106 protein-coding genes, 3 pseudogenes and 1 riboswitch (2 of these 110 cut by a window edge) are annotated in these 112,410 nt (G+C 60.4%); of the genes and pseudogenes, 60 read left to right on the top strand and 49 right to left on the bottom strand.

Annotation, left to right across the window (positions count from 1 at the left end):
• The 5 genes from PspS35_RS23135 to PspS35_RS23115 form a co-directional block, all read right to left on the bottom strand.
• Positions 1–429, bottom strand: the start of a protein-coding gene (locus tag PspS35_RS23135) for an imelysin family protein (protein ID WP_159936945.1). Its footprint begins 915 nt before the window's first position; only the first 429 of its 1,344 coding nucleotides appear in the window; the start codon lies at positions 427–429; the stop codon falls past the left edge of the window.
• Positions 430–556: 127 nt separating this feature from the next.
• Positions 557–2,608 (bottom strand): bifunctional diguanylate cyclase/phosphodiesterase, encoded by a 2,052-nt coding sequence (locus PspS35_RS23130; RefSeq protein ID WP_159936944.1) that lies wholly within the window; start codon positions 2,606–2,608, stop codon positions 557–559.
• A gap of 522 nt (positions 2,609–3,130) precedes the next feature.
• Complete coding sequence (locus PspS35_RS23125; protein WP_017125974.1) at positions 3,131–3,727, bottom strand: Fe-Mn family superoxide dismutase; 597 nt, start codon at positions 3,725–3,727, stop codon at positions 3,131–3,133.
• A gap of 177 nt (positions 3,728–3,904) precedes the next feature.
• A complete protein-coding gene (locus PspS35_RS23120) occupies positions 3,905–4,507 on the bottom strand; it encodes a LysE/ArgO family amino acid transporter (RefSeq protein ID WP_159936943.1) in 603 nt (200 codons plus the stop codon).
• A 5-nt stretch (positions 4,508–4,512) separates the two neighbouring features.
• The gene (locus PspS35_RS23115) at positions 4,513–4,914 is read right to left on the bottom strand and encodes an ACT domain-containing protein (RefSeq protein WP_159936942.1); all 402 of its coding nucleotides are present in this window, start codon (positions 4,912–4,914) and stop codon (positions 4,513–4,515) included.
• A 97-nt stretch (positions 4,915–5,011) separates the two neighbouring features.
• Between PspS35_RS23115 and PspS35_RS23110 the strand changes: the two genes are divergently transcribed.
• From PspS35_RS23110 to PspS35_RS23065, 10 genes are all read left to right on the top strand, one after another.
• Positions 5,012–5,908: a LysR family transcriptional regulator ArgP gene (locus PspS35_RS23110; protein ID WP_159936941.1), complete on the top strand. Its 897-nt coding sequence runs from the start codon at positions 5,012–5,014 to the stop codon at positions 5,906–5,908.
• Positions 5,909–6,006: 98 nt separating this feature from the next.
• Positions 6,007–7,005, top strand: a complete 999-nt coding sequence (locus PspS35_RS23105) for an NAD-dependent epimerase/dehydratase family protein (RefSeq protein WP_159936940.1) — start codon at positions 6,007–6,009, stop codon at positions 7,003–7,005.
• Between the two features lie 127 nt (positions 7,006–7,132).
• On the top strand, positions 7,133–7,978 hold the full coding sequence (locus PspS35_RS23100; RefSeq protein ID WP_159936939.1) for an ATPase: 846 nt from the start codon (positions 7,133–7,135) through the stop codon (positions 7,976–7,978).
• Between the two features lie 119 nt (positions 7,979–8,097).
• Complete coding sequence (locus PspS35_RS23095; RefSeq protein ID WP_159936938.1) at positions 8,098–9,357, top strand: AGE family epimerase/isomerase; 1,260 nt, start codon at positions 8,098–8,100, stop codon at positions 9,355–9,357.
• Between the two features lie 104 nt (positions 9,358–9,461).
• Positions 9,462–10,748: an ABC transporter substrate-binding protein gene (locus PspS35_RS23090; RefSeq protein ID WP_159936937.1), complete on the top strand. Its 1,287-nt coding sequence runs from the start codon at positions 9,462–9,464 to the stop codon at positions 10,746–10,748.
• Positions 10,749–10,834: 86 nt separating this feature from the next.
• Complete coding sequence (locus PspS35_RS23085) at positions 10,835–11,743, top strand: sugar ABC transporter permease (RefSeq protein ID WP_048726858.1); 909 nt, start codon at positions 10,835–10,837, stop codon at positions 11,741–11,743.
• Positions 11,736–12,581: a carbohydrate ABC transporter permease gene (locus tag PspS35_RS23080; RefSeq protein WP_159936936.1), complete on the top strand. Its 846-nt coding sequence runs from the start codon at positions 11,736–11,738 to the stop codon at positions 12,579–12,581. The genes PspS35_RS23085 and PspS35_RS23080 overlap by 8 nt, the downstream gene beginning before the upstream one ends.
• A gap of 2 nt (positions 12,582–12,583) precedes the next feature.
• On the top strand, positions 12,584–13,747 hold the full coding sequence (gene ugpC / locus PspS35_RS23075; protein WP_159936935.1) for a sn-glycerol-3-phosphate ABC transporter ATP-binding protein UgpC: 1,164 nt from the start codon (positions 12,584–12,586) through the stop codon (positions 13,745–13,747).
• A 133-nt stretch (positions 13,748–13,880) separates the two neighbouring features.
• On the top strand, positions 13,881–15,227 hold the full coding sequence (locus PspS35_RS23070) for a carbohydrate porin (RefSeq protein WP_159936934.1): 1,347 nt from the start codon (positions 13,881–13,883) through the stop codon (positions 15,225–15,227).
• A gap of 99 nt (positions 15,228–15,326) precedes the next feature.
• Positions 15,327–16,172, top strand: coding sequence for a D-hexose-6-phosphate mutarotase (locus tag PspS35_RS23065; RefSeq protein ID WP_159936933.1), 846 nt, complete (start codon positions 15,327–15,329; stop codon positions 16,170–16,172).
• A gap of 7 nt (positions 16,173–16,179) precedes the next feature.
• Here the strand turns inward: PspS35_RS23065 and PspS35_RS23060 are convergent, their stop codons facing one another.
• The 4 genes from PspS35_RS23060 to PspS35_RS23045 are packed head-to-tail and all read right to left on the bottom strand — an operon-like array spanning position 16,180 to position 22,473.
• Positions 16,180–17,544 (bottom strand): heavy metal sensor histidine kinase, encoded by a 1,365-nt coding sequence (locus tag PspS35_RS23060; RefSeq protein WP_159936932.1) that lies wholly within the window; start codon positions 17,542–17,544, stop codon positions 16,180–16,182.
• Positions 17,534–18,211 (bottom strand): heavy metal response regulator transcription factor, encoded by a 678-nt coding sequence (locus PspS35_RS23055; protein ID WP_159936931.1) that lies wholly within the window; start codon positions 18,209–18,211, stop codon positions 17,534–17,536. Before PspS35_RS23055 ends, PspS35_RS23060 begins: the two co-directional genes overlap by 11 nt.
• Positions 18,212–18,220: 9 nt before the next feature.
• Positions 18,221–21,310, bottom strand: coding sequence for a multidrug efflux RND transporter permease subunit (locus tag PspS35_RS23050; protein ID WP_159936930.1), 3,090 nt, complete (start codon positions 21,308–21,310; stop codon positions 18,221–18,223).
• Positions 21,307–22,473 (bottom strand): efflux RND transporter periplasmic adaptor subunit, encoded by a 1,167-nt coding sequence (locus PspS35_RS23045; protein WP_159936929.1) that lies wholly within the window; start codon positions 22,471–22,473, stop codon positions 21,307–21,309. The genes PspS35_RS23050 and PspS35_RS23045 overlap by 4 nt, the downstream gene beginning before the upstream one ends.
• 219 nt (positions 22,474–22,692) lie before the next feature.
• On the opposite strand from PspS35_RS23045, the gene PspS35_RS23040 reads away from it, so the two are divergent.
• Both PspS35_RS23040 and PspS35_RS23035 read left to right on the top strand, forming a co-directional pair.
• The gene (locus tag PspS35_RS23040) at positions 22,693–22,926 is read left to right on the top strand and encodes a hypothetical protein (protein ID WP_159936928.1); all 234 of its coding nucleotides are present in this window, start codon (positions 22,693–22,695) and stop codon (positions 22,924–22,926) included.
• Between the two features lie 165 nt (positions 22,927–23,091).
• The gene (locus PspS35_RS23035) at positions 23,092–23,874 is read left to right on the top strand and encodes a transporter substrate-binding domain-containing protein (RefSeq protein WP_238785928.1); all 783 of its coding nucleotides are present in this window, start codon (positions 23,092–23,094) and stop codon (positions 23,872–23,874) included.
• 33 nt (positions 23,875–23,907) lie between these two features.
• On the opposite strand, the gene PspS35_RS23030 is transcribed toward PspS35_RS23035, so the two are convergent.
• Positions 23,908–24,768, bottom strand: a complete 861-nt coding sequence (locus PspS35_RS23030) for a MurR/RpiR family transcriptional regulator (RefSeq protein ID WP_169851198.1) — start codon at positions 24,766–24,768, stop codon at positions 23,908–23,910.
• 218 nt (positions 24,769–24,986) lie between these two features.
• Here PspS35_RS23030 and zwf point away from each other — a divergent pair, with 218 nt between their 5' ends.
• Genes zwf through PspS35_RS23015 form a run of 3 tightly spaced genes read left to right on the top strand, consistent with a single transcriptional unit; the run spans position 24,987 to position 27,836 of the window.
• The gene (gene zwf / locus PspS35_RS23025; protein WP_159936927.1) at positions 24,987–26,453 is read left to right on the top strand and encodes a glucose-6-phosphate dehydrogenase; all 1,467 of its coding nucleotides are present in this window, start codon (positions 24,987–24,989) and stop codon (positions 26,451–26,453) included.
• Complete coding sequence (gene pgl, locus PspS35_RS23020; RefSeq protein ID WP_159936926.1) at positions 26,440–27,153, top strand: 6-phosphogluconolactonase; 714 nt, start codon at positions 26,440–26,442, stop codon at positions 27,151–27,153. The genes zwf and pgl overlap by 14 nt, the downstream gene beginning before the upstream one ends.
• A gap of 17 nt (positions 27,154–27,170) precedes the next feature.
• Positions 27,171–27,836, top strand: a complete 666-nt coding sequence (locus PspS35_RS23015) for a bifunctional 4-hydroxy-2-oxoglutarate aldolase/2-dehydro-3-deoxy-phosphogluconate aldolase (RefSeq protein ID WP_099585438.1) — start codon at positions 27,171–27,173, stop codon at positions 27,834–27,836.
• Between the two features lie 107 nt (positions 27,837–27,943).
• Here the strand turns inward: PspS35_RS23015 and PspS35_RS23010 are convergent, their stop codons facing one another.
• The gene (locus PspS35_RS23010) at positions 27,944–29,119 is read right to left on the bottom strand and encodes an aminotransferase class V-fold PLP-dependent enzyme (protein WP_159936925.1); all 1,176 of its coding nucleotides are present in this window, start codon (positions 29,117–29,119) and stop codon (positions 27,944–27,946) included.
• 13 nt (positions 29,120–29,132) lie between these two features.
• The gene (locus PspS35_RS23005; RefSeq protein ID WP_003213031.1) at positions 29,133–29,369 is read right to left on the bottom strand and encodes a DUF3820 family protein; all 237 of its coding nucleotides are present in this window, start codon (positions 29,367–29,369) and stop codon (positions 29,133–29,135) included.
• Positions 29,370–29,575: 206 nt separating this feature from the next.
• Here PspS35_RS23005 and PspS35_RS23000 point away from each other — a divergent pair, with 206 nt between their 5' ends.
• Positions 29,576–30,043 carry a PA2169 family four-helix-bundle protein gene (locus PspS35_RS23000; protein ID WP_010208206.1) on the top strand — a complete coding sequence of 156 codons (468 nt, stop codon included), beginning with the start codon at positions 29,576–29,578 and terminating at the stop codon, positions 30,041–30,043.
• Between the two features lie 68 nt (positions 30,044–30,111).
• On the opposite strand, the gene PspS35_RS22995 is transcribed toward PspS35_RS23000, so the two are convergent.
• Entirely contained in the window at positions 30,112–30,582 is a 471-nt protein-coding gene (locus PspS35_RS22995; protein WP_159936924.1) for a MaoC family dehydratase, read from the bottom strand.
• Between the two features lie 55 nt (positions 30,583–30,637).
• Complete coding sequence (locus PspS35_RS22990) at positions 30,638–31,582, bottom strand: alpha/beta hydrolase (RefSeq protein ID WP_159936923.1); 945 nt, start codon at positions 31,580–31,582, stop codon at positions 30,638–30,640.
• Between the two features lie 210 nt (positions 31,583–31,792).
• Between PspS35_RS22990 and fadD2 the strand changes: the two genes are divergently transcribed.
• Both fadD2 and fadD1 read left to right on the top strand, forming a co-directional pair.
• Positions 31,793–33,481 (top strand): long-chain-fatty-acid--CoA ligase FadD2, encoded by a 1,689-nt coding sequence (fadD2, locus tag PspS35_RS22985; RefSeq protein WP_159936922.1) that lies wholly within the window; start codon positions 31,793–31,795, stop codon positions 33,479–33,481.
• 382 nt (positions 33,482–33,863) lie between these two features.
• The gene (gene fadD1, locus PspS35_RS22980; RefSeq protein ID WP_159936921.1) at positions 33,864–35,555 is read left to right on the top strand and encodes a long-chain-fatty-acid--CoA ligase FadD1; all 1,692 of its coding nucleotides are present in this window, start codon (positions 33,864–33,866) and stop codon (positions 35,553–35,555) included.
• Positions 35,556–35,684: 129 nt separating this feature from the next.
• Here fadD1 and PspS35_RS22975 read toward each other — a convergent pair whose 3' ends face one another.
• Positions 35,685–36,062: a hypothetical protein gene (locus PspS35_RS22975; protein WP_159936920.1), complete on the bottom strand. Its 378-nt coding sequence runs from the start codon at positions 36,060–36,062 to the stop codon at positions 35,685–35,687.
• A gap of 199 nt (positions 36,063–36,261) precedes the next feature.
• Between PspS35_RS22975 and PspS35_RS22970 the strand changes: the two genes are divergently transcribed.
• From PspS35_RS22970 to def, 3 genes are all read left to right on the top strand, one after another.
• Positions 36,262–36,447 (top strand): CsbD family protein, encoded by a 186-nt coding sequence (locus PspS35_RS22970; RefSeq protein ID WP_159936919.1) that lies wholly within the window; start codon positions 36,262–36,264, stop codon positions 36,445–36,447.
• A gap of 181 nt (positions 36,448–36,628) precedes the next feature.
• Positions 36,629–37,585, top strand: coding sequence for a YihY/virulence factor BrkB family protein (locus PspS35_RS22965; RefSeq protein WP_159936918.1), 957 nt, complete (start codon positions 36,629–36,631; stop codon positions 37,583–37,585).
• Positions 37,582–38,121: a peptide deformylase gene (gene def / locus PspS35_RS22960; protein ID WP_159936917.1), complete on the top strand. Its 540-nt coding sequence runs from the start codon at positions 37,582–37,584 to the stop codon at positions 38,119–38,121. The genes PspS35_RS22965 and def overlap by 4 nt, the downstream gene beginning before the upstream one ends.
• A 76-nt stretch (positions 38,122–38,197) precedes the next feature.
• Here def and PspS35_RS22955 read toward each other — a convergent pair whose 3' ends face one another.
• Complete coding sequence (locus PspS35_RS22955) at positions 38,198–39,016, bottom strand: methyltransferase (RefSeq protein ID WP_159936916.1); 819 nt, start codon at positions 39,014–39,016, stop codon at positions 38,198–38,200.
• A 59-nt stretch (positions 39,017–39,075) separates the two neighbouring features.
• Positions 39,076–39,513 carry a GNAT family N-acetyltransferase gene (locus PspS35_RS22950; RefSeq protein WP_159936915.1) on the bottom strand — a complete coding sequence of 146 codons (438 nt, stop codon included), beginning with the start codon at positions 39,511–39,513 and terminating at the stop codon, positions 39,076–39,078.
• Between the two features lie 487 nt (positions 39,514–40,000).
• On the opposite strand from PspS35_RS22950, the gene PspS35_RS22945 reads away from it, so the two are divergent.
• A complete protein-coding gene (locus tag PspS35_RS22945) occupies positions 40,001–41,320 on the top strand; it encodes a PAS domain-containing methyl-accepting chemotaxis protein (protein ID WP_159936914.1) in 1,320 nt (439 codons plus the stop codon).
• Between the two features lie 90 nt (positions 41,321–41,410).
• Here PspS35_RS22945 and PspS35_RS22940 read toward each other — a convergent pair whose 3' ends face one another.
• From PspS35_RS22940 to PspS35_RS22920, 5 genes are all read right to left on the bottom strand, one after another.
• A complete protein-coding gene (locus PspS35_RS22940; RefSeq protein ID WP_159936913.1) occupies positions 41,411–41,917 on the bottom strand; it encodes a hypothetical protein in 507 nt (168 codons plus the stop codon).
• A 154-nt stretch (positions 41,918–42,071) separates the two neighbouring features.
• On the bottom strand, positions 42,072–42,704 hold the full coding sequence (locus PspS35_RS22935) for a glutathione S-transferase (RefSeq protein WP_159936912.1): 633 nt from the start codon (positions 42,702–42,704) through the stop codon (positions 42,072–42,074).
• Between the two features lie 62 nt (positions 42,705–42,766).
• On the bottom strand, positions 42,767–43,000 hold the full coding sequence (locus tag PspS35_RS22930) for a DUF6124 family protein (protein ID WP_159936911.1): 234 nt from the start codon (positions 42,998–43,000) through the stop codon (positions 42,767–42,769).
• 122 nt (positions 43,001–43,122) lie between these two features.
• Positions 43,123–44,382 (bottom strand): IS256-like element ISPsy17 family transposase, encoded by a 1,260-nt coding sequence (locus PspS35_RS22925; RefSeq protein ID WP_159934745.1) that lies wholly within the window; start codon positions 44,380–44,382, stop codon positions 43,123–43,125.
• 189 nt (positions 44,383–44,571) lie between these two features.
• Positions 44,572–45,603 carry a LacI family DNA-binding transcriptional regulator gene (locus tag PspS35_RS22920; RefSeq protein ID WP_174244889.1) on the bottom strand — a complete coding sequence of 344 codons (1,032 nt, stop codon included), beginning with the start codon at positions 45,601–45,603 and terminating at the stop codon, positions 44,572–44,574.
• A 212-nt stretch (positions 45,604–45,815) separates the two neighbouring features.
• Between PspS35_RS22920 and PspS35_RS22915 the strand changes: the two genes are divergently transcribed.
• On the top strand, positions 45,816–46,349 hold the full coding sequence (locus PspS35_RS22915) for a gluconokinase (RefSeq protein WP_159936909.1): 534 nt from the start codon (positions 45,816–45,818) through the stop codon (positions 46,347–46,349).
• Positions 46,350–46,433: 84 nt separating this feature from the next.
• A complete protein-coding gene (locus PspS35_RS22910; RefSeq protein ID WP_099585421.1) occupies positions 46,434–47,786 on the top strand; it encodes a GntP family permease in 1,353 nt (450 codons plus the stop codon).
• Positions 47,787–47,941: 155 nt separating this feature from the next.
• Here the strand turns inward: PspS35_RS22910 and alaC are convergent, their stop codons facing one another.
• Positions 47,942–49,153 (bottom strand): alanine transaminase, encoded by a 1,212-nt coding sequence (alaC, locus tag PspS35_RS22905; RefSeq protein ID WP_159936908.1) that lies wholly within the window; start codon positions 49,151–49,153, stop codon positions 47,942–47,944.
• Between the two features lie 195 nt (positions 49,154–49,348).
• Between alaC and PspS35_RS22900 the strand changes: the two genes are divergently transcribed.
• Positions 49,349–49,888 carry a GyrI-like domain-containing protein gene (locus PspS35_RS22900; protein ID WP_159936907.1) on the top strand — a complete coding sequence of 180 codons (540 nt, stop codon included), beginning with the start codon at positions 49,349–49,351 and terminating at the stop codon, positions 49,886–49,888.
• Here the strand turns inward: PspS35_RS22900 and PspS35_RS22895 are convergent.
• The 3 genes and pseudogenes from PspS35_RS22895 to PspS35_RS22885 all read right to left on the bottom strand — a co-directional run.
• Positions 49,864–50,643: pseudogene (locus tag PspS35_RS22895) on the bottom strand (HipA domain-containing protein); the annotation flags it as partial. The gene PspS35_RS22900 and the pseudogene PspS35_RS22895 sit on opposite strands and share 25 nt — an antisense overlap.
• A gap of 83 nt (positions 50,644–50,726) precedes the next feature.
• Positions 50,727–50,981, bottom strand: coding sequence for a helix-turn-helix domain-containing protein (locus PspS35_RS22890; RefSeq protein WP_159936906.1), 255 nt, complete (start codon positions 50,979–50,981; stop codon positions 50,727–50,729).
• 42 nt (positions 50,982–51,023) lie between these two features.
• A complete protein-coding gene (locus PspS35_RS22885) occupies positions 51,024–51,539 on the bottom strand; it encodes a GNAT family N-acetyltransferase (protein WP_159936905.1) in 516 nt (171 codons plus the stop codon).
• A 145-nt stretch (positions 51,540–51,684) separates the two neighbouring features.
• Here PspS35_RS22885 and PspS35_RS22880 point away from each other — a divergent pair, with 145 nt between their 5' ends.
• The 4 genes from PspS35_RS22880 to PspS35_RS22865 are packed head-to-tail and all read left to right on the top strand — an operon-like array spanning position 51,685 to position 54,206.
• On the top strand, positions 51,685–52,089 hold the full coding sequence (locus PspS35_RS22880) for a nuclear transport factor 2 family protein (RefSeq protein WP_159936904.1): 405 nt from the start codon (positions 51,685–51,687) through the stop codon (positions 52,087–52,089).
• 41 nt (positions 52,090–52,130) lie between these two features.
• Entirely contained in the window at positions 52,131–52,475 is a 345-nt protein-coding gene (locus tag PspS35_RS22875) for a YciI family protein (protein ID WP_112196555.1), read from the top strand.
• Positions 52,476–52,509: 34 nt separating this feature from the next.
• Entirely contained in the window at positions 52,510–52,986 is a 477-nt protein-coding gene (locus PspS35_RS22870) for an SRPBCC family protein (protein ID WP_159936903.1), read from the top strand.
• On the top strand, positions 52,983–54,206 hold the full coding sequence (locus PspS35_RS22865; RefSeq protein ID WP_159936902.1) for an RNA polymerase sigma factor: 1,224 nt from the start codon (positions 52,983–52,985) through the stop codon (positions 54,204–54,206). The genes PspS35_RS22870 and PspS35_RS22865 overlap by 4 nt, the downstream gene beginning before the upstream one ends.
• 28 nt (positions 54,207–54,234) lie before the next feature.
• Here the strand turns inward: PspS35_RS22865 and PspS35_RS22860 are convergent, their stop codons facing one another.
• A complete protein-coding gene (locus tag PspS35_RS22860) occupies positions 54,235–55,089 on the bottom strand; it encodes a LysR family transcriptional regulator (RefSeq protein WP_159936901.1) in 855 nt (284 codons plus the stop codon).
• Positions 55,090–55,177: 88 nt separating this feature from the next.
• Between PspS35_RS22860 and PspS35_RS22855 the strand changes: the two genes are divergently transcribed.
• Positions 55,178–55,615: a multidrug/biocide efflux PACE transporter gene (locus PspS35_RS22855; protein ID WP_159936900.1), complete on the top strand. Its 438-nt coding sequence runs from the start codon at positions 55,178–55,180 to the stop codon at positions 55,613–55,615.
• Positions 55,616–55,675: 60 nt separating this feature from the next.
• Here the strand turns inward: PspS35_RS22855 and PspS35_RS22850 are convergent, their stop codons facing one another.
• Positions 55,676–56,434: an SDR family oxidoreductase gene (locus PspS35_RS22850; protein WP_159936899.1), complete on the bottom strand. Its 759-nt coding sequence runs from the start codon at positions 56,432–56,434 to the stop codon at positions 55,676–55,678.
• 109 nt (positions 56,435–56,543) lie between these two features.
• Between PspS35_RS22850 and PspS35_RS22845 the strand changes: the two genes are divergently transcribed.
• Positions 56,544–57,440: a LysR family transcriptional regulator gene (locus PspS35_RS22845; RefSeq protein ID WP_159936898.1), complete on the top strand. Its 897-nt coding sequence runs from the start codon at positions 56,544–56,546 to the stop codon at positions 57,438–57,440.
• On the opposite strand, the gene PspS35_RS22840 is transcribed toward PspS35_RS22845, so the two are convergent.
• Positions 57,437–58,354: a LysR family transcriptional regulator gene (locus tag PspS35_RS22840; protein WP_159936897.1), complete on the bottom strand. Its 918-nt coding sequence runs from the start codon at positions 58,352–58,354 to the stop codon at positions 57,437–57,439. The two genes, PspS35_RS22845 and PspS35_RS22840, sit on opposite strands and share 4 nt — an antisense overlap.
• 121 nt (positions 58,355–58,475) lie before the next feature.
• Here PspS35_RS22840 and PspS35_RS22835 point away from each other — a divergent pair, with 121 nt between their 5' ends.
• From PspS35_RS22835 to PspS35_RS22825, 3 genes are read left to right on the top strand one after another with little or no spacing between them, the layout of a single operon-like run.
• The gene (locus PspS35_RS22835; protein ID WP_159936896.1) at positions 58,476–59,231 is read left to right on the top strand and encodes a 5-oxoprolinase subunit PxpA; all 756 of its coding nucleotides are present in this window, start codon (positions 58,476–58,478) and stop codon (positions 59,229–59,231) included.
• A 59-nt stretch (positions 59,232–59,290) separates the two neighbouring features.
• Entirely contained in the window at positions 59,291–60,169 is an 879-nt protein-coding gene (locus tag PspS35_RS22830) for an allophanate hydrolase subunit 1 (protein WP_159936895.1), read from the top strand.
• Positions 60,166–61,140, top strand: a complete 975-nt coding sequence (locus tag PspS35_RS22825) for a biotin-dependent carboxyltransferase family protein (protein WP_159936894.1) — start codon at positions 60,166–60,168, stop codon at positions 61,138–61,140. The genes PspS35_RS22830 and PspS35_RS22825 overlap by 4 nt, the downstream gene beginning before the upstream one ends.
• A gap of 47 nt (positions 61,141–61,187) precedes the next feature.
• Here the strand turns inward: PspS35_RS22825 and PspS35_RS22820 are convergent, their stop codons facing one another.
• Together PspS35_RS22820 and PspS35_RS22815 are read right to left on the bottom strand one after the other, a co-directional pair.
• Positions 61,188–62,792, bottom strand: a complete 1,605-nt coding sequence (locus tag PspS35_RS22820) for an inorganic phosphate transporter (protein WP_159936893.1) — start codon at positions 62,790–62,792, stop codon at positions 61,188–61,190.
• Between the two features lie 263 nt (positions 62,793–63,055).
• The gene (locus PspS35_RS22815; RefSeq protein WP_159936892.1) at positions 63,056–64,075 is read right to left on the bottom strand and encodes a transporter; all 1,020 of its coding nucleotides are present in this window, start codon (positions 64,073–64,075) and stop codon (positions 63,056–63,058) included.
• A 260-nt stretch (positions 64,076–64,335) separates the two neighbouring features.
• On the opposite strand from PspS35_RS22815, the gene PspS35_RS22810 reads away from it, so the two are divergent.
• Positions 64,336–65,964, top strand: a complete 1,629-nt coding sequence (locus PspS35_RS22810; RefSeq protein ID WP_159936891.1) for a methyl-accepting chemotaxis protein — start codon at positions 64,336–64,338, stop codon at positions 65,962–65,964.
• Positions 65,965–66,014: 50 nt separating this feature from the next.
• On the opposite strand, the gene PspS35_RS22805 is transcribed toward PspS35_RS22810, so the two are convergent.
• Together PspS35_RS22805 and PspS35_RS22800 are read right to left on the bottom strand one after the other, a co-directional pair.
• Positions 66,015–66,320 carry a PepSY domain-containing protein gene (locus PspS35_RS22805; RefSeq protein ID WP_159936890.1) on the bottom strand — a complete coding sequence of 102 codons (306 nt, stop codon included), beginning with the start codon at positions 66,318–66,320 and terminating at the stop codon, positions 66,015–66,017.
• 121 nt (positions 66,321–66,441) lie between these two features.
• Positions 66,442–67,569: a glycerophosphodiester phosphodiesterase family protein gene (locus PspS35_RS22800; protein WP_159936889.1), complete on the bottom strand. Its 1,128-nt coding sequence runs from the start codon at positions 67,567–67,569 to the stop codon at positions 66,442–66,444.
• A 232-nt stretch (positions 67,570–67,801) separates the two neighbouring features.
• Here PspS35_RS22800 and PspS35_RS22795 point away from each other — a divergent pair, with 232 nt between their 5' ends.
• The gene (locus PspS35_RS22795) at positions 67,802–68,125 is read left to right on the top strand and encodes a DUF2025 family protein (RefSeq protein WP_159936888.1); all 324 of its coding nucleotides are present in this window, start codon (positions 67,802–67,804) and stop codon (positions 68,123–68,125) included.
• On the opposite strand, the gene PspS35_RS22790 is transcribed toward PspS35_RS22795, so the two are convergent.
• On the bottom strand, positions 68,122–68,445 hold the full coding sequence (locus PspS35_RS22790; protein WP_159936887.1) for an antibiotic biosynthesis monooxygenase: 324 nt from the start codon (positions 68,443–68,445) through the stop codon (positions 68,122–68,124). The genes PspS35_RS22795 and PspS35_RS22790 overlap by 4 nt on opposite strands.
• Entirely contained in the window at positions 68,442–69,143 is a 702-nt protein-coding gene (locus PspS35_RS22785; RefSeq protein WP_159936886.1) for a CTP synthase, read from the bottom strand. The genes PspS35_RS22790 and PspS35_RS22785 overlap by 4 nt, the downstream gene beginning before the upstream one ends.
• An 80-nt stretch (positions 69,144–69,223) precedes the next feature.
• On the opposite strand from PspS35_RS22785, the gene PspS35_RS22780 reads away from it, so the two are divergent.
• On the top strand, positions 69,224–70,108 hold the full coding sequence (locus tag PspS35_RS22780; protein ID WP_159936885.1) for a LysR family transcriptional regulator: 885 nt from the start codon (positions 69,224–69,226) through the stop codon (positions 70,106–70,108).
• On the opposite strand, the gene PspS35_RS22775 is transcribed toward PspS35_RS22780, so the two are convergent.
• From PspS35_RS22775 to PspS35_RS22760, 4 genes are all read right to left on the bottom strand, one after another.
• On the bottom strand, positions 70,105–70,623 hold the full coding sequence (locus tag PspS35_RS22775) for a DUF1003 domain-containing protein (protein ID WP_159936884.1): 519 nt from the start codon (positions 70,621–70,623) through the stop codon (positions 70,105–70,107). The genes PspS35_RS22780 and PspS35_RS22775 overlap by 4 nt on opposite strands.
• Before the next feature lie 75 nt (positions 70,624–70,698).
• Complete coding sequence (locus PspS35_RS30580) at positions 70,699–72,018, bottom strand: PAS domain-containing methyl-accepting chemotaxis protein (protein ID WP_159936883.1); 1,320 nt, start codon at positions 72,016–72,018, stop codon at positions 70,699–70,701.
• Positions 72,019–72,258: 240 nt separating this feature from the next.
• On the bottom strand, positions 72,259–73,317 hold the full coding sequence (locus PspS35_RS22765; RefSeq protein ID WP_159936882.1) for a diguanylate cyclase: 1,059 nt from the start codon (positions 73,315–73,317) through the stop codon (positions 72,259–72,261).
• A gap of 191 nt (positions 73,318–73,508) precedes the next feature.
• Positions 73,509–74,135 carry a TetR/AcrR family transcriptional regulator gene (locus PspS35_RS22760; protein WP_159936881.1) on the bottom strand — a complete coding sequence of 209 codons (627 nt, stop codon included), beginning with the start codon at positions 74,133–74,135 and terminating at the stop codon, positions 73,509–73,511.
• A 121-nt stretch (positions 74,136–74,256) separates the two neighbouring features.
• Between PspS35_RS22760 and PspS35_RS22755 the strand changes: the two genes are divergently transcribed.
• Positions 74,257–75,303, top strand: a complete 1,047-nt coding sequence (locus PspS35_RS22755) for an MBL fold metallo-hydrolase (protein ID WP_159936880.1) — start codon at positions 74,257–74,259, stop codon at positions 75,301–75,303.
• Positions 75,304–75,332: 29 nt separating this feature from the next.
• Here the strand turns inward: PspS35_RS22755 and PspS35_RS22750 are convergent, their stop codons facing one another.
• Entirely contained in the window at positions 75,333–75,536 is a 204-nt protein-coding gene (locus PspS35_RS22750) for a hypothetical protein (protein ID WP_159936879.1), read from the bottom strand.
• Between the two features lie 131 nt (positions 75,537–75,667).
• On the opposite strand from PspS35_RS22750, the gene PspS35_RS22745 reads away from it, so the two are divergent.
• Positions 75,668–76,198, top strand: a complete 531-nt coding sequence (locus tag PspS35_RS22745) for a hypothetical protein (RefSeq protein WP_238785926.1) — start codon at positions 75,668–75,670, stop codon at positions 76,196–76,198.
• Positions 76,199–76,354: 156 nt separating this feature from the next.
• Entirely contained in the window at positions 76,355–77,830 is a 1,476-nt protein-coding gene (locus tag PspS35_RS22740) for an amidase family protein (RefSeq protein ID WP_238786080.1), read from the top strand.
• A 4-nt stretch (positions 77,831–77,834) separates the two neighbouring features.
• On the opposite strand, the gene PspS35_RS22735 is transcribed toward PspS35_RS22740, so the two are convergent.
• The 3 genes and pseudogenes from PspS35_RS22735 to PspS35_RS22725 all read right to left on the bottom strand — a co-directional run.
• Positions 77,835–78,179, bottom strand: coding sequence for a helix-turn-helix transcriptional regulator (locus tag PspS35_RS22735; RefSeq protein ID WP_159936877.1), 345 nt, complete (start codon positions 78,177–78,179; stop codon positions 77,835–77,837).
• Between the two features lie 106 nt (positions 78,180–78,285).
• Positions 78,286–79,233: a hypothetical protein gene (locus PspS35_RS22730; protein ID WP_159936876.1), complete on the bottom strand. Its 948-nt coding sequence runs from the start codon at positions 79,231–79,233 to the stop codon at positions 78,286–78,288.
• Between the two features lie 54 nt (positions 79,234–79,287).
• Positions 79,288–79,647 (bottom strand): annotated as a pseudogene (locus PspS35_RS22725) (hypothetical protein); the annotation flags it as partial.
• Positions 79,648–79,883: 236 nt separating this feature from the next.
• On the opposite strand from PspS35_RS22725, the gene vapB reads away from it, so the two are divergent.
• Together vapB and vapC are read left to right on the top strand one after the other, a co-directional pair.
• Positions 79,884–80,114, top strand: a complete 231-nt coding sequence (gene vapB / locus PspS35_RS22720; protein WP_034135537.1) for a type II toxin-antitoxin system VapB family antitoxin — start codon at positions 79,884–79,886, stop codon at positions 80,112–80,114.
• A complete protein-coding gene (gene vapC, locus PspS35_RS22715) occupies positions 80,114–80,512 on the top strand; it encodes a tRNA(fMet)-specific endonuclease VapC (protein ID WP_069558626.1) in 399 nt (132 codons plus the stop codon). The genes vapB and vapC overlap by 1 nt, the downstream gene beginning before the upstream one ends.
• A gap of 128 nt (positions 80,513–80,640) precedes the next feature.
• Here the strand turns inward: vapC and PspS35_RS22710 are convergent, their stop codons facing one another.
• From PspS35_RS22710 to PspS35_RS22695, 4 genes and pseudogenes are all read right to left on the bottom strand, one after another.
• Positions 80,641–81,288, bottom strand: coding sequence for an HAD-IB family hydrolase (locus PspS35_RS22710; protein WP_159938107.1), 648 nt, complete (start codon positions 81,286–81,288; stop codon positions 80,641–80,643).
• Between the two features lie 71 nt (positions 81,289–81,359).
• Positions 81,360–81,533: pseudogene (locus PspS35_RS22705) on the bottom strand (HNH endonuclease); the annotation flags it as partial.
• A gap of 62 nt (positions 81,534–81,595) precedes the next feature.
• The gene (locus PspS35_RS22700; RefSeq protein WP_032879817.1) at positions 81,596–82,846 is read right to left on the bottom strand and encodes a ribonucleotide-diphosphate reductase subunit beta; all 1,251 of its coding nucleotides are present in this window, start codon (positions 82,844–82,846) and stop codon (positions 81,596–81,598) included.
• A 474-nt stretch (positions 82,847–83,320) separates the two neighbouring features.
• A complete protein-coding gene (locus tag PspS35_RS22695; RefSeq protein WP_159938106.1) occupies positions 83,321–83,590 on the bottom strand; it encodes a DUF2790 domain-containing protein in 270 nt (89 codons plus the stop codon).
• A 397-nt stretch (positions 83,591–83,987) separates the two neighbouring features.
• Here PspS35_RS22695 and acs point away from each other — a divergent pair, with 397 nt between their 5' ends.
• From acs to argR, 7 genes are all read left to right on the top strand, one after another.
• Complete coding sequence (gene acs / locus PspS35_RS22690) at positions 83,988–85,943, top strand: acetate--CoA ligase (protein WP_159936875.1); 1,956 nt, start codon at positions 83,988–83,990, stop codon at positions 85,941–85,943.
• A gap of 651 nt (positions 85,944–86,594) precedes the next feature.
• Complete coding sequence (locus tag PspS35_RS22685) at positions 86,595–87,380, top strand: ABC transporter substrate-binding protein (protein WP_159936874.1); 786 nt, start codon at positions 86,595–86,597, stop codon at positions 87,378–87,380.
• Positions 87,381–87,471: 91 nt separating this feature from the next.
• Positions 87,472–88,161, top strand: coding sequence for an ABC transporter permease (locus PspS35_RS22680; RefSeq protein ID WP_010208305.1), 690 nt, complete (start codon positions 87,472–87,474; stop codon positions 88,159–88,161).
• Positions 88,158–88,856 (top strand): ABC transporter permease, encoded by a 699-nt coding sequence (locus PspS35_RS22675; RefSeq protein ID WP_159936873.1) that lies wholly within the window; start codon positions 88,158–88,160, stop codon positions 88,854–88,856. Before PspS35_RS22680 ends, PspS35_RS22675 begins: the two co-directional genes overlap by 4 nt.
• Position 88,857: 1 nt before the next feature.
• Complete coding sequence (locus PspS35_RS22670) at positions 88,858–89,970, top strand: succinylglutamate desuccinylase/aspartoacylase family protein (RefSeq protein WP_159936872.1); 1,113 nt, start codon at positions 88,858–88,860, stop codon at positions 89,968–89,970.
• 27 nt (positions 89,971–89,997) lie between these two features.
• Positions 89,998–90,762 (top strand): ATP-binding cassette domain-containing protein, encoded by a 765-nt coding sequence (locus PspS35_RS22665; protein ID WP_090400457.1) that lies wholly within the window; start codon positions 89,998–90,000, stop codon positions 90,760–90,762.
• A gap of 160 nt (positions 90,763–90,922) precedes the next feature.
• A complete protein-coding gene (gene argR / locus PspS35_RS22660) occupies positions 90,923–91,903 on the top strand; it encodes a transcriptional regulator ArgR (protein WP_065947832.1) in 981 nt (326 codons plus the stop codon).
• A 10-nt stretch (positions 91,904–91,913) separates the two neighbouring features.
• Here argR and PspS35_RS22655 read toward each other — a convergent pair whose 3' ends face one another.
• Entirely contained in the window at positions 91,914–97,841 is a 5,928-nt protein-coding gene (locus PspS35_RS22655; protein WP_159936871.1) for a DUF6543 domain-containing protein, read from the bottom strand.
• 303 nt (positions 97,842–98,144) lie between these two features.
• Between PspS35_RS22655 and PspS35_RS22650 the strand changes: the two genes are divergently transcribed.
• The 7 genes from PspS35_RS22650 (at position 98,145) to astE (ending at position 105,909) form a co-directional block, all read left to right on the top strand.
• Positions 98,145–99,365: an aspartate aminotransferase family protein gene (locus tag PspS35_RS22650; protein WP_159936870.1), complete on the top strand. Its 1,221-nt coding sequence runs from the start codon at positions 98,145–98,147 to the stop codon at positions 99,363–99,365.
• A gap of 135 nt (positions 99,366–99,500) precedes the next feature.
• Positions 99,501–100,520 (top strand): arginine/ornithine succinyltransferase subunit alpha, encoded by a 1,020-nt coding sequence (aruF, locus tag PspS35_RS22645; protein ID WP_003175655.1) that lies wholly within the window; start codon positions 99,501–99,503, stop codon positions 100,518–100,520.
• Between the two features lie 51 nt (positions 100,521–100,571).
• Positions 100,572–101,597 carry an arginine N-succinyltransferase gene (astA, locus tag PspS35_RS22640; RefSeq protein WP_060757323.1) on the top strand — a complete coding sequence of 342 codons (1,026 nt, stop codon included), beginning with the start codon at positions 100,572–100,574 and terminating at the stop codon, positions 101,595–101,597.
• Positions 101,594–103,063 (top strand): succinylglutamate-semialdehyde dehydrogenase, encoded by a 1,470-nt coding sequence (gene astD / locus PspS35_RS22635; RefSeq protein ID WP_174244888.1) that lies wholly within the window; start codon positions 101,594–101,596, stop codon positions 103,061–103,063. The genes astA and astD overlap by 4 nt, the downstream gene beginning before the upstream one ends.
• Positions 103,064–103,217: 154 nt before the next feature.
• The gene (astB, locus tag PspS35_RS22630; RefSeq protein ID WP_159936868.1) at positions 103,218–104,564 is read left to right on the top strand and encodes an N-succinylarginine dihydrolase; all 1,347 of its coding nucleotides are present in this window, start codon (positions 103,218–103,220) and stop codon (positions 104,562–104,564) included.
• Positions 104,565–104,602: 38 nt separating this feature from the next.
• Positions 104,603–104,893 carry a hypothetical protein gene (locus tag PspS35_RS22625; protein ID WP_003214319.1) on the top strand — a complete coding sequence of 97 codons (291 nt, stop codon included), beginning with the start codon at positions 104,603–104,605 and terminating at the stop codon, positions 104,891–104,893.
• A gap of 11 nt (positions 104,894–104,904) precedes the next feature.
• Positions 104,905–105,909, top strand: coding sequence for a succinylglutamate desuccinylase (gene astE, locus PspS35_RS22620; protein WP_159936867.1), 1,005 nt, complete (start codon positions 104,905–104,907; stop codon positions 105,907–105,909).
• 72 nt (positions 105,910–105,981) lie between these two features.
• Here the strand turns inward: astE and PspS35_RS22615 are convergent, their stop codons facing one another.
• A complete protein-coding gene (locus tag PspS35_RS22615) occupies positions 105,982–106,491 on the bottom strand; it encodes a 6,7-dimethyl-8-ribityllumazine synthase (protein ID WP_101272595.1) in 510 nt (169 codons plus the stop codon).
• A gap of 97 nt (positions 106,492–106,588) precedes the next feature.
• A riboswitch (FMN riboswitch) is annotated at positions 106,589–106,758 on the bottom strand.
• A 190-nt stretch (positions 106,759–106,948) separates the two neighbouring features.
• Between PspS35_RS22615 and ltaE the strand changes: the two genes are divergently transcribed.
• The 4 genes from ltaE to csrA form a co-directional block, all read left to right on the top strand.
• Positions 106,949–107,953: a low-specificity L-threonine aldolase gene (ltaE, locus tag PspS35_RS22610; protein WP_159936866.1), complete on the top strand. Its 1,005-nt coding sequence runs from the start codon at positions 106,949–106,951 to the stop codon at positions 107,951–107,953.
• 146 nt (positions 107,954–108,099) lie between these two features.
• Positions 108,100–110,718, top strand: coding sequence for an alanine--tRNA ligase (gene alaS / locus PspS35_RS22605; protein ID WP_159936865.1), 2,619 nt, complete (start codon positions 108,100–108,102; stop codon positions 110,716–110,718).
• A gap of 96 nt (positions 110,719–110,814) precedes the next feature.
• Positions 110,815–112,056, top strand: a complete 1,242-nt coding sequence (locus PspS35_RS22600; RefSeq protein ID WP_159936864.1) for an aspartate kinase — start codon at positions 110,815–110,817, stop codon at positions 112,054–112,056.
• A 175-nt stretch (positions 112,057–112,231) separates the two neighbouring features.
• On the top strand, positions 112,232–112,410 hold the 5' portion of the coding sequence (csrA, locus tag PspS35_RS22595) for a carbon storage regulator CsrA (protein WP_003175645.1). 10 nt of this gene lie beyond the right edge of the window; the window shows 179 of its 189 coding nt (coding positions 1–179); the start codon lies at positions 112,232–112,234; its stop codon lies off the right edge, out of view.

Below are 112,410 nucleotides of genomic sequence, written 5' to 3'. Positions count from 1 at the left end.
GTCGATCAGGCCTTCGTCCAGGGGCCAGGCGTTCACCTGACCTTCCCAATCGTCAATGATGGTGTTGCCGAAACGGAACACTTCGCTCTGCAAGTACGGCACGCGTGCGGCAACCCAGGCCGCGCGGGCGGCTTTCAGGGTTTCGTCGTTCGGCTTGGCAAGGAACGCGTCGATAGCGGTTTGCAGGGTTTTCGCCGTGGACTCGGCGTCGCTGTACACCGCGAACACGATGTCGGCGTAATGTGCGACAACGGCCTTGGCCGCTGTTTCGTCGACCTGGCCGGCAGGGGTGGCAGCCGCTGGAGCGGTAGTGCTGGCAGCCGGGGTCGGCGCCTGAGGTGCTGCTGCCTTGTCTTTACCTTCGCCGCAACCGGCGAGAGAAATGGCAATGGCCAGCAGACTGGCGGTGGCCAGGGGCATACGAATCATGGCGAACATCCTGCTTCGGTTGTTGATAGGGCGCGCGGGGGAGCGCAAAAACTGCGACATAATGCGAAAGATTTGCATTTTGTGTAAAGGGTTAAACGCGGGAAATATTCAGTATCGTTTTGCCGCGTCAGAGAATGGCTGCGTTATTACGCTCGGCCTGCTTCAAAAAAACTCCCAGCTCCCGGGCTTGCAAGGGTTTGCTGTAGTAGTAGCCCTGACCTTCATGGCAACCCTCGGAGATGATGTACGCCTCCTGCTCGGCGGTTTCCACGCCTTCGGCGATAACCTGCATGCCCAGGCTTTTGCCCAACTGGATAATGGCCCGCACGATGGTCGCGTCGTCGTCATCGTCCAGCAGGTCCTGGACGAAGCTCTTGTCGATCTTGATCTTGTCCAGCGGCAGGCTCTTGAGGTAACTCAGCGATGAATAGCCGGTGCCGAAGTCATCAATGGCGATCAACGCCCCGGAACGGCGCAGGCTCAACAGGTGTTGGGCGGCGGTGCTGATGTCTTCCATCAGGCCGGTTTCGGTGACTTCCAGCTCCAGGCTGCGCGGGGGCAAGCGGTAGATCTGCATCAGGTTATTGACCACCCGTGGCAACTCGGTGTGGTGCAACTGCACGGTAGACAGATTGACCGCCATGCGCAGCTCGGTGAAACCCTGGTCATGCCATTCGCGCAGTTGGCGGCAGGCCTGGTCCAGCACCCATTCGCCTATCGCAATGATGGTGCCGTTCTGCTCGGCCAGCGGGATGAACAGGTCTGGCGGGACCAGGCCATGTTCCGGATGCTGCCAGCGGATCAGGGCTTCGACGCCCACCACATGCTGGTTGCGATAGCTGATCTGCGGTTGGTACACCAGGTGAAACTGCTCGCGGCCCAGGGCCTCGCGCAAGTCTTTTTCCAGCTCGCGGCGACGGCGCATTTCGCTGTCGACGCTGGCGATGTAGAACTGATAGCGGTTGCGCGAACGGCTCTTGGCCAGGGTCATGGTCTGTTCGGCTTTTTGCAGCAGCTTTTCGGTGCTGTCGCCGTCTTCCGGGAACAGGGTAATGCCGATGGTGGCACGCAGGCGGATGGTTTCGTGGTCCAGGGCGAACTCCGCTTCGAGATCGTCGAGGATACTTTGCGCCAGTTCAGCGGCTTCATAAGGCTGTTCGATATCGGCCTGCACCAGGGCGAACTGGTCGCCACCCAGGCGGGCCAGGGCGCCAAGGCGGCCGCTGTGGGCGCGCAGTCGGTCGGCCAGGGCCAGCAGCAATTTGTCGCCAGCCTGGTACGTGAACTGCTCGTTGACGCTCTTGAAATCGTCCAGGCCCACGCACAGCACCGCCACACGACGCTGGCGTCGGCCGGCGTCGATCAGGATCTTATCCAACTGCTCCTGCAGTTTCTGGCGGTTCGGCAGGCCGGTGAGGAAGTCGTACTGGGCCATGCGCAGCAGGCTGGACTCCGCTTCGTGGCGCAGATGGGTATTGCGTTCGATGGATTCGAGCAACTGGTTGGCGGTATTGATCCACAGCCCCAGCTCGTTGCGTTCGTGGCCCTTGAGCTGCGGGATCTTGTGCTCGCTGGGGCGGTCCGGGTTGATCGACGTCAGGTGTTCGATAATCCGCGACAGCGGCTTGGTCAGCAGCCAGTGGTACACCAGGTACAGCACCAGGCCCATGGCCAACGCGCGTAACACCCCGGAAATAAAGATGATCACCGAGCTGACAATAAAGCCTTTGCCATAAGTGGCCGTGTCGAGGGTGATGCTCAGGTCGCCGTAATACTCGCTGTAGGGGCCTTTGCCGACCAATGCCGTGGTGAACGTGCGCTCCTGGCCCAGGATCAGGTCGGTCAGCCAGCGGCTGGAGGATTGCTGCAAGGCGCGGCTTTTTTCCGCCAGCATGGTTTCGTTGGGGTGGCCGATGGAGGCCATGCGCACCGCGTCGTCCTGAAATAGCCCTTCGATCACCTGCATGCCCATCTCGCGGTCCAGGCTGTAGACGGCCTGGGTCGAGGGGTCGCGAAACATGTCGAGGATGCGCTGGGCATCGCCGGCCACGGCCTGGCGCGTCTTGTAGGCATCGAAAACGATCTGCGCCACGCTCAGCGCCACGCCCACGATCAATGCCGACAGCAGCACAACCCGTAGCAACTTCACTGACAAGCTGTTTTTGAGTTCCAGCTTCAAAGGGGCATTCCTTGTCTCATGCGGGTGGCCGTCAATATGCCATGAGTATTGGCAATCTGGTGATGGCAGTCAAAGGGACATTCACGGCACAGAGGCTGGGGAGTGTTTGGCGGGGGGCACAAGCGCGTATCGGCAAGGCTTAAACCGACGGCGGATCATCTCCGCCGCCTGCGTCTGCTGCACTGAACGGGTACAGCAGAATGCACGAGTCAGAACGTTATGGCGTTAGTGACAGTTTTTTGCGCGAAATCTATTGGCCCTTCGGCAAATGGAGTTAACAGTTTTTTTGCCATGTCCGTTCCCGTCTTTACAGCGGTGCCAGCCACTGATGCAAGCGCAGGGAGTGCAAATAGGGCAGTCAACATTATGAATATCTCCGAGGATTATGAGGAAGAGGAGGTATTCCTCTCGGCGACTGAGTGGTGACATTCAACTGCGCAGTTCCCGGATGTGTTTCGGTTTCCATTGCTCTCCCACAAAAAAGCCCGGCGATCGCCGGGCTCTTTCTACTGCAAGCGTTGCTTAGGCAGTGAAGGTCTTGCCTTCGAATTGCTCAGCCACGAACTTCCAGTTGACCAGGTTCCAGAACGCTTCCACATACTTTGGACGCACGTTGCGGTAGTCGATGTAGTAAGCGTGTTCCCACACGTCGCAGGTCAGCAGCGGGGTGTCGCCGCTGGTCAGCGGGTTGCCGGCGCCGATGGTGCTGGCCAGGGCCAGGGAGCCGTCAGCCTTTTTCACCAGCCAGCCCCAACCGGAACCGAAGGTGCCGACGGAGGTTTTGGTGAACTCTTCCTTGAACTTGTCGAACGAACCGAACGCAGCGTTGATGGCTTCAGCCAGCGCGCCGGTAGGTTGGCCGCCGGCGTTTGGCGCCAGGCAGTTCCAGTAGAAGGTGTGGTTCCAGACCTGCGCGGCGTTGTTGAAGATGCCGCCCGAAGAGGATTTAACGATCTCTTCCAGGGTCTTGCCTTCGAACTCGGTGCCAGGCACCAGGTTGTTCAGGTTCACGACATAGGTGTTGTGGTGCTTGTCGTGGTGGAACTCCAAGGTTTCCTTGGAGATGTGCGGCTGCAGGGCATCGTGTGCGTAGGGCAGCGGCGGCAATTCGAAAGCCATGATGATTCTCCTAATCAGGTCAGTTGCGGTGAGCGCAAGGCCGATCACGGGCGGCCAAACAAGCGCCGGGGAGTTTGTACTCTTTGCGGCGCAGGGGCAGGATCATAGCACCGGGGGTGCGGCAAAACCACGCAACAACTGTGTGGGATAGAGGTTCCAGAGCCTTTTGGAATAACTTCACGGTGCACTTATTAATTGGTAGGCCACGCTGAACATCATCACGGCCACCAACAGGTCGAGCAGGCGCCAAGTGGCGGGGCGCGCGAGCCAGGGTGCCAGCCACGCTGCGCCGAGTGCGAGGGTGGCAAACCACAGGAACGATGCACTCGCGGCCCCGGCGACATAGGCACCGGGCTCGGTCTGCTGCGCGCCCAGTGAGCCGATCAGCAGCACAGTGTCCAGATAAACGTGGGGGTTGAGCAGGGTCACGGCCAGGGCACTGAGCATCACGGCGCGTAATGAACGCACGTTGAGGGTGCCGCCTTGTTCCAGGCTTTGTGTCGAAAACGCCCGGCGCAGGGCCAGGGTGCCGTACCACAACAGGAACGCCGCCCCGCCCCAGCGGGCAATCGCCAATAGCAGCGGGTTTTGCGCGAGAACCGTGGCCAGGCCGAACACCCCGGCCGCCACCAGTAGCGCATCACACACCACGCACAATGCCGCCACCGGCAGGTGATGTTCACGGCGCAGGCTTTGCGCCAAGACAAAGGCGTTCTGGGTGCCGATGGCCATGATCAGGCCGAGGGCGACCAACAGCCCATTCAGATAGCTTTGCCACATAGGGTTTACTCCGCGTTCGCCGCCAACTGGCGCAGCACATGCATGGCGCGCTCGGCATCGGCGCGGCCGACAAACAGGTGATCGTGGTAGTAGCCGGCAATCACGTTGCAACTGATCCCGGCCTTGCCCAGCGCACTGGCGAAGGCAGCGGTGAGACCCACGGCTTCCAGGGCCGAATGCACGTTCAGGGTGATCCAGGCGGCCACGTAATCGAAGGCCAACCCGGCGTGTTCGGCTTGCTGGCGTTCCAGGATCAGTGTCAGGCCTTCCTGTTCGCGAAAGCTGCCGATTGCCTCGCAACCGTCCGGGATACGGTGGTCGGGCAAGGTACAGAACACGTAGTCACCTTCGTTGAGGTGAGGGCTCATGCTGCGCAACAGGGTTGCCAGAGCGGTTTCGCCAGCCATGTGAGGTTCCTTGATAGAGGTAAGCAATGCTGGTCATTCTCACGGGCTTAGCTGTATAAGAAAAACCAATATTGCTGATCGCTCATTAGGGAAACTGATGTTCGACTATAAATTGCTTTCTGCCCTGGCGGCCGTGGTGGAACAGGCTGGCTTCGAGCGCGGTGCCCAAGTGCTGGGGTTGTCGCAGTCGGCGATTTCCCAGCGCATCAAATTATTGGAGGCACGCATCGGCCAACCGGTGCTGGTGCGCGCCTCGCCGCCGACGCCCACCGATATTGGTCGGCGCCTGCTTAACCATGTGCAACAGGTGCGATTGCTGGAACGCGACCTGCAAAGCCAGGTGCCGGCGCTGGATGAAGAGGGCATGCCCGAACGCCTGCGCATCGCCCTGAATGCCGACAGCCTGGCCACGTGGTGGGCCGAGGCCGTCAGCAACTTCTGCGCCGAACAGCATTTGCTGCTGGATTTGATTGTGGAAGACCAGACCGTCGGCCTCAAACGCATGCGCGCCGGTGAAGTGGCAGCCTGTATCTGCGCCAGCGAACGCCCGGTCGCTGGGGCCCGCAGCCTGTTGCTGGGCGCCATGCGTTATCGGGCGCTGGCCAGTCCGGCCTTTATTGCCCGGCACTTTCCTGGCGGGGTGCGTGCCGATCAACTGGCCCGCACCCCGGCGTTGGTGTTTGGCCCGGATGACTTCCTACAGCATCGCTACCTGGCGTCCCTCGGTGTAGACGGTGGTTTCGAGCACCATTTATGCCCATCGTCCGAAGGCTTCATCCGCCTGGCGGAGTCCGGGCTCGGTTGGGGGCTGGTGCCCGAATTACAGGTGCGCGATCAGTTGGAAAAGGGCGTGCTGGTCGAGTTGTTACCAGATAAGCCCATCGATGTGCCGTTGTACTGGCATCATTGGCGCAGTGGCGGGCAGTTGCTGGGCCTGTTGACCGATCACTTGGCCCAGGCATGTGGCCAGTGGTTGGTGCCGTATGAGCAGTGACTAGCGTCAAGCTGCAAGCTGCAAGAGAAGAGCTTGCAGACCGTATTTAACTTGCAGCTTATAGCCTGACGCTTACAGCTGCATCCGTAGGAGGCTCCATGAAAGTTCTGGTCACCGGCGCAAGCGGCTTCATCGGCGGGCGCTTTGCGCGTTTCGCCCTGGAGCAGGGCTTGGACGTGCGGGTCAACGGGCGGCGCGCCGAGGGCGTGGAGCACTTGGTGCGGCGTGGTGCCGAGTTTATCCAGGGTGATTTGAATGACGCCGACCTGGTACGCGACCTGTGCCGCGATGTCGAAGCCGTGGTGCACTGTGCCGGTGCCGTGGGGCTGTGGGGGCGTTATCAGGATTTTCATCAGGGCAACGTGCTGGTCACCGAAAACGTCGTTGAAGCCTGCCTTAAACAGCGGGTTGGGCGCCTGGTGCACCTGTCCTCGCCGTCGATCTACTTTGATGGCCGTGATCACCTGGGCCTCACCGAAGAGCAAGTGCCCAAACGCTTCAAGCATCCTTATGCCGCCACCAAATACCTGGCGGAGCAGAAGGTGTTCGGTGCCCAGGAGTTCGGCCTTGAAGTGCTGGCCCTGCGTCCGCGCTTCGTCACCGGTGCCGGGGACATGAGCATCTTCCCGCGGCTGCTGAAAATGCAGCGCAAGAAGCGCCTGGCGATCGTCGGCGATGGCCTGAACAAGGTCGACTTCACCAGCATCCACAACCTCAACGAAGCATTGCTCAGCAGCTTGCTGGCCCCCGGCTCAGCGTTGGGCCGGGCCTACAACATCAGCAACGGCGCGCCGGTACCGGTGTGGGATGTGGTGAACTACGTGATGCGCCAAATGGAACTGCCCCAGGTCACCCGTTATCGGTCCTATGGTTTGTCCTACAGCGTGGCGGCGTTGAACGAGGCCTTCTGCGCACTGTGGCCCGGGCGGCCGGAACCGGCGTTGTCGCGCCTGGGCATGCAGGTGATGAACAAAGATTTCACCCTGGACATCAGTCGCGCCAGGCATTATCTGGACTACGAGCCCAAGGTCAGCCTGTGGACCGCCCTCGACGAGTTTTGCAGTTGGTGGAAGGCTCAGGATCCGGGGTTCAAGTAAGGTCACGCCAGGCAACATATCGGGAACCGAATTCAGGGTTCCGGGTCGATCAGTGCGACGCAACTGCGGTTTATACTCCCGGCGCTCGGCTTTCCAACCAGCTAACTCACCGATTCAGGGTTGATTCATGCGTAACGATGCTAAAGACGATTTCGACAACGTTCCCAGCCTGCGGGCCGACCACGGGGATGATGATGATTTCGAACCTTCCCCGGCCACCTCGGTGCGTTCGCGCAACGTGCCGGTCGTCAAGGTCAAGGGCGCCAGCACCGGCCCGCTGTGGGCGTTGATCGGCGCGCTGCTGATCGCCTTTGCCGGCCTGGCCTGGTGGAGCTTCCAGCAGATCTCCCTGATGGGCCAGCAATTGGTTGCGACCCAGGAAAGCTTTGCGCGCATCAGCGAAGAAGCGGCGGGGCGCCTGCAGGACATTTCCGGCAAGGTGGTGGCCAGTGAGGCCAGTGTTAACAACGGCAGCGAAGCGCTGAAACTGCAGATCAAACAGCTGGAAAGCCAGTTGCTGGAACAGGGCAAGCAGCAGCTCGGCGTTGCCGGCCAGGCCACTGAACTGGACAAGCGCCTCGCACAAATGACGTCCAGTACCACCGAGCTGTCGAGCGCCAATACCAAGTTGCAAGGCCAGGTGCAGGCCCTGACCGACGCCGTGGCAACCCTCAAGGCCGCCCAAGGTGACACCGGCAAGCGCGATACCGAAATAAAGGAATTGGCCGCCGATGTTGCCGCGCTGAAAAAGCAGGGCAACCCAAGCGCCGCCATTGCCCGCCTTGAGCAGGACCTCGTCGTACTCAAAAGCGCGCAGGATAGCCAGCCCGCCAATAGCGATGCGCCGACCAACAAAGAGTTTGACGTGTTCCGCATCCAGACCACGCGCAACATCACGACCCTGCAAAGCCAGGTGCAGAACCTGCAGCAACAGCTCAACGCGCCGGCGAAGGTCACGCCGCTCGGCCAATAGATACAGGTTTCAGGAGAAATGTCACCGACTGGTGACATTTCCCATCCCCTTCGTTACTTGTCCTCATCACGCCCTTGTTTAGACTCCGGTCATCCCACAAAAAATAATAAGGGCCCTCCATGACCATGCAACCACTGCCTGCCAGCAGTTGGCTGAACGCGCCTGCTCATTACGCCTGGCTCGCCGCCGAAGGCCATCGCCTGCTGTCATTTGCCAAGGCTTCCCGTCTGCCTGACGGTTTTGGCAACCTCGACGACAAAGGCCAACTGCCGGCCAACGCTCACGCCGAAACCATGAATACCGCACGCATGACCCACAGCTTCGCCATGGCCCATGCGATGGGCTTGCCGGGCTACGCACAACTGGTTGAGCACGGCGTTGCGGCCCTCAATGGCCCTTTGCGTGATAGCGAACACGGCGGTTGGTTCGCAACACCCAAGGCCCTCGACGGCAACACCGGCAAGGCTGCCTACCTGCACGCCTTCGTCGCCTTGGCGGCCAGCTCTGCGGTGGTGGCGGGGGCTCCCGGTGCGCAAAACCTGCTCAATGATGCGACCCATATCATCGACCAGTTTTTCTGGAGTGAAGAGGAGGGCGTGATGCTCGAATCCTTTGCCCAGGACTGGAGTGGCGTCGAAGCCTATCGCGGCGCCAACAGCAACATGCACGCCACCGAAGCCTTCCTCGCCCTGGCAGACGTCACGGGTGATACCCGCTGGCTTGACCGTGCGCTGCGTATCGTCGAGCGGGTGATTCACACCCATGCTGCCAGCAATCAGTTCATGGTCATCGAGCACTTCGACCCGCAATGGCGACCGCTGCTCAACTACAACGAAGACAATCGCGCCGACGGCTTCCGTCCCTACGGCATCACCCCCGGCCATGGTTTTGAATGGGCGCGGTTGGTGTTGCACCTGGAAGCTGCCCGCATGCAAGCCGGGCTGGCCACCCCCGATTGGCTGGTGAGCGACGCCGAGGGCCTGTTCGCCAGCGCCTGCGAATACGCGTGGGCCGTGGATGGCGCTCCTGGCCTCGTCTACACCCTGGACTGGAACCACCAGCCGGTGGTGCGCGAACGCTTGCATTGGACCCACGCCGAAGCCTGCGCTGGCGCCCAAGCCTTGCTTAAACGTACCGGCGAGCTGCATTACGAAACCTGGTACCGGCGTTTCTGGGAATTCTGCGACACCCATTTTATCGACCGGCTCAATGGCAGCTGGCACCACGAACTCAGCCCGCACAACCAGCCCAGCAGCACTATCTGGGGTGGCAAGCCGGACCTGTACCATGCCTGGCAAGCGGTGGTGCTGCCTGCACTGCCCCTGGCACCGAGCATGGCCAGCGCTTTAGGCGCTGGGTGCTATGTCACCAAGTGGTGACATTTGTGCATCCCTTTGTTACCTGCGCTCGAAAAATCCATGTTTAAACTCCGTGCAGCGCAAGCTCCAGACTTGCATGCATAACAACAAGAAAAGGTATTCAGATGAACGCGATTAATCGCCTCGCCGTAGCTATTTCCGTTGCCTCGTTGTTTCCCCTCAGTGCATTTGCCGCCGATTCCAAAGGGACGGTTGAAGTTGTGCATTGGTGGACCTCGGGTGGCGAAAAAGCGGCTGTAGATGTCCTGAAGGCCCAAGTTGAGAAAGACGGCTTCACCTGGAAAGACGGTGCTGTCGCAGGTGGCGGTGGCGCGACTGCCATGACCGTGCTGAAAAGCCGCGCGGTCGCCGGCAACCCGCCCGGCGTTGCCCAGATCAAAGGCCCCGACATCCAGGAATGGGCGTCCACCGGCCTGCTCGACACCGACGTGCTCAAAGACGTCGCCAAAGAAGAAAAGTGGGACTCGCTGCTCGACAAGAAAGTCTCCGACACCGTGAAGTACGACGGTGACTATGTGGCCGTACCGGTCAACATCCACCGCGTGAACTGGCTGTGGATCAACCCGCAAGTCTTCAAGAAAGCCGGGATTACCAAGAACCCTACCACCCTCGAAGAATTCTACGCCGCCGGCGACAAGCTCAAGGCTGCCGGCTTCATCCCGCTCGCCCACGGTGGCCAGCCGTGGCAGGACAGCACCGTATTCGAAGCCGTCGTTCTGTCGGTGATGGGTGCCGATGGCTACAAGAAAGCCCTGGTCGACCTGGACAATGCCGCGCTGACCGGCCCGGAAATGGTCAAGTCCCTCACCGAACTGAAGAAAGTCGCGACCTACATGGACGTCGACGGCAAGGGCCAGGACTGGAACCTGGAAGCTGGCAAAGTCATCAATGGCAAGGCCGGCATGCAGATCATGGGTGACTGGGCCAAGTCCGAATGGACTGCCGCCAAGAAAGTCGCTGGCAAGGACTACGAGTGCGTAGCCTTCCCGGGCACCGACAAAGCCTTCACCTACAACATCGACTCCCTGGCGGTGTTCAAGCAGAAAGACAAAGGCACCGCTGCCGGCCAGCAAGACATTGCCAAAGTCGTGCTGGGTGAAAACTTCCAGAAAGTGTTCAGCATCAACAAGGGTTCGATCCCTGTGCGCAACGACATGCTGACCAAAATGGAGTCCTACGGTTTTGACTCCTGCGCCCAGACCGCAGCCAAGGACTTCCTGGCAGACGCCAAGACCGGCGGCCTGCAGCCAAGCATGGCGCACAACATGGCCACCACCCTGGCCGTGCAAGGTGCGTTCTTTGACGTCGTGACCAACTTCATCAACGACCCGAAAGCCGACCCGGCCGACACCGCCAAGAAATTGGGCGCTGCGATCAAGTCTGCCAAGTAACCCAGCCCATTTGTAGGAGCGAGTTTGCTCGCTCCTACAGGGGGCGGTTCACCCTGTAGTCCTTTTTCCCTGTATTGGATTTCCCCATGAGTTCTGTTGCTGTGTTCAGCAAAGCCTCGCCGTTCGATGCACTGCAGCGCTGGCTACCCAAACTGGTGCTGGCGCCCAGCATGTTCATCGTGTTGGTGGGCTTCTACGGCTACATCCTGTGGACGTTTGTGCTGTCGTTCACCACCTCTACCTTCCTGCCGAGCTACAAGTGGGCGGGTCTGGCGCAGTACCAACGTTTATTCGACAACGATCGCTGGTGGGTGGCGAGCAAGAACCTGGCGCTGTTTGGCGGCATGTTCATCGGCATCACCTTGGTGATCGGCGTGACCCTGGCGATTTTCCTCGACCAGAAGATCCGTCGCGAAGGCTTCATTCGCACTATTTACCTGTACCCGATGGCGCTCTCGATGATCGTCACCGGTACCGCCTGGAAATGGCTGCTCAACCCAGGCATGGGCCTGGACAAACTCCTGCGTGACTGGGGCTGGGAAGGCTTTCGCCTGGATTGGCTGATCGACCCGGACCGCGTGGTCTACTGCCTGGTGATCGCCGCTGTATGGCAAGCCTCCGGTTTCATCATGGCGATGTTCCTCGCCGGCCTGCGTGGCGTTGATCAGTCGATCATCCGCGCCGCCCAGATCGACGGCGCAAGCCTGCCGCGCATCTACTGGAGCGTGGTGCTGCCAAGCCTGCGTCCGGTGTTCTTCAGTGCGGTGATGATCCTGGCGCACATTGCGATCAAGAGCTTCGACCTGGTGGCGGCGATGACCGCGGGTGGTCCGGGCTACTCGTCCGACCTGCCGGCGATGTTCATGTACTCGTTCACCTTCAGCCGTGGCCAGATGGGCATGGGTTCGGCCAGTGCCATCCTGATGCTCGGTGCGATCCTCGCGATCATCGTGCCTTACCTCTACTCCGAGCTGAGGACCAAACGTAATGACTAGTCTCGCCTCCAAACCGTCCATCAGCCTGAGCCGCGTCGCGATCTATGCGGTGCTGATTCTCGCCGTGCTGCTGTACCTGGTACCGCTGGTGGTGATGCTGCTCACCAGTTTCAAGACCCCGGAAGACATCACCAACGGCAACCTGCTGAGCTGGCCGAGCGTGGTCACCGGCATTGGCTGGGTCAAGGCATGGGACACCGTCGATGGTTACTTCTGGAACTCGATCAAGATCACCGTTCCTGCTGTGCTCATTTCCACCGCCATCGGTGCATTGAACGGCTATGTGCTGTCGTTCTGGCGCTTTCGCGGTTCGCAGCTGTTCTTCGGTCTGCTGCTGTTCGGCTGCTTCCTGCCGTTCCAGACCGTACTGCTGCCGGCGTCGTTCACCCTCGGCAAGATGGGCCTGGCCAGCACCACCACCGGCCTGGTGTTCATCCATGTGGTCTACGGCCTGGCGTTCACCACGCTGTTCTTCCGTAACTACTACGTGAGCATTCCGGATGCGCTGATCAAGGCTGCGCGCCTGGACGGTGCGGGTTTTTTCACCATCTTCCGTCAGATCATTCTGCCGATGTCGACCCCGATCATCATGGTCTGCCTGATCTGGCAGTTCACCCAGATCTGGAACGACTTTCTGTTCGGCGTGGTGTTCTCCAGTGGCGACTCCCAGCCCATCACGGTGGCGCTGAACAACCTGGTCAACACCAGCACCGGGGCCAAGGAATATAACGTGGATATGGCGGCGGCGATGATTGCCGGGCTGCCGACCCTGCTGGTCTATGTGATCGCAGGCAAGTATTTCGTGCGCGGCCTCACGGCCGGCGCGGTCAAGGGGTAATCATGGCTACGCTTGAACTTCGCAATGTAAACAAGACCTATGGCGCCGGCCTGCCCGACACCTTGAAGAACATCGAACTGTCGATCAAGGAAGGTGAATTCCTGATCCTGGTCGGCCCTTCCGGCTGCGGTAAATCCACGCTGATGAACTGCATCGCCGGCCTGGAAACCATCACCGGCGGCGCAATCATGATCGGTGACCAGGACGTCAGCGGCATGAGCCCCAAGGATCGCGACATCGCGATGGTGTTCCAGTCCTACGCGCTGTACCCGACCATGAGCGTGCGCGAGAACATCGAGTTCGGCCTCAAGATCCGCAAGATGCCCCAAGCCGACATCGACGCCGAAGTGGCGCGCGTGGCCAAGCTGCTGCAGATCGAACACCTGCTCAATCGCAAGCCGGGCCAACTGTCCGGCGGCCAGCAACAGCGCGTGGCCATGGGCCGGGCGCTGGCGCGTCGGCCGAAGATCTACCTGTTCGACGAACCGCTGTCCAACCTCGACGCCAAGCTGCGTGTCGAGATGCGCACCGAAATGAAACTGATGCACCAGCGCCTCAAGACCACCACGGTCTACGTGACCCACGACCAGATCGAAGCGATGACCCTGGGCGACAAAGTGGCGGTGATGAAGGACGGCATCATCCAGCAGTTCGGCACGCCGAAAGAGATCTACAACAACCCGGCCAACCAGTTCGTGGCGAGCTTTATCGGCTCGCCGCCGATGAACTTCGTACCACTGCGCCTGCAACGCAAGGACGGTCGCCTGGTGGCGCTGCTCGACAGTGGCCAGGCCCGTTGTGAGCTGGCGCTGAACGTGACGGATGCCGGCCTTGAAGACCGCGACGTGATCCTGGGCCTGCGCCCGGAGCAAATCCTGTTGGCGACGGGCGAGGGCGACAATGCGTCGAGCATTCGTGCCGAAGTCCAGGTCACCGAGCCGACCGGGCCGGACACCCTGGTGTTCGTGCAACTCAATGACACCAAGGTCTGCTGCCGCCTGGCGCCTGATGTGGCGCCGCAGGTGGGCGAGACCCTGACCCTGCAATTCGATCCGGCCAAGGTGTTGTTGTTCGACGCCAATACCGGTGAGCGCCTCGGCACCGTGCAGTCACAGCCTGCCTCTGTGGGAGCCGGGCTTGCCCGCGATGGCATCAGCGCGTTGTAACTGAAGGACCGAGTTGCCCGCATCGCGGGCAAGCCCGGCTCCCACAGAAGCAGATAAGTTGTTGTTTTAGTTAAAAAATGTAACCCGCGTTAGATAAAAACAGTTTAATAACAATAAAGACGAGGATGTAGGGATGAAAAAGCAACACAACAACACTCGGCTGATCTGCCAACTGTCAGCAGTAGCAGCCCTGGTTTTGTCCGCCAATGCGATGGCGGATGAAGCGTTCAGCGCCGACTCCAAGTGGATGACCGGCGATTGGGGCGGGGAGCGTACCAAGCTGATCGAGCAAGGTATCGATATCAAGGCCGACTACGTGGGGGAAATGGGCTACAACGCCCACGGCGGCTATAACACTGACAAGACCGGTCGCTACTCCGACCAGTTCGGTCTCGGTGTGGCGCTGGACCTGCAAAAACTGTGGGGCTGGGACAACACTCAGGCCAAGATCCAGTTGACCAACCGTAATGGCCAGAACATCTCCAACGACCGTATCGGCGACCCGCGTGCCGGCACGCTGAGCTCGTCGATGGAAGTCTACGGCCGTGGCCACATGGTGCGTCTGACCCAGTTCTGGATCCAGCACCAGATGTTCGACAACAAGTTGGACGTCAAGCTCGGTTACTTCGGCGAAGGCGAAGACTTCAACACCTTCCCATGCGACTTCCAGAACCTGTCGTTCTGCGGCTCGCAAGTGGGTAACTACGTCAGCACCTGGTACAACTGGCCGGTCAGCCAAGCGGCTATCCGCGTGAAGTACCACATCACCCCTGAGCTGTATGCGCAGATCGGTGCGTACAACCAGAACCCGTCGCAACTGGAGCACGGCAACGGCTTCAAGCTGAGCGGCAGCGGCACCAAAGGCACCGTGATTCCGGTGGAGTTGGTCTGGTCGCCGAAGGTGAATAACCTGCCGGGCGAATACCGTGTGGGCTTCTACAAGAGCGCCGCCGATGCCAGCGACGTCCGTGAAGACGTGAATGGCAACGACGCTGCCACTACGCGCGCAGACTACCGTACCCACAGCAGCAAAAAAGGCTACTGGTTCGTTGCGCAACAGCAACTCACCACCCATAACGGCGACGCTTCCCGCGGCCTGAACATTGCCGCCAACGCCACGTTCCACGACAAGGAAACCAACACCGTCGACAACTACCAGTCGATCATGTTGGTGTACAAAGGCCCATTCGATGCGCGTCCAAAAGATGACGTCGGTATTGGTGCTGCGCGCCTGCACGTTAACGATGACGTGAAGAAAAACGCCGAGCTGCTCAACGCCTCCAACGGTGTGAGCGACTACGACAACCCCCTGTTCTCGCCAATCCGCGAAACCGAGTACAACTTCGAAATCAACTACGGCTTCCACGTCACCAACTGGCTGACCGTGCGTCCCAACCTGCAGTACGTTGTCCAACCGGGCGGCGTGGATAAAGTCGACAACGCGTTGGTGGCGGGCCTGAAAATTCAGTCTACGTTCTAACGCTGTTGCGATAAGCTCCTTCTCTCTGTGCGCATTTGCGGGTAGCCATAGCTATCCGCTTTTTTTTGGGCAGCACTGTGATATTCGGGTCCGTGGCACATGCATGAGCAACCGCTGCAACGCTTTTTCAAATCCCTGCGCGAGCGTCCGGTGTTCGCCTGGGAGCGCTTTCAGATGCGCGACGTGTTGGTGATCGACCATCCCCTGTGCCAGGCGGTGTTCAGTCGCCAGGGCGCGCAACTGTTGCATTTTCAGCCCCGTGGTCAGAAACCCTGGCTGTGGTGCGCGGCCAAGTGGCCGCAAGTCGGCGCCATCCGTGGCGGCGTGCCGGTGTGCTGGCCGTGGTATGGCCGTCATCCGAGCGAAAACGCGTGGCCGTCCCATGGCTGGGCGCGCTTGATCGACTGGAAACTGCTCGACAGCAGCACCGACGACGACGGCGTGCGCCTGCACTGGCAATTGCAGCTGTGCGACTGGCAGGTGGACCTGCACGCACACTTGGGCGAAACCCTGGAACTGCGCCTGAGCACCGAGCATCAGGACGAGTTGCCGTGCCAGTTGAGCCATGCTTTGCACGCTTACTGGCGTATTGGTCACGTTGATGAGATAGCGCTGTCTGGGCTCGACGGTGCGCAGGGTTACGACCAGCTCAGTCGCCAGGTTTGCCAGCAAGAAGGCGAATTGCGGGTGGACGGCGGCTGCCAGCGGGTGTTCCAGCACGAGGGTGAATTGCAGCTCAAGGACCACGCCTGGCAGCGTGAACTGTGCATCGACACCGGCGACAGTGCGGACACCGTGGTCTGGCATCCGGGCAGCCGGCCGTTGTTGGGCGTGAGCTTCAACGAGGCTTCGGGGTTTGTGTGCGTGGAGTCGGCGATGGCCGCTGCAAGCCTGGCCCCGGGGGAGCGGGCGCATCTCAGTCTGCAGGCTCGCGCTGCGGTTTGAGGTGCGATCAGACGGGCAAGGTGATGCCAAAGGTATTGCCGGCGCTGTCGCTGCGCACGAACACATCACCGCCATGCATCAGCGCGATCGCCTTGACGATAGCCAGGCCCAGGCCGTGGTTCGCCCCGCTGTTGCTGCGCGACGCATCCACCCGATAGAAGCGTTCGAACAGCCGCGGCAGGTGCTCGCTGGCAATCACTTCGCCGGGGTTGGTCACGCCGATGCACACCTGGTGCTCCAGCACGTCAATGTTCACCTCGATCACTTGCCCGGGAGCCGTGTGCTGCACCGCATTGCCCAGCAGGTTGATCAGTGCGCGGCGCAGGTGGGCTTTTTCGATCTGTACCTGGGCATCGCCGTGGACCTGCACTCGCACTTGGGCGTCTTCGAGAATGAAGTCCAGGTAGTCGAGGGTGGTGGCCACTTCGTCGGCCAGTGAGCTTTCGATCAGCTTGGTGGCCTTGCTGCCTTGGTCAGCACTGGCGAGGAACAGCATGTCGTTGATGATCGAACGCAGGCGCTCCAGCTCCTCCAGATTGGACTCCAGCACTTCCAGATAATGCTCGGCCGAACGCCCACGGGTCAGCGCCACCTGGGTCTGGCCGATCAGGTTGGTCAGCGGCGAGCGCAGTTCGTGGGCGACGTCGGCATTGAAGGACTCAAGACGCGAATAGGCCAGCTCCACGCGGTCGAGGGTCGCGTTGAACGAGTTGACGAACTGGCTCAGTTCCGGCGGCAACGGCGACAGTTGGAGGCGCCCGGAGAGTTTGGGTGGCGCGAGTTTCTGCGCCTCATCCGAGAGCTTACCGAGCGGCTTGAGGCCAATGCGCGACACCCAGAACCCCAGCAGCGCGGCCAGGACCACGCCGACCAGCGCCAGGCTGACCAGCGCCACCAGCAGATGGTGCTGGGTTGCACGGAAGTTTTCGGTGTCGATGGCAATCATGAAGCGCAGTGGCGGGCGTTGCTCTTTTGCCGGGAACTGGCTCACCAGCACCTTGAACGGATACGCATGGCCTTGCAGGTGCAAGTCGCGCTTGCCGGTGGGGCCTTGGGCAAACGCACGGATCTGTGCATCCGGTTCACCGTATTCGTAGCTCGGGTCGCTGCTGACCACCCAGAAGCGGATACGCTTGTCTTCTTCACCCAACAACTTGAGCTTGGCCTTGATCTTGACCCAATGGTCCGGCGTGCCGAAGCGATTGACCGAAGACTCCAGCACGCTGTAGCGCGCATCCAATTCCGCGCCCGGCAACAATCCCAGGCCGCGGTCTACCTGCTGGTACAGCACGCCACCGATCAACACAAAGATCAGCAGCGCCACCAAGGTGAACATGCCGCTCAGGCGCAGGGCGATGGAGTTAGACGACACTGCGGTTCTCCAGCACGTAGCCCATGCCGCGAATGGTGTGCAGCAGCTTGTGCTCGAACGGCCCATCGAGCTTGGCACGCAGGCGCTTGATCGCCACCTCGACCACGTTGGCGTCGCTGTCGAAATTGATGTCCCAGACCATCTCCGCAATGGCCGTCTTGGACAGTATTTCACCCTGGCGCCGCGCCAGCACACTGAGCAGCGAGAATTCCTTGGCCGTCAGGTCCAGGCGTACGCCGTTGCGACTGGCCTTGCGGCTGATCAGGTCGATCCACAGGTCGGCGACGGTGACTTGCACGGGCTCATGGCCGCCGCTGCGCCGGGTCAGGGCTTGCAAGCGCGCCACCAGTTCGAGGAACGAAAACGGTTTGCCCAGGTAATCGTCGGCACCTTCGCGCAGGCCGCGAATGCGGTCTTCCACGCGCTCGCGGGCGGTGAGCATGATCACCGGCGTCTGCTTGCGTGCACGCAAGGCCCTCAGCACGCCAAAACCGTCGAGGCCGGGCAGCATCACGTCGAGCACAATCACCGCGTAATCGTTCTCCAGCGCCAGGTGCAGGCCTTCGACGCCTTCGCGGGCCACGTCGACGGTGTAGCCCTGTTCCGTCAGGCCGCGATGCAGGTAGTCGGCGGTTTTTTCTTCATCTTCAACAATCAGTACGCGCATGACCCCGCCTCAGTGTGTGGTCGCCAACTCGGCAGCTGGTTTGGGTCTATGGAAAAAACGCTCAAGGTACAAGTATATGACCGGCGTGGTGAACAGCGTCAGCGCCTGGCTCACCAGCAGGCCGCCGACCACCGCGATCCCCAGCGGCTGGCGCATTTCTGCGCCGGGGCCGCTGCCGAGCATCAGCGGCACGGCGCCGAGCAGGGCGGCGAGGGTGGTCATGATGATCGGCCGGAACCGCGTCACGCAGGCTTCGTAGATCGCTTCTTGCGGCGCCAACCCGCGCACGCGCTGGGCCTCTAGGGCGAAGTCGATCATCAGGATGCCGTTCTTCTTGACGATGCCGATCAGCAGCACCAGGCCGATCAGCGCCATGATCGAAAAGTCCTGGCCCATCAACCACAGCATGATCAGCGCGCCCAAACCGGCCGACGGCAAGGTGGAAATGATCGTCAGCGGGTGCACGAAGCTCTCATACAGCACGCCCAGAATGATATAGACCGCCACCAGCGCGGCGAGGATCAGCCACGGTTGGCTGGCCAGCGAACTCTGGAACGCCTGGGCCGCGCCCTGGAAATTGCCGATGAGGGTGGTCGGCATGCCGATTTCATTCTTGGCCTGGTTGAGCATGATCACTGCATCGCCCAAGGCGACGCCAGGCGCCAGGTTGAAGGACAGGTTGGCCGCCGGGAACATGCCGTCATGGCTGATGGACAATGGCCCCACGGTGGGCGGATCGACCTTGGCCAGTGCCGACAGCGGCACCATCTCGTTGGTGAGCGGTGAGCGCAGGTAGAAGTAGTTCAGGCTCTCGGCTTTGCCGCGTTGTCGGCTGTCCAGTTCCAGCACCACCTGGTACTGGTTGATTTCGGTCTGGAACTCGTTGATCTGGCGCTGGCCGAAGGCGTCGTACAGCGCCTGGTCGACATCGGTGGCGGTCAGGCCGAAGCGCGCGGCCGCCTGACGGTCGATGCTGATGTGGGTGATGCTGCCGCCCAGTTGCAGGTCGTTGGACAGGTCGCGAAACGCCGGGTTGGCACGCAGTTTCTCGGTGAGGCGCTGGGTCCAGGTGTTGAGCGTCGGGCCGTCGTTGCTCTTGAGCACATATTGGTACTGGGCGCGGCTGGGACCGGAGCTGAGGTTGATGTCCTGGCCGGCGCGCAGATAGAGAACGATACCTGGCACCTTGGCCAGTTTCGGGCGGATGCGGTCGATGAACTGGCTGGCGGAGACATCGCGGTCACCGCGGTCTTTCAAGGCGATCCAGAAGCGGCCGTTGGCGATGGTCTGGTTGCTGCCGGTCACGCCGACCGAATGGGAAAACGCCTGCACCGCCGGGTCGTCCTTGATGATCTCGGCCAGGGCCTTATGCTTGGCAACCATGTTCGGGTACGACACGTCCGCCGCCGCCTCGCTGGTGCCGAGCACAAAGCCCGTGTCCTGCACCGGGAAGAAGCCTTTGGGGATAAACACGTAGCCGACCACGGCCAGCGCCAGGGTCACCAGGAAGAGGGCTGCCATGGTGCGTTGGTGGGCCAGTGCACGGCGCAGGTTGCGTGCGTAGCTGGCGAGCAGGCGTTCGCTGAAACCGGGTTTGCCGTGGGCGGGGTGAGTGGGGGCGCGCATGAACAGCGCGGCCAGGGTCGGGGCCAGGGTCAGCGAGACCACCACCGAAATCAGGATGGTCGAAGTCGCCGTCAGCGCAAACTCCTTGAACAAGCGCCCGACCACGCCGCCCATGAACAGCAACGGGATAAACGCCGCCACCAGCGAAAAGCTGATGGACACCACCGTAAAGCCAATCTCGCCCGCGCCCTTGATCGCCGCTTCGCGCTTGTCGAGGCCCGCTTCCAGATGGCGGTGGATGTTCTCCACCACCACAATGGCATCGTCCACCACAAAGCCTACGGCAATCACGATCGCCACCAAGGTCAGGTTGTTCAGGCTGAACCCCATCACGTACATCAGGGCAAAACTGGCGACCAGCGACACGCCAAGCACACTGGACACAATCAGCGTCGCCGACAGTTGGCGCAGGAACAGCGCCATCACCGCCACCACCAGCAAGATGGCGATCAGCAGTGTCACTTCCACTTCATGCAGGGAGGCGCGGATGGTCTTGGTGCGGTCGGTCAACACGCTGACCTGCACCGAAGCCGGCAACATGCCTTGCAGGCGCGGCAGTTCGGCCTGGATGCGGTCCACGGTCTCGACGATGTTCGCGCCGGGCTGGCGCGAGATCACCAGGTTCACACCGGGCGTATCCCCGGACCAGGCCTGCACGTAGGCGTTTTCCGAGCCGTTGATGACGTTGGCGATGTCGCGCAGTTGCACCGGTGCACCGTTCTTGTAGGACACGATGAGTTGGGCATAGTCCTGGGCCTGAAACAGTTGGTCGTTGGTCGACAGGGTCGACACGCTGTTTTCGCCGTAGATCGCGCCCTTGGCCAGGTTCAGGCTCGATTGCTGGATCGCCAGGCGCACATCGGCCAGGGTCAGGCCGATGGCGGCGAGTTTGTCGGGCGAGGCCTGCACACGAATCGCCGGGCGTTGCTGGCCGGTGATGTTGATCTGGCCCACACCGTCGATCTGGCTGATCTGCCGCGCCAGCAGGGTTTCCACGTAGTCGCTCAGTTCGGTGCTGGGCATGCTGTCGGAGCTGACGCTGAGGATCAGTACCGGGCTGTCCGCCGGGTTGACCTTCCTCCAGGTCGGCAGGCTGGGCATATCGCTTGGAAGCTTGCCGGATGCGGTATTGATTGCCGCCTGCACTTCCTGGGCGGCGGTGTCGATGCTCTTGTCGAGGGTGAATTGCAGGGTCAACAGGCTTGAGCCCAAGGCACTGCTGGAGGTCATCTGGGTCATGCCGGGGATGGCGCTGAATTGCACCTCCAGTGGCGTGGCCACGGACGAAGCCATGGTGTCGGGGCTGGCGCCGGGCAGTTGCGCAGTGACCTGGATCGTCGGAAATTCCGCTTCCGGCAGTGGCGCGATAGCCAGGCGCGGGAAGGCAATCATCCCGAGCAGCACCAAGGCGAAGGTCAGCAGCAACGTGGCGACCGGGTGGTCGACGCACCAGGCCGACGGCGAGCGGCTCACGGCTGCACCTTGGCGTCGACGGTCTGGATCACCTGCGGCGGCTCCTTGAGCACCTCCACCTGGGCACCGGCCTTGAGCCGCGACTGGCCATCACTGACCAGCACATCCCCGGCCTGCACGCCCTTGATGATGTTCACGTTGCTGTCTTGATAGGTCACTTGCACCGGTACCACGTCGACTTTGTCACCGTTGACCCGATACACGAAATGCGAGTCCAGGCCGCGTTGCACCACGGTCGGCGGCACCACTAGCGCATTCTTGTCGAGGGCGGTCTGGATCTTGATGGTCACCAGTTGCCCTGGCCACAGACGTTGCGAGGCGTTGTTGAATTGGGCCTTGGCGCGCAGGGTGCCCGTGGTGGAGCTGATCTGGTTATCGATCAGGCTCAAGTGGCCTTCACCGAGCAGATCGCCGGTCTGGCCGTCGGTGTCGGCGCCCAGGTAGGCGTCGACGCTGGCCTGGGTAGGCGCGGCAATCAGGCCTTGCAGGGTGGGTAGCATTTGTTGCGGCAGGGAGAACTCGACGGCAATCGGGTCGATCTGGGTCACGGAGAACAAGCCCTGGGTATCGCTGGTGCGCAGGAAATTACCTTCATCCACGGTGCGAATACCGACGCGGCCACTGACCGGTGAGCGAATCTGGGTGTAGGAAAGCTGGACCTGGGCCGAATCGATCGCCGCCTGGTTGCCTTGCACGGTGGCCTTGAGCTGGTTGACCAGCGCCTGTTGCTGGTCATAGGTCTGTTTGGACACGCCGTCGTCGACGCTCAATTGCTGGTAGCGCTTGAGATTGACCAGCGCCACCTGCAACTGCGCCTGGCTCTCGCCCAACTGCGCCTTGGCCAGGTCGAGGCTGGCGCGGATTGAGCGATCGTCGATGCTGGCCAGCAGGTCGCCGGTCTTGACCAACTGGCCTTCCTTGACCAGCAACCGGGTGAGAATGCCGTCGACCTGCGGGCGAACCACCACGCTGTGCAACGACAACACCGTACCGATGCCGCTGACAAAACGCGCAATGTCCTGCTGCGCAACATTCACCACCCGTACCGGGATTGCGGTCGGTGCGGCCAGCTTGGCCTTGGCCGGGCGGGTCAGGGCCCAGGCCGCAACCGCCATCAGCACGAGGGCTCCTGCGATCAGGGCGGTTTTTCGTTGAATGTGCATGAGAGGGACGCCATAGGCGCAGTTGCAAGTTTGACGCTGCAAGCTGCAAGTCGGGGTTTGAGTCTGTGCTTTATAACGGCGCGATCCGGTCAGCACCGTGACGTCAAACTGACAGCCGTGACAGCTGGCGCTTTTAACTGGCCGCTTGAAGCTTACCGCTTGCGGCTCCGGCCCCGCTATACTCGCGCTTTTACACTAATAGCTGCGCCGGAGCCCCTCATGACTTCCCCGACACAACCCCCTGTTGAAGCGGCCGACATCGTCGATCCAGCCAGCGCCGATGGCGTTGAAAACGCTGAGATCCCGGCGTTCAAGTTTCCGTTCAAGCCGGGCGAACTGGCCGGGACCAAGCAGGCCGCTCAGCCGTGGTACAAAAACGGCGCCAAAAACGGCCACACCAAGTCACCAGGTATGGCCCCGCCGGGTACCCGTCGTTCGATGGGTAAACGCTGAGGGCAATAGATTGCAAGTCGAGCAGGACGTTGCCTACAACACCTGCTGATATTTCTGGTTGTAGGCCTACGACCATTTCTAGAAAGCTGCACTGCCTCTCCTGTGCCCCACTGGTTTTTGGGGCAGGGCAGGGTGAAGCAAGTCTTTCCGGAAAAGGACGTCTCTGTGGCCCAGATAAACATCTGTTCAATGCTCGCCCTGCTGCTCTTGACGACTACCGTTGTGGCCGATGATCAACCCCGAGGCGAAATCCGTTTTGGCGTTGTCGCGCAATTCCCCCCCTTTCAAAGCCGCAACCCGCAAGGGCAACTGGTGGGTTTGAACATCGATTTGGGCAACGCCCTGTGCGAGCAGTTGAATGTACGCTGCACGTGGGTCGACCAAGTGCTTGTCGAAGACTTTCGCGCCCTTGAAGCCCGGCACGTCGACGCGATCATGGGCATTGCGCCTACGTCGGCGCGGCAGCGCTGGGCTGGGTTCACCGATATCCTCTACCCGTTTACCACGCGCCTCGTGGCCCGCAGAGCATCGGGCCTGATGCCCAGCGCCACATCGCTCAAGGGCAAGCGGCTCGGCGTATTGCTGGGGAGTAACCGTGAGGCCTTTGCCCGTTCGAAGTGGGCGCCCAATGGGGTCATCGTCAAGAGCTTCTGGCTCAACCAGGAGTTGGTCCGCAGCCTGGTCGCCGGCGAAATCGATGCGACACTGCAGGGCACCTTGGAGATTCGTGAAACGCTGCTCGACACGATCGACGGCCAGGATTTCGACTTCCTTGGCCCCCCGGTTTCGGCCGAGCTGTTGGGGGATGGCGTAGCGATTGCGCTGCGCAAGCCTGACACCGCATTGCGCCGTGAGCTCAACCACGCCCTTGAGCAACTGATGCACAACGGCGAGTACCAGCGGATCGTCCAACCCTACCGCCTGGATGTAGTGCCGGCACTGCCGTGACGCCCCGCGCGGTAAGCCTGCCTACTGCAAACCTTAGTTAAACTCATCCCCCACTGGGTAGCGGCTGTCATTCAAGCTTTCTTTGATCTTGCGCAAATGCGGCTGGAAATCCACGCCACGGCGCAAGGTCATACCGGTGGCCAGTACGTCCAGCACCGTCAACTGAATGATCCGCGAAGTCATCGGCATGTAGATGTCGGTGTCTTCCGGCAACGGGATGTTCAAACTCACCGTACTGGCCTTGGCCAGGGGTGAGTTTTCGGCGGTCACGCCCAGCACCGACGCGCCGTTTTCCCGTGCGATGCGTGCCACTTCAACCAGCTCACGGGTCCGCCCGGTGTAGGAAATGATCACGAACAGCTCGCCGGTGTGCGCCACCGAGGCGATCATGCGCTGCATCAACACGTCGGCGTGGGCAGTCACCGACAGGTTGAAGCGGAAGAACTTGTGCAAGGCATCCATAGCCACCGGGGCCGAGGCGCCCAGGCCGAAGAAGTGGATCTGGCGCGCCTGGATCAGCAGGTCTACGGCCTTGCTGATCAGGTTCGGGTCCAGGGCCTGGCAGGCGCTGTCCAGCGAGGCGATGGCGCTGCCAAAGATCTTCTGGGTGTAGGCCTCGGGGTTATCATCGGCTTCCACGGCACGGCTGACATACGCCGCGCCACTGGCCAGGCTTTGCGCCAGTTGCAGTTTGAGTTCAGGGTAGCCGCTGACGCCGAACGAACGGCAGAAACGGTTGACCGTCGGTTCACTGACCGAGGCGGCTTGGGCGAGGGCGGCGATAGAGAAGCGGGTCGCCTGCTGCGGGTTGAGCAGGATGACCTCGGCGACTTTTTTCTCGGCCTTGTTCAATTCTTCGAGGCGGTTCCGGATCTGTTCCAGAAGATTTCGCACGCGGTCCATTCAGTCTTTCCTTCGGGCGACGATGCAAATAAAGGGCGGTAGCCAATGACGAGTGGCTTTTCGCGGTGGCCTATCCTACTGAGGGTAGCTGAACACCACCACTCGGAATGCGTATTTCGGGAAAATGTTGTGGTTATTACTACATTTTTCCTTGAGTGATGCCTTGAAAAAAGGTATTTGTAGCTTAACTTGATAAAAGAACAAACATCATGCCTTCGATAACCGTAGAACCCTGCACCTTTGCCCTGTTTGGCGCCTTGGGTGATCTGGCGCTGCGCAAGTTATTTCCTGCCCTCTATCAACTCGATGGCGCGGGGCTGCTGCACGACGACACGCGCATCCTGGCCCTGGCCCGTGAAGCCGGTACCGAGCAACAGCACCTGGCCCATATCGAAAAAGAACTGCGCAACTACGTCGGCAAGGAACTGGACGAAACCATCGCCCAGCGTTTCCTGGCGCGCCTGACCTATGTGCATGTCGACTTCAAGAATGCCGACGACTACGCGGCCCTGGCCCACATCGCTGGCACCGAGCAACGCCTGATCGCCTACTTTGCCACCCCGGCGGCGGTGTACGGTGCGATCTGCGAAAACCTGTCCAAGGCCGGCTTGGCGGAAAACACCCGTGTGGTGCTGGAAAAGCCCATCGGCTCGGACCTGGAGTCCTCGCGCAAGGTCAACGACGCCGTGGCGCAGTTTTTCCCGGAAAACCGCACCTACCGCATCGACCACTACTTGGGCAAAGAGACCGTCCAGAACCTGATCGCCCTGCGTTTTGCCAACAGCCTGTTCGAAACCCAGTGGAACCAGAACTACATCTCCCACGTAGAAATCACCGTGGCCGAGCAAGTCGGTATCGAAGGCCGCTGGGGCTACTTCGACAAGGCCGGCCAACTGCGGGACATGATCCAGAACCACCTGCTGCAACTGCTGTGCCTGATCGCTATGGACCCGCCGGCCGACCTGTCTGCCGACAGTATCCGCGACGAGAAGGTCAAGGTGCTCAAGGCCCTGGCGCCGATCAGCCCGGATGGCCTGACTACCCAAGTGGTACGCGGTCAGTACATCGCCGGCTACAGCGCTGGCAAAGCGGTACCGGGTTACCTGGAAGAAGAGAACTCCAACACCCAGAGCGACACCGAAACCTTCGTCGCGCTGCGGGCCGATATCCGTAACTGGCGTTGGGCCGGGGTGCCGTTCTACCTGCGCACCGGCAAGCGCATGCCGCAAAAGCTGTCGCAGATTGTTATCCACTTCAAGGAACCGTCCCACTACATCTTCGCCCCTGAGCAGCGCCTGCAGATCAGCAACAAACTGATCATCCGCCTGCAACCGGACGAAGGTATTTCCTTGCGAGTGATGACCAAGGAGCAAGGCCTGGACAAGGGCATGCAACTGCGCAGCGGGCCGCTGCAACTGAATTTTTCCGACACTTATCGCAGTGCACGCATCCCCGATGCCTACGAGCGTTTGCTGTTGGAAGTGATGCGCGGCAACCAGAACCTGTTTGTTCGCAAAGATGAAATCGAAGCCGCGTGGAAGTGGTGTGACCAGTTGATCGCCGGGTGGAAAAAATCCGGTGACGCGCCCAAGCCTTATGCGGCGGGGTCCTGGGGGCCGATGAGCTCCATTGCACTGATCACGCGGGATGGGAGGTCGTGGTATGGCGATATCTGAATTGAAACTGCCTCAGGGTGTAACCGCCCATGAGTACCGTACGTCTGCGCTGCTGGCGGATGGCTTGGCCAATGACGTGGCCGAACAACTGCGCGCGGCCATCAGTGCCCGCGGCGAGGCGACCCTGGTGGTTTCCGGTGGCCGCAGCCCTGTGGCGTTTTTCCAAAACCTGGCCAAGCAAGGCCTGGACTGGTCCAAGGTCACGATCACCCTGGCCGATGAACGCTGGGTGCCGGTTGAGCACGCCGACAGCAATGCCGGCTTGTTGAAGCAGCACCTGTTGCAAGGCCCGGCGGCCAAGGCCAAGTTCCTCAGCCTGTACAGCGCTGCTGCCAATCTGGACGACGCTGCCGAGCAGGCCGATCGCCTGCTGGCCGAATTGCCAGCCATTGATGTGCTGGTACTGGGCATGGGCGATGACGGCCACACCGCATCGCTGTTTCCCAACAGCCCGAACCTTGCGCAAGCGTTGCAGGCTGACGGTACCCGCCGTTGCTGGCCGATGCTGGCGCCGACCGTGCCACACCAGCGCCTGACCATGAGTCGTGCACTGCTGGCTACGGCCCATTACACCGTGCTGTCGATTTCCGGCAGTTCGAAATTGACCACCTTGAGCGCCGCCCTGGCCAGCGACGACGTTGCTGCCATGCCAATTCGCGCGTTTTTGCAACCTACATTAGAGATTTACTGGTGCCCATGAGCCAAGGATCAGCCGCTATGAAAAGCCCTCAACCGACCGTATCCATGGCGGATAAAGTTGCCTTGATCGACAGCCTATGCGCCAAGGCGCGGATCCTGCCGGTGATCACCATCGCCCGTGAACAGGACATCCTGCCGCTGGCCGACGCCTTGGCGGCCGGTGGTTTGACCGCGTTGGAAGTGACCCTGCGTTCGGAGTTCGGCCTCAAGGCCATTCAGGTCCTGCGCGAGCAGCGCCCTGAACTGTGCACCGGTGCCGGCACCGTGCTCGACCGTCACATGCTCGAAGCGGCCGAAGTGGCCGGCTCGCAATTTATCGTCACCCCCGGCATCACCCGCGACCTGCTGGAAGCCTCGGTGCACAGCCCGATCCCGTTGTTGCCGGGCATCAGCAATGCCTCCGGCATCATGGAAGGCTACGGCCTGGGCTATCGCCGCTTCAAGCTGTTCCCGGCTGAAGTGAGCGGCGGCGTAGCGGCGATCAAGGCCCTGGGCGGCCCGTTCGGCGAAGTGAAATTCTGCCCGACCGGTGGCGTCGGCCCGGCCAACATCAAAAACTACATGGCGTTGAAAAACGTGATGTGCGTGGGCGGCAGCTGGATGCTTGATCCTGAGTGGATCAAGAACGGCGACTGGGCACGCATCCAGGAAGTCACCGCTGAGGCGCTGGCGCTGTTGGACTGATCTGATTTACCGAATCGTTGTTGCTGTGCTTAACGGCATTTTTGCGGTGCACTTGGTCGGTGTACCGCTTTTTTTTGCCTGCAAAAAACCTTGAGACCCACTCATGTTTAATCTGTGCTTAGTTCAATGACCGCGTTGATCAGCACATTGATGTCTTCGGCCGACGTCACCAACCCTGGCGTGACCCGAATGCACGTACCAAACGCCGCCCCGGTGCGCGTGGTGGCGAACAGGTCGTACTCTTTAAGCAAACGATCCACCATCACCTGCTGATCGCGGCCGATGAATTTGAACGCAGTAATCGCGCAATAGAGCCGTGGGTCATCCGAGGTTAGCACCTCAATGCCATTTAGCGGCCGCACCTGGTTTACCCACAGATCGCGCAGGTAATTGACCCGTGCACCTTTGGCCGCCGCACCGCCCAATGCCCGATGTTCTTCAAATACCAATGGCAGGGTCATCAGCGCCGGAAAATTCGGCGTGCTGTAGGACGTGCGTGCGCGCACATCCGTGATGGGGTAGTGGAATTCGCCCATGTCCGGGTCGATGTCCGCCAGGCGTTCGGGGGCGATGTACAGAAAGCCCAAGGTCAGCGGCGCACCAATCCATTTATGCAGGTTGAAACCGGCGAACTGGATACCCAATTCGGCGAGGTTGAAGTCGATCTGGCCCAGGGCGTGGGCACCGTCGAGGATCACGTCGATACCGTGTTCACTCGCGGCCTTGGCAATGGCGGCAACCGGCATCACCAAGCCGGTGCGGTGGGTGACGTGGGTCAGCGCCATCAGCTTTAAACCCGGGTACTCAGCGAAGGCGGTGCGATAGGTCTGCAATAGGCTGTCGAAACTGGCCGGGTGAGTGTGGGAAAGCTCGATCACCTCGATACCGCGAGCCCCGGCCAACCAACGCATGGCGCCCTTGACGGTGTCGTACTCCAGGTCGCTGATCAGCACCTGGTCGCCCGGTTGCAGGCGGTTGTAGTTGCGGATCAGCGATTGCAAGGCTTCGGTGGCGTTGCGGGTGAAGGCGACCGACTCAGGGGCTACATCGATCAACCCGGCCAATTGGCGGCGGATCTCGACGTTTTCGCCTTGTTCGAAGCGCTGGCGCACATGCACCGAGTTGCTGCGGTTGATAAACGCCACGTGCTCCAGGTACTGCGCCTGCACCGCACGGCTCATGCGCCCGAAGTAACCATTTTCCAAGTTGATCGGGCCTGGTTCCAGGTCATAGCGCTGGGCGATGGCCTGCCAGTGCAGTTCGTTATCGGCATTCCTTGGCATGGCGAGGCTCTGGTTAATGGCGAGGGGCGGGTTTGCCGTGTTTGGCGCGCAGCGGTTCAAGCAGTTCGGACAGGCCGTTGTGGTCGATTTCCTGCATCAATGCCAGCAAACCGCCCAATTCGCCGTGGGGAAAACCCTCGCGGGCAAACCAGTTCAGGTAAGGCCCCGGCAGGTCGGCGATGATCCGGCCCTTGTATTTGCCGAAGGGCATTTCGCGGGTGATCAGCAGTTCGAGTTTTTCGGGGTTCATGGGGATTCAGTACACAAGTCGAGACCATGGAAAATACAGGCATTCTGCATGAAGGCCAAATGACAGATCATGCAAATAACGTACATACAGATGGTTCAACTATTTTTAAGCTGTTGAAATTAAACATAAAAGTTGTTTTTCAAAAGCTGGCACGGGCGCTGCAATCATTAAGACAACCCTTCGTAACCTGCCTAAGGAATTGAAAAATGACTGACATCAATAAAGAATCGATCTCCGTACTCAACGACCTGATCGAAACCAGCATCGACGGCCAGAAAGGTTTCAAAGAGTGCGCAGAAGACATCAAGCACCCAGAACTCAAGGCGTTGTTTGCCAAGCGCTCCGCTGACTGCGCCACCGCCGCCGCCGAACTGAAAACCGCCGTGCGTGCCCTGGGCGGCGACCCGGAAGATTCCGGCAGCGTAGCCGGCGCCCTGCACCGTGGCTGGGTCGACGTGAAGTCGATGCTCACCGGTAAAGACGAAGAGGCGGTGTTGAACGAAGCCGAGCGCGGTGAAGACCATGCACTCAAGGCTTATAAAGAAGCCATCGAGAAGATCAACAAGCACAACCTGCTAGGCATTCGTGACCTGGTTGAGCGTCAGTACCACGGCGTACAACGCAACCACGACCAGGTCAAAGCCCTGCGTAACCAGGCTCGCGCTCAGTCGTAAGCCAAACGCGGTAAAAAATGTGGGAGGGGGCAAGCCCCCTCCCACATTTGTGTTGTATAGGCCTTGAGTTAGCCAATGCTGATTGGCGGCAACTCGGTCAAGGTCACGACCTGCTGTTTGCGTGGCGCGAGGATCTCGGCTTCGCCATCCACTACCAGCTCATCGCGTTGGTTGAACACACGGGTGGCAATACGCACACGGAATTTCGGCAGTTTTTCAAGAATTTCCAGGCGCACAGTCAACGTGTCGCCGATCTTGACCGGTTTCTGGAAGCTCATCTGCTGGCCGATATAGATAGTGCCCGGCCCAGGCAGCTTGCAGGCCACGGCGGCGCTGATCAATGCGCCGCTGAACATACCGTGGGCGATACGCTCCTTGAACATGGTCGCCTTGGCGTATTCGGCATCCAGGTGCACCGGGTTGTGGTCGCCGGACATGGCGGCGAACAGCTGGATATCGCGCTCTTCAACGGTCTTGCTGTAGCTGGCGGTCTGGCCGACTTCGAGGGCTTCGTACGGGGTGTTGGTTACCTGGGTCATCTAAAGGTGCATCCTGTGGCTAATCGGTAATTATCGGCTGATTTTAAACACAACGTTATTCGCAGCGAGCTGGCCTGCGTAAGGTCAGGGCCTGGTCGAGCCACGTCAGCAGGTCCGCGATCACTTCATCGCGGTTGGTTTCGTTGAACACTTCGTGACGCGCCTGCGGGTAAAGGTTCAATTGTAAATGCTGGCAGCCGGCCACGCGCAAGGCGTTGGCAAGATGGGTAAGACGTTTGCCTTCGCTCACCGGATCACATTCGCCGCCCATGACCAGGATCGGCAGGCCCGGATCGATCTGCGCGAGATTGGACGCTTTGCTGATTTGCTGCAAGCCGCCGAGCAGGTCGATCCAGAGTTGGTTGGTGCAGCGAAAACCGCAGAGCGGGTCGTTGATGTACTTGTCGACTTCAACCGGGTCGCGACTGAGCCAGTCGAATGCTGTGCGGTTGGGCTTGAAGGCTTTGTTGAATGAGCCGAACGACAGGAATTCGATCAATGCACTGCGCCCGCGTACACCCTGGCGCAAACGCTCGGCACGGGCGATCAAGCGTGCGGCGCGGTACAGGGCCACTGGTTGGAAATTCGAGCCACTGAGAATCGCCCCGTGCAGGCTGGCGCTATGGTGCAGCAGGTAGGCCTGGGCGATGTAGCTGCCCATGCTGTGGCCCAGAAGGATGATCGGCAGCCCAGGGTGCTGCTGGCCGATATGCTGGTTGAGGCTGGCGAGGTCGCCCACAACTTTATTCCAGCCATCTTTCTCGGCGAACAGCCCAAGGGTGCCTGCGTCGGCCGTACGGCCGTGGCCACGTTGGTCGAGTGCATATACGCCATAACCTGCGCTGCACAAGGCTTCGGCCAGCCGCTCATAGCGCCCGCTGTGCTCGGCCATGCCGTGGGACAGCATGACTAGCGCGTGGGCCGCGCCGTCGGGCATCCATTGGTTGACGTACAGGCGGCTGTGGTCATTCGCGGTCAACCAGAAGGTGCTGTGGTTCATGGCGGTTCCTTTCCTCCAGTCTGCTCGGGGTCGTTGCAGTGTATAGCTCATCTGCCGAAGGGCGCGGTATCTGCCCACGCATCAGCGGCAAGATTCATACAATCAATGACACGATTTAGCGTATTTGCCTGTTTGGCCATAGCTGCTAACGTCCCCAAAGCTCCGCTTTTCATAAGCGGCCGGACACACTCAGGTAAGGGGACAAGAATAATGCAACCTGATTTCTGGAATGACAAACGCGCGGCGGGCGTTCCCAATGACATTGACCTCACGGCCTACAAGTCGGTGATCGAAGTCTTCGAGCGTTCCTGCAAGGCCTTTGCCGACCGTCCGGCATTCAGCAACATGGGCGTCACCCTGACTTACGCCGAGCTTGAGCGCCAGAGTGCGGCGTTCGCCGGCTACCTGCAACAGCACACCGACCTCAAGCCCGGCGAGCGCATCGCAGTGCAGATGCCCAACGTGCTGCATTACCCGATTGCCGTGTTCGGTGCCTTGCGCGCCGGGCTGATCGTGGTCAACACCAACCCGTTGTACACCCCGCGCGAGATGCGTCACCAGTTCAAGGACGCCGGCGTGCGTGCGCTGGTCTACCTCAACCTGTTCGGTTCGCGCGTGCAGGAAGTGTGCAGCGACACCGAGATCGACTACCTCATCGAAGCCAAGATGGGCGACTTCCTGCCCGCCGCCAAGGGCTGGCTGGTCAACACCGTGGTCGACAAGGTCAAGAAAATGGTCCCGGCCTACAGCCTGCCGCGTGCAATGTCGTTCAAGCGTGCGCTGCGCATGGGCGCCGGGCTGGGCATCACCCGCCATCCGGTGAGCCTGGACGACATCGCGGTGCTGCAATACACCGGCGGCACCACCGGGCTGGCCAAGGGCGCGATGCTCACCCACGGCAACCTGGTGGCAAACATGCAGCAGGCGCGCGCGTGCATGTCCCAAGTTGGCGACGACGGCCATCCGCTGATCAAGGAAGGGCAGGAGGTGATGATCGCGCCGCTGCCGCTTTACCACATCTATGCCTTCACCGCGAACTGCATGTGCATGATGGTCACGGGGAACCACAACGTACTGATCACCAACCCACGGGACATCGGCGGGTTTATCAAGGAGCTGAAAAAGTGGCGCTTTACCGGGCTGCTCGGGCTCAACACGCTGTTTGTGGCGTTGATGGACCACCCCGACTTCAAGACCCTGGATTTCTCCCATCTCAAGCTCACCAACTCCGGTGGCACGGCACTGATCAAGGCCACGGCCGAGCGCTGGCAGCAAACCACCGGCTGCACGATTGGCGAGGGCTACGGCCTGACGGAAACCTCACCCGTGGCCAGCACCAACCCCTACGGCAATAAATCGCGCCTTGGCACCGTGGGTATTCCCGTGCCGGCGACAGCGATGAAGGTGATCGATGATGAAGGTGTCGAGCTGCCGCTGGGCGAGCGTGGCGAGTTGTGCATCAAGGGCCCGCAGGTGATGAAGGGCTACTGGCAGCAACCGGCCGCGACGGCCGAGGCCCTGGATGCTGAAGGCTGGCTCAAGACCGGTGACATTGCGGTGATCGACGAGGACGGTTTTGTACGGATTGTCGATCGCAAGAAAGACTTGATCATCGTCTCGGGTTTCAACGTGTACCCCAACGAAATCGAAGACGTCGTAATGGCTCACCCGGCGGTGGCCAACTGCGCGGTGATCGGCGTGCCGGACGAGCGCACGGGGGAGGCGGTGAAGCTGTTCGTGGTGGCACGTGCCGAAGGCGTGAGCGTTGAGGAGCTGAAGAACTACTGCAAGGCCAATTTCACGGGGTACAAGGTGCCCAAGCAGATTGTCCTGCGCGATTCGTTGCCGATGACGCCGGTGGGCAAGATCTTGCGGCGTGAGTTGCGCGACATCGCCTGATGTGAACTGCGGTAAACAATGTGGGAGGGGGCTTGCCCCGATAGCAGTGGACCAGTCACTCGATGCAGTGACTGATACTCTGCTATCGGGGCCAAGCCCTCTCCCACATTGTTTGTGTTGTTCTGAAGAGCCTATTCCAGAGCCTTTTGCTGGGCTATTTCGGCCATGTTTAAAGTGTGACCAGATATTGTAGGACAGTCATGATTATGACTGTCGAGCCCTCTTTAGGCTCTAGTCGGCCCTTGGCAAAGCTGCTACTCTCGGCGCGCTTTGTGACGTCTAGGCCTGCTTTAAAGCGCCAGATTCACCTTAAAAAAACATACACCAATAATAATCGCATCAAATGCGATGATGAATTCGCGTCGCTGAGGAGTGGGCTTCCATGAACGAAGACTTTTGGAAGGATAAGTACCCCGCCGGGATTGCTGCAGACATCAATCCAGACGAGTATCCGAATATTCAGGCGGTACTGAAACAGTCCTGCCAGCGCTTCGCTAACAAACCGGCTTTCAGCAACCTGGGCAAGACAATCACCTACGGTGAATTGTACGAATTGTCCGGCGCGTTCGCCGCGTACCTGCAACAACATACCGACTTGAAGCCTGGCGACCGAATCGCCGTGCAACTGCCCAACGTCCTGCAATACCCGGTCGCCGTGTTCGGTGCCATCCGTGCCGGCCTGATCGTGGTCAACACCAACCCGCTGTACACCGCGCGGGAGATGGAGCACCAGTTCAACGATTCCGGCGCCAAGGCCCTGGTCTGCCTGGCCAACATGGCCCACCTGGCGGAAAAGGTCGTGCCCAAGACCGCCGTCAAGCATGTGATCGTCACCGAAGTCGCCGACCTGCTGTCGCCGCTCAAGCGCCTGCTGATCAACAGCGTCATCAAGTACGTGAAGAAAATGGTCCCGGCGTATCACTTGCCGCACGCGATCAAATTCAACGACGTGCTTGCCAAAGGCCACGGCCAACCGGTCAGTGATGCCAGCCCGGCCAGCAGCGATGTTGCCGTGTTGCAATACACCGGCGGCACCACCGGCGTGGCCAAGGGCGCGATGCTGACTCACCGCAACCTCGTCGCCAACATGCTGCAATGCAAGGCGCTGATGGGTTCCAACCTCAACGAAGGTTGCGAGATCCTGATCACCCCGCTGCCGCTGTACCACATCTATGCGTTCACCTTTCATTGCATGGCGATGATGCTGATCGGCAACCACAACATCCTGATCAGCAACCCGCGCGACCTGCCGGCGATGGTCAAGGAACTGTCGAAGTGGAAGTTCAGCGGCTTTGTCGGCCTGAACACCTTGTTCGTTGCGCTGTGCAATAACGAAGGCTTCCGCAAGCTGGACTTCTCCGCGCTCAAGGTCACCCTGTCGGGCGGCATGGCCCTGCAATTGGCGGCCGCCGAGCGTTGGAAGGCCGTGACCGGCTGTGGCATCTGCGAAGGTTACGGCATGACCGAAACCAGCCCGGTGGCCACGGTGAACCCGATCCAGCATATCCAGATCGGCACCATCGGCATTCCGGTGCCGTCCACGGTGTGCAAAGTCATTGCCGATGACGGCACCGAGCTGGCGCTGGGCGAAACCGGCGAGCTGTGCGTCAAGGGCCCGCAGGTGATGAAGGGCTACTGGCAGCGCCAGGACGCCACCGACGAGATGCTCGACAGCGAAGGTTGGCTGAAGACCGGCGACATCGCGATCATCCAGCCAGACGGCTACATGCGGATTGTCGACCGCAAGAAGGACATGATCCTGGTCTCCGGTTTCAACGTGTACCCCAACGAGCTGGAAGACGTGCTGGCCGGCTTGCCGGGCGTGTTGCAGTGCGCGGCCATCGGCGTGCCGGACGAGAAGTCCGGAGAGATCATCAAGCTGTTCATCGTGGTCAAGCCGGGCGCTACGCTCACCAAGGACCAGGTGATGGAGCATATGCGCGCCAACGTCACCGCCTACAAGGTGCCCAAGGCTGTAGAGTTCCGCGATGCGTTGCCGACCACCAACGTGGGCAAGATCCTGCGTCGTGAGTTGCGCGATGAAGAACTGAAGAAACTCGGTCTTAAAAAGTAACCCGCCAATTGAAATGCAATCCAATGTGGGAGGGGGCTTGCTCCCGATAGCAGTGGTTCAGTCAACACATACTGTGACTGACCCATCGCCATCGGGGGCAAGCCCCCTCCCACATGTTTAATCGTGTTTTTACAGGGCGAACTGCGCGAAGTTCACGTTAGCACCGGTTGGGCGTACGTCCTTCAGGAGCGAGTCCTTGTCTGCGCTCAGCTCCAACGTAATCTCCGGCTTGCGCTTGCCCGAATTACGCACCACCAACCTTTCGATGTGCTCGCGCAGGAACGCCGTCGGCACCTTCAAGTGCAGCAACTGGTCGGTCTCGGCATTGTGCATCAACAAGTGAATCCACTCGTACTGGCCCACGGCAATACGGCCCAGCGGCAGGTCGAACCACCAGATGTTGCGTTTGCGGTCCAGGTCGGTGAAGTGGCAGTTGTTGACGCCGAGTACGGCACCGCCCAGTTCGGTGTTTCTGCGGGCAATGGCCTGTGCTTTATTGAGTTTCATAACCTTCCTACGGGATCTGTTATTCAGCGTTGTAGCCTGAATCTGCCAGGCATTCTCGTGGGTTGGCCGCAAAACATAAAGCCAAACCTACGGCTTTCGATGAAATGCCCGTGGAAAATAATTGAAACTCTGCCGAACGGCCTCAGGTCAATCTCTAGGTAATGACCAAAACCCTTGATTGTTCCTTCGGAGAAATACCATGAGCAGCACATCGGATAAGGCAAAAGGTTTGGCGAATGAGGCAGTCGGCAACATCAAGCAGGGTGTCGGCAAAGTCACCGGCAACGACAAGCTGCGCGCCGAAGGCGTGATCCAGGAAAAGAAAGGCGAAGTGCAGCAAGCGGTCGGCGACACCAAAGATGCGGTCAAAAAAGCCACCAAGTAAGCCAGCATCACGGGTTGTGTTCACACCGCCCTGCGGCCATCCACGGATGGCCGTTTTTCTATCAGCCACTGCAACTAAACTTTCGAAATTGTTTCAAAGTCGCCAAATGGGCTACTTTGATGTAGAAAACGGCCCCTGAGTCGCCCACGACCTCACCCTCTTTGCGGCGAAAGGAGACGCTATGATCTTTCCGGTTCTCGATGGTCTCAAGCTGCACAAAGTGCTGGTGCGCACCGTCAAGGAATTCGTCGACGACGAAATGTCCACCTACGCTTCGGCACTGGCCTACCAGATGCTGTTTTCGTTGTTTCCCTTCCTGCTGTTCCTGATTGCCCTGATCGGCTTCCTGCACCTGCCTGACTTTTTCACCTGGCTGCGCCTGCAATCTGAACTGGTGCTGCCGCCCCAGGCCCTGGAGCAGGTCAACCCGGTGATCGACCAGTTGCAGCAGTCCAAGGGCGGTCTGCTGTCGGTGGGTATCGTGATTGCGTTATGGACCGCTTCCGCCGGTGTGCGCCTGATGATGAGCGCGATGAACGCGGCCTACGACGTGGTGGAAGGCCGGCCGATCTGGAAGCGTTTCCCGCTGTCGATTTTGTACACCGTCGGCATCGCCGGCATGCTGCTGGCTGCCGCTGCGTTGATGGTGCTCGGCCCGCAAGTGATGGAATGGCTTGCCGGGCAGATCGGCATGCAGGAGTTCGTGGTCACACTCTGGACCATCCTGCGCTGGCCGCTGATCGTGATTTTGCTGATGTTCGCCGTGGCCCTCATGTACTACGTGATGCCTGACGTCGAGCAAAAATTTCGCTTTATCACCCCAGGCTCAGTGCTGGCGGTGGTGGTCTGGATCGTGGCCTCCCTGGGCTTTGGCTACTACGTCAAAACCTTCGCCGACTACAACGCCATGTATGGCAGTATCGGGGCGATCATCGTGCTGCTCCTGTACTTCTACATTTCTGCCGCCGTGCTGCTGCTTGGGGCGGAAATGAATGCGGTAATCGAACACATGTCGGCCGAAGGCAAGGATCCGGGTGAAAAAGCGTTCGACGAGCCCGGCCACACCGATGAAAAACAGCATGTCTCAGGCCTCGGCCGAGACCACTCCAAGCCCACTCCCGTTGAGCCTGATCAATGATCCGTGAAATCCTGAAAATGGGCGACGAGCGCTTGCTGCGTATCGCGCCCCCGGTCCCGCCCGAAATGTTCGACAGCCCCGAGTTGTGGCAATTGATCGACGACATGTTCCAGACCATGGAGCACGTCGGCGGCGTGGGCCTGGCGGCGCCGCAGATAGGTGTGGACCTGCAATTGGTGATCTTTGGTTTCGAAGCCAGCGAACGCTACCCGGATGCGCCGCCCGTGCCGCAGACCATCCTGATCAATCCGTTGATTACGCCGCTGAGCCCAGTGCTGGAGGAGGGTTACGAAGGCTGCCTTTCCGTGCCCGGCTTGCGTGGCGCGGTGGACCGTTACCAGCAGATCCGCTATGAAGGCTTCGACCCCAAGGGCGAGCCGATCGTGCGCATTGCCGACGGCTTTCATGCGCGGGTGGTGCAGCATGAGTGCGATCACCTGATCGGCCGGTTGTACCCGTCGCGGATTACCGACTTCAGCAAGTTCGGGTTTATCGAGGTCATGTTCCCCGACATGGACCCCACCGCCGACGAATAACCCCCCAGACACACTGAAATCAAAAATGTGGCAGGGGGCAAGCCCTCTCCCACAGTTGATTGCAGTTCAAATCAGGTTATTTGGCCGGTTTGACGAACCGCAACGTCATTCGATCCGACTCGCCAATCGCCACATACCTGGCCTTGTCCTGCTCCCCCAACTTCAACGCTGGCGGCAATGTCCACACGCCATCCGGGTAGTCCTTGGTGTCTTTCGGGTTGGCATTCACCTCGCTTTGCCCCTCCAGCTTGAACCCGGCATCGGTGGCCAGTTTCACCACATAGGCGGTGGTCAGGTAGCCGCTGTGCTTGATGTCGTCCAGTGAGGCGCCATCCTTGGCGCGGTGATCCACCACACCCAGCACGCCACCGGGTTTGAGCACCTTGTAGAACGCCGTGAAGCTCGCTTCGTCCGTATTGGCCAGCACCCAGTTATGCACATTACGGAAGGTGTACACGGCGTCCACTGAAGCCGGTTTGCCGAACACGGGCGCCTTGGGATCGAACTCGACCACTTCGGCCTTGCCGTAACGGGGCGGGTCGGCGGCAAATTTCTGCTTCAGGTTCTCTTCGGACGTACGCGCGTAAGCGCTGCTGCTCGCGGCCTGCACAGCGGCGATGTACTGCCCGTGGTCTTTGAGCAACGGTGCCAGCACTTCGCTGTACCAACCGCCGCCGGGGGTGATTTCGATCACGCGCTGTTTGGCGCCCAGACCAAAGAACTCCAAGGTCTGCTGTGGATGTCGATACCCATCGCGGGCACTGTTGGCCGCATCGCGCCAACTGCCAGCGAGCACGCTGGCGTATTGCTGGGCACTGATCGGTGCATCGGCTGCCTGGCTCAAGGCCGGGGCGAGGAGGGCGGCAAGGGAGAGGGCTGCAAGCGTCGTTTTCATGATCATCCTGGTAGGGGCCACTGTGCTGCCGAGGCTAGCATGGGCTCGATACCGGTCGATCACACATTATCTGAGGTCGACCTCACCAACGGTTCTAAGCCCATGGCGATCATCGGCTTGTTGCGCTTGTAACGCACCAGCCGTTCGCTGAGGGATTGGGGCAGGAGCGTGTCTTGGGTGAACCCCATACGCTGATACAAGCGTTCCAGGTCCGGATGGCACAGTAGCCAGACGGTGCCCTCCACAGCCGTCACTGCCTGAAGAATCAAGCGCGCCGCCAAGCCCTGGCCACGATACGACGGCGCCACAAACACCCCGGTCAGCCATTGCCCGCCCACCACTGGCGTCAGGCACAAGCCAGCGACAATCTCGCCATCGCGTGCCACCCACAAACGTCCGTCCTTGAGCGCCTTCATCGACGAGTTGTGGCTGCGGTAAAACTTGTTCAGCAGCGGCCACAGAGGCTCTGCCAGCAGATCGATGGACAACTCAGGCATGGTGTTCAGGCAGGCGTTAGAAAGGGGCCGGGATTATAAACCCCTTCTGTCGGGTGATCGGTGTTATACCCAGTGTTACATCCTCTTTCAGTGGAGCACGCATCATGGCCAAAGGTATGGATTCAAAGAAAGCCGCGAAGAAAAAACCGGCAAAGACCGCCGACGAAAAACGCGCCGACAAGAAAACCAAGAAATCCGAGAGCGGCCTGTTCGGTCACTGATCAGCGTTCAGCTCAAGGATTTTCAGCGGCCAACGCAACCCTCCCTGTTGGCCGCTCGCTCACCCTGCGTTCACCTGCCCTTGCCTACACTTGCTTTCAATACTGGCGTGCTGATGGCCTTGCATAGCGCCAAGCCCTGTCTATGCTCACCCATAACCGTTGATGACGCTTGGCATATAAAGCGATTTGGATGGTTTTTTCCCCAGTACCCAACTGAAAAAATGTAATGCGCCTTTTTGGCGCCGGGAATCAAGGGTGATCTGATCATGTTCAACCTCCATCACAAGTCCGACCTGCTTGAAATCCAGCGTTTCTCCTGCGCACTCACCGAATCCAACGCCAAGCTCGCCGCCATCAGCCGGTCCATGGCCATGATCGAATTTGATCGCGACGGGGTGATTCTTGATGCCAACGACAACTTCTGCAAAGCCATGGGCTACAGCGCCGAGGAAATTCGCGGCCAGCATCATCGGATCTTTTGCGAACAGGCGTACACCCACACCGACGCCTACGCCAAACTCTGGCGCGACCTGGCACGGGGCGAGGCCCTCAGTGGCACCTTCATGCGCTTGAACAAGCACGGCCAGGAAGTGTGGCTCGAAGCCAGCTACATGCCGGTGCTGGACAGTGACAACCACGTGCAGAGCGTGATCAAAGTCGCGTCGGATATTAGCGCACGAGTCCACCACGAACATGAAAACCAAAGCCTGATCGACGCCATCAGCCGCTCCATGGCGGTCATCGAGTTCACGCCCCACGGGCAGATCCTCAACGCCAACGATAATTTCCTGAAGACCGTGCAGTATTCGCTGGATGAAATCGTTGGCCAGCACCACAGCCTGTTTTGCCACCGCAGCGAAGTAGAGTCGCCTGCGTACAAGGCGTTCTGGGCGTCGCTCAATCGCGGCGAATACCACTCGCACCGTTTCGAGCGCAAAAACAAATATGGCAAAACCCTGTTTTTGGAGGCGTCCTATAACCCGATCTTCGACACCAATGGGCGTTTGTACAAAGTCGTGAAGTTCGCCAGCGACATCACCGATCAAGTCACCACCCTGCGCACCGCCGCCGATTCGGCCCACGCCACCTCGGTACAAAACGATGTCTGCGCGCGCAAAGGGTCGCAGGTGGTGCAGCAAACCGTGCAGATCATCGAAGAAATTTCCCACAACCTGAACCAGGCGGCGCAGAGCATCGATGCTGTGAGCAAGCAGTCGGACATTATCGGTGCCATCGTGCAGACCATCCGCAGCATCGCCGAGCAAACCAATATGCTGGCGCTCAACGCGGCGATTGAAGCGGCGCGGGCCGGTGAGCATGGGCGCGGGTTTGCGGTGGTGGCCGACGAAGTGCGCAGCCTCGCCGCGCGTACCAGCCAGGCGACGGTGGAAATTGTAGAAGTAGTGCGCAAGAACCACGACCTGTCGCTGAGCGCGGTGTCGAGCATGCAGTCGAGCTTGAGCCGCACGGGGCTGGGTGTGGAGCTGGCGAACGAGGCGGGGCACGTGATCCTGGAGATTCAGGAAGGGTCACGGCATGTGGTGGATGCGATCAGTCAGTTCAATTCGACGTTGCAACTGCAATAGCTGATCTAAACAACACTGAAAATCCACTGTGAAAGAAATTCAAACGTGGGAGGGGGCACGCCCCTCCCACATTTTTAACCCCTGTGTGGCTTAGATCGCTGCCAGGGTCTCTTTTACGCTCTGCGCCGGATCAGTCGCCTTCGCCGCTACCTGCTGCTCTTGCTGCTGCTTCAGGCGCTCGGCGACTTGGTTGGAAATCGCGTCCTGTTTTTCCTGGGACATGTTCTGTACATCCGCTTCGGTCAAGCCTTGCTCCTTGAGCAATTGCTCGCGGATGCGCTCGGCCGGGGTTTTGCTCATGTACTCGGTGAACTCCGAACGCGCACCCGTAGTGGATGTGGTGGCAGGCGCCTCTGTTGCTGAGGTGGTTGCTGTCGTGGAGGCTTGCAACTGCACACGGGTCTTGGCGAAGGCTTCGTCGATACGGTCGGTGGCCTTGTCCAGTTCCTTCTGCGCGGCCGGCACGGTCACGCTTTGCTGCACGGCTTGAAGGGCGCCGCTGTACAGCGCGCTGGCGGCGGCGTTGGCAGGGTCCATGTCGGGACGCTTGAGCTGTTGGACGGTCGACACGGCTTGGGTGTTGTTGTTAACCAGCATGATCGGTCACCTGGAGAAAGCTACGGTGCCTTCGCTGGAGCAAATAGCGTGCCGGGTGCAAAAGCCCAGGTTTTACTGGGCGCGCCACCGCCCTGGCGGCAAGTGTTGGCCTGTCGACGGCCAGCCGTTGCCGCCTGCGCTCAGGTGCATGTCCTTAGTTGTGGCCGTCGAGTGCGAAGGTCTGGAAGCCCGGGTGCTGGCTGAGGCGTTCGTAGTACGCCGCGACGGCGGGGTAGGGCGGATGCTCCATCGGGGCCATCTGCCAGCGGTGCACCGAGAGGCCGATGAGGATGTCGGCGAGGGTGAACTCATCACCGGCGACGTAGGCATGTGTCCTTGCGAGTTGCTGTTCCAGCAGGCCCATCTTGTCGTTCCAGGCCTGTACGCCGGCAGCGAGGCGTTGTGGGTCCTGGTAGTCCGGGTGCTTGCGTACCAGCGCATGAAACGCATAGCCCCACGACGGGTTGAGTTCGGTGGCTTGCCAGTCCATCCACTGCTCCACCCGCGCCCGTGGTGCGGGTTCGGCGGGCAGCAGGTCATGGCGTTGATAGAGGCCGACCAGATAGCGGCAAATGGTGTTGGATTCCCACAACACGCCGTGGTCGTCGATCAGTACCGGCACCTGGGCGTTAGGGTTCAGGGCCAGGAACTCGGGGGATTGGGTGGGTGTATAGCCTATGCCCCAGTCTTCGCGCAGGTAGTCGATGCCCAGTTCCTGGCAGGTCCAGAGCACTTTGCGCACGTTGATGGAAGACGTGCGACCCAAGATTTTCAGTGAGTGTCCCATGGTGCTTTCCTTGCGGAGGAGAGCAGCCAATCTAGCAGGGGTGATAGCAATGTGGGAGGGCTTTAGCCGCGGGGCGTGTGCTGGTCCATCGCCTTGCCCACCAGCAACACGCTTAGTTCACTGAGTTGGTGAATGGCCAGGGCCACATCGCGTTGTTTGCCGGTGAGGTCGTCGGAGAGGTCGAGCAGCAGGGTGCTGACGGAACATACCGTTTCGTAGCTGTTGATCAGCAGGGTCTCGGTGGGGGTGTTGGGGAGGACGGTGAAAAGCGCATGCGTGGGATGGGTGCTATGCATTTTTGAAGTACCTGATTTTGGCTGAGTGCGTGGGAAACTTCAGGCGTCTAAACCCGATCCCGGGAGTATCAGTTTTTTTGTGTTCGGGCTGGTTAGGGCCTGCCGTCAGGCAGGCCGTTGTTTTACCAGCTCGGTCTGGTAAATCGGTCTCCGTAAAGAATCGCAAACTGATTCATTGCCACTTTCCAATCATGCGCCGGGTGCCCCCAGTTAGCCGTGATATTTCGTAGTCCCAGCCAGATCAGCTTCGTTGCCGCATCGTCGGTCGGGAAGTGCCCACGGGTTTTAATAATCTTTCGTAGCTGAGCGTTGATGCTTTCGATGGCATTGGTCGTGTAGACCACTTTTCGGATACCCGCCGGGAATACAAAAAACGGTATAACCCGATCCCAGGCGCGACGCCATGCAGCAACTACTGTCGGATACTGCTTACCCCAAGGCCCCGCTTCAAAGGCGTTGAGCTCTTGCTCGGCCACGTCCGCATTGATCGCCTGGTAGATCGGCTTGAGGGCTTTGGCCAATGCCCGACGTTTATCCCAAGCGGCATAGTCCAAGCTGTTGCGGATCAGATGCACGATGCAGGTTTGCAGCGTCGTGGCAGGAAAAACCGCTCCCAAAGCCTCCGGTATCCCTTTAAGGCCATCCGTGACGGCGATTAGAACATCTTCTACCCCACGCGTTTTGAGGTCGTTGAAGACCTTCATCCAAAACTTGGCGCCCTCGGTGCTCTCAATCCAGATCCCCAGAATGTCACGTGTGCCATCGGGTAATACGCCCAGCGCCAGATAAATGGCCTTGTTGCGCACTAACCCCTCGTCCCGGATTTTGACCCGTAGCGCATCAAAGAAGATGACCGGGTACATAGGCTCCAGGGGGCGCTGCTGCCAAGAGCCGACTTCTTCCATTACGGCATCGGTGACTGAGCTGATGAAGTCATGGGACACGTCAGTTCCATACTGCTCAGACAGAAAAGCGCGGATCTCACGCACCGTCATACCCCGGGCGTACATGGCAATTATCTTGTCGTCGAAGCCTGTAAAACGGCGTTCGTGCTTGGGAATCAGGATCGGGGCGAAGCTACCATCGCGGTCTCTGGGGATATCCAGGCGAAGCGGCCCATCGTCGGTAAGAACCGTTTTGCCACTCTTGCCATTGCGCTGATTGGTCGACTCCTCAGGGCGCTCCGCGCCCTGAGGATAACCAAGGTGGTGACCCAGCTCGGCACCTAGCGCGCGCTCGATCAGAGCCTTCTTGAACGCCATGGACGCGTCTTGAATGGCTTCGGCGCTCATCGGGCCTTTAACAAACTGCTCGATCAGCTCTTGGGGAATCGAGGGTAACTCCCTCGCTGCTGCATGGGCGGGCTTCTTTTTGGTCGGCATAGATGCACCTCTAGCTACATGTTATGCCCGAACACAAAATTTCTGACAGTCTCCCGATCCCCGAAACATTCAGAGACCGGCAAACCTTAAGTCTCCACCGGCCATACTTACAAGCCAGATAGTTCTGACGTAAGCGTAGGCAACCGGGCAAGGCGCTTACTGCAATGTCAGCCGAGTCCTACAGGCGTCCTAGGTGCTTTCCCGCACCTGCAACTCAAACCCCATGTCTACCACCGGCTTGGCGATCTTGTTGCCCGCCATGATCGTCAACAAATGCTCCGCCGCACGCCGGCCAATGGCTTCCCGTGGCGTGCTGATACTGCTCAGGCGCGGCACCATAAAGGACGACGCAGGCAGGTCGTTGAAGCCCAGCACCGCCACCCGCTCTGGCACCTTGATGCCATGGCGCATGGCTTCCAGCAGTGCGCCTTGGGCCAAGTCGTCGTTGCCGAAGAAGACCGCATCCACATCCGGATGTGCGGCCAGCAACTGCAAGAACAACTCGCCGCCCAAGCCCACGGAAGAAGGACGCGGTGTCAGCAGTTCCAACGCCGGGTCGTACATTGCGGCCTGTTGCAGGGCGCGGCGGAAACCTTCGCCACGTAGCAACGTGCGTTGGTCCAGTTGTGCGCCGATATACGCCAAGCGCTTGCGGCCACGGGACAGCAAATGCGCCGCGGCTGTTTCACCGGCGGCCAATTGCGAGAAACCCACACAGTTCACGCCGGCATTCGGGTCAAGGTCCATCATGTAGACGCAGGGCACGTTGCTGGCCTCGACCATCCGTCGGGCGCTTTCGGTGCGGTCGAAGCCGGTCAGCAGCAAACCCCGTGGCTGATAGGCCATGTAATTGCGCAGCAGGTTTTCTTCTTCATCGCGCGAATAGTGAGAGTTGCCGATCAGCACTTCGAAGCCTTTGGGCCGCAGTACCTGGTGGATAGCTTCGAGGGTTTCGATAAACAGCAGGTTGGACAACGACGGCACCAACACCACCACCGAATGGCTCTGGGCCGAGGCCAGGGCGCGGGCGGCGGGGTTGACCACGTAGTTGAGTTCGGCAGCGGCCTGCTGGACTTTTTCCACCAGCTCAACGGCCACGGTGCTGATGCCGCGCAAGGCGCGGGAGGCGGTAATCGGGCTGACGCCGGCCAGGCGGGCGACTTCGTTAAGGGTCGGACGACCCGTGGTGCGCGTATTTTTATCGTTCTTAGAGGTCATCAGGCAGCTTGCCAAACAAAAATCGAGGCACTAAGGTAGCGCTGTCTCCAAATGGCTGCAAATTATTGAACTTTGGGTTGCCTGATCCGGTTCAAATGATGGGAGCGGATGCACGCGTCACTCCATAAAAATGACAAGACGGCGCGGGAAAAGCCTGTTTTTGCACTCGCCTTACGGCGTGCAAAGGTAGCGCTATCTGCGTCCTGAGGTGTTTCATGAGTCAACCTGTTACCGCCCTGGTCATCATGGGTGTTGCCGGCTGTGGCAAGACCAGCGTCAGCGAGGCCCTGTGCCGGCTGAACGGCGCCACCGCCATTGAAGGCGACAGCTTCCATCCTGCCGCGAACATCGAAAAGATGAGCGCCGGCCACCCCCTCAACGACGACGACCGCGCCGGTTGGCTCGACATCCTGTGCGAGGAACTGCGCCGTTCGCTCAAAGCCGGTGAACATCCGGTGCTCACCTGTTCGGCGCTCAAGAAAAAATACCGCGACCACCTGCGCGAAGCCGCGCCGGGCCTGGGTTTCGTGTTCCTGGAGCTGACCCGCGAAGTCGCCTCGGACCGTGTGTCCCATCGTCCCGGTCATTTCATGCCGGCAAGCCTGATCGACAGCCAGTTCGCCACGCTTGAATCGCCCAAGGGCGAACCGCTGACCCTGGCCCTCAATGCCAGCGAAGACAGTGTCGAAGCATTGGCCGAGCAGACCAACGCTTGGTGGCTCAAGCACGGTTTTGAACGAACTCATTAATTTTTTGCCGCAAAAGATAGCGCTATCCCCGGCAGGAAATTCAACACCCGCTTTAATAACAACAACAAACAGGAGAGACCCCCCATGTTTGGCATGTCCCACGAGTCGTACCTGCTGCTAGACGCAGTCGTCACTATCATCGGGTTGATCGTTCTGATCACCAAGTTCAAGGTCCACCCGTTCATCGCACTGATCATCGCGGCCGGCTTCCTCGGCCTGACCTCGGGCATGCCCGTGGACAAGATCATCAAGGCCTTCCAGGACGGTTTCGGCGGGGTGCTCGGCTTTGTCGGCATCATCCTCGCGCTGGGCACCATGCTCGGCAAGATGATGGCCGAGTCCGGCGGCGCCGATCAGATCGCCCAGACCCTGATCCGCGCCTTTGGCAAAGAGAAGGTCCAGTGGGCCATGATGTTCGCCGCGTTCCTGGTGGGCATCCCGTTGTTCTTCGAGATCGGTTTTGTGCTGCTGATCCCGCTGGTGTTCATCGTGGCGCGCCGCACCGGTGTGTCGCTGATCAAGATCGGCATCCCGCTGCTCGCCGGCCTGTCGGCGGTGCACGGCCTGGTGCCGCCGCACCCGGGCCCGCTGCTGGCCATTGGCGTGTTTGGCGCGGATATCGGCAAGACCATCCTGTACGGCCTGATCGTCGCACTGCCGACCGCCATCATCGCCGGCCCGATCTTCGGTACGTTTATCGCCAAGTACATTCCGGGCAACCCGTCCCAGGAACTGGTCGATCAACTGGCCCGCGAGACCGATAACAAGTCGCTGCCGAGCTTCAGCGTCACCCTGATCACCGTGCTGCTGCCGGTGTTCCTGATGCTGCTCAAAACCTTCGCCGACATCGCGTTTGCCGAAGGCAATGTGGTACGCAACTGGATGGACATGATCGGTCACCCGATCAGCGCACTGCTGTTGGCGTTGCTGCTGTCGCTCTACACCTTTGGCACGCGCCAGGGCATCCACTCCAAGCAAATCCTCAAACTGCTCGACGCCAGCCTGGCGCCGACCGCTGCGATCATCCTGATCATTGGTGCCGGCGGTGGCTTCAAGCAGATGCTAGTGACCAGCGGCGTGGGTGACGTGATCGGCCATATGGCGGTGAACGCGCAGATCAACCCGATCCTGCTGGCCTGGCTGGTGGCGGCGGTGATTCGTATCGCCACGGGTTCGGCGACGGTAGCGACCATCACGGGCGCGGGCATTGTGGTGCCGGTGGTGGGCATGATCCCAGGGGTTAACCGTGAGTTGCTGGTGTTGGCGACGGGGGCGGGTTCGTTGATCCTGTCTCACGTCAACGATGCGGGGTTCTGGCTGGTGAAGCAGTACTTCAACATGACCGTGGCCGAGACCTTCAAGACCTGGACGGCGATGGAGACCATCCTGTCGGTGGTGGCACTGATTTTCATCATGTTGCTGTCGTTGGTGGTGTAAGCCACACCACCAAGCAAATGTTGGAATGCAATCAAATGTGGGAGGGGCTTGCCCCCGATGGCGGTGGGTCAGTCACCAGATACAGTGATTGAACCTCTGCTATCGGGGGCAAGCCCCCTCCCACATTTTGACCACATTTGTTCAGGTGGATCGGCTCAGGCTTTCGCCACCAGCCCATCCGCCCGGAACATCCCGCGAATCCCCCGCACCGCCTGGCGAATCCGGTCCTGGTTCTCGATCAGCGCAAAGCGCACATGGTCATCGCCATATTCGCCAAACCCAATCCCCGGCGACACACACACCTTGGCTTCCAGCAGCAGCTTCTTGGCAAATTCCAGCGAGCCCATGGCGGCATACTGCTCGGGAATCTTGGCCCAGACGTACATCGACGCCTTGGGGTTCTCGACCATCCAGCCCAACTCATGCAGGCCCTTGACCAGCACATTGCGGCGCTGGCGGTACTGCTCGGCGATGTCTTTCACGCACTGTTGATCGCCTTCCAGCGCAGCGATCGCCGCCACTTGCAGCGGGGTGAAGGTGCCGTAGTCGTGGTAACTCTTGATCCGCGCCAGGGCGTTGACCAGTTCCGGGTTGCCCACCATGAAACCGATGCGCCAGCCGGCCATGTTGTAGCTCTTGGACAGGGTGAAGAACTCCACCGCAATGTCCTTGGCGCCCGGCACCTGCATGATCGACGGGGCTTTCCAGCCGTCGTAGACGATATCGGCGTAGGCCAAATCGTGGATCACCAGCACGTCGTACTGCTTGGCCAGCGCAATCACGCGCTCGAAGAAATCCAGTTCCACACACTGCGCGGTGGGGTTGGACGGGAAACCAAGAATCATCATCTTGGGCTTGGGGATCGAGCCGCGAATCGCCCGTTCCAGCTCGGCGAAGAAGTCCACGCCCGGCACCAGGGGCACCGAACGTACCTGGGCACCGGCAATCACGGCACCGTAGATGTGAATCGGGTAGCTCGGGTTGGGCACCAGCACGGTGTCGCCCTGGTCCAGGGTGGCCAGCATCAAATGCGCCAGGCCCTCCTTGGAACCGATGGTGACGATGGCTTCCGACTCGGGGTCGATGTCCACTTCATAGCGGTCTTTGTACCAGCGCGAAATCGCCCGGCGCAGCCGCGGAATGCCTTTGGACGTGGAGTAACCGTGAGTGTCTTCACGCTGGGCGACTTGTACGAGTTTTTCGACAATGTGCGGCGGCGTGGCGCCGTCGGGGTTACCCATGCTCAAGTCGATGATGTCTTCGCCGCGCCGACGCGCAGCCATCTTTAGCTCGGCAGTGATATTGAAAACATACGGGGGGAGTCGATCTATGCGCGCAAAGCGGCGCGGCGAACCTTGGTCTGCCATTGTTGCCTCGAGGTACGTAAGCGCCCGGAACCGTCCGAGCGACGTCGGCCACTGCGGTGGCCTGCGGGGCAGACAATACGGTCGGTGATGGCCAGTTGTCCAGATGCGTCGGAAAATTTTCTGCGTGGAGCGTAGCGTGGATATGCCCCTATACTCGATACGGGTTTGTTCCCTCATAAGAAGGAGACTGTTCGTATGGATCAGCAGACAAAACAACCGTTAGAGCCACGCATGGAAGCCGGCAAGGCGCTGGTAATCGCTGGGGTGAAGGGGCGTTATTCCAAGGCGACGGTGGGCGATATTCCCAGGTTGTGGGAACTGTTCGACACCTGCATCAAGGACATCAAAAAGCGCATCGGCGGGGTGACGTACGGCGTTTGCCATAACCCCCAGCACGGCGAATTCGACTACATGGCCGGGGTTGAAGTGCCGAGCAAAAGCGACGTGCCGAGCAACTTCGAAGTGATCGAAATTCCACCGCTTAATTACGCCGTGTTCGCGCATTACGGCCCGGTGCAGGCATTGGAACAGACCTACGAGCGCATCATGTTCGAGTGGCTGCCGCACTCGGGCTACAAGGTGATGGGGGCGGATTTCGAGCGCTACAGCGCGGATTTTGATGCGCGCAAAGGCACGGGTACCGTGGACATCTGGTTGCCGGTGCAGACCGTCATTTCGCCCCGTGCCGGGTCTGAGGCACGTGGCAGTGGTCAGCCCCCAAAGCTGGTTTGGTAGCCCTGCGCAGATTGCCGGATAGCTTTGGCGACATCAGGCGCTAGCCTGCAATATTCGTCTTCGCGCTTGAGCACGACTTCCAGGGTTTGAAGCAAGGCCTGGATGCGTGCTTCGGGGTTTTCGACTTCGCAGGTTCGCGCAAACTCAAGGATGCCCAAGCGTGAGGCAAACATAGATTTGTTGCCGCTCAAGTCCAGCGCGAGTGAATCTTCGGGGATATAAGCAGTGGTGTTCGCGATATCGTATGCCGGGGCAAGTCGTGCATCCGATTTCACCAGATCACTGTAAAGCACACCGAAATTCTTCAAGTGGGCATCGCCATTTCCTACGATGCAACTGAGTGCCACGCTATCAAACAACTGATCGAGCGAGCTGCGTATATGCTCTGGCGAACAGAACACGCGTACGGCTTTGGCAATGGTGGCGTAGCTCTTCGTGTACTTTTGTTCGGCAGTCAGGCCCATCAGCGTGGTCATGTCTTCGAAGCCCAGCGGGTTGAGTTGTTCGTCCCGGTCAAAGCGCCGCATGATGAACAGCTTATGGTTCTGTGAAAGATAAAAAGGGGGCACGGGCAGGCCTGCGCCCCGGGCAACCGACATGCACAGGTACTCATTGATGGCCAACCCCGGAAACTCGTCGCGTCCGCGCTTGATAATCAGATCATTGGTTTTCGAGGTGAATTTCGACTCGGATGCCTGAGGCTTTTCCGGGACGAGTACCTTGGGCTGCACGCCAGAAATCCCTGCCCGCAGTATCGACATAGCGAAACAGGTAGTCGGCAGCACTCGTCAACACGCTGCCGCTGTCACCTTGCGGGGTGTTGACTCGCAAACTGCCACTAGTCATTGAACACGTCCCTCAGCTCTTCCAGTGTTGGCTTGGAGGCGGGCATCAATTTCACTTCGCTGTCCAACGCCGCAATCACGCGAGCATAAGCATTCATGGAAACCGACGGGCTTCCTTGTTCAATTTCGATCAGTTTTTGCCGGGTAACCCCTGCGAGCTGGGCCATATATGCTTGCGTATAGCCACGGTTGAGACGCATAGAGCGGACTTGTTCGGCGAGTCGTTGGGTGATTATTGAGGTGTCCATGTCACGTATTCATTACTTTTGATGGGGTATGTCATGTATGCATTACATTTTTGAGGTGTCAAGGTTGCTCCGATCAAACGCCCGGCTCAGCCGCCTTTCATAACCAACCCGTCCTTTGTACGCCTCCCCGTTATCCATCCATCCCGATCCCAGATATAACGCCATCGCTGCCACATTGGCTGTATCCACCGACAACTCCAGCCCCTTGATCTGCGGCCACGCCTCAAGCGCTACCGCCGGCAGCGCCTGCAAACACGCTTTACCAAACCCCATGCCCTGTTGCCGCCGATCCACCTGCAGCGCATGCAGCGTGGCGCTGTGTTCATCCGCCCAATGGGGCAGGCAGGGCGGGCGTTTAAGCAAAAGGAAGGCGACCGGGATGTCATCGGCCAACAGGGCAAAGCCTTTGACGCCGGGGCTGGGCTTGGCCAGCAGCGAATTGAGCGCGCAATACATATCGCCGCAGAACGGCAGTTGCTCGGGGTGAACTTCGATGGCGCTGAGTTGCTGTTGTTGCACGGCATTCAGCGTCTCGTAGGCGACAAGGCGGGTTTGCATCGGAGCGTCCGAACGGCTGCAAAGAAGGGCGCAGTCTATCGGGTTTACCGCAGGCGAAATTATTTTTCAGTGGGCTGTCGATTTGCTCCGAGCGCATTCGACCAAGGGTGTCCTCCATGATTTTTTCACCCCCAGGAGTATCGCCATGAGCACTGCAATCAACAGCCTGATCGAACAATGGAAACAGGCCGTCATCAGCGCGGATATCGATAAAATTGTCAGCTTTTACGCCGACGATATCGTCTCATTCGACGCCGTCACCGCCCTGCAATTCAAAGGCAAGGCGGCCTACCGCGCACACTGGGAGGAATGCATGAAGCATTGTCCTGGCCCCGGCATTTTCGAGTTCCACGAACTGCGCGTCGTGGAAGCCCAGGACAGCGCCTTCGCCCACTGGCTGGCCCACTGCGGCGGTGCAGATAAGGCGTGCTGGATGCGTGTCACCGCCGGTTATCAGCGCATCAATGGCCAGTGGCGCGTGGTGCACGAGCACTGGTCGGCACCTTTCGACATGCAAAGCGGCACCGCGCTGTTTGACCTGAAACCTTGAGCGCCGCGAACTATAGTCAGTAGTCCAAAACGGAGAACGCCATGAAATACCTGTGCCTGATCTACAGCAACGAACAGGTGCTGCACACCTCGCCTGACAGCCCCGCAGACCCGGAGTGCTTTGCCTACGCCCAATCCGTGCAGGCCAGCGGCCGCATGCTCGCCGCCGAACCGCTGGAGTCGGTGAGCACCGCCACCACCGTGCGCATGCGCAACGGCAAGCTGTCGATCACCGACGGGCCGTTTGCCGAAACCAAGGAACAACTCGCCGGGTTCTACCTGATCGAAGCCCGCGACCTCAACGACGCGATCCAGGTGGCCGGTGGTATTCCGGCCGCCCGGGTCGGCAGTGTCGAAGTACGCCCTGTGCGTGAACTGAATCTCTGAAAACAACAAGCCAAATACTCAGGAGGTTTACCCCATGTCCAAGCAACCTGCCGAATTTGAACTGTCCATCAGCCGCTTGATCGACGCCCCGCGCAGCCGGGTGTTTCGCGCCTGGACCGAGCCCGCCTTGCTGCAACAATGGTGGGGGCCCCACGGCATGACCACCCCGGAGTGCGAAATGAACCTGTGGGTCGGTGGGCTGTTTCGCACCCTGATGCGTGCACCCGACGGCAGCGAGTACCCGACCCAAGGCGTGTTCCTGGAGATCGACGCGCCCAACCGCCTGGTGTTCACCGATGCCTTCATGCCGGGCTGGCTGCCCTCGGGCAAGCCGTTCATGAGCGCCGAAGTGACCTTTGAGGAGCGAGACGGCAAGACCCTCTACACCGCACGCGCCATGCACTGGAGTGCCGAAGACAAACAGGCCCATGAAGCTATGGGCTTTCACGATGGTTGGGGCCAGAGCCTCGACCGTTTGGTCAAGCTGGTGACCGAAGAGATGCGCGATTGACGCCGCAGATCGAAGCGATCTACCGCAGCGAATCGCGGCGCGTGCTCGCCACCCTGATCCGCCTGCTCGGCGATTTCGACCTCGCCGAAGAGGCCTTGCACGAGGCGTTCTTCGTCGCGGTCGAGCGCTGGCAGCAGGACGGCATGCCGGACAATCCGCGCGCCTGGCTGGTCTCCACCGGGCGCTTCAAAGCCATCGACCGCTTGCGCCGCCAGGCCCGGTTCACCCCGTTATCGCAGGCGCAGGCCGACGCCTTGGAGGCCGCTGACTGGAGCGTTGAAGACGTGGAAGACGACCGCCTGCGCCTGATGTTCACCTGTTGTCACCCGGCACTGGCGGCCGATGCCCAGGCGGCGCTGACCTTGCGTGAGATCTGCGACCTCACCACCGAGGAAATCGCCCGGGCTTTCCTGGCCACGCCGGCTACCATCGCCCAGCGCATCGTGCGGGCCAAGGGCAAGATCCGCGAGGCCAAAATCCCCTATCAAGTGCCGTCCCTGGCCGAGTTGCCCGAGCGCCTGGACAGTGTGTTACGGGTGATTTACCTGGTGTTCAACGAGGGGTACTCGGCGTCGATGGGGGCGGGCATCACCCGCGAAGACCTGACCCGCGAAGCCATTCGCCTGGGCCGCTTGCTGATGGAACTGCTGCCGGAGCCGGAAGTCATGGGCCTGCTGGCGCTGATGCTGCTGCACGAATCCCGCCGTGCGGCGCGCACCTCGGCCAGCGGCGAACTGGTGCTGCTGGATAAACAGGACCGTGTGCTGTGGGACGCTTCGTTGATTGCCGAAGGCTGCACGCTGGTAGAACGGGCACTGGCCATGCGAGGCTTTGGGCCGTATTGCCTGCAAGCGGCGATCGCCGCAGTGCATGCCGAAGCGCCGAGTGCCGGGCAAACGGACTGGCCGCAGATTGTCGGGCTCTACGACGTGCTGCTCAGGGCCATGCCGTCGCCGGTGATCGAGTTGAACCGCGCAGTGGCGCTGGCCATGCGCGATGGGCCGTTGGCGGGGTTGCAGCAGGTGGAGGCGATTCTGGCACGCGGGGAATTGCTGGATTACCACCTGGCGCATTCGGCGCGGGGCGAATTTTGTCGGCAATTGGGGCGGGTGCAAGAAGCCCGCGCCGCCTATGAAAAAGCCCTTTCCCTGACCCAGCAGACCCCGGAGAAACGCTTCCTCCAGCAACGTATCGCCGAACTCCAATCGCCCAGTCAATGAAGACAAGGTGTCAGCAAGGCCATGTTCGTCACTCCAACATCTTGCCCAGCAACCAACTCCCCGCCGGCCCCGGCGGATGATGCCGTGACCACAGTGCATCCACCGCCACCGAGCGCGGCCAACTGCGCGCTTTGAGTTCCACCAACTGGCCGGCGTCAAAACGCTCTACCAGCCAGCGCGGCAGGGGCGCCCAGCCGAACCCCAGTTGCGCCATCTCCATCAGCATCAGGTAACTGGGCGCCGACCAGACGCGGCCGCTGGCGCGTGTCTCATTCGGGTTGATGATGCTGGCCAGGCGCAATTCGCGGTGTTGTTGCAAGGTGTCGGCGGGGATGTTGTCCAAGCGCGCCAGCGGGTGAGTGGGCGCCACGAACAGGCCGATTTCCGTGCGTTCTTCCACCGGTGCGCCGGTGAGGTCGGGCGGGTAGGTGTCTTGTTTCTCGATAAACGCAATCTGCGCCCGACCGCTCTGCACCAAGGCGATCAAGTCTTCGCATTCGGCGATCAGGCATTCCAGTTCGAGGTCCGGGTAACGTGCGTCGAACGAGCGGAGGGCGATTTCAAAGCGGTCCGACTGGTAAGTATCGGACATGGCGATGGTCAGCTTCGGCTCCAACCCCTGGGCCAACTGGCTCGCCGCCAGCGCCAGGCGGCTGCTGGCTTCCAGCACCTGCTCGGCCCGTTGCAGCAACACATGCCCGGCGGGTGTCAGCGTGGGCTTGCGGCTGCTGCGGTCAAACAGCACCACATCCAGGTCAATCTCCAGGCTCGCCACTGCGGCACTGACGGTGGACTGGCTCTTGCCCAACTTGCGCGCCGCCGCTGAAAACGAACCTTGAGTGGCCGCTTGGACAAACGCCTGCAGCACTTCGTGAGACGCCATGACTATCGCCTTGATCGATGGTTATTGGTTATGAAGTATCGATTCAAAGGGTAATGATGGCAACCATCCTCACTCACGGAGACGGGTCATGAACCCTACCAAGTCCCTTACTGAACGCGTTTGCCAGGCCATAGGTTTCGAGGCCCTGGCGTTGTTGATCTGTACGCCGTTGCTGGCGTGGATCATGGACAAGCCTGCCCTGGAAATGGGCATGGTCACGCTGGCGATCAGCCTGATGGCGTTAACCTGGAACGTGATTTTCAACGGCCTGTTCGATCGCCTCAAGGCGCGCCTGCAACTGGCCAACAACGGCTGGACCCGCATGTTGCACGCCCTCATGTTCGAAGGCGGCTTGATCCTGGTGTGTGTACCGTTGATTGCGGCGTGGCTGAACATCAGCCTGATGCAGGCGTTTATCCTCGACATAGGTGTGCTGCTGTTCTTCCTGCCGTACACCTATGTGTATCACTGGGGCTATGACGTGCTGCGCGATAAGCTCCTGCAACCTGTGGCAGCACGCCCATAGATCATCACCTCATCGCGTTTTAACCCTTACCGGGCAAGGGCCGTAGGGACGGGGTAGGGATTAAAGGAACATACCGCCCGACGCCTCGATGCGCTGCCCGGTGATCCACTGGCTGCCGTCTGCCAGCAGGCTGGCAATTGCGCCACCGATATCGTCCGGCAAGCCGGCGCGGCCCAGGGCGGTGTTGCTCGCGACCATGGCATTGAGGTTGGCATTGTCGCGTACGGCGCCGCCGCCGAAGTCGGTTTCAATCGCACCCGGGGCCAGGATGTTGACGCTGATCCCGCGCCCACCCAGCTCTTTGGCCTGGTAGCGGGTCAGCACTTCCATCGCGCCTTTCATCGCCGCATACGCCGCATAGCCCGGCAGGCTGAAACGCGCCAGGCCGCTGGAAATATTGAGGATGCGCCCACCGTCGCGGATCACCGGCAACAGTTGCTGGGTCAGGAAAAACGGGCCCTTGAATTGGATGGCCACCAGTTGGTCGAACTGGGCTTCGGTGGTCTCGGCAAAACTGGCGTGAATGCCGATGCCGGCGTTGTTGATCAGAAAATCGAAGTGATCCTGTGCGAAAACATCCTTGAGCACGCCGGCAACGTCGCCAACAAACCCTCCGAATGTTGCGCTCTGGCTCACATCCAATTGCAGCATGGCGGCGCGGCCACCCAATTGTTCGATCTCGGCCACCAATGCCTGCGCCTCGTCGGCCTTGCTGTGATAAGTGCCGATGATGTCCACGCCTTGTGCCGCCAGGTGCAAGGCGGCGTTTTTACCCAAGCCACGGCTGGCGCCGGTGATCAACGCGATTTTACGGGTCATGGTGCAATCCTCTTTAAGATGTGAGCGTGGGATTGAGTGTATTTGTCCGGCCTTAACGTGATAAACAGGGAATAATCGGAATCACTGGTCGGGCAGGGCGAACAATCCAATGAACAAACTTGAGCTGCTGCGCACCTTCGTGCGCGTCACCGAACTGTCGAGTTTCACCCGGGCGGGCGAGAGCCTGGGCCTGCCGCGTTCCACCGTGTCCGAGCACGTGCAGGCGCTGGAAGAACTGCTCGGCGCTCGGCTATTGCAACGCACCACACGCAAGGTGCAGGCAACTCAGGACGGGCGCGTGTTGTACGAGCGCAGCAAGGATTTGCTGGCGCACATGGAAGAACTGGAAGGCCTGTTTCGCCAGGATGAAACTCAACTGGCCGGGCGTATTCGCGTGGATATGCCCAACGTCATGGCGCGGGACTTGATCCTGCCACGCCTGCCACAGTTCCTGGCGCGCCACCCGTTGATCGAAATGGAGATCAGCACCACCGACCGCCAGGTCGACCTGCTCGCCGAAGGGTTTGATTGCGTGCTGCGGGTCGGCGCGCAGCCGGACCAAACGGTGGTGGCGCGGTTGTTGTGCAGCATGCCGATGATCAACTGCGTGAGCGCCGCCTACCTGCAACGCTTCGGCGTGCCACAGACGCTGGCCGACCTGGCCGACCATCACTTGGTGCATTACGTGCGGCCGTTGGGTTCACGCTCGGCGGGCTTCGAATACCTGCAAGGCAACAAGGTGCAGCGCGTTCCCATGGCCGGGCGGATCACGGTCAACAGCACCGATGCCTATAAATCGGCGTGCCTGGGCGGTTTCGGGATTATCCAGGTGCCGGCCTTGGGCATGGGCGCTGAACTGGCCAGCGGCGAGTTGGTGGCGGTGTTGCCGCAATACCCGGCACCGCCGTTGGACGTGTCGCTGCTGTACGCCGGCCAACGGCATTTGCCATTACGGGTGCGGGTGTTCATGGACTGGCTGGCGGCCATTCTGCAAGCGCATCTTTAACGCCGCGCCGACAGTTGCTGCGGCGCCAGGAACGCATCATGAAAGTAATCCCGGAACGCCTGCATCGCTGGGGTAAAGGCCCGCTCGCGGTGCCAGGCCAGGCCGACGCTCATGGGCGTGACCGGGTCGGTGACGGTCAGGGTTTCGATGCGCTTGCCTTCCAGTGACCAAGGGCGGTGCACCAGGTCCGACAGAATCGCCACGCCGCTGCCATTGGCGACCATGCTGCGCACCGCCTCCACCGAACTGGTGCGCAGCCGTACGTTCGGCGACTGCCCGGCCTGTTCCCAATAGCGCATGGCGCTGTGTTCGGCTTCGTCCACGGTGAGCAGGATGTACGGCTCTTGCGCCACATCCGCCAGGCTTACGGCGCCGCGTTCGCACAACGGGTGATGGCTGGGCAGCCACAGGCGACGTTCTGAGTTGAACAGAATCTCGGAAACGATTGCCGGGTGTGTCAGGTTGGCGGTGAGCACCACGGCCATGTCGAACTGGCCGTCGAGCAGGCCGTGTTCGATGGCCTGGCGCTCCTGTTCGAACACCTTGATGGTCACGTCCGGGTGCCAATGCTCCATGCGCTGCAAATGGTGGGGCAGGAAGTAACCGAGCACTGTGTAGCTGGCCGCCACCCGCAGCACGCCACTGGCGCGGTGGTCGGGCAATGGGCTGTTCAGCGCATCGTCGACACTGCGCACAATCACGTAGGCGCGGTTGAGAAAGTGCCGCCCGGCGTCGGTCAGGTTCATGCCCTGGGCCGAGCGCACAAACAGTTGCACGCCGAGCATCGCCTCCAGCTCCTTGATCGCCGTGGTCACCGCCGACTGCGAGATATTCAGGTGGATCGCCGCCTGGGAGATCTGGCCGATCTCGGCGGTGGCGACGAAGTAGCGGACTTGGCGCAAGGTGAGGGACATCGGCCTCTCCAACCCAGAGGGTTATCTGATTTTCAGAAGATGGGTCATCTGATAATAGATCTTCCCAAGGGGTCAAGCCGCAGCCTACTTTTCCTGCATCACCTTTGGCGGAGCGACCCCGATGCAGGCAGTGGATTTCAACTCGGACATGGGCGAAGGATTTGGCCCCTGGACCATTGGCGATGGCGTTGACGCCGAGCTGATGGCCTACATCAGCTCGGCCAATATCGCAACCGGCTTCCACGCCGGCGACCCCGGCACCATGCGCCGCACCGTCGAACGCGCCAAGCAACTGGGCGTGGCCATCGGTGCCCATCCGGGCTTTCGTGACCTGGTGGGTTTTGGTCGTCGGCATATCAATGCACCGGCCCAGGAGCTGGTGGACGACATGCTCTACCAACTCGGCGCCCTGCGTGAAATCGCCCGCGCCCAAGGGGTGACGCTGCAACATATCAAGCCCCACGGCGCGCTCTACATGCACCTGGCCCGCGACGAAGAAGCGGCCCGATTGCTGGTGCAAAACCTGCAACTCATCGAGCCGACGCTGTTGCTCTACTGCATGCCCAACTCGGTGATCTGGCGGGTGGCCAAGGAACTGGGACAACCGGTGGTGCGCGAGTTTTATGCCGATCGTGAGTACGATCTGACGGGCTCCATCGTGTTTACCCGCAATGTGCGTGCACTCGATCCTGCAACCGTGGCGGCCCGCGTCTTGCGCGCGTGTCAGACGGGGCTGGTACGCACCGTAGAAGGCGAAGACCTGTTTATCGAATTCGATTCCATCTGCCTGCACAGCGACACCCCAGGTGCGCTGGAGTTGGTGGAAGCCACTCGCGAAGCCTTGGACCAGGCGGGTATCACGGTTAAAACACCCTAATAAAATCGATCCGTTACTTTTTTGCCCGCCTTTCGATGACCATTCCAAGAGGAAGCGACATGGCTCAAACGTCCCCCATCCGCTACAGCTTCGGCGGTGATGAACACCTGTTTGCCGAGGTCAGCGACAGCATGTCGCTGGAGGCCTTTTTCAAGGGCATGGCGGTGACCCGTGTGGTGGAACGCCTGGCGCTGGAAGGCGTACTGGATGTGTGCCTGGCCAATGCCTCGTTCCAGATCCGCTTCGACCCCGACCGTATCGCGCCCCACGTGCTGCTCGACGCGGTGCAAAGCGCCGAAGCCCAGGCCGTGGCCGAACGCACGTTGCACACGCGCATCATCGAGATCCCGGTGCTGTACAACGACCCCTGGACCCACGAAACCCTGATGCGTTTTCGCGACCGCCATCAAGACCCCAGCGGCACCGACTTGGAGTACGCCGCGCGCATCAATGGCCTGGCAGATGTGCACGCGTTTATCGCCGCCCACAGTGGCGCGCCGTGGTTTGTGTCGATGGTCGGGTTTGTCGCGGGCTTGCCGTTCATGTTCCAGATGGTCGAGCGCGAGCGCCAATTGCAGGTGCCCAAATACCTGCGCCCGCGCACCGATACGCCAAAACTTACCCTCGGCCACGGCGGCTGTTTTGGCTGCATCTACTCGGTGCGTGGCGCCGGTGGTTACCAGATGTTCGGCGTGACCCCGGCGCCGATCTACGACCCGGCGCAGCAGTTGGCCTACCTCAAGGAACACATGGTGTTTTTCCGTCCCGGTGACATCGTGCAGTTCAAACCCATCGAGCGCGATGCCTACGACCTGGCCGTCGCCGAGGTGGACGCAGGCCGTTTCGACCTGCGCATCCGCCCGGTGGAATTTTCCCTCGACGCGTTTCTCGCCGACCCGGTTGGCTATCCGAAAACCCTGCAGGAGGCGCTGGCATGATCAGAGTCCTCAAACCCGGCCTCGCTACCTCCGTGCAGGATCTTGGCCGTGAAGGTTATTACCACTTGGGCATCCCGCCTTCGGGCGCGCTGGACCAGTACGCGTTGAGTGCGGCCAACCATCTGGTGGGCAATCCGGTGGGTGCGGCGGGGCTGGAATGCACGTTGATCGGGCCGGAGTTGGAATTCCAGCAGGATGCGTTGGTGGCGTTGAGTGGCGCGCTGATGTCGCCGCACCTGGACGGTGAAGTGGTGCATCAGGACACCGCGTTCCAGGTGCGCGCCGGGCAGGTGCTGCGTTTCGACTTCCCCAAGGCCGGCGCGCGGACGTACCTGGCGGTGGCCGGTGGTATTGATGTGCCGCTGGTGCTCGGCAGCCGTTCCACTTACACCCTCGGCGCCCTTGGTGGCTTGCACGGGCGGCGCTTGCAGGCGGGCGATGAATTGCCCATCGGCGAACCCAGCGGTCAGGGACGGGCGGGCAACAGTTTACCGATGGCCTTGCGCCGCTCCGTGGGCGGCGATATCACCCTGCGCGTCGTGCCGGGCCTGTACTACGAGCGCCTGACCGAGGCCGCCAAAAGCAGTTTTTTTGCCGAACCCTGGACCGTGGGTTCCGAGGCGGACCGCATCGGCTATCGCTTCAAGGGCGGCAGCGCGTTGAGTTTTGAGCCACGGGAGCAGCCATTTGGCGCGGGCTCGGACCCTTCCAATATCGTCGACAGTTGCTACCCCATCGGCTCGATCCAGGTGCCGGCGGGGCTGGAGCCGATTGTGTTGCACCGCGATGCGGTGTCGGGCGGCGGCTACGCGATGATCGGCACGGTGATCAGTGCCGACCTGGATTTGATCGGCCAGATGCAGCCGAACCAACGCGCGGGGTTTGTGGCGGTGACGCTGGAGCAGGCACTGGAGGCGCGGCGTATCTACAAGAAGCGGCTGAAGGCGATGGCTGGTTTGTTCGCAGGCTAAAAATGTGGGAGGGGCTTGGCCCCTCCCACATTTTTTACAGTGTTGTGTCAGAACAGTTGGGTGAACAGCCAGTAGAGGCTGCCTGAAAGCACAATCGCGGCCGGCAACGTCAACACCCACGCCATCGCCAGGTTGCGGATGGTCCGCATCTGCAATCCACTGCCATTGGCCACCATCGTCCCCGCGACACCCGATGACAGCACATGCGTCGTCGACACCGGCAAGCCATACATATCCGCCGCGCCGATGGTCAGCATCGCCACCGTCTCGGCCGCAGCACCCTGGGCGTAGGTCATGTGGGTCTTGCCGATCTTCTCGCCCACCGTCACCACGATACGCTTCCAGCCCACCATAGTGCCCAGGCCCAGCGCGATCGCCACGGCGATCTTCACCCATAGCGGAATGAAGCGCGTAGCACTGTCGATCTGCTGCTTGAACAGTTGCAGCTTGTCTTGGGTGTCAGCGTCGAAGTCGCCGACCTTGGCCTTGTCCATCAAGCGAATGGTTTCGCTGGTCAGGTACATGTCGTTGCGCACGTTGCCGACGGCTTCGGCGGGGACTTTGGCCAGGGAGCCGTAGCCTTTGACTTCTTCACCGATAAGCCCTGTGAGCGCGGCGAGAGCCGGTACCAGTTCCGGCGTGGCTTCCTTGGTACGTACGTAGGTCGACAGGACCGGGCGCGGGTCTGCCGCCAACGCCTGCGGCGCGGTTTTCATCAGGGCGACCTGGGTCACTTCGGCCACCGCCGCGAATTGCAACGACTGTTCGGCGGGCATGGTGCGGTTCAGGGCATAGGCCATCGGCAGCGTGCCGACCAGGATCAGCATGATCAGGCCCATGCCTTTTTGCCCATCGTTGGAGCCGTGGGCGAATGACACGCCGGTGCAGGTGGCGATCAACATGCCGCGAATCCACCAAGGCGGCGGGGTGTCGCCTTTGGGGGCTTTGTACAGCGAGCGGTTTTTCACGAAGGCGCGCAGGGCCAGCAACAGCAAGGCTGCAAAAGCGAAGCCGATCAGCGGCGACAGCAGCAACGCGTAACCAATCTTGGTGGCCTGGGCCCAATCCACGCCGCTGGTGCCGTCACGCCCGTGCATCAACGCATTCGCCACGCCGACGCCGATGATCGAACCGATCAGCGTATGGGACGACGAGGCTGGCAACCCCAGCCACCAGGTGCCCAGGTTCCACAGGATCGCGGCAATCAGCAGGGCGAAGATCATGGCGAAGCCGGCCGAGGAGCCCACCTGCAAAATCAGCTCCACGGGCAACAGGGCGATGATGCCGAACGCCACCGCGCCACTGGAAAGCAGCACGCCGAGGAAGTTGAAAAAGCCTGACCACACCACCGCAAAATGCGGCGGCAGCGAGTGGGTGTAGATCACCGTCGCCACCGCGTTGGCGGTGTCGTGGAAACCGTTGACGAACTCGAAACCCAGGGCGATTACCAGCGCCACGCCCAGCAGCAGGAACGGCGTCCAGGTGGTGACCACCGTGCCCAGCTCCTTCATGTCGTGCATCAGGCTGTAGGCGGTGAACAACAGGCCCATGGCGAGCACGGCGAAGAAAATGATCACCGTCACCAGGCCGGGTTTCTTGTCCAGCCTGGGTTTGGGTTGGGTGTGTGAGGCGGTCAGGGAAGGGGTGGCCATGCCGGAGCATCCAGGTAATGAAGGATGCTGTTCATAGTCATTGCAGAATGTTACAGCGATGCTGCCGCACGTCAGTGTTTAGTCAATCAGGTGCGCGATTGGTCTGTCGGGCAGCGCACACAGGCGCAAAACTCACAGACACCACTGATCCCTGTGGGAGATGTCAAGCTCTAGCGAGGCTTCGATGGCGGCGCAGGGCTGGCAGACGTGTTGGCTGACACACTGCCATCGAGAGCAAGCCCCCTCCCATAGCTGATCTCATTTCAGTTTGAAAATTTGCGGAACGCCCAGCGCCCGGCGATCAGCGTGAAGGTCGCGACCAGCGCCACCAGAATCCAGAACCCCTCCGGGTCCTGGGACAGCGGCACACCGCCCACGTTCATCCCGAAAAAACCGGCGATGATATTGATCGGCAGCGCCAGCACCGTGACCACCGTCAGGGTGAACAGGGTGCGGCTGCTTTGTTCATTGAGGTTGGCGGCGATCTCTTCCTGCAACAACTTGATGCGCTCGCCCAGGGCCGTCAGGTCGTTGATGATCAGTGCGAACTCCTCGGTGGATTTGCGCAGCTCTTTCACGTCGTCCTTTTGCAGCCATTGTGGCGGGCGGTTGAGCAGGCGTAGCAGCGAGCCCGGCTCCAATGCCAACAGGCGTTGCAGGCGCACCAGTACCCGGCGGGCGGCACCCAGTTCGGCGCGGTTGGTGGATAGGCGCGAGGAGAGCAATTGGTCTTCGATATGGTCGACGCTGAGGCTGGTCTTGCGCACGATCTGCGTCAGCACTTCGCCCTGGTCGCGCAGCAAATGCACCAGCAGTTCCAGCGGCGAGCGAAAGTGTTCGCCGGCCTTTACCGACGAACGCAACTTGTCCACCGAGTGCAGCGGTTGCAGGCGCGCGCTGATCAACAGACGGCTGCGGGCGCATACCCACAGCGTGGAAATATCCGATGAGACCATGCTGCTGAAGTTGAACACCACGTCGTTGACCACCGCCAGCAAGGCTGAGTCGACGTGTTCAATGCGCGTGGAACGCGAGCCCTCGTGCAGCGCTTCAAAAAACTCTTGCGGCAGTTCCAGGTGCGCCTGCATCCAGCGCTCGCACGCGGCGTGGGCCAGATTCAGGTGCAGCCACAAGAACTCGTCCGGGTCTTGCGGTTGCTTCAACGCCGCCAGAGCAGTGGCTGAGTCAATCTGCTGACCCTTTTCACCAGGGCGAAAACGGAAACCGTAAAGCAAGCCAAACAGATCGGAGTCCTGATGGCTGTGGTCAATGCTGTGGTTCATGGAGGCTCGCAGAGAAAAGGCCTGTAGGACATTTCACAGGTCGCGTGGCGAATGATTACAGGGTTGTTTGACATTTTTATGACAATTTTTTGTTTATTTCGCTTTGGTGACATTTTATTGACCAACTGTCGAAAACCCTTAAAGAAGGCTCTAGTCCGGCCGATTCAGCGCATAACAACCGTCAGGGAAGCGCGGTGCCTTTGTCGACAGGGAGGTCAAGGCGTGCAGACGCTATTTACCTGTATCGAGGCTTTTCCCCGATGAATGTTTTGCGAACCTCCTTGAGAGCACAAATCCTCTCGCTGCTCGGCGGCAGCTTGCTGGCGATATTGTTGATCGCCCTGGCCTGCTTCAACTTCCTCTCCAATGGGGTGCAGAGTTATCGCAGTTTGATTGATGGGCCGTTACTCACCTCGCAGCTGATCGACGAGGCCAACCTGCAATTCAAGGTGCAGGTGCAGGAATGGAAAAACGTGTTGTTGCGTGGCAAGCAGCCTCAGGACATGGAGAAATATTGGGGCCAGTTCCAGGATCGCCAGCGTGATGTGCAGGGCATCCTCACGCGTCTGGTGACCCAGACCCGCAGCGACGCACCTTTGAGCCAACGCATCGAAACCCTGCGCCAGGAGCACCAGCAACTGGGCGTGGCCTATCAGAAGGGCCGCGATGCCTACGTGGCGGCGGGCGGTGATGCAACGGTTGGCGACACGGCAGTCAAAGGCGTGGACCGCGCCGCCAGCGAGCAGATGAGCGCCCTGGTCAGCGACTTGCGCGCTCAAGGCCGGCAGCAAGCCCAGGCCATCAGTGCCTATGCCGAGCGCACCGTGCTGGTGGGCCTGGGAATCATGTTGCTGTCCGGCGTGTTGATCGGCCTGTTCAGCCTGTGGTTGATCAACCGCAACCTGATCCTGCCGATCCGTGGCTTGATCGACTACGTGACCCAACTCAGCCACGGCCGTTTTGCCGAACCCGTGGCCAGCCGTCGCCAGGACGAACTGGGCCATCTGGCCGCCGCCGCGAATACCTTGCGCGACTTCCTCGCCGAAACCTTCAACCGCTTGCAGCGCAGCGCTACCGACCTGGTCAGTGCCAGCGGCGAGTTGAATGCCATCGCCGGGCAGATGGCGACGGGCACCCACGAACAATTCAACCGCACCGACCAAGTGGCCACGGCCATGACCGAAATGTCGGCCACCGCCCAGGAAGTTGCACGCCATGCCGCGAGCGCCTCACGTGCGGCGGACGAAGCGGATCACTCGGCCCGCGAAGGCGGTGAAGTGATGCAAGTGACCATTGCCACCATCGGCCGGATGCGCAATGAAATCCTCAACACCGGCACCATCATCCGCCGCCTGGAAACCGACAGCGTGCGCATCGGCAAGGTGCTGGAAGTGATTCGCGGCATCGCCGAACAGACCAACCTGCTGGCGTTGAACGCGGCGATCGAGGCGGCACGCGCCGGCGAGGCTGGCCGTGGTTTTGCGGTGGTGGCCGATGAAGTGCGCAGCCTGGCGCAACGCACGGCGGCGTCGATCATCGAGATCAACCAGATTATCCAGGCGGTACAAACCGGTGCGGTGGGTGCGGCCGAGGCGATTGTCAGCGGCCAGACGTGCAGCGACGAGAGTGTGGAGAAAGTCACCCAGGCCGGTGCGATGCTTGCGCACATCACCCAAGCGGTGGAAGCGATTCGCGACATGAACCGTCAGATCGCCACGGCGGCAGAGGAGCAGACTTCGGTGGCCGAGGACATTTCGCGCAATATCACCCAGATCACCGAGGTGGCCACGGCCAACCTCAATAACGTGCAACGCACCGAAGCGGCGAGCCATAACCTGCGTGGGTTATCCGGCGAGTTGAATGAAGTCACGGCGCGCTTGGGGGCCTGATCGGGCATAAAAAAACGCCACCCTGGGTGGCGTTTTTCTTGCGCTTCGGATCAAGTGTCTTGCTTGTCTTCCAGCACGGCGCCGGTCTTGGCGTCGAGCTTCACATCCCACTTCTTGCCGGTGGTGTCAGTCATTTCGACTTCGTACACCAGTACACCGTTTTTGTGATCCAGCTCGGTGTCGGTGATGCTGGAGCCAGGATGTTTGGCCAGGGCGTCTTTGTTGAGCTGTTCGAAAGGTTTTACCGCGCCGGACTTGAGCAGGCCTTCGATCTGGTCCGGGCGAACATCAGCTTGGGCCAGGCCGGCAGTCAGGGTCATGGCAGCGGCGGCGAACAGAGTGGTCAAGGTTTTCATGCTGTGTATCCTTCTTCGGTGAGCTGTTTAAGTGGCCTCAGGTTAACCAGCACAACTTAATTCACGCTTAATTATTTCAAGCAGTTGCGCCGTTTGTTCAATTCGCACGGCGCGCAGGATTTCAGTATTTATGGTCGTTGAGCAGATCCTGCACGCTGGACGACGGCCAGCGTTTGTAGAACTTCAGCAGTTCGGCAGCGCGGTTGGTGAAGATACCGTCGACGCCGGCTTTCATCACTTTCTCGAAATCCACCGGCTCATCGACGGTGTACACATGCACCAGCAAGCCTTTGTCGTGGGTCAGCGTGTTCATTTCAGGCTTCACCAGGTCGGAGTAACTCTGGTCGCCGTGGTCGGTCAGTTCAGCCGAAGGGCCGGTGCCGATGGCGCCGAGGCTCTTGGCTTCGTCGATCCATTTTTCGAATTCGGCGGCGTCTTTCGGTTCTTGCTTGGCGTAGTAGGCGGCTTTGGTCGGTTCGCCGGATTCGGCGAAGGTCTGCTTGGTTTTCGGTTCGATACTGCCTTCACCCACCCACAACAGCAGGATTTTCGGGGTGTTGGGCATTTCTTTCTGCAGCTCTTTAAGGCTGGCGGTCTCGAAGGTTTGCAGCACCACACGGCCCTTGCCCTGGCCGACGCCGGTGTTGCTCTTGCCCAGTTTTGAACCGGCGGAGCTCAACCAGCCTTTGTCCAGCAGCTTGTTTTTCAGGTCGGCTTCGATACCGGGAAATTGCTTGGGCTCTTTGGTTTCGATGTACAGGCCGGGTTTGTGCTGCGGGTTGCCTTCGGCGATCTTGATGATGTCGTCCAGGCTCAGGATCTTCAGGCCGACGAAGCCTGGGCGTGCACGGTCCGGGTAGGCGGCGTTGAACCAACTGCCGGCATCGAGGCTTTGCAGTTCTTTCCAGGTGAACTCGTTGGCTGGCGCGTCTTTGCGCTCAGGGAACTTGGTGGCCACGTCGGTGGTGCGCTGCAGGTTGTTGTCGTGCAGGGCGAACAGCACACCGTCCTTGCTGCGTTGCAGGTCGAGCTCCAGGTAGTCGGCGCCCAAGTCGCGTGCGACCTTGTAGGCTGCAGCCGTGGACTCGGGGGCGTCGTAGGAGGCGCCACGGTGAGCGATCACGGCGGGGTAGGGAATGCCTTCGTTAGTCGCCAATTCAGCCGGGCTGATCGGGTCGGCAGCCTGCGCCTGGCCAAGGCCAAGCATCAGGGCGAGCAGCAGGGCGCTCTTGGTGAACGTGACAGGCATATGCGAAGTCCTTTCGTGGAGGTAGCTTTGAGAAGGCCTCCTTTTTAACAATTGATTGCGAAAGGCGCTATCACCAAACCGACATTAACGTGCGCACCGGTCAATTTTCTCGGTTTTTTTTCCAGGCATTGCAGTACTCTTGACCGCAGCCGCCCCGCTAGAGGGCAGCAATTTCCGCCACGCGTGTAAACCATCTTTCCAGTCCCTGTGGGACTTTTCAGTGAGGTTTACCATGCGCATCACTTCCGAGCTTATCTGCCAGGCCGCCGACCAACTCCACGGGTTTGTGGGCCTTAACCGCAAGAGCGGCCAGTACATCGTACGTTTCAGCGAAGACTCCTTCGGCATGGACGTGGCCGATGACGGCATCATTCCTACCGCCGAATTTGTCTGGCTGCCCGCCCCCGAGCAGACGATGACCCTGTCACGCGAACGCATCCAGTTGCTGCTGGACCAGAACATCGACGACCGCATCAACATCACTGAGCCGCTGCGCGTTTATATGCGCAGAGTAGAGATTCCTCAGATCAGTGCGTTGCGCAGTCTGGTGAGTTAACTCGCCTCAAAACCGTAAGCCCGCTCCACCTTGCACACCCGCGTCTGAAACGCCGAGTACCAGGTGGCGCGGCCCTGTTCACGTACACCTCGGTGCTCGGCCTGCTGTTTCCACGCCAGGATCGCCGCCTCGCTGCTCCAGTACGACACGGTAATTCCCAGGCCGTCTTCCCGCGCCGACTCCACGCCGAGAAAGCCTGGTTGTTGCCGTGCCAGTTCCAGCATGCGTGTGGCGGCCTCGCCGTAGCCGTGATCGCCGTCGGTGCGCAGTGAGCTGAAAATTACTGCGTAGTAGGGCGCAGTGGGGGTCTTGGCGATCATGCCGATTGCGCCAGGCACGCCTTGAGCAGGGCGCTCGCCAAGGGGGGCGTGATGCCCTTGAGCGCCGTGCGCTCGGGCTGGAACAGGGTGGCGACAAAGAAAGGGTGGTCGAGCAATTCCACCGCACGCAGGTCGCCTGCGCGGTCGTGACCGCAGGCGATCAGATCGCCCTCCAGCAACGCGCGGGCAAACTCGGGGTTCACTCCGTAACGGCAGCGATAACCTTCCTCAAGATCAAGGCTACCGTAGGCGTCGGCAATGCGCGTGTAGGGCACTAAACGTACCGTGTCGGTCGCTTCCACCAACGCGCAGGTCAAGGGTGTGATCACGGCGCGTTTTGCGTCAGGGGCCACTTCGCCGTGTTCGGCATCGGCCCAACCCAGTACGTTGCGGGCATATTCCAGCAGTGCATGTTGAAAACCACCACAGGTGCCGAGGAATGGGCGGCGCTGCTCGCGGGCAAAACGGATCGCGCGCAGTGCGCCGTCGGTATCGCGGTAAGGGGTGGCGGGTACGCACCAGAACCCGTCGAAGTCGTGCAGCGATTCAGGCAGGGTGTCGGTGTCGAGCCACTGCACATGGATGCTCAGGCCCAGGTCGTTGGCTGCCCGTTGCAGGGCCACGGGAATCGCCTGGTGCGCGGTCACGTCCGGGTTGTAATCGCCAATCAAGGCGAGGCGTAGGCGTGTGGCTGTCATCGTGTGCGCTCCATGGCTTGTGGCGGGTTGAGGCGCACTATAGATTGGCGCTCACGCAATCAATATTGGCGTTTACCCACATGCTCTATGCGCCAGCGCACTATTCAATTGACTACCCCGACCTCTCGCTGATCCTCGCCCTGGTACGCGGCGGCTCCCTGGCGCGGGCGGCGGCGTTGTTGCGGGTGGACGTGTCCACGGTGTTCCGCGCGGTACGGCGCCTGGAGGCGGCGCTGGGCCAGACGCTGTTTGAAAAAAGCCGCGCCGGTTACTTGCCCACCAGCCTGGCCACCCACCTGGCGCAGCAGGCCGAGCGTGCCGAACAGGCGTTGGAAGCGGCGCGTATTGGCGTGGAGCAGGGCGGTGAAGTGATCAGCGGCACGGTGCGCCTGACCTGTACCGATTCGGTGCTGCAAGGCTTGCTGCTGCCGGCGCTGGCGCAGTTCATGCCCAAGTACCCGGCGCTGACCCTCGAGTTGAGCACCTCCAACGATTTCGCCAACCTCAGCCGCCGCGACGCGGACATTGCCCTACGCCTTACCCAGACGCCGCCGGAGCATCTCGTAGGACGTTGTCTCGGCGCTGTGTCGTACCAAGTCTGTGCGAGTGCTGACTATGCACTCCACCATGCAGGCCGCGAACTGGCGGAGCTGGCTTGGATCGCGCCGGATGACTTCTTGCCCGACCACCCCACGGTTGCCTGGCGCCGCGAACAGTTGCCGGGTGTGCGCCCCAGTTATCGCTGCAACAGCATGTTGTCGGTGACCGAGTTGGTGCGCGCCGGACTGGGCGTGGCGGCGTTGCCGGACTTTCTTTTGGATGGCACGCTGCAACCGCTGGGCCCTGCGTTGGCGGGGCATGACACGGCGCTATGGTTGCTCACGCGTCCCGATTGCCGGGCATTGCGTTCAGTGGTGACGTTGTTTGATGAGTTGGGACGGCATGTACGCCTGCCGGGGCATTAGATTTTTCGCACAAAGTGCTCATGCATTTCACACGTCAGGCTCTCGATATGTTCTGTCAGTTGCTTGGTCATTTCCGTGAGCCGAGTGTTTTGCTCCAGCAATTCCAGCAATTGTTTGGTGGTCTGCGCAGCCTGGGCCTGACGCTCGGTGTTGGCGATGGCCAGGGCTTCACGGTGCTGGGCATCGGCGTCGGACTGGGCCTTGTCCCGGGCGGCCTGGCGCGTCTGGGCCAACAGGATCAGTGGCGCGGCATAGGCCGATTGCAGGCTGAAGGCCAGGTTAAGCAGGATGAACGGGTACACGTCGAAGTGGGTAATGCCGGTCATGTTCAGCACCACCCACAGCACCACGATTGCGGTTTGCGCGCCCAGAAAGGTCGGCGTGCCGAAGAATCGGGCGAAAGCTTCGGCCTTGAGGGCAAAGGTGTCGTTGCCGAAGGTCGGTGCCAGGTGCGCGTGGGGGCGGTGGAAGCGCAGGTGATCGACGGGGGCGACTTCAGGGGTATCTGGGGTCATGTTGGGCTCTAATCTTCAACGTAAGACAAGGAAACACTATAGACCGAGCCGCCCGCCGCCCGCATGAAGATCGGGTCAGCGGTTGCCCCGCTCATTGGCGAACGCGCTCACGGCCTGCACCGCCTCGCTGGTGCCTTCGCGAATCTGCAGGATCACCGTGCCGGCGCGGTTGGCCAGGTCTACGCCTTGGGCGGCGCGGTCGCGGGTGTTGTCCATGCTGTCGATGGCCTGGCGGGTTTCGGCCTGGATCATCGCGATCATGCTGGAAATTTCCGCCGTCGAGCCGCTGGTGCGTGCGGCCAATTGGCGAACTTCATCGGCCACTACGGCAAACCCACGACCTTGCTCACCCGCGCGTGCCGCCTCGATGGCCGCATTGAGCGCCAGCAGGTTGGTCTGGTCGGCGATGCCGCGAATGGTGTTGACGATGGTGGTGATCTGTTGGGAGCGCTCGCCCAGCTTGGCGATCAGTTGCGAGGAGCCGTCGATGTCGGCGGCAATTTCGCGCATGCCGCTGGCACTTTGCTGGATCACCTCGGCGCCTTTTTCGGCGATGTGCCGGGTGTTCAGCGAGATGTGATAGGCCTGGGCCGCGCTTGCTGCATCCGCTGCATATTGCTGCACGTTGGCGGTGACGTCCGAGGCGAACTTGACCACTTTGCACAGGTGCCCGCTGGCGTCGTACACCGGGTTGTAGTTGGCTTCGAGCCACACCGTTCGGCCATTTTTATCCACGCGCTCGAATTGGCCACTGAACAATTCTCCCTGGTTGAGGCGCTGCCAGAACTCGCTGTAGGCCTTGCTGTTGGCCAACTCCGTCGTGCAGAACAGGCGGTGATGCTTGCCCTGGATCTGCGCCAGGCTGTAGCCCATACGCTGCAGGAAGTTGGCGTTGGCCGTGATGATGGTACCGTCGAGGTTGAACTCGATCACCGCCATGGCCCGGCCAATCGCTTCCAGTTTGGCGTTGGCTTCACTCTCGGCTTGCAGGCGCGGGGTCACGTTCATGGCGAACTTCACCACCTTGATCACATGGCCTGCGTCGTCACATACCGGGTTGTAGCTGGCTTGCAGCCACACCGACTGACCGTTGTTGCCTACGCGTTCGAACGTGCCTGATTGGAACTGGCCGCTGCGCAGGCTCGACCACAACTGATGGTACTCAGCGCTACGGGCGAACGCCGCTGTGCAGAACATCCGGTGAGGCTGCCCCACAACCTGCTCGGCGCGATAGCCCATCGTCTGCAGGAAGTTGTCATTGGCCCGCAGCACGTTGCCTTGCGGGTCGAATTCGATCACCGCCATGGAGCGCTCGATGGCGTCCAGTATGCTGGCCTGATGGGCCACCCGGTGTTGCAGGGTGTGGATGGTTTTTTTATGGCTGTTGAATAGCATCGTTGGGGCTCGGGCAAGCAACGTCGGGGTTTTCCATGTTGGGGCGCCTGCCCCCGTACGGCGCTTGGCCTACGGTTGACGTGCTCATTGTCGGCTTCCTGGCGCTGACAGAGGGGGGATAGAACAGGGGATTCAGAGTGATCAGCGTGACAAGAAGTTCGCCCCAAAGGCAGGACCTTTTTTGGGTAGGCGACAAATGGTGGCTCTACGCCATCTTCTTGGGTGCCAAGCAGGGCGATATCAGGCCGAATAGGCGACTCTTGCGTCGCTCAGATTCACCCGGTTGCGCCCGGTGTCCTTCGCGGCATACAGCGCCCTGTCCGCAGCATTCAGCCACATGGCAGCGTCGGTGAAGGAGGGCTGGAAATCCGCCAGGCCAATGCTCAGGCTCACGCATAGGTTTGGGATGTGCGGAGCGCGATAGTTGCTGAAGATTTCGCGAATGCGCTCCATGACCCGTGCGGCTTCGTCCTGTGACATTTGCGGAAGGATCACACAGAATTCATCGCCTCCGTAACGTCCAGCCAGGTCGTTTTCCCGCAGGTTACGCCTCAATTCCAGGCTCAATTGGCGGAGCACGGCGTCGCCGACGATATGGCCATGGGTATCGTTGATCTGCTTGAAATGGTCGATATCGATCAACGCAATCGTGGCGTGGGTGTGTTGCTGTTGGCACTTATGGAACTTGAGGTGCAGCAAGTCTTTCCAGGAGCCGTGATTGAGCAACCCTGTGAGGCTGTCGATGCGGCTCAGGGCACTGAGGGCGCGTTTGTGTTCCGATAGCTTGATCGCCAATTGATAGCAGATCATGCCGATGGCCATCGGGTAGAGCGTCAGCATTGGCAGGCACGCGTACACCTGAGCCAGGTTGACGCTGGGGTTGAAGTGCAGGCCGAACAACGCGATCGCCACCCCGGCACCCAATACTTGGGCGACTATGCCGCGTAACAGCAGGCGTTTACCGCCCGCGGCGACGTTGTTCATGGAGACCATCGACAGCAAGGTCACGGTGGTCAAGGGCGCGAATTGCAACGCCGCGGCCCAGAAGCCGCTGAATAACGCGTCATACACCAGGTTGCGACGTTCGGCGTCATAGGGGACTTTGGCGCGTGTAGCCATTTGATACGCCAGGTGCGGCCAGACAAAACCATTGGCCAGCAGCACTGCCCAGACCCATCCAGGCATCGCCAACGGATACAGGGCCGCAATCACACTGATGCTGCACATGGCAGAGCCGATGATCCTGGGCCTGTAGATGCGTCTGGCAAACGAAAGTCCTTTGCCTTGTCTGTTTTCCATAGAATCCCGGTTGAGCTGCTTTTTTACCTATACGGCGGCGCGCGTTCGCTGGATGAGCCGTTGATCGGATAAGGCCGGTGAATATTGTCAGTGATTAGCGTGGCAATAATCAGTGGCCTTCCAGGCCATTTGCGCAAAACAGAGGGCGAAAGCGTCAAAAACGACCTTTAGTGTCGCTTATACAACAGGCATCACTGGGCGGGCAGCGGCGTGACTTCGTAGCCGGCCAGGAACAGGTCGATGGCGGACTCGATCACACTGGCTTGGTTGGGGGCGTCGAGGGTGGGCTGGCCCAGGGTGATCTGGGGCCAGAACGCGAAGGCCTTGAGCAGGCTCTGGATCTGATGAGCCGCGAAGGCGGGGTCGGTGCAGCACAGGCGGCCGTCTTCCTGGGCGGCACGTACCCACTGGGTGAAACCCTCTTCGCGCTGGCTCAGGCGGGTGACCATGTCTTGCGCTCGTTCTGGGGAATGGATGGTGGCGGCGATGGCGACCCGTGCCAGGTCGAGGAAATTGGCGTCCGACATCATCTTCATCTTTGCCTCCAGCAACCCGCGCAATTGCTCGCGCAGCGGGCGGTCGCTGGTGTAGCTGACGTCGAGTTGCGCGACGCTGCTGGCCCACAGTTGGTGGAGGATCTCGGCGAACAACTCTTCTTTGCTGGGGAAGTGGTTGTACACCGTGCGCTTGGAGACGCCCGCAGTGGCAGCGATCTTGTCCATGCTGGTCACCTCGAAGCCGTTCTCGCGAAATTCGGCGATGGCCGCTGCCACAATGGCCTGGCGTTTACGGTCGGTGAGGCGTTGAGGGGCAGTCATGGTGGGGCTCGGCTCAGGGGCTAAATTACACTCGACAGTTTACTTGCTCCGGATTTTGTTGCAATCTTGAAACTACACTGTGCAGTGTAATTTGTCAGCGGACCGTAGGAGTCACTCTGCAATGGCCACCCTCTCATCGCGCGTCGCCCCTTCATCTGCCGCTGATCAGGGCACGTCGCACTTCAGTAACGTCCCGCCTGTGCCCCATGGTGGGTTTGGCAAAACCCTGCGTATTTTCTGGAACATGCTGTTTAACAAGCCGCGCACCACGCGCCCGGTCGGGACTATCCCGGTGCAGCCGCTGACCCGTGAGCAGCTGTTGGCAGCCCCTGATCACAGCGTGTTTCGCTTGGGGCACTCCACGGTATTGCTGAAAATGCGCGGTAAATTCTGGCTGACCGACCCGGTATTTGCCGAGCGCGCCTCGCCGTTCAGTTGGGCCGGCCCCAAGCGCTTTCACCAGCCGCCCATCAGCCTTGAAGAGCTGCCACCTCTGGAGGCGGTGATTCTTTCCCATAACCATTACGACCACCTTGACCGTAAGGCCGTCGTGCAATTGGCCGACAAGACCCGTTACTTTCTTGCGCCGTTGGGCGTGGGCGACATCCTGGTCAAGTGGGGGGTGGAGGCCGGCAAGGTCCGCCAGCTGGATTGGTGGCAGGGCACCGAGGTGGATGGCATTCGGTTCGTGGCCACGCCGGCGCAGCATTTTTCCGGGCGCGGCCTGTTTGATGGCAACCAGACGCTGTGGTGTTCCTGGGTGATGATCGATGCTGCTCGGCGAATCTTTTTCAGCGGCGATACCGGTTACTTCGACGGTTTCAAGCGCATCGGCGAGCAGTACGGGCCGTTTGACCTGACGCTGATGGAAACCGGTGCTTACAACGTCGACTGGCCCCACGTGCACATGCAGCCGGAGCAAACCTTGCAAGCGCATATCGACCTCAAGGGGCGTTGGTTGCTGCCGATCCACAACGGCACCTTCGACCTGGCGTTCCATGCCTGGCACGAGCCGTTTGACCGGATCATGGCGCTGGCATGGGAGCGCAATGTGTCGATTGCCACGCCACCGATGGGTCAGGCATTCAGCTTGAGCCAGCCTGAGCGTGGGTACGCGTGGTGGTTGGACGTGGAGGCTCAAGGGCAGGAAGAACATGTTGTGAGTTAACCCACGCTTTAGCTGAAGAAAAGGAGTTTTCAGGGTGTTTCGGCTCTGCGACAAATGGCCGGGCGAGGTGCGATGATCTGGGCAAACTCATGGTCCAGGACGGTTTCTAATGGAAGGAATATGTAGGATAAATTGGCTCCCATCGCTGCCCTGCCCGAAAGAGCCGCTCTTATTTTCTCGCCTACCCTGTCCGCCACCAGCGCCATCAGCGCCATCAGCGCCATCAGCGCCATCAGTGCAACCTTGCGATCGCCACAACCAGCAAGGCGCCAAAGGCGGCATCGCTTTGCAGGCAGAGTGCCTCCTTACGAAACCTCCCGTTGCTGGTCTGCCAACCCCCAGGTATGACGTGCCGGGGCCGATGATGAAAACCCTCCGTGACCCGGCGCTTGCACTCTGCGCGCTGAGTGGTGTCGACCCCACGGAGCCCGTCATGGTGGAAGTACCGCTGGTGCATGGCGACAACACCCTCACCACCGCCAAAGCGCTGGAAGGCAGGCGGGTGGGGTTTGCCGACCGCTACAGGGGGGGCAATGGCCACGAACTCATTGAACACCGTGAGCCCTTCCTGCGGGCGCTGGATATCCTGCGCAGGGCAGGTGCGCAACTGTTGTCAGTGCCTGCACAACGGACCGACGACATCCTGCGATTCAATCAGAACGGTCGCAATGAAATCGATGAGCTTGTAAGTGAGTTCCAGCTCGATGCCTTGGTGTCAGACAGCCAAAGCGCTGCGTTCCATGCGGCCTGCTGGAGTGGGTACCCGGTGTTTGGCGAGCCGCTTGGGGACGGAACGACATGTTGGTTCTATAGCGCACGATGGTCGAAGGATTCTCTGGCGACGCTGATACAGGCGTATCGCAGTGCCCGTTGCCTGGCGGATGCTCAGGGTTAACCAGTGCGTTGAACAATCTTACGCAGTGAATGGCCTACGGCTCATACCCTTGGAGGCGGGGCGTTTTTAGACTGGTGCGAGGATCAATGGTGGTACTTAGTTATTTCTTGTCCTTCCCGGGAGCCGTTCATGCTTGTGAGTTATGTTTTTAACGCAATGGTTCGCAATACGGCCAATTGGGTGAGTGGGCAGCCGTCAACTGATGCAGCCAAGGCGGTTTCGCCGGGTATGGAATACGCCAGTGTTCGAACGCTCAGCGAGCAAATGAGCCGGCCAGACGGGCTCAAGTCGCAAGATTTGGTCAGTTACTTGCTAGAGCGTATCCGCCAACTGGACCCGGCGTTAAAAGCGATCATCGAACTCAACCCTCAAGCGCTGGAGATTGCTCGCGAACTCGACCGCGAGCGTGCCAGTGGCAAGGTTCGAGGCCCGCTGCACGGCATTCCCGTCCTGCTCAAGGACAATATCGAGACCGGTGACACCCAGCAAACCAGCGCGGGCGCCTATGGATTGATTGGCGCGGCGGCGAGCAAGGACGCGTTCATTGTCGAGCGCCTGCGTGCGCAGGGGGCGGTGATTCTGGGTAAAACCAACCTGACTGAATTGGCCGGCTTTCGCGGTGGCGCCGATGGCTTCAGCAGCCGGAGAGGGCAAACGCTCAACCCGCATCACGCGGATGCGCAGGTGGGCGGTTCAAGTTCAGGCTCGGCTGCTGCGGTCGCTGCCGGCTTGGCACCGCTTGCCGTGGGCACTGAGACCAATGGATCCATCATCGTGCCCGCAGCGTTCAACGGGGTGGTCGGTTTCAAACCCAGCGTTGGCCTGTTGAGTCGCAGCGGTATCATTCCCGCCAGCCATCGACAGGACACGGCAGGGCCAATGGCGCGCTCGGTGTTTGATACCGCATTGATGCTCAACGCCATGTCGGGAACCGATCCTCACGATGCGGCAAATGCGAATGCGCCTGAAGGCATTGACTACACCGCACTGCTTAAGCCTGGCGTGTTGAAGGATAAACGTATCGGGTATCCCGCAACCTTTTCCATCAATGGCGAAATCCTGCCGATGGACAACAGCCCACAATTCAGTCAAACCCTGCAAGTGCTAAGTGGCAAAGGCGCAGTGCTGGTACCGGTGAACATGCGCTTGGCAGACCCTTCCCGCTATGGCGAATTGCTGTACGCGGATGTGAAGGAGGAATTGAACGATTACTTGAGTAAGCGCAATGGGCTGCCGATCAAGTCAGTGTCTGAGTTGATCTCGTTCAATGACAAACGCGATGGCACCGAGAGTGACCACCAACCGCTACTCAAGGAAGTTGACGCGTCCACCCTGACCACCGAGGAGCGAAAGCCTCTATGGGATACGTTGATACGAAATTTCCGCAGCACCGTAGATGAGTTGATCGACGGTGAAAAGCTCGATGCTATGGTGTCGGACTTCGAAACGAACAGCTATTTTGCGGTCGCAGTGGCCGGCTATCCAGGCATCTCGGTACCTTCCGGTAAAGATGAGAGCGGTGTGCCGACCAGCGCTTACTTCTTCGGTGCCCTCTGGAGCGACCCCATGCTGCTGGCCGTCGCCCATGGTTATGAGCAAGCCGCGAAGGTCGATACCAAGCCTGGGCTTTAAACGATCACGCGGTTCTTGGGTACCGTAGTTGGGAGATGACGCCTCGCGCAGCGGGTTCGACAGGAGATGCGTTGAACCGGCGGGCGCTCATCCCCCATCCCGGTGCAAACCCTGGGAAAAACACCAGCCCTTCCGCTTCTAGCCGAAACGCCAGGATCAAACGGGTTTGATCATCCACGTCGCCCTGGCCTTCAAACCGTTGAACCGACTCGACCGCCACGCCCGCCTGGCGAGCCAGTTCTTCTCGGCTCCAACCCAGCATTGCACGGGCCTGTACGCTGTGTTGGGTGGTGAATTGGTGCAGGACGATCTGCTGTTCTACAAAAGAGCTCATTGCCAGGGAGGACATGGGGTTTCTCCAGGGTTCGACGGGGAGGGCAAACTATACTGTGTTTTTGTACAGTTGTTTTGACCGCTCATCAACTGGATTTTTTTGACGGCATTTCTGCCACCCCTTATTCCACCCCTGCCGCCTCCCGAATAATCAGGTGATCCAGGTTCTCGATATTCGCGCTGAACACGCCGAAGGTCTGCTCGGGGTTCTTCTTGCTGGGCACGTGCCTCAGCTGCGGAGTCACCCCGAAGAAGAAGCAATACAGCGCCCGCTCACTGTTCACCGCGGCCTTGATCTGCTCCAGGAACGCCGTGCGCTTGCGGTAGTTTTCGATCAGTTTTTTATTCAGGTACACATTGACCGAGTAGGGCTTCTTGTCGAGCCATACCTTCTTTTCGAAGTCGATGCGAAAGCTGCTGGTGTAATCCTTGATCGCCTTGATCTTGCCCCAGTAGATCAGGCCCTTGTTGTCTTGCAGGTATTCGATCTTCTTGAAAAACGTCCAGTAGGTCGCGGTGTGCTCGCCGATTTTCAGCGGCATGCGCTTGAGCGTGTCCTTGTCGTCGATATTGGACACAAAGCACTCCACTGGGTGGGCGAATACGCTGGTTTTATCCGCAGTGGTGTCGCTGCTGCTGACAGATGGGCTGGCGAGGCTTGAAGGAGTTTTCGCGGGCTCCTGTGGGATCTGCGCCTCGGCACCAGCCACCGGCGTGCTGCGCGGGTACGTACGTCGAGTCAGTAAAAATTCCGACGGGAAATGGTCCTCGCGCTCGTCGTCGGTTTCATCGGTAGCGCCCTTGTGCGTGCTGGCGTAGCGGCACCCTTCGATGTGCCGGGTGCTGGTCTTGTTCTTGAAATGCGGCGTGCGCACGTAGTTGACGTTTTTTGCATTGAACGTGCTCAACGCATTGCCCGTATCGAACGCCCCTCGGCACGCATCGTTGGGACAGAGGAAACTGTCCTTTTCAGAGTCGTAGACAGCGGTTTCGTCGAAATTCAGCTCTCGTACGTCGTAGATCGACAGCTTTTCATCGAGACTCAGGCTGTAGGCCGTGTCGAATTTCATGGGGCTCGGGTCCGTGAGAAGTTTCGCTATTAATAGCGGGATCCCACGTAAATATCAGCAAGAACCTGCAACCCGCCGCCCACTCAAGAAACATAAGGTGCCACCCACCGCCGTCAGGTTCTGGGCGCCGTAGTAACTGCCGCGCAGGGCATCTGGGGCAATGGTGTCGATGAACAGGTACTCCGAGGGATAGATGATCATCTCACCCAAGGTGAACACGAACATCGCCAGGCACCAGGTGAGCAGGCTGTCTGCCTGGCTGAAGCCGATCGGCCCCGCAATGAACAGCACGGTTGCCAGCAGGATACCGAGCATCAGGAACACACTGCTGAAGGCAATCGCGCTGGCAATCAGGAACGGCGCCAACGGCATGTGCCCGGCAATCACCATGCCGACCATGGGGCCCGTGGCGTAGCTATAAACCCGTATCGCTAGCGTTTTCAAGGCGAGAAGTGGATTTATTAACGAATTTGAGCACTCATTACCATTTTCGCGACCGCAGCGGATGACGGGCCTGTTTCACGAAGACCGCGAGCTGCTTGGTTTGTCGAAAATCAACGTTCGACCAGTAACGAAATGTATATCCCATTGACATATCCATTCGGTGGTGTAGCGTTGCGTAATCACACGACCACTGGAGGTAGGCCATTATGGACCAAGGTTCTGTATTTCAAAGCAACCGCAGCCAAGCTGTACGTTTGCCAAAGGCTGCTGCGCTGCCGGATGACGTAAAACGTGTAGATGTCGTCTCAATCGGTAGGGCCCGAATCATCACCCCAGCCGGTGAGTCATGGGACAGCTGGTTCGATGGCGAGGGTGTCACGCCGGACTTCATGAACGACCGGGATCAGCCTGCTGACCAAGAGCGGGAATCTTTTTAATGCTCAAGTTCATGCTCGATACCAACATCTGTATCTTCACAATCAAAAACAGACCCCAGCAGGTGCGCGAAACATTCAAAAAGCACTATGGCCAACTAGCTATCAGTACAGTAACCCTGATGGAGCTGATTTACGGCGCGGAAAAATCACCTAACCCAGAGCGAAACCTGGCTGATGTCGAAGGCTTTGCAGCACGTCTGGAAGTTTTGAAATACGACCAGGATGCCGCTATGCACACAGGCCAACTTCGTGCTGAGCTAGCGAGAGCTGGTACTCCGATAGGTTCATACGACCAGATGATCGCTGGGCATGCCCGTTCGCAGGGCCTGATTATGGTCACTAACAACCGGCGCGAGTTCGACCGCGTGCCAGGTTTGCGGGTAGAAGATTGGGTGTAAGCGGCGTGTTAAAACGCCGTCCCGAATACGGCTTACGCACCACGCGGATCCAAATGTGGGAACTGTCGAGCCCCAGCGGGGCTGCGAAGTGATCGACTCGGTGTTCCAGCCGATCCCAATTACCCCCATCACCGCTGCAACCGAGCCCGCTTTTTCTTCTTCGCATGAAAATGCCGAAAATGCGCATCCTGCGCTGCCGCCAGCAACTCCCGATCCCCACGCGTATCGCCCCAGGCCCTGAGCCGATACTCGCCCAAATCCCCGTACACCGCCTCAAGCCGCAGCACCTTGTTCTCACACCGGCAGTTATTCCCGGTGAGCTTGCCGGTCAACACCCCGTCGATCACCTCAAGCTCAGTGCCAATCAACTTGATCCCAAGCCGATCGGCAAACGGCTGCAACACCAACGCCGGCGACGCCGAACACAGTGTCACCACCGCGCCCGAGCCCAACTCCTGCTCCACCGACAACACCCCCGCTGGGCGCATCAACCGCGCCCAATTGCGCTGGCAATACTCCTCGGCCTTCTGCTGCACCCACGCCTTCTCCACCCCAGTCATAAAGGTGCGGATCAACTGCGCCTTCAACTCATCCCGGCTGATCTGCCGCACCAAAAAGCGCAGCCCCGGCACCGCCAGCTTGACCATGCGGCCATAGAACTCGCCGGGGCCAAAGGCAAACTTGAGGAAGGGCACGAAACTGTCGTGGTGGGTCAGGGTGCCGTCGAAGTCAAAGACGGAAAGCACTTTGGCGTCGATGGGGCCGGCTTCGAGCATGTCTGGGTTCACGGGTTGGCCTCGGTCCTATCTAGTATTTTTGAGTGTGCATCAGGTGTGACAGCAGGAGTCTACTCCCGTGCCAATCTTCCGATTTTGGCGTAAAGCCCTTCGGTGAAAGCCACTCGGTCACTCGACCGGTGACAACGCTGATGGCAATTGGGGCACAAGGCTACAGCATTGGCGGTGCGATCCGAACCCTTCTGGGCGAGGTGCCTGACGTGATGTGCTTCAAGAAGTGGCAGTTCACTGAGCATAAAAAAGCCCTGAACAGGTCAGGGCTTTATGGTGATGGTCGGCTCAGGAATCAATCCCAGCTCAATGCCCCACCCGTCTGGTACTCGATCACACGGGTCTCAAAGAAATTCTTCTCTTTCTTCAAGTCCATGATCTCGCTCATCCAAGGGAACGGGTTGGTCGTCCCCGGATACTCTTCCTTCAAGCCAATCTGCGACAGGCGACGGTTGGCGATGAACTTGAGGTAGTCCTCCATCATCGCCGCGTTCATGCCCAGCACGCCGCGCGGCATGGTATCGCGAGCGTATTCAATCTCCAGCTGAGTCCCTTGCAGAATCATCTGGGTCGCTTCTTCCTTCATCTCGGCATCCCACAGGTGTGGGTTTTCGATTTTGATCTGGTTGATCACGTCGATACCGAAGTTCAGGTGCATCGACTCGTCGCGCAGGATGTACTGGAACTGCTCGGCCACGCCGGTCATTTTGTTGCGGCGGCCCATGGACAGGATCTGGGTGAAGCCGCAATAGAAGAAGATGCCTTCCAGGACGCAGTAGTAGGCGACCAGGTTGCGCAGCAGCTCTTTATCAGTCTCGACGGTGCCGGTTTCGAACTTCGGATCGGAGATGGAGCGGGTGTACTTCAGGCCCCAGGCTGCCTTTTTGGCGACCGACGGAATCTCGTGGTACATGTTGAAGATCTCGCCTTCATCCATGGCCAGCGATTCGATGCAGTACTGGTAGGCGTGGGTGTGGATCGCCTCTTCGAAGGCCTGGCGCAGGATGTACTGGCGGCATTCCGGGTTGGTGATCAGGCGGTACACGGCCAGCACCAGGTTGTTGGCAACCAGGGAGTCGGCGGTGGAGAAGAAGCCGAGGTTACGCATGACGATGCGGCGCTCGTCGTCGGTCAGGCCTTCGGGGTTTTTCCACAGGGCGATGTCGGCGGTCATGTTGACCTCTTGCGGCATCCAGTGGTTGGCGCAGCCGTCGAGGTACTTCTGCCAGGCCCAGTCGTACTTGAAGGGCACGAGTTGGTTGAGGTCGGCGCGGCAGTTGATCATGCGCTTTTCGTCAACGGCGACACGGGCGGCGGAGCCCTCCAGCTCGGCGAGGCCTTCGGCGACGTCGAGTTTGTCCAACGCAGCCTTGGCGCGCACGATGGCGGCGGAGTCACTGGCGGTGACGGCACGGGCTTCGATGGCAGCAGCGGCACCGGCACCGTCGAGGCGGTCCATGTTGGCTTCGGTGGCGTGGCCGGCGTTGGCGCCTTTGGCGGCTACTTCGCCTTCTTCTTCTTTGTCGAATTCGTCCCAGCTCAGCATGACTTGTCGTCTCCTGCGTGAGGGCTCAAAGGTGCCCGTGTGAAACCGGATGGTTGGGTGTTCACACGGCCCTAGGGCCGCGGTGGATCTTAAGGAATCGTTTGTTGCAACAGCTCGCGCAGGCATTAAACGGAATTGGGTAACGGGTGCTCTGCTTGAGGCTTGAGGGGCGGAGCGACAGGTGCGTGCTCCCGCGCAGGCTCAAGGTCTGGCTCTTCATCCCTGTGTAAAGGGATATTGCAGGCCCGATTTACCCGCGCATTATAGGGAAAAAAACGCGTTTGTGTTGTGACGGATGGTCACGGATTGCAGACAAAAAGCCTGCTTTTCTAGCCAGGGCTCGGCTTTGTTGGGGTTGGCTGGGAGACGAGCGGCGGGATTTTTTTCGAGGGGCTGCAACGCAGGGAGGAGGGGCAAGCTCTTTGCCGCAAGAACGATTTCTTGCGGCGAATAAGACTCCAACTTCAGAAGTTGTTAACCGTTAGAGCAACCGTTGCCCATGATCTTATAATTAAGAACATGACGCTGGCCCTGTGAATCTTCATATACCATCTTCGCGGGTACAACTTCACATACATTCGGAACTTCACTCATGGACAATACTTTGGCGACGTCCAAGTGCGTGCTGTAGGTGTAATTCTCAACAATCGGGGCGTTCTGGCCGGCCAGCTCGGTCGGGGCTTCGTCGGCCAGGGCGGCGGTGGCGCACAAGCTGCTGAGGGCCATAACTACAAGAGCTTTCATTTCTTTACTTACCTTCTTCAGGGCGAAAGGGGTCACGGGGCCCTTGTGAGGCCGCGTGTGTAACTTAGGGTGGGTGAGTTCGGATTAACGTTGCCTTCGTGGGGGCTGTTGCGTTGTTAATCACAGTGTCGTGTTGACGGAGTTGATTTTAGGCCCACGGGTTATATTCATATACCCGTGCTTTTGATAAACACTATTGGCGGTTTTTGTAACAATCCGGTGGTAAAGGTTTTTTCACACACAGCCCAAAGCGGTGCAGGCCTTGGCCCAGAGCCCTGTCAGCCGATACCAGGGCAATCTGTAGGGGCTTGTTACTACCATCGTCGAATGGTTCTATGGGGCCGCCCCGGCTACAACAGGGCATACAAAAACAACTATTGTCACCGAGGTAAGAAAGATGAGTGCGGCTTCCCTGTACCCCGTTCGCCCCGAAGTAGCAGCCAACACGCTGACCGATGAGGCGACCTACAAGGCCATGTACCAGCAGTCGGTGGTCAACCCCGACGGTTTCTGGCGTGAGCAAGCCAAGCGTCTTGACTGGATCAAGCCTTTCACCACGGTGAAGCAAACCTCGTTCGACGATCACCACGTCGACATCAAATGGTTCGCCGATGGCACCCTGAACGTCTCCTACAACTGCCTGGACCGTCACCTTGCCGAGCGTGGCGATCAGATTGCGATCATCTGGGAGGGCGATGACCCGGCCGAGAGCCGCAACATCACCTACCGCGAGTTGCATGAACAAGTCTGCAAGTTCGCCAACGCCCTGCGTGGCCAGGACGTGCACCGCGGCGACGTGGTGACTATCTATATGCCGATGATCCCCGAAGCCGTGGTCGCCATGCTGGCCTGTACCCGCATCGGTGCGATCCATTCGGTGGTGTTTGGCGGGTTCTCTCCGGAAGCCCTGGCCGGTCGCATCATCGACTGTAAGTCGAAGGTGGTGATCACGGCTGACGAAGGTATCCGCGCCGGTAAGAAAGTTCCGCTCAAGGCCAACGTCGACGACGCCCTGACCAATCCGGAAACCAGCAGCATCCAGAAGGTCATCGTGTGCAAGCGCACCAATGGCACGATCAAGTGGAACCAGCATCGCGACATCTGGTACGAAGACCTGATGAAAGTGGCGGGCACCGTGTGTGCGCCAAAAGAGATGGGCGCCGAAGAAGCCCTGTTCATCCTCTACACCTCCGGCTCCACCGGTAAGCCTAAAGGCGTGCAGCACACCACCGGCGGCTACCTGTTGTACGCCGGCCTCACCCATGAGCGCGTGTTCGACTACCGCCCTGGCGAAATCTACTGGTGCACCGCCGACGTCGGCTGGGTCACCGGCCATACCTATATCGTCTACGGCCCGCTGTCCAATGGCGCGACCACCGTGCTATTCGAAGGCGTGCCCAACTATCCGGACATCACCCGGGTGGCGAAGATTGTCGACAAGCACAAGGTCAATATCCTCTACACCGCGCCGACCGCGATCCGCGCGATGATGGCCTCGGGCACCGCCGCCGTTGAAGGTGCTGATGGCAGCAGCCTGCGCTTGCTCGGTTCCGTAGGCGAGCCGATCAACCCGGAAGCCTGGGACTGGTACTACAAGAACGTCGGCCAATCCCGTTGCCCGATTGTCGACACCTGGTGGCAGACCGAGACCGGCGGCAACATGATGAGCCCGCTGCCGGGCGCCCATGCGCTCAAGCCGGGTTCGGCGGCGCGGCCGTTCTTCGGCGTGGTACCGGCCTTGGTGGACAACCTGGGCAACCTGATCGAAGGCGCTGCCGAAGGTAACCTGGTGATCCTCGACTCGTGGCCGGGCCAGGCGCGTACGCTGTTTGGCGACCATGACCGGTTCGTGGACACCTACTTCAAGACCTTCCGTGGCATGTACTTCACCGGTGACGGCGCACGCCGTGACGAAGATGGTTACTACTGGATCACCGGGCGTGTAGACGACGTGTTGAACGTGTCCGGCCACCGCATGGGCACCGCCGAGATCGAAAGCGCCATGGTTGCCCACCCGAAAGTCGCCGAAGCGGCGGTAGTGGGTGTGCCGCACGACATCAAGGGGCAGGGCATCTATGTGTATGTCACCCTTAAAAATGGCGAAGAGCCGAACGAAGCGCTGCGCCTGGAACTGAAAAACTGGGTGCGCAAGGAAATCGGGCCGATTGCTTCGCCGGACGTGATCCAATGGGCGCCGGGCTTGCCGAAGACCCGTTCGGGCAAAATCATGCGCCGTATCCTGCGCAAGATTGCCACGGCCGAGTACGACGGGTTGGGTGATATCTCCACCCTGGCGGATCCGAGTGTGGTGGCGCATTTGATTGAGACGCACAAGACCATGAACGTCGCGTAAGGCGGGTTGGTAGGACAGAGCCCTATCTGGTGTAAGCCAGGTAGGGCTTTTTTGTGGGGTCTTGAAACCAATGGAGATCCAATGTGGGAGGGGGCTTGCCCCCGATAGCGGTGTTTCAGCGATAGATGAGTTGACTGACCCACTGCAACCGGGGGCAAGCCCCCTCCCACACTTGAATCTCCATCAGTCAAATAAATATCGGTTTATCGTATAGGAGGTTTCTGAATGTTACCGAGCGGCACAAATGTGTAACCCATCGCCCAAACATGAGGCAAACGGCTACGCTTATGCCCCGAAAAACCGCGCTTTAGACACCCCCGGCAATAAGATTAAACGCCAGACTTGCCGTCCCAGAAGGGTTTGCGAATAATAGGCCCGCAATTTGCAGCATCTACAGGTTTAATGTCTTTTGTCTCTGCATAAAATCCAGGGGCTGTCAATGTGCTGAAACCGCTTTCTCAGTGCTTCTGTAAATTGTTGTCGCATTGAGGAAATATCGGCTTCCGGCCTGTCGTTAGAATGCCGATCACTCGCTCGTCGTCTCCAGCGTCAACTGGTGTAGGACGAAGTACCGCTATTCGGTTTCACCTTCGCCGCATCGTGGGCCATGGCTCATACTGCTGTTTTGCCCTATACCGATGGAGTCCCAAGATGAAGAAACTCGTGCTGTTGGGCGCCCTGGCGCTGTCCGTGTTGTCCATGCAGGCTTTCGCTGAAGGCAAGCCCCTGAAAATTGGTATCGAAGCGGCCTACCCTCCGTTTGCCTCCAAGGCACCGGATGGCAGCATCGTCGGTTTTGACTACGACATCGGCAACGCCCTGTGCGAAGAGATGAAGGTCAAGTGCACCTGGGTCGAGCAAGAGTTCGACGGCCTGATCCCTGCGCTCAAAGTGCGCAAGATCGACGCGATCCTGTCGTCCATGTCCATCACGGAAGACCGCAAGAAGTCCGTGGACTTCACCAACCGTTACTACCTCAGCCCAGCTCAACTGGTGATGAAGGAAGGCACCGCCGTCAGCGACAGCCTGGATGAATTGAAGGGCAAGAAGATCGGTGTGCAACGCGGTTCGATCCACGATCGTTTCGCCAAGGAAGTCTTGGCTCCTAAAGGCGCCACGGTTGTGCCTTACAGCTCGCAGAACGAAATCTACCTGGACGTGGAAGCCGGTCGCCTCGACGGCACCGTGGCCGACGCCACCCTGCTGCAAGACGGCTTCCTGAAGACGCCAGCCGGTAAAGGCTACGCGTTCGTGGGCCCACAGTTCACCGACGCCAAGTACTTCGGTGACGGCATCGGCATCGCCGTACGCAAAGGCGACAAGGAAAACCTCGACCGCATCAACGCAGCCATTGCCGCAATCCGTGCCAACGGCGAATACAAGAAAATCCAGGACAAGTACTTCGACTTCGATATTTACGGCGCTGACGCCAAGTAAATCGTCGCAGCGATCTGCCCTAAATGGCGCAAGCAACAGAATTCCTGCGGTTTGCGCCATTTTTTCATCCCCCTTTTCGAGGACCTGAATCATGTTGAAAGGCTACGGGGCCGTCATCCTCGATGGCGCATGGTTGACGCTTCAGCTCGCCTTGTCGTCCATGGCCTTGGCCATTGTTCTGGGTCTGATCGGGGTCGCGTTACGCCTGTCGCCGGTGCGCTGGTTGGCCTGGCTGGGTGACTTGTACTCCACGGTGATCCGCGGGATCCCCGACCTGGTGCTGATCCTGCTGATTTTCTACGGCGGCCAGGACTTGCTCAACCGCGTCGCGCCGATGCTGGGCTACGACGACTATATCGACTTGAACCCCTTGGCCGCCGGTATCGGCACCCTGGGTTTCATTTTTGGCGCCTACCTGTCGGAAACCTTCCGTGGCGCCTTCATGGCTATTCCCAAGGGCCAGGCCGAGGCCGGCCTTGCGTATGGCATGAGCAGTTTCCAGGTGTTTTTCCGGGTGATGGTGCCGCAGATGATCCGGCTGGCGATCCCCGGTTTCACCAACAACTGGCTGGTCCTCACCAAGGCCACTGCGCTGATCTCGGTGGTGGGCCTGCAAGACATGATGTTCAAGGCCAAGCAGGCGGCAGATGCCACCCGCGAGCCGTTCACTTTCTTCCTCGCAGTGGCCGCGATGTACCTGGTGATTACCAGTGTGTCGCTGTTGGCCCTGCGTCATCTTGAGAAGCGCTACTCGGTAGGCGTAAGGGCGGCTGATCTATGATCTTCGACTACAACGTCATCTGGGAGGCCATGCCGCTGTACCTTGGCGGCCTGCTGACCACCCTTAAACTGCTCGCCATCTCGCTGTTCTTCGGCCTGCTCGCGGCCTTGCCCCTGGGCTTGATGCGTGTGTCCAAGCAGCCTGTGGTCAACGGCGCGGCCTGGCTGTTCACCTATGTGATCCGCGGTACGCCGATGCTGGTGCAACTGTTCTTGATCTACTACGGCCTGGCCCAATTCGAGGCGGTGCGCGAGAGCTTCCTATGGCCGCTGCTGTCCAGCGCCACGTTCTGCGCGTGCCTGGCCTTTGCGATCAACACCAGCGCCTACACCGCCGAGATCATTGCCGGTAGCCTCAAGGCCACGCCCAATGGCGAGATCGAAGCGGCCAAGGCCATGGGCATGTCGCGCTACAAACTGTACCGCCGCATCCTGTTGCCGTCGGCCCTGCGTCGTGCACTGCCGCAATACAGCAACGAAGTGATCATGATGCTGCAGACCACCAGCCTGGCGTCCATCGTTACCCTGATCGACATCACGGGTGCCGCGCGCACGGTTAACGCCCAGTTCTACCTGCCGTTCGAAGCCTACATTACCGCCGGCCTGTTCTACCTGTGCCTGACCTTTATCCTGGTGCGCCTGTTCAAGTTGGCCGAGCGCCGCTGGCTGAGCTACCTGGCTCCACGGAAGCACTGATATGGAACGTATCGATCATCTGTTGCCCTGGGGCCACCTGGGTTGCGAGCGCCAGCTGAGCGTGTTCCGTTTCGGCAAGGGCGAGCGCAAGGCCTATATCCAGGCCAGCCTGCACGCCGATGAACTGCCCGGCATGCGTGCTGCCTGGGAGCTGAAAAAGCGCCTCACCGAACTGGAACAGCAAGGCGCCCTCAATGGGGTGATCGAGCTGGTGCCGGTGGCCAACCCGATGGGCTTGGGCCAACTGTTGCAAGGCAGCCACCAAGGGCGTTTCGAGATTGGCAGCGGCAAGAACTTCAACCGCGACTTCGTCGAGTTGAGTGAACCGGTTGCCGCGCTGCTGCAAGGCAAGCTGGGTGATGATCCCCACGCCAACGTGCGCCTGATCCGTCAGGCCATGCGCGATGCACTCAACGCATTGCCCGAGCCCGGCAGCCAGTTGCAAGGCATGCAACGCGTGCTGTTGACCCATGCCTGCACCGCCGACGTAGTGCTCGACTTGCACTGCGACGCCGAAGCCGCGCTGCACATGTACGCGCTGCCCCAGCACTGGCCCCAGTGGCGCTCGCTGTCGGCGCATTTGAATGTGACGGTTGGCTTGCTGGCGGAAGATTCCGGCGGCAGTTCGTTTGATGAAGCCTGCTCGCTGCCCTGGTTGCGTTTGTCCCGGGCGTTCCCTGAGGCGCAGATCCCGTTGGCGTGCCTGGCGACGACCCTGGAATTGGGTGGCCAGGCCGACACCGGCCGTGATGAAGCCATCTTCCACGCCGAAGGCATCCTCGCGTTCCTCGCCGAGCAAGGCCTGATCAAAGGGGAATGGCCGGCGCCGCAACACGCACCGTGCGAAGGCATGCCGTTCGAAGGCACCGAATTGCTGTTCGCGCCCCACGCCGGGGTGATCAGTTACCTGCGTAAAGCCGGTGACTGGGTGGAAACCGGCGAGGCGATTTTTGAAGTGATTGACCCCTTGACCGATCGCGTCAGCATTGTCTGCGCGGGCACCTCGGGGGTGTTGTTTGCCGTTGAACGGCTACGTTATGCCCAAGCGGGTTTCTGGCTGGCCAAGGTGGCGGGGCGCGAAGCGCTGCGGCACGGGCGCTTGCTCAACGACTGACCACCTGTTTTTGTGAGAACCGACAGCATGTACAAACTTGAAGTCCAAGACCTGCATAAACGCTATGGCAGTCATGAAGTGCTCAAAGGCGTGTCCCTGGCCGCCGCGGCCGGTGATGTGATCAGCATCATCGGTTCCAGCGGTTCGGGCAAAAGCACCTTTTTGCGCTGCATCAACCTGCTGGAGCAACCCCACGCCGGCAAGATTCTGCTCAATAACGAAGAGCTGAAACTGGTGGCCAACAAGGACGGCGCCCTCAAGGCTGCCGACCCGAAACAGCTGCAACGCATGCGTTCGCGCCTGTCGATGGTGTTCCAGCATTTCAACCTGTGGTCGCACATGACCGCGCTTGAAAACGTGATGGAAGCCCCGGTGCATGTGCTGGGCATGTCGAAGAAAGACGCCCGTGAAAAGGCCGAGCACTACCTGGCCAAAGTCGGCGTGGGCCATCGTAAGGATGCGTTTCCCGGCCACATGTCCGGGGGCGAGCAGCAGCGAGTGGCGATCGCCCGTGCCCTGGCGATGGAGCCTGAGGTGATGCTGTTCGACGAGCCCACCTCGGCGCTTGACCCAGAGTTGGTCGGCGAAGTGCTCAAGGTGATGCAGGACCTGGCCCAGGAAGGCCGCACCATGGTGGTGGTGACGCATGAAATGGGCTTTGCCCGTGAAGTGTCCAACCAGTTGGTGTTCCTGCACAAAGGCATTGTCGAAGAGCGTGGCAACCCGCGTGAAGTGCTGGTCAATCCGCAGTCCGAGCGCCTTCAGCAGTTCCTCTCCGGCAGCTTGAAATAATCAGGACTGCTTTTGTGCACTGATATAGGGCATGCTCCGCAGTCTTGAGGTTAGCCCGCTCCCACATTTAGATCTTCTGCAGGCTTCGAGATTTGTGTGGGTTTACGGGCTAGCATTGGCCTTTGTCTTCATTACTTTTACAGGCTTCGGATAGCACTCCATGACCGCCCATAAAATTGGTTTCCTGATTTGGCCCAGCACAAAAGCACTCACGCTTGCGCTGGCTGAGGAGGCCTTGCGCGTTGCTCAGCGGGTGCATCCGGATGTGGTCTACGAGTTGTCGTTTCTGCTCGCAGAACCGGCGACCGAAGGGGCCTGGCAATTGCCGGGTGAGCCGTGGGCCGGCAAGCTGGAAGGTTTCCAGAAGCTGTTCCTGTTGGCTGACGAACCGCCCACGGCTATTGCCTCCCAACTCAGCACTGCGCTCAAGCAGTTGGTGCGTGCTGGTTGTGTGATCGGCGGCTTGTCAGCGGGTGTGTACCCGCTGGCTCAGTTGGGTCTGCTGGATGGCTACCGCGCCGCTGTGCACTGGCGCTGGCAGGACGATTTTGCCGAGCGCTTCCCTAAGGTCATTGCCACCAGCCACCTGTTCGACTGGGACCGTGACCGTTTGAGCGCCTGCGGTGGCATGTCGGTACTCGACCTGTTGCTGGCGGTGCTAGCCCGCGACCACGGCGCCGAGCTGGCGGGCGCGGTGTCGGAAGAGCTGGTGGTGGAGCGCATCCGCGAAGGCGGCGAGCGCCAGCGCATTCCCTTGCAAAATCGCCTGGGCTCCAGCCATCCGAAGCTGACCCAGGCGGTGTTGCTGATGGAAGCCAACATCGAAGAACCGCTTACCACCGACGAGATCGCCCAGCACGTGTGCGTGTCGCGACGACAACTGGAACGGATCTTCAAGCAATACCTCAACCGCGTCCCCAGCCAGTATTACCTGGAGCTGCGCCTGAACAAGGCGCGCCAGATGTTGATGCAAACCAGCAAATCGATCATCCAGATCGGCCTGTCCTGCGGCTTCTCGTCGGGGCCGCACTTCTCCAGCGCCTACCGCAACTTCTTTGGCGCCACCCCACGTGAAGATCGCAACCAGCGGCGCAGCAGCAGCCCGTTCGAGTTGTCGTCAGTGCCGTCCGAGCGCGGCTGAGCATCCTCGCTTATTCCTCCATGGGTCTCGGGGTTCCCGGGGCCATCAGTGCCACGCCGAACTCGTCGAACATCGCCTCTTCCACGCCCAGTTCGTAGCCTGTCTGGCGGTAATAGTCGCGCAGCAGCTCGATGCTCTGATCGGACAGTGGGTTGCCGCTGAGGTCGGAGTCATCGTTGAGTGGCAACGGCATTTCCAACAGGTCGCTGGGCACGTCGACGATTTCGTTGTCACTCAAGTCCAGCACCCGCAGGCGGCCCAGGGCAAAGACGCCTTCCGGCACGTGGGTCAGCCCGCAGTTGTGCAGGTAGATCGACACTAGCCGTCCAAGGTTGCGGATGTCGGGAATGAATATCAGCGGGTTGTCACTCAGGTCCAGGTATTCCAGGTGGATAAGGCGTGAGAGCTGCTCTTTGCTCTCGCGGGTCAGACGGATGTGGTTCTCCGCCAGCTTCAGATAGCGCAGGCGTCGGAGGCCGAACACCGAGGCGGGGATATCCAGCAGTGTGTGGCGTTCGAGGGTCAGGCTGACAAGGTTGGGGAAGCAGCGCAGCAGACCGTCCACGTGCTGGTTGGTACCGTCGCCGATGATCTCCAGCAGGCTCACGTGATCGAACTGCGCACTCAGCATCGGCATGTCCCCCAATAACTGGCCGTGGAACACCAGTTTATGGCTGTGGCGGGTGAAACCGTTGGAGTCGTCCAACTCGCCCTCCCGGCGCCAGCAGCGTTCGAGCAAATCCTTGAAGCCCAGGCGACGGATTTGTTCTTCGGCCCGCGCGCCCTCGTCCAGCACGGTGTCGAGCAGTGGGTCTCTGGAGGGGACCTCCATAGCCCAGGCTTGGAGGTGTGCCTGCAGGTCCTGATACTCGCCATCCAGGCGCGTGATGTGCAGGTCTACGGCGTCCAGGTTGCCCGGTAACTGGAAGTACACACGGCTGACCTCGCGGTTGTTGAGGCTTGGGTACAGTGCTTGTAGCTGTTGCAGTTGGGGTTGGGGGGCCGGCGCGTTCCAGTGCTCGCCAGTGGCCTGGCAGTAGGTTTTGATGCGGGCGAGGGTGTGCCGTGACAACGGATTATCCGACAGGTCAAAGGCTGCGCTGAAGGTGGCGGGCAGTTGGAAGCCTTGATCGGGAATCTGCTCGATGGCGTTGTGACTCAGGTCTACCCGTGTCCGGGCGATGTTACCCGACAGCAGCGCCGGTGGAATTTCCCGCAGGCCGGTGTTGCTCAGTGACAGGCTGGTCAGGGCTGTCAGGCGATTGAAGTCCGGTAGCCAGACCAGGCGGTTATTGGCCAGGTCCAGGTGTTGGAGGTGGGTCATGCTGGAAAGCACCTGGGCGCTGGCGGGGTTCAGTTCAATGGCGCAGCGATCCAGGCGCAGATGGGTCAGCCGCTCCAGTTGCGGCAGGGTCCTGGGCAAATGCATCAGGGTATAGCGCTCGATGGACAGGCGCTCCAACTGTGGAAAGCTGCGCAGAAACGCGTTGGGCTGCAGGGTGGATGCATTGCCGGACAGGCTCAGTGATGAGACATGGGGGAAGGGCGTGCTCAGGGCGGGAATATCGCCGCTGATGGGGTAGGGCAGGTTGAGTGTGAAGCGCGGGAGACGCCCTGGGGCGTGTGTGTCCTGCTCGGTTTCCCGACGCCAGCCGGCTTCGAGCGTGTCCACGAACAGTGAGCGATAGGTGCGCTCCTGGGCGGACACTTGCTCGTCGTCGGCCCAAGGTGCCAGCGTTTGGCGAATCCGCGGGTATTCGATTTCAAGCTGCGCCAGCGCTGCGCGGCCTGCGTCCAGGTTGCCCGGGAAATCGAAGATGAGCTGATTGATGTCATTGTCCGACAGCGTTGGGTAAAGGCGTCTGGCGCTTTGAATTTCGGTGCCAGGCGCGTCAATGTCCCAGCGGCCACCGGTTCTTTGGTAGTACCCCTTGACCCGCTCCAGCGTGGGTCCCGACAGCGGGTTGCTGGAGAGGTCGAACTTGCGGCTGGTTTCTACCGGCAACTCGAACAGCGCCGGAGGCAGTTCGCGGATCTGGTTATTGCACAAAACCGCCAGTTCCAACTGTGGACGGTTCAGCACGCCTGGCGGCAAATCACGGATGCCGGTGTAGCTCAGGTCCAAGTGTTGCAGGTGGGCCATGTGGGTAACGCTGGGCGTCAGGCCCAGCGGGTTGTTATACAGGTCCAGGGTCTTCAGGCGAGTCATGCTGCCAAGGGCCACCCGAGTTTCTTCGGTCAGGGTAATGTTGCAGTCGCTCAATATCAGCGCGTCGAGGCTGGGCAGTTGCGCGATGCTTGGCGCAAGGCCACCCAGGTAAAACTGGCTGACGTTCAGGTGACGCAGGCGTGGGAACAACTGCACGAAGTCATTGATCTGCAGTGCGGTGTGCTGACCCTTGAGCTCCAGCAGGCTGATGTGCTCGAAGCGTGCCGTGAGCCTGGGCAGTTCGCCGTAGATCGGGATCGTCAGTTGCAGCTTGTGGCCATTGAGGGGCAGTTGGTCATGGTAGTGATCAATCGCGGTTTCCTGGCGCCAGCCGCGCCTGACCTCCTGGGCCCACAGGGCACGGTTGCGTCGCACGTACTGGTATTCCCGGGGCGTCAATGGTGCTTCAGTGATGGGGTGGAAGGTGGGCGTCATGTGTTCCCAGACGGCGAGGTCGGTGTCCAGTTTGTTGTATTCGACCTGCAGGGTGATCAGGGTCGCCAAGGCCCCGCCGGGACGGCTTTCCAGGGTCTGTACCAGGTCGGCGATCTGTTCCGCAGGGAGGCTGGGCAGCAAGTGCTGGGCGCGCTGCTCAAGCGTGGGCTGCGGCTCGGCGGCTGGTGGCCGTGACGGCCCTGCTGCCTGATAACCGTCCATGCCGCCACGCAGGCGCATGACTGTGGGGTCGAACGTCGGTTTGCGGTAAGTGTCTGCGCTGAGCAAGGTGCGCAGCCGCTCGCGATCGAGCACGTGCTCGCCAATCGCCTGGCGCAGGCGCTCGCCCTGGCCGATGTGGATGTTCAGGGCGTCGCGCTGGCTATCGGGGATCGCCTGGAGGATGGCGGTGAAGAAATCGGTGTCGCCAAACACCGGGCCCTTTTCATCGACAGGCGTATAGCGGCCCGATTCGGTATGGATGACGATTCGCTTGAGCGGCGCGTCTTCGGCGCCGATAGCTCCCAGCAACGGGCCGTCGCTACGGTACTGCCGGACTTCCAGGCGCATGCGCGTCGACCATCCGGGCAGGCGCTCCAGGGACAGCAGCGCGAGCAGGTGAGTGTCGGGGTTGTCGACGGCGTCCAGGTAGAGCCCTTCGTAAGCACGGGTGGTGCGCACATCCAGTTGGGCGGCTGCGGCTTGCTCGGCTATGTGCGTCGGCACCTTGCCTTGGTCGATGGCTTGCAACTCGTCGCCGGTGGCATTGGCCAGCAGTTCATGGGCGACGCTGACGGGCAGGCCGGGCTCGGGGGCGGCGTCGATGATTTTTTGCAGCGCTGCCCCCGGGCTATGTTCTTCGCTGCGGTAGCGCGAATCGAACAGCGAGAAGCGTTTTTCGTGGGCAAGGCGGGCGATCTTTTTGCGCAGGGCCGCGGCGCGAATAGACGCATGGGAGGCGGGCTGGTCGGCGGGTTCTTCAAGCAGTGCTTTGCGCTCGGCTTCATCCAAGCTCTCCACCAGCACGCGTAGCAGATCACCATTTTCCAATTGGCTTTCATGGATCTGTACCACGCTAGCGTCGGGCCGGCCAAGAAACTCCCATTGGGTTTTCCCGTGGGTATCCAGGAACCGCAAGGTCTTGGAGGCGGGCCACAGGCCGTAGCTGGTGAGTATCTGCAACTGTGTCTGGACGTCCGCCTGGCCATAGATGAGCGGGTCATCGCTGTTGAGTTGCGTGATGAAGTCTTGCAGCGCTAGATCGATCTTGAAGCGCTTGAGGGTATCGGCCAGCAGCGGCGGCGGCGTTTGCCCGGTGTGGTGCATCTGGCGCAGCGCGTTGTCGTGGGTACCGCTGACGCTGCGCGCCTGCTGCAAGCGCGCGTCATCCAGGCCTTCGGCCGGGTAGCCGAGACGCCGCATCAGTGTGGCGCTGTCCCAGCTCAGCGGGCGGTCCAACTCGGTAATCCAGGCGCCCTGGCCGTTGCTGATCACCTGCGGCTGGTAGGCCGACGCACGGCTGGGGTGCTGCACAAAATAGCGCTGGCTGGTGGGGTCTTGCCGGACGGTGTAATAGTCGTCGCCCACCTGCAGCAGGTTTTTGCCGTTGAAGCGGTACACGCCTTTCTCATCAGGACGTACGCCGCTGGGCGGGCTCTGTTTGAGACGATAAGGCTCAAGATCGGGCTTCCACAGGCGTTCGCCGCCATCGGGTCTGGTCACGGGTGTGAGCCCATCCAGAAACCCCAGGCACTCACTCGGCAGCACTTTGCGCAGAATGCCCTGGGCGATGGGGATGCCGGTGGCAAACAGGCCCAATTGCACCAGCTGCTCGATAAACCCCATCGCATGTCCGAAGGCTTCCTGCACCTGGCCTTCGGCCCAGTCGATAACCCCTTCGAAGGCTTCGTCCAGCAATTGGTAGGCGGTGTAGCCGAGCATGAGCATGCCCAGTGGCGGCACAAAGGGGGTGGCAATCAGGGCGACGACTTGCAGCAGTGCCGAGGCGATTTTTTGCACCAGGTCCCAGCGCTCCCAGCGCGCTTTCTGGTTGGCGCTGGCGGTGCTCACGGCCTGGCTGCGCGCGTCGTTCAGCAGTTTGCTCAACTTCATCTGATGCAGGTAATGGAACAGCGGCTGCTTGATGGGAATGCCACGAAACTGCAGGTTTGCTCGCTCCACCTCGCTGCCGCGCCAACTGGGCAGCGGATCGCCGGGTGTATGCGAGTGCCAGGTCACTTGGCTCAGGCGGCCCGTGAGGTCGGCGAAAAAACGCCCCAGGTCGGCATGGTCGACAAAGCGGCTGAAGAAGTGCTGAAAGTCCGAGGCGCGCAACCGTGCGGTGAGCGCCTGGATAAACGCCTGCGTGCTGGCGTATTGCTTGATGGGGTGCTGCGGGTCGTCAGGGATATAGACGATCACCGGCACCGGCTCGCGGCTTGCATCCAGGTCCTGGGAAAACAGTACGATCCCGGTCAGGCGGCTGGACATGATCACCAGCTCATGAGCGACCCACATCGGGCGGTGCTGTCCGTGATCAATCAGGCTGTGGACCGCGTCGTAGCCGGTTTGCGGGATGTCGCCCTTGAGCAGTGCCATGTACAGCGAGCGTTTGAGCGCGCTGCTTAGGCTCTGCTCGACCTTGTATTGCAGGGCGGCCATGGCCACAGGGTTTTCCAGCCCCAGGTAATCTTCGAGATAGCGCTGATAGCGCCCGCCGATATCCAATTCACGGCAGAGGGTGGCAAATTGGGCAATGGTGATGCGTGCGTCAACCGCCGGCAGGCTTTGGAAATGCCCGGCGGCGTTGGGTTGACTGCTGAAACCGGAGTTGCGCTCGTAGGCATCGGGCTGTGCTTCGTCGGGCTCGAAGTTATGCAGCGCGGCGTTGAGCAGTGAAACGCTCCACGTACGCGAGGCCCCGGCCTGAACCCGAAACCCCGCAAGCGTCAATGGCACATAGAGTTGCAGCCAGGTGCTGTGCACATCCAGATCGACGCCGTACTGGCGCTTCAGCGCCGGTTGCAGCAGCTCGGCGCCGAAGGTTTGCGGGCTTTTGAGGCCGGCCAGAGCCTTGTCTACCTGATTCTGCCGGGTCCAGGCTTCGCCGTTGAGACGCTTGAGTTCGGCGTGCTGGGTGGCGGAGGCGTTTTTGTACCAGTCGGGAAAACTCCCGGACACTTCGCCCAGGGTGGAGCGCCTGGCTGGCGTGGCGTCACCCAGCCAGTGGGGAATGGCCTGCATGACAATGGTGTGGCGAACTTCGCCGCTGGCTGGCGCGGGGAGGGGAGGCATGGGATCGATCCTTGACAGTGTGAGTGTCTTTTCAGCAGACCAGTCGGCACGCGATCGACGGCGGTAGATAGTTGGTGCGGTGTGCTTCTGCGGATTCGCGAACATCACCTGCCCATGGAGCCGGCACACGGTTTAAACTGCGCCATTGCGACGCTATTTGTCGCATTGGCGTAAACCCGCCTAAATCGCGGGTTGGCGCTATAAGAAGTTGTCGCTTGGCGGCAAGGCCGCTCTGAAAACTGTCCTTACAATCCCTGCATCGCCCGCCAGTTCCAGGCAGGCGTTCCTCTTCAGGAGACTCCGATGTCCGTTGAGCAAGCCCCGGTGCAACGTGCCGATTTCGACCAGGTCATGGTTCCCAACTACGCCCCTGCTGCGTTCATCCCCGTGCGCGGCGCAGGTTCGCGCGTATGGGACCAGGCGGGTCGCGAGCTGATCGACTTTGCCGGCGGCATCGCGGTCAACGTATTGGGCCACGCCCATCCGGCGCTGGTCGGTGCATTGACCGAGCAGGCCAACAAGCTGTGGCACGTCTCCAACGTCTTCACCAATGAGCCGGCCCTGCGCCTGGCCCATAAGCTGATCGACGCCACGTTTGCCGAGCGCGTGTTCTTCTGCAACTCGGGCGCTGAGGCCAACGAGGCCGCGTTCAAGCTGGCCCGCCGTGTGGCGTTCGACCGTTTCGGCAGCGAGAAGTACGAGATCATCGCCGCGCTGAACAGCTTCCACGGCCGTACCCTGTTCACCGTCAACGTCGGTGGCCAGTCCAAGTATTCCGATGGCTTCGGTCCTAAAATCACCGGCATCACCCACGTTCCGTATAACGACCTGGCCGCGCTGAAAGCCGCCGTGTCGGACAAGACCTGCGCCGTGGTCCTGGAACCGATCCAGGGCGAAGGCGGCGTACTGCCGGCCGAGCTGGCTTACCTGCAAGGTGCCCGCGAACTGTGCGACGCCAACGACGCGCTGCTGGTGTTCGACGAAGTGCAAACCGGCATGGGCCGCAGCGGCCACCTGTTCGCCTACCAGCATTACGGCGTGGTGCCCGACATCCTCACCAGCGCCAAGAGCCTGGGCGGTGGTTTCCCCATCGCCGCGATGCTCACCACTGAGGCGCTGGCCAAGCACCTGGTGGTCGGCACCCACGGCACCACCTACGGCGGCAACCCGCTGGCGTGCGCGGTGGCCGAAGCGGTGATCGACGTCATCAACACCCCTGAAGTGCTGGCCGGCGTCAACGCCAAGCACGACCAGTTCAAGGCGCGCCTGGAACAGATCGGCAAGCAATACGGCATCTTCACCGAAGTGCGCGGCATGGGCCTGTTGATCGGCTGTGTGCTCAGCGATGCCTTCAAGGGCAAAGCCAAGGACGTGTTCAACGCGGCCGAGAAAGAAAACCTGATGATCCTGCAAGCCGGCCCGGACGTGGTGCGTTTTGCGCCGAGTTTGGTGGTGGAAGACGCGGATATCAACGAAGGCCTGGATCGCTTCGAACGTGCTGTGAAGACCCTGACCCAAGCCTGATTGGCCCGCCGGGATCAAATGTGGGAGGGGGCAAGCCCCTCCCACATTGGAATTTGCTCTACAAGGGGATAGGTGTTGTTTCCAGGCCTGTCCGGTAATTTTTTCCTATGAGTTCTAGAGTTAAGGAGTGACACCATGCTGGTGATGCGCCCCGCGCAAATGGCTGATCTGGGCGAGGTACAGCGTCTGGCTGCGGACAGTCCGATTGGTGTCACCTCCTTGCCGGATGATGTGGAACGCCTGAGCGACAAGATCGCCGCCAGCGAAGCCTCCTTCGCGGCCGAGGTGAGTTTCAACGGTGAAGAAAGCTATTTCTTCGTGCTCGAAGACACCGAGACCGGCAAGCTCGCCGGCTGCTCGGCCATCGTTGCATCGGCCGGCTACTCGGAACCCTTCTACAGTTTTCGTAACGAGACCTTTGTGCACGCCTCTCGCGAGCTGAAGATCCACAACAAGATCCACGTGCTTTCCCAGTGCCACGACCTCACCGGCAACAGCCTGCTCACCAGCTTCTACGTAGTGCCTGAGCTGGTCGGTTCGCCGTGGTCGGAACTCAATTCCCGTGGCCGCCTGCTGTTTGTCGCCAGCCACCCCGAGCGCTTTGCCGACTCGGTGGTGACCGAAATTGTCGGCTACAGCGACGAGAACGGTGATTCACCGTTCTGGGACGCCATCGGTCGCAACTTCTTCGACCTCAACTACGCCGCCGCCGAGCGCCTGTGCGGGCTTAAAAGCCGCACCTTTCTCGCCGAGCTGATGCCCCATTACCCGATCTACGTGCCGCTGTTGCCGGACGAAGCTCAAGAGGCAATGGGCCAAGTGCACCCGCGTGCGCAGATCACCTTCGACATCCTGATGCGCGAAGGCTTCGAGACCGACCATTACATCGATATCTTCGACGGTGGCCCGACGCTGCACGCACGGGTCTCGGGCATTCGCTCCATCGCCCAGAGCCGCGTGGTGCCGGTGAAGATCGGCGAGATGGTCAAGGGCGTCGGCCGCCAGTACCTGGTGAGCAACGCGCAGTTGCAGGATTACCGCGCGGTGATGCTGGAACTGGACTACGCGCCGGGTAAACCGGTGACGTTGGACCTCGCAGCGGCCGAAGCCCTGGGTGTTGGCGAAGGCGCGAGTGTGCGCCTGGTAGCGGTTTAAAAAGAGAGTTTCGCGGGTGGCTGACAACAGCGGCCCGTTCGAGGAGATAGCATGATCGTTCGTCCCGTACGCAGCAGCGATTTACCGGCCCTGATTGATCTGGCGCGCAGCACCGGCACCGGCCTTACTACCTTGCCGGCCAACGAAGAGCGCCTGACCCATCGCGTGGGCTGGGCGGAAAAAACCTTTCGCGGCGACGCCGGGCGCGGTGATGCCGACTACCTGTTCGTGCTGGAAAACGACGAAGGCCGCGTGGTGGGCATTTCTGCCATTGCTGGCGCCGTGGGCCTGCGCGAGCCTTGGTACAACTTCCGGGTCGGCCTGACGGTCAGCGCCTCCCAGGAGCTGAACATCTACCGCGAAATTCCGACGTTGTTCCTGGCCAACGACCTCACCGGCAATTCCGAGCTGTGCTCGTTGTTTTTGCACGCCGACTACCGCACCGGTCTTAACGGCCGCATGCTGGCCAAGGCGCGCCTGTTGTTTATCGCTGAGTTCCCGCAGTTGTTCGGCAACAAGATCATTGCCGAGATGCGTGGCGTGTCCAACGATGCCGGGCGCTCGCCGTTCTGGGAGAGCCTGGGCCGCCATTTCTTCAAGATGGAATTCAGCCAGGCCGACTACCTCACCGGCGTGGGCAACAAAGCGTTTATCGCTGAGCTGATGCCCAAGTTTCCGCTGTATAGCTGCTTCCTGTCCGAAGATGCGCGCAACGTGATCGGCAAGGTCCACCCGGACACCGAGCCAGCGCTGAGCATGCTCAAGAGCGAAGGCTTCAGCTACCAGGGCTATGTCGATATCTTCGACGCCGGCCCGGCGGTGGAGTGTGAAACCAGCAAGATCCGTGCAGTGCGCGACAGCCAGTCGTTGGTGCTCGCCATTGGCACGCCGGGGGACGACGCCACGCCGTTCCTGATCCATAACCGCAAGCGCGAAGACTGCCGCATCACCGCCGCGCCGGCCCGCCTGGCCGCAGGCACCCTAGTGGTTGATCCACAGACCGCCAAACGCCTGCAACTGGTGGTGGGCGATCAAGTGCGCGCCGTACCGTTGTCCGCTGCTCGGGAGTCGAAATAATGAATTCGCTGTACATCGCAGGTAGCTGGCTGGCAGGCCAGGGTGAGCTGTTTGAATCGCGCAACCCGGTGACCCAAGACGTGCTGTGGGCGGGTAATGGCGCCACCGCCGAGCAGGTCGAGTCCGCCGTGCAGGCCGCACGCCAAGCGTTCCCAGGCTGGGCCCGGCGCTCGCTGGAAGAGCGCATCAGCGTGCTGGAAGCCTTCGCCGCGGCCCTGAAAAACCGTGCCGATGAGATCGCTCGCTGCATCGGTGAGGAAACCGGCAAGCCGCTGTGGGAGTCGGCCACCGAAGTTACCAGCATGGCCAACAAGATTGCGATCTCGGTGCAAAGCTATCGCGAACGCACCGGCGAGAAGAGCGGCCCCCTGGGCGACGCCACCGCCGTCCTGCGCCACAAGCCCCACGGGGTGGTGGCGGTGTTCGGTCCTTACAACTTTCCGGGACACTTGCCCAACGGGCATATCGTTCCGGCGTTGCTGGCGGGCAATACCGTGTTGTTCAAACCGAGCGAGCTGACCCCCAAAGTCGCCGAACTGACCGTGCAATGCTGGATCGAAGCCGGCCTGCCGGCCGGCGTGTTGAACCTGCTGCAAGGCGCGCGGGAAACCGGTATCGCGCTCGCCGCCAACCCTGGCATCGACGGCTTGTTCTTCACCGGTTCGAGCCGCACCGGCAATCACCTGCACCAGCAGTTCTCCGGGCGCCCGGACAAGATCCTGGCCCTGGAAATGGGCGGCAACAACCCGCTGGTGGTGGACGAAGTGGCCGACGTGGATGCGGCGGTCTACACCATCATCCAGTCGGCGTTTATCTCTGCCGGCCAACGCTGCACGTGCGCCCGTCGCCTGTTGGTGCCGCAAGGCGCTTGGGGCGATGCCCTGCTGGCACGTTTGGTGGCGGTGAGCGCGACGATTGAAGTGGGCGCGTTCGACCAGCAACCGCCACCGTTCATGGGCTCGGTGATTTCCCTGGCGGCGGCCAAAGCCTTGATGGACGCCCAGGAGCTGATGCTGGCCAATGGCGCTGTCGCGCTGCTGGAAATGACCCAGCCACAGGATCAGGCAGCCTTGCTGACCCCAGGCATCATCGACGTGACGGGCGTGACCGAGCGCGAAGACGAAGAACTGTTCGGCCCGTTGTTGCAGGTGATCCGCTACGCCGATTTCGCCGCGGCAATTGCCGAGGCCAACAACACCCAGTACGGCCTGGCCGCGGGTTTGCTGTCGGACTCCGAAGCGCGTTACCAGCAGTTCTGGCTGGAGAGCCGCGCCGGGATCGTCAACTGGAACAAACAGCTGACCGGCGCCGCCAGCACCGCGCCGTTTGGTGGGGTAGGGGCCTCGGGCAACCATCGCGCCAGTGCGTATTACGCGGCGGACTATTGCGCGTACCCGGTGGCGTCGTTGGAAACGCCGAGCCTCGTCGTTCCAGCAACACTGACCCCCGGTATTACGCTGATCTAAATGTGGGAGGGGCTTGCCCCCGATGGCGGTGTGTCAGTCTCTGATTTATCAACGGACAGCCCGCTATCGGAGGCAAGCCTCCTCCCACACTGGATTTGTGGTGTGTTGAAGAATTGTGATGCCTATAAAAACAGATGTTCGTGGAGCCTCGCCGATGAAATCCTATGAAGTCAATTTTGACGGTCTAGTGGGGCCGACCCATAACTACGGCGGTTTGTCCTTTGGCAACGTCGCGTCCCAGAGCAACAGCCAGCAGCATTCCAACCCCAAGGAAGCCGCGTTGCAGGGCCTGCAAAAAATGAAAGCCCTGATGGACATGGGCTTTGTGCAAGGTGTGCTGGCGCCCCAGGAGCGCCCTGATGTGGCAGCCCTGCGCAGCCTCGGTTTCAGCGGCACGGATGCCCAGGTGATCCAGCAGGCGGCCAAGCATGCGATGCCTTTGCTGGTGGCAAGCTGCTCGGCGTCGAGCATGTGGGTGGCCAACGCCGCCACCGTCAGCCCGAGCGCCGACACGTCGGATGGCCGCGTGCATTTCACCGCCGCCAACCTCAACTGCAAATACCACCGCAGCATCGAACACCCCACCACCAGCCGCGTGCTGGGGGCGATGTTTGCCGATGGCAAGCACTTTGCCCACCACGCCGCGTTGCCGGCGGTGGCGCAGTTCGGCGACGAAGGCGCGGCCAACCACACGCGTTTCTGCCGGGAATATGGCGAAGCGGGCGTGGAGTTTTTTGTGTTCGGCCGCAGCGCATTCGATCCTCGTTATCCGGCTCCGCAGAAATACCCGGCACGCCAGACCCTCGAAGCCTCCCAGGCCGTTGCGCGCCTGCATGGCCTGAAGGACGACGGTGTGGTCTACGCCCAGCAGAACCCGGCAGTGATCGACGCCGGCGTGTTCCACAACGACGTGATCGCAGTGGGTAACGGCGAAGTGCTGTTCTATCACGAGGACGCGTTCCTCAATACCGAGCAGATGCTTGCCGAACTGCAGGGCAAGTTGGGTAAGCTGGGCGGCAACTTCCAGTCGGTGTGCGTGCCGCGCGCGCTGGTCAGCGTCGAGGACGCGGTGCGTTCCTACCTGTTCAACAGCCAGTTGCTGAGCCGCGCCGATGGCTCGATGCTGCTGATCGTGCCGCAAGAGTGCCGCGCCAATGAACGCGTCTGGAACTACCTGCAAGGCCTGATCGCTTCTGGTGGGTTGATCCGCGAAGTAAAGGTGTTCGACCTCAAGCAAAGCATGCAGAACGGCGGCGGCCCAGCGTGCCTGCGTTTGCGCGTGGCCTTGAACGAAACGGAACTGGCGGCGGTGAACCCAGGGGTTATCATGACCGCGCCGTTGTACGACACCCTGACCCAATGGGTCGACAAGCACTACCGCGACAGCCTGCGCGAAAGCGATCTGGCTGACCCGCAATTGCTGCTTGAGTGCCGGACGGCACTGGATGAACTGACGCAAATCCTTAAACTGGGCGCGGTTTATCCTTTCCAGATCAATTAACGCCACCTCAATTTACACCCTACGGCTGAGAACTATTTATGACCACCGACACCCTGAAGCTGATCCTTGAAGACACTGACGGCACCCAGCTGGAAACCTCCTGCACCCGCGTTGCCGTCGTGTGGCAGGGCAAGGAAATCTGGATCCAGCACGACGGCCGTGGCCAGTTGCTGATCGGCGTGGACGTTGAAGAAGGCGACGCCGAATACGCCAACCTGCTGATGCGCCCATTGGCCACCAACCTGATGAGCCTGCAACTGGAAATGGAACCGGCCGACGTTGAAGGTGATGACGACGACCACGTCCACGGCCCAGGCTGCAACCACTAAGGAAGCTACATATGCTCGCCCTCGGCAAATTGCTTGAACTGACCCTCGCCGGTCGTGAACCGGCGCAAAAAATTCAATCGACTGTCGACGGCGTGCAGATGCGTTGGCTCAGCGAGGGTGCGCTGGAAGTGCGCCCGCCGCAGGCCCGGGACAACGGCAGCGACCTGCTGCTGTCGTCCGGCATTCATGGCAACGAAACCGCGCCGATCGAGTTGCTCGACCGCTTGTTGCATGGCATTGCCCGTGGGGAGATCAAGCCCCGCAACCGTATTCTGTTCCTGTTCGGCAACCCCGAGGCCATGCGGCGCGGCGAGCGCTACCTCGAACTGGACGTCAACCGGCTGTTCAACGGCCGTCACGAACAAAACATCGGCCCTGAAGCCATGCGCGCCGCCGAGCTTGAACAGTTGGCCCGCAGCTTCTTCAGCCAGCCTGGCCGTTCGCGCCTGCATTACGATTTGCACACGGCTATCCGGGGCTCGAAGATCGAACAGTTCGCCCTGTACCCGTGGAACGAGGGGCGCCAGCATTCGCGCCACGAGCTCGCGCGCCTGCGCGCAGCGGGTATGGAAGCCGTGCTGTTGCAGAACAAAACCTCAATCACCTTCTCGGCGTTTACCTACGAGCAACTGGGCGCCGAGGCCTTCACCCTGGAGTTGGGCAAGGCGCGGCCATTCGGGCAGAACCAAGGGGTGGATGTCTCGCGCCTGGAGCTGCGTCTGACGCAGATCATCGAAGGCACCGAGCCTGATACCGACAACCTGGACGGGTTGAAACTGTTCGCCGTGGCGCGGGAAGTCATCAAGCACAGCGATGCGTTCCTGCTGCACCTGCCGGCAGACGTGGAAAACTTTTCGGAATTGGAAAAGGGTTATCTGCTGGCCGAAGACGTTGCCAAGACACGCTGGGTGATCGAGGAGGAGGGCGCACGCATCATCTTCCCCAACCCGAAGGTGAAGAATGGCTTGCGGGCAGGGATATTGATTGTGCCGACCACGGATGCTGGCCTGGCCTGAATCCCAAGGCTTACCGGGATCCAAATGTGGGAGGGGGCAAGCCCCCTCCCACATTTTGTTTGGCGGTGTTGCTTAGACCGCTACAGCACGTGGCTCGCTGCGACGGATCGCCCGCACCTTGTGCAGGGTATCAGCGCAAGTCTTGGCGGCTTCCTGGCCCTTGTGCACAAAGTGATCGTGGAAGAACGCGTGATGCTCGCTGCCCGCGTGGAAGTGGTGCGGCGTCAGCGACACCGAAAACACCGGCACTTCAGTCTCCAACTGCACCTGCATCAGGCCGCTGACCACCGACTGGGCGACGAATTCGTGACGGTAGATCCCACCGTCCACCACCAGCGCGGCGGCAACGATACCGGCGTAACGGCCGGTCTTGGCCAGCAGCTTGGCGTGCAGGGGCATTTCAAAGGCGCCGCCGACTTCGAAGAAATCGATATCCGATTCCTGGTAGCCCTGGGCGATCATTTCGGCGAGGAAGCCTTTACGGGATTGGTCGACAATATCCTTGTGCCAGCAGGCCTGGATAAACGCGACGCGCTCGCCGTGATGGTTTTTGCTTTTGCTGTCGATTGCGGTGGGTTGCATGTTCTGACTCCTGTTTAAGAAAAAAACAGGGCGTTATGAATCGAATGGGATTTAAGGGTACGCATGCGTCAACAGGCGCGCGGCCCTTAGGTGCCAATCCCGTTCTCTCTTCATCCGGACTATGACCGTCGGCCCCGGGATCACACCGGGTCTGCTGACCTTGTCGCCGTCCTGCGTGAGCAGTTCGAGGCGCCAAGCGCTCGCGGGCTATACACATTGCGTGTAATTACCGCCGGTGGGGAATTACACCCCGCCCTGAGAACGTTGCCACCAGAACCCTGGCGGCGGAGAGTTTTTAACATGGTTTTTCGAAAACTGCACCACCATCGTATCGATAGGCTATATCGGTTTGTTTGGTTGGTATTCGATTGAATGCGCACGGGGCTTGATATTCCGTGGCGTTGCCCGCAGTAATCACCTTCAAAAGGAACTTATCAAACCCTCAGAGGCTTGCTTCATGTCTGTGATCGACCTGCGCAGCGACACCGTGACCCAACCCACCCCCGGCATGCTTGACGCGATGGCGTCCGCCGTCAGCGGCGACGACGTGTATGGCGAAGACCCCAGCGTCAACCACTTGGAAGCCGAAGTGGCCAGGCGCCTGGGGTTCGAGGCGGCGTTGTTCGTGCCGACCGGCACCATGAGCAACCTGCTGGCGTTGATGGCTCACTGTGAGCGCGGCGAGGAATACATCGTTGGCCAGCAGGCCCACACCTACAAATACGAAGGCGGTGGCGCGGCCGTGCTGGGTTCGATCCAGCCGCAACCGCTGGAGGTGCAGGCAGATGGCTCCCTGGATTTGAACCACGTACTGGAGGCAATCAAGCCAGACGATTTCCACTTCGCCCGCACCCGCTTGCTCGCGCTGGAAAACACCATGCAGGGCAAAGTGCTGCCCCTGGAATACCTGGCCCAGGCGCGGGCGTTTACCCGTGAACATGGCTTGGCGCTGCATTTGGACGGTGCGCGAATCTACAACGCAGCGGTCAAGCTGGGGGTGGATGCGCGGGAGATCGCCCAGCATTTTGATTCGGTGTCGGTGTGCCTGTCCAAGGGCCTCGGTGCACCCATCGGCTCGGTGTTGTGCGGTTCCACGGCGTTGATCGCCAAGGCCCGGCGCCTGCGCAAGATGGTCGGCGGCGGCATGCGCCAGGCCGGCTCCCTGGCGGCGGCGGGGTTGTATGCTCTGGATCATCAGGTGCAGCGCCTGGCCGACGACCACGCCAATGCCCGGTGGCTCGGTGATGAACTGCGCAAGGCCGGCTATACGGTGGAGCCGGTACAGACCAACATGGTCTACGTGCACATAGGTGACCAGGCCCAGGCCCTGAAGGCGTTTGCCGCCGAGCGCGGGATCAAGTTGAGCGCCGCGCCACGCCTGCGCATGGTCACTCATTTGGATGTCAGCCGGGCGCAGATCGAGCAGGTGCTTGCGGCATTCGTCGAATTTTCGCGCAAATGATCGTGCAGACCGTCTAATTGAGCCTCTCTATCGCATAAACACGCTGTACCACCGGCAAAGGGCCGATATAATGCGGCCTTTTGCCGTCGCTCCGTCTGATGATGTTGCGCACTGGCCTTTGGCCGCAGCCTCCGTGGAAGAACCTAATGAAAAGCGCAGAAATCCGTGAAGCCTTCCTTCGCTTCTTCGAAGAGCAAGGTCACACCCGTGTCGCCTCCAGCTCCTTGATCCCAGGCAATGACCCCACCCTGCTGTTCACCAACGCGGGGATGAACCAGTTCAAGGACTGCTTCCTGGGCCAGGAAAAGCGCGCTTACACCCGCGCCACCAGCAGCCAGAAGTGCGTCCGCGCCGGCGGCAAGAACAGCGACCTGGAAAACGTCGGCTACACCGCCCGCCACCACACCTTCTTCGAAATGCTGGGTAACTTCAGCTTCGGTGACTATTTCAAGAAAGACGCGATTACCTTCGCCTGGACCTTCCTGACCGGCGTGCTGAAGCTGCCCAAGGAAAAACTCTGGGTTACCGTCTACGCGACGGACGACGAAGCGTATGACATCTGGACCCAACAAATCGGCGTGCCTGAAGAACGCATGATCCGCATCGGCGACAACAAAGGCGCGCCGTATGCTTCCGATAACTTCTGGACCATGGGCGACACTGGCCCGTGCGGCCCTTGCACCGAGATCTTCTACGACCACGGCGCCGATATCTGGGGTGGCCCGCCGGGCTCGCCGGAAGAAGACGGCGACCGTTACATCGAGATCTGGAACAACGTATTCATGCAGTTCAACCGCACCGCCGATGGCGTGTTGCATCCGCTGCCAGCACCGTCGGTCGACACCGGTATGGGCCTGGAGCGGATCAGTGCGGTGATGCAGCACGTTCACTCCAACTATGAAATCGACCTGTTCACCAACCTGCTGAGCGCCTCGGCGGCGGCCATTGGTTGCGCCAATGAAAGCCAGTCTTCGCTCAAGGTAGTGTCGGACCACATCCGTTCCTGCGGCTTCCTGATCGCCGACGGTGTGTTGCCGTCCAACGAAGGCCGTGGCTATGTGCTGCGCCGTATCATCCGTCGCGCCTGCCGTCACGGTAACAAGCTGGGCGCCACCGGCAGCTTCTTCTACAAGATCGTCGCCGCGCTGGTCGCCGAGATGGGCGAAGCGTTCCCGGAGCTCAAGCAGCAGCAGGGCAACATCGAGCGCGTGCTCAAGGCCGAAGAGGAGCAGTTCTCCAAGACCCTGGAACACGGCCTCAAGATTCTGGAACAGGACCTGGCTGAGCTCAAAGGCACCGTGGTACCGGGCGATGTGGTGTTCAAGCTGTACGACACCTATGGCTTCCCGATGGACCTGACTGCCGACATCGCCCGTGAGCGCGAGCTGACCATCGATGAGGCCGGTTTTGAGCGTGAGATGGAAGCCCAGCGCGTGCGTGCGCGTTCGGCCAGCTCTTTTGGCCTGGACTACAACACCCTGGTCAAGGTTGATGTGCCGACCGAGTTCACCGGCTACAGCGCCACCGTGGGCTCGGCCAAAATCGTTGCCCTCTATAAAGATGGCAAGTCGGTCGACGTTCTGAATGAAGGTGATGAGGCGGTTGTGGTCCTGGACCGGACGCCGTTCTACGCCGAGTCGGGCGGCCAGGTCGGTGACTGTGGTTTCCTGAGTTCGACCTCGGGTCGTTTTGAAGTGCGCGACACCACCAAGACCGGCGGTGCGTTCCTGCATCACGGCGTGCTGGTGCTGGGCAACCTCACGATCGGCGCGCCGGTCGACACCCAGGTCGATGCTGACGTACGTCATGCCACCGCACTGAACCACTCGGCTACTCACTTGCTGCACGCTGCATTGCGCCAAGTGCTGGGCGAGCACGTACAGCAGAAAGGTTCGTTGGTGGATAGCCAGCGCCTGCGTTTCGACTTCAGCCACTTCGAAGCGATCAAGCCGGAGCAGATCAAGGCCCTGGAAGACATCGTCAACGCACAAGTGCGCAAGAACACCCCGGTTGAAACTGAAGAAACCGACATCGAGACCGCCAAGGCCAAAGGCGCCATGGCGCTGTTCGGCGAGAAGTACGGCGACAACGTGCGCGTCCTGAGCATGGGTGGCGACTTCTCGGTGGAGCTGTGTGGCGGTATCCACGCCAACCGCACTGGCGACATCGGCCTGCTGAAGATCATCAGCGAAGGCGGTGTGGCCTCCGGTGTGCGGCGTATCGAGGCCGTGACCGGTGCTGCGGCCCTGGCCTACCTCAATGCGGCCGAAGAACAACTCAAGGAAGCGGCAAGCCTGGTCAAGGGCAGCCGCGACAACCTGATCGACAAGCTGTCTGCCGTGCTGGAGCGCAACCGTGCGCTGGAAAAACAGCTGGAGCAGTTGCAAGCCAAGGCGGCCAGCGCGGCGGGCGACGATCTGTCGGCCTCGGCAGTGGACGTCAAGGATGTGAAGGTCCTGGCGGTGCGTCTGGACGGTCAGGACGGCAAGGCGCTGTTGGCCTTGGTCGATCAGTTGAAGAACAAGCTCGGCCGCGCAGTGATCCTGCTCGGCAGTGTCCATGAGGATAAGGTCGTTCTGGTTGCCGGTGTAACCAAAGACCTGACTGGCCAACTCAAGGCCGGTGATTTGATGAAGCAAGCCGCTGCGGCAGTGGGCGGGAAGGGCGGTGGTCGTCCGGACATGGCGCAAGGCGGTGGTGTAGACGCTGGCGCCCTGGATGCGGCCCTGGCCCTGACCGTGCCGTTTGTCGAGGCAGGCATTTAAGGCGCCGTTAACGGGCTCGTGGTCTAGTCGCGGGCTTGTCCGGTGCTGGTTGATTGGATATTTAGGCGCCCCTTTACGGGCTGAGGCGGCTTGGAAATGGCTTTGATCGTACAGAAATTTGGAGGCACCTCGGTCGGCTCTGTCGAAAGAATCGAGCAGGTGGCCGACAAGGTTAAGAAGTTCCGCGATGCCGGGGATGACCTGGTGGTGGTGCTGTCGGCCATGAGCGGCGAGACCAATCGCCTGATCGAGCTGGCCAAGGCAATCAGTGGCGACCAGCAACCGCTCCCGCGTGAGCTGGATGTGATCGTGTCTACCGGTGAGCAGGTGACCATCGCCTTGCTGGCCATGGCCCTGAACAAACGTGGTGTGCCGGCGGTGTCCTACACGGGCAGCCAGGTGCGCATCCTCACCGACAGCGCGCACACCAAGGCGCGCATTCTGCAGATCGACGATCAGAAAATTCGCACTGATCTGAAGGCCGGCCGCGTGGTAGTTGTAGCTGGGTTCCAAGGTGTGGATGAGCACGGCAACATCACCACCCTCGGGCGTGGCGGTTCGGACACCACCGGCGTGGCCCTGGCAGCGGCTCTCAAGGCCGATGAATGCCAGATCTACACCGATGTGGACGGTGTCTACACCACAGACCCGCGCGTCGTGTCCGTGGCCCAGCGCCTGGACAAGATCACCTTCGAAGAGATGCTGGAAATGGCCAGCCTCGGTTCCAAGGTGTTGCAGATCCGTGCGGTGGAGTTCGCCGGCAAGTACAACGTTCCGCTGCGCGTATTGCACAGCTTCAAAGAGGGTCCGGGCACCCTCATTACTATTGATGAAGAGGAATCCATGGAACAGCCGATCATTTCCGGCATCGCTTTTAACCGCGATGAAGCCAAGCTGACGATCCGTGGCGTGCCAGACACCCCGGGCGTGGCTTTCAAGATTCTCGGCCCTGTCAGCGATGCGAATGTTGAAGTCGACATGATCGTGCAGAACGTCTCGCACGATAACACCACCGATTTCACCTTCACCGTGCACCGCAACGAGTACGATGCGGCATTGAAAATCCTGGAGAACACCGCGAGCGAAATTGGCGCCCGTGAAGTGGTCGGCGATACCAAGATTGCCAAGGTGTCGATCGTGGGTGTGGGCATGCGTTCCCACGCCGGCGTTGCCAGTCGCATGTTTGGGGCGCTGGCCAAGGAAAGCATCAACATCCAGATGATCTCCACCTCGGAAATCAAAGTCTCGGTGGTGATCGAAGAGAAGTACCTGGAACTGGCGGTACGCGCGCTGCACACCGCGTTCGAGTTGGACGCTCCGGCCCGACAGGGCGAGTGATGTAATGCCAGGAAGGCGCGGGATACCGCGCCTTTCCTTTTTTTGTAGGGCGCATGGTCTTTTGCGTGTGCTCGACAATACTTAGGCCGTTAGGGCTATGACCTTGGGGTTGTAGGTCGAACGCCTTTTTTTTGCAGACTGTTGTTCCTGAAATGAAATGCGTGAGGAGAAAGGTATGCTGATTCTGACTCGTCGGTGCGCAGAAAGCCTGATTATCGGTGATGGCGAAATCACCGTGACCGTGCTCGGCGTCAAAGGCAATCAAGTACGTATCGGGGTTAATGCTCCGAAAGAGGTAGCGGTCCACCGCGAGGAAATCTACCTGCGGATCAAGAAAGAGAAGGACGAAGAACC

The sequence above is a fragment of the Pseudomonas sp. S35 genome (genome assembly GCF_009866765.1).
Taxonomy (GTDB): Bacteria; Pseudomonadota; Gammaproteobacteria; order Pseudomonadales; family Pseudomonadaceae; genus Aquipseudomonas.
Note: the sequence above shows the minus strand (reverse complement) of the source record. Positions and strands in the feature narration are given on the sequence as shown.

Coding starts and splice junctions, on each gene's coding strand:
- PspS35_RS23125 (WP_017125974.1), bottom strand. CDS start 3,727: ATGGCTTTCGAATTGCCGCCGCTGCCCTACGCACACGATGCCCTGCAG.
- PspS35_RS23120 (WP_159936943.1), bottom strand. CDS start 4,507: ATGTGGCAAAGCTATCTGAATGGGCTGTTGGTCGCCCTCGGCCTGATC.
- PspS35_RS23115 (WP_159936942.1), bottom strand. CDS start 4,914: ATGGCTGGCGAAACCGCTCTGGCAACCCTGTTGCGCAGCATGAGCCCT.
- PspS35_RS23110 (WP_159936941.1), top strand. CDS start 5,012: ATGTTCGACTATAAATTGCTTTCTGCCCTGGCGGCCGTGGTGGAACAG.
- PspS35_RS23105 (WP_159936940.1), top strand. CDS start 6,007: ATGAAAGTTCTGGTCACCGGCGCAAGCGGCTTCATCGGCGGGCGCTTT.
- PspS35_RS23100 (WP_159936939.1), top strand. CDS start 7,133: ATGCGTAACGATGCTAAAGACGATTTCGACAACGTTCCCAGCCTGCGG.
- PspS35_RS23095 (WP_159936938.1), top strand. CDS start 8,098: ATGACCATGCAACCACTGCCTGCCAGCAGTTGGCTGAACGCGCCTGCT.
- PspS35_RS23090 (WP_159936937.1), top strand. CDS start 9,462: ATGAACGCGATTAATCGCCTCGCCGTAGCTATTTCCGTTGCCTCGTTG.
- PspS35_RS23085 (WP_048726858.1), top strand. CDS start 10,835: ATGAGTTCTGTTGCTGTGTTCAGCAAAGCCTCGCCGTTCGATGCACTG.
- PspS35_RS23080 (WP_159936936.1), top strand. CDS start 11,736: ATGACTAGTCTCGCCTCCAAACCGTCCATCAGCCTGAGCCGCGTCGCG.
- ugpC (WP_159936935.1), top strand. CDS start 12,584: ATGGCTACGCTTGAACTTCGCAATGTAAACAAGACCTATGGCGCCGGC.
- PspS35_RS23070 (WP_159936934.1), top strand. CDS start 13,881: ATGAAAAAGCAACACAACAACACTCGGCTGATCTGCCAACTGTCAGCA.
- PspS35_RS23065 (WP_159936933.1), top strand. CDS start 15,327: ATGCATGAGCAACCGCTGCAACGCTTTTTCAAATCCCTGCGCGAGCGT.
- PspS35_RS23055 (WP_159936931.1), bottom strand. CDS start 18,211: ATGCGCGTACTGATTGTTGAAGATGAAGAAAAAACCGCCGACTACCTG.
- PspS35_RS23045 (WP_159936929.1), bottom strand. CDS start 22,473: ATGCACATTCAACGAAAAACCGCCCTGATCGCAGGAGCCCTCGTGCTG.
- PspS35_RS23040 (WP_159936928.1), top strand. CDS start 22,693: ATGACTTCCCCGACACAACCCCCTGTTGAAGCGGCCGACATCGTCGAT.
- zwf (WP_159936927.1), top strand. CDS start 24,987: ATGCCTTCGATAACCGTAGAACCCTGCACCTTTGCCCTGTTTGGCGCC.
- pgl (WP_159936926.1), top strand. CDS start 26,440: ATGGCGATATCTGAATTGAAACTGCCTCAGGGTGTAACCGCCCATGAG.
- PspS35_RS23015 (WP_099585438.1), top strand. CDS start 27,171: ATGAAAAGCCCTCAACCGACCGTATCCATGGCGGATAAAGTTGCCTTG.
- PspS35_RS23010 (WP_159936925.1), bottom strand. CDS start 29,119: ATGCCAAGGAATGCCGATAACGAACTGCACTGGCAGGCCATCGCCCAG.
- PspS35_RS23005 (WP_003213031.1), bottom strand. CDS start 29,369: ATGAACCCCGAAAAACTCGAACTGCTGATCACCCGCGAAATGCCCTTC.
- PspS35_RS23000 (WP_010208206.1), top strand. CDS start 29,576: ATGACTGACATCAATAAAGAATCGATCTCCGTACTCAACGACCTGATC.
- PspS35_RS22995 (WP_159936924.1), bottom strand. CDS start 30,582: ATGACCCAGGTAACCAACACCCCGTACGAAGCCCTCGAAGTCGGCCAG.
- PspS35_RS22990 (WP_159936923.1), bottom strand. CDS start 31,582: ATGAACCACAGCACCTTCTGGTTGACCGCGAATGACCACAGCCGCCTG.
- fadD2 (WP_159936922.1), top strand. CDS start 31,793: ATGCAACCTGATTTCTGGAATGACAAACGCGCGGCGGGCGTTCCCAAT.
- fadD1 (WP_159936921.1), top strand. CDS start 33,864: ATGAACGAAGACTTTTGGAAGGATAAGTACCCCGCCGGGATTGCTGCA.
- PspS35_RS22975 (WP_159936920.1), bottom strand. CDS start 36,062: ATGAAACTCAATAAAGCACAGGCCATTGCCCGCAGAAACACCGAACTG.
- PspS35_RS22970 (WP_159936919.1), top strand. CDS start 36,262: ATGAGCAGCACATCGGATAAGGCAAAAGGTTTGGCGAATGAGGCAGTC.
- PspS35_RS22965 (WP_159936918.1), top strand. CDS start 36,629: ATGATCTTTCCGGTTCTCGATGGTCTCAAGCTGCACAAAGTGCTGGTG.
- def (WP_159936917.1), top strand. CDS start 37,582: ATGATCCGTGAAATCCTGAAAATGGGCGACGAGCGCTTGCTGCGTATC.
- PspS35_RS22955 (WP_159936916.1), bottom strand. CDS start 39,016: ATGAAAACGACGCTTGCAGCCCTCTCCCTTGCCGCCCTCCTCGCCCCG.
- PspS35_RS22950 (WP_159936915.1), bottom strand. CDS start 39,513: ATGCCTGAGTTGTCCATCGATCTGCTGGCAGAGCCTCTGTGGCCGCTG.
- PspS35_RS22945 (WP_159936914.1), top strand. CDS start 40,001: ATGTTCAACCTCCATCACAAGTCCGACCTGCTTGAAATCCAGCGTTTC.
- PspS35_RS22940 (WP_159936913.1), bottom strand. CDS start 41,917: ATGCTGGTTAACAACAACACCCAAGCCGTGTCGACCGTCCAACAGCTC.
- PspS35_RS22935 (WP_159936912.1), bottom strand. CDS start 42,704: ATGGGACACTCACTGAAAATCTTGGGTCGCACGTCTTCCATCAACGTG.
- PspS35_RS22930 (WP_159936911.1), bottom strand. CDS start 43,000: ATGCATAGCACCCATCCCACGCATGCGCTTTTCACCGTCCTCCCCAAC.
- PspS35_RS22925 (WP_159934745.1), bottom strand. CDS start 44,382: ATGCCGACCAAAAAGAAGCCCGCCCATGCAGCAGCGAGGGAGTTACCC.
- PspS35_RS22915 (WP_159936909.1), top strand. CDS start 45,816: ATGAGTCAACCTGTTACCGCCCTGGTCATCATGGGTGTTGCCGGCTGT.
- PspS35_RS22910 (WP_099585421.1), top strand. CDS start 46,434: ATGTTTGGCATGTCCCACGAGTCGTACCTGCTGCTAGACGCAGTCGTC.
- alaC (WP_159936908.1), bottom strand. CDS start 49,153: ATGGCAGACCAAGGTTCGCCGCGCCGCTTTGCGCGCATAGATCGACTC.
- PspS35_RS22900 (WP_159936907.1), top strand. CDS start 49,349: ATGGATCAGCAGACAAAACAACCGTTAGAGCCACGCATGGAAGCCGGC.
- PspS35_RS22890 (WP_159936906.1), bottom strand. CDS start 50,981: ATGGACACCTCAATAATCACCCAACGACTCGCCGAACAAGTCCGCTCT.
- PspS35_RS22885 (WP_159936905.1), bottom strand. CDS start 51,539: ATGCAAACCCGCCTTGTCGCCTACGAGACGCTGAATGCCGTGCAACAA.
- PspS35_RS22880 (WP_159936904.1), top strand. CDS start 51,685: ATGAGCACTGCAATCAACAGCCTGATCGAACAATGGAAACAGGCCGTC.
- PspS35_RS22875 (WP_112196555.1), top strand. CDS start 52,131: ATGAAATACCTGTGCCTGATCTACAGCAACGAACAGGTGCTGCACACC.
- PspS35_RS22870 (WP_159936903.1), top strand. CDS start 52,510: ATGTCCAAGCAACCTGCCGAATTTGAACTGTCCATCAGCCGCTTGATC.
- PspS35_RS22860 (WP_159936901.1), bottom strand. CDS start 55,089: ATGGCGTCTCACGAAGTGCTGCAGGCGTTTGTCCAAGCGGCCACTCAA.
- PspS35_RS22855 (WP_159936900.1), top strand. CDS start 55,178: ATGAACCCTACCAAGTCCCTTACTGAACGCGTTTGCCAGGCCATAGGT.
- PspS35_RS22850 (WP_159936899.1), bottom strand. CDS start 56,434: ATGACCCGTAAAATCGCGTTGATCACCGGCGCCAGCCGTGGCTTGGGT.
- PspS35_RS22845 (WP_159936898.1), top strand. CDS start 56,544: ATGAACAAACTTGAGCTGCTGCGCACCTTCGTGCGCGTCACCGAACTG.
- PspS35_RS22840 (WP_159936897.1), bottom strand. CDS start 58,354: ATGTCCCTCACCTTGCGCCAAGTCCGCTACTTCGTCGCCACCGCCGAG.
- PspS35_RS22835 (WP_159936896.1), top strand. CDS start 58,476: ATGCAGGCAGTGGATTTCAACTCGGACATGGGCGAAGGATTTGGCCCC.
- PspS35_RS22830 (WP_159936895.1), top strand. CDS start 59,291: ATGGCTCAAACGTCCCCCATCCGCTACAGCTTCGGCGGTGATGAACAC.
- PspS35_RS22825 (WP_159936894.1), top strand. CDS start 60,166: ATGATCAGAGTCCTCAAACCCGGCCTCGCTACCTCCGTGCAGGATCTT.
- PspS35_RS22820 (WP_159936893.1), bottom strand. CDS start 62,792: ATGGCCACCCCTTCCCTGACCGCCTCACACACCCAACCCAAACCCAGG.
- PspS35_RS22815 (WP_159936892.1), bottom strand. CDS start 64,075: ATGAACCACAGCATTGACCACAGCCATCAGGACTCCGATCTGTTTGGC.
- PspS35_RS22810 (WP_159936891.1), top strand. CDS start 64,336: ATGAATGTTTTGCGAACCTCCTTGAGAGCACAAATCCTCTCGCTGCTC.
- PspS35_RS22805 (WP_159936890.1), bottom strand. CDS start 66,320: ATGAAAACCTTGACCACTCTGTTCGCCGCCGCTGCCATGACCCTGACT.
- PspS35_RS22800 (WP_159936889.1), bottom strand. CDS start 67,569: ATGCCTGTCACGTTCACCAAGAGCGCCCTGCTGCTCGCCCTGATGCTT.
- PspS35_RS22795 (WP_159936888.1), top strand. CDS start 67,802: ATGCGCATCACTTCCGAGCTTATCTGCCAGGCCGCCGACCAACTCCAC.
- PspS35_RS22790 (WP_159936887.1), bottom strand. CDS start 68,445: ATGATCGCCAAGACCCCCACTGCGCCCTACTACGCAGTAATTTTCAGC.
- PspS35_RS22785 (WP_159936886.1), bottom strand. CDS start 69,143: ATGACAGCCACACGCCTACGCCTCGCCTTGATTGGCGATTACAACCCG.
- PspS35_RS22780 (WP_159936885.1), top strand. CDS start 69,224: ATGCTCTATGCGCCAGCGCACTATTCAATTGACTACCCCGACCTCTCG.
- PspS35_RS22775 (WP_159936884.1), bottom strand. CDS start 70,623: ATGACCCCAGATACCCCTGAAGTCGCCCCCGTCGATCACCTGCGCTTC.
- PspS35_RS30580 (WP_159936883.1), bottom strand. CDS start 72,018: ATGCTATTCAACAGCCATAAAAAAACCATCCACACCCTGCAACACCGG.
- PspS35_RS22765 (WP_159936882.1), bottom strand. CDS start 73,317: ATGGAAAACAGACAAGGCAAAGGACTTTCGTTTGCCAGACGCATCTAC.
- PspS35_RS22760 (WP_159936881.1), bottom strand. CDS start 74,135: ATGACTGCCCCTCAACGCCTCACCGACCGTAAACGCCAGGCCATTGTG.
- PspS35_RS22755 (WP_159936880.1), top strand. CDS start 74,257: ATGGCCACCCTCTCATCGCGCGTCGCCCCTTCATCTGCCGCTGATCAG.
- PspS35_RS22750 (WP_159936879.1), bottom strand. CDS start 75,536: ATGGCGCTGATGGCGCTGATGGCGCTGATGGCGCTGGTGGCGGACAGG.
- PspS35_RS22745 (WP_238785926.1), top strand. CDS start 75,668: ATGAAAACCCTCCGTGACCCGGCGCTTGCACTCTGCGCGCTGAGTGGT.
- PspS35_RS22740 (WP_238786080.1), top strand. CDS start 76,355: ATGGTTCGCAATACGGCCAATTGGGTGAGTGGGCAGCCGTCAACTGAT.
- PspS35_RS22735 (WP_159936877.1), bottom strand. CDS start 78,179: ATGTCCTCCCTGGCAATGAGCTCTTTTGTAGAACAGCAGATCGTCCTG.
- PspS35_RS22730 (WP_159936876.1), bottom strand. CDS start 79,233: ATGAAATTCGACACGGCCTACAGCCTGAGTCTCGATGAAAAGCTGTCG.
- vapB (WP_034135537.1), top strand. CDS start 79,884: ATGGACCAAGGTTCTGTATTTCAAAGCAACCGCAGCCAAGCTGTACGT.
- vapC (WP_069558626.1), top strand. CDS start 80,114: ATGCTCAAGTTCATGCTCGATACCAACATCTGTATCTTCACAATCAAA.
- PspS35_RS22710 (WP_159938107.1), bottom strand. CDS start 81,288: ATGCTCGAAGCCGGCCCCATCGACGCCAAAGTGCTTTCCGTCTTTGAC.
- PspS35_RS22700 (WP_032879817.1), bottom strand. CDS start 82,846: ATGCTGAGCTGGGACGAATTCGACAAAGAAGAAGAAGGCGAAGTAGCC.
- PspS35_RS22695 (WP_159938106.1), bottom strand. CDS start 83,590: ATGAAAGCTCTTGTAGTTATGGCCCTCAGCAGCTTGTGCGCCACCGCC.
- acs (WP_159936875.1), top strand. CDS start 83,988: ATGAGTGCGGCTTCCCTGTACCCCGTTCGCCCCGAAGTAGCAGCCAAC.
- PspS35_RS22685 (WP_159936874.1), top strand. CDS start 86,595: ATGAAGAAACTCGTGCTGTTGGGCGCCCTGGCGCTGTCCGTGTTGTCC.
- PspS35_RS22680 (WP_010208305.1), top strand. CDS start 87,472: ATGTTGAAAGGCTACGGGGCCGTCATCCTCGATGGCGCATGGTTGACG.
- PspS35_RS22675 (WP_159936873.1), top strand. CDS start 88,158: ATGATCTTCGACTACAACGTCATCTGGGAGGCCATGCCGCTGTACCTT.
- PspS35_RS22670 (WP_159936872.1), top strand. CDS start 88,858: ATGGAACGTATCGATCATCTGTTGCCCTGGGGCCACCTGGGTTGCGAG.
- PspS35_RS22665 (WP_090400457.1), top strand. CDS start 89,998: ATGTACAAACTTGAAGTCCAAGACCTGCATAAACGCTATGGCAGTCAT.
- argR (WP_065947832.1), top strand. CDS start 90,923: ATGACCGCCCATAAAATTGGTTTCCTGATTTGGCCCAGCACAAAAGCA.
- PspS35_RS22655 (WP_159936871.1), bottom strand. CDS start 97,841: ATGCCTCCCCTCCCCGCGCCAGCCAGCGGCGAAGTTCGCCACACCATT.
- PspS35_RS22650 (WP_159936870.1), top strand. CDS start 98,145: ATGTCCGTTGAGCAAGCCCCGGTGCAACGTGCCGATTTCGACCAGGTC.
- aruF (WP_003175655.1), top strand. CDS start 99,501: ATGCTGGTGATGCGCCCCGCGCAAATGGCTGATCTGGGCGAGGTACAG.
- astA (WP_060757323.1), top strand. CDS start 100,572: ATGATCGTTCGTCCCGTACGCAGCAGCGATTTACCGGCCCTGATTGAT.
- astB (WP_159936868.1), top strand. CDS start 103,218: ATGAAATCCTATGAAGTCAATTTTGACGGTCTAGTGGGGCCGACCCAT.
- PspS35_RS22625 (WP_003214319.1), top strand. CDS start 104,603: ATGACCACCGACACCCTGAAGCTGATCCTTGAAGACACTGACGGCACC.
- astE (WP_159936867.1), top strand. CDS start 104,905: ATGCTCGCCCTCGGCAAATTGCTTGAACTGACCCTCGCCGGTCGTGAA.
- PspS35_RS22615 (WP_101272595.1), bottom strand. CDS start 106,491: ATGCAACCCACCGCAATCGACAGCAAAAGCAAAAACCATCACGGCGAG.
- ltaE (WP_159936866.1), top strand. CDS start 106,949: ATGTCTGTGATCGACCTGCGCAGCGACACCGTGACCCAACCCACCCCC.
- alaS (WP_159936865.1), top strand. CDS start 108,100: ATGAAAAGCGCAGAAATCCGTGAAGCCTTCCTTCGCTTCTTCGAAGAG.
- PspS35_RS22600 (WP_159936864.1), top strand. CDS start 110,815: ATGGCTTTGATCGTACAGAAATTTGGAGGCACCTCGGTCGGCTCTGTC.